This is a genomic window from Limosilactobacillus urinaemulieris (assembly GCF_932750685.1).
In the GTDB taxonomy this organism is placed as follows: Bacteria; Bacillota; Bacilli; order Lactobacillales; family Lactobacillaceae; genus Limosilactobacillus; species Limosilactobacillus urinaemulieris.
Genome location: NZ_CAKOBX010000008.1, coordinates 1 through 100273, shown reverse-complemented (window position 1 = coordinate 100273; position 100273 = coordinate 1). Strand labels below are relative to the sequence as shown.

The 100273-nt window shown below is 39.5% G+C and carries 102 protein-coding genes, 8 tRNA genes, 1 pseudogene, 1 riboswitch and 2 other annotated features; of the genes and pseudogenes, 23 read left to right on the top strand and 88 right to left on the bottom strand.

Annotation, left to right across the window (positions count from 1 at the left end; all coding sequences use genetic code 11):
• Positions 1–113 precede the first annotated feature (113 nt).
• The 7 genes from greA to MR181_RS06845 all read right to left on the bottom strand — a co-directional run bounded on the left by greA (position 114) and on the right by MR181_RS06845 (position 6485).
• Positions 114–590, bottom strand: a complete 477-nt coding sequence (greA, locus tag MR181_RS06875) for a transcription elongation factor GreA (protein WP_191910779.1) — start codon at positions 588–590, stop codon at positions 114–116.
• 82 nt (positions 591–672) lie between these two features.
• Positions 673–1017, bottom strand: coding sequence for an endolytic transglycosylase MltG (locus tag MR181_RS06870; RefSeq protein ID WP_191910780.1), 345 nt, complete (start codon positions 1015–1017; stop codon positions 673–675).
• A gap of 2 nt (positions 1018–1019) precedes the next feature.
• Positions 1020–3437, bottom strand: coding sequence for a phenylalanine--tRNA ligase subunit beta (gene pheT, locus MR181_RS06865; RefSeq protein ID WP_242336428.1), 2418 nt, complete (start codon positions 3435–3437; stop codon positions 1020–1022).
• Between the two features lie 5 nt (positions 3438–3442).
• Positions 3443–4489, bottom strand: a complete 1047-nt coding sequence (locus MR181_RS06860; RefSeq protein WP_242336424.1) for a phenylalanine--tRNA ligase subunit alpha — start codon at positions 4487–4489, stop codon at positions 3443–3445.
• Positions 4490–4773: 284 nt separating this feature from the next.
• Positions 4774–5112: a winged helix-turn-helix transcriptional regulator gene (locus MR181_RS06855; RefSeq protein WP_191910783.1), complete on the bottom strand. Its 339-nt coding sequence runs from the start codon at positions 5110–5112 to the stop codon at positions 4774–4776.
• A 22-nt stretch (positions 5113–5134) separates the two neighbouring features.
• Complete coding sequence (locus MR181_RS06850) at positions 5135–5641, bottom strand: HD domain-containing protein (protein WP_102169460.1); 507 nt, start codon at positions 5639–5641, stop codon at positions 5135–5137.
• Positions 5642–5708: 67 nt separating this feature from the next.
• On the bottom strand, positions 5709–6485 hold the full coding sequence (locus MR181_RS06845; protein ID WP_242336421.1) for a TrmH family RNA methyltransferase: 777 nt from the start codon (positions 6483–6485) through the stop codon (positions 5709–5711).
• A 98-nt stretch (positions 6486–6583) separates the two neighbouring features.
• Between MR181_RS06845 and MR181_RS06840 the strand changes: the two genes are divergently transcribed.
• The 4 genes from MR181_RS06840 (at position 6584) to MR181_RS06825 (ending at position 9850) form a co-directional block, all read left to right on the top strand.
• A complete protein-coding gene (locus tag MR181_RS06840) occupies positions 6584–6859 on the top strand; it encodes an acylphosphatase (protein ID WP_242336418.1) in 276 nt (91 codons plus the stop codon).
• A gap of 97 nt (positions 6860–6956) precedes the next feature.
• The gene (gene yidC / locus MR181_RS06835; protein WP_242336415.1) at positions 6957–7925 is read left to right on the top strand and encodes a membrane protein insertase YidC; all 969 of its coding nucleotides are present in this window, start codon (positions 6957–6959) and stop codon (positions 7923–7925) included.
• A gap of 54 nt (positions 7926–7979) precedes the next feature.
• Entirely contained in the window at positions 7980–8390 is a 411-nt protein-coding gene (locus MR181_RS06830) for a peptide deformylase (protein ID WP_242336412.1), read from the top strand.
• Between the two features lie 203 nt (positions 8391–8593).
• Positions 8594–9850, top strand: a complete 1257-nt coding sequence (locus tag MR181_RS06825) for an MATE family efflux transporter (protein WP_242336446.1) — start codon at positions 8594–8596, stop codon at positions 9848–9850.
• Positions 9851–9903: 53 nt separating this feature from the next.
• Here the strand turns inward: MR181_RS06825 and yjeM are convergent, their stop codons facing one another.
• The 24 genes from yjeM to polA form a co-directional block, all read right to left on the bottom strand.
• The gene (yjeM, locus tag MR181_RS06820; protein ID WP_191910789.1) at positions 9904–11394 is read right to left on the bottom strand and encodes a glutamate/gamma-aminobutyrate family transporter YjeM; all 1491 of its coding nucleotides are present in this window, start codon (positions 11392–11394) and stop codon (positions 9904–9906) included.
• 234 nt (positions 11395–11628) lie between these two features.
• Positions 11629–13404 carry an ABC transporter ATP-binding protein gene (locus MR181_RS06815; RefSeq protein ID WP_242336409.1) on the bottom strand — a complete coding sequence of 592 codons (1776 nt, stop codon included), beginning with the start codon at positions 13402–13404 and terminating at the stop codon, positions 11629–11631.
• A 32-nt stretch (positions 13405–13436) separates the two neighbouring features.
• On the bottom strand, positions 13437–14021 hold the full coding sequence (locus MR181_RS06810) for a MarR family winged helix-turn-helix transcriptional regulator (protein ID WP_242336406.1): 585 nt from the start codon (positions 14019–14021) through the stop codon (positions 13437–13439).
• A 343-nt stretch (positions 14022–14364) separates the two neighbouring features.
• Positions 14365–15843 carry a HAMP domain-containing sensor histidine kinase gene (locus MR181_RS06805; RefSeq protein WP_242336403.1) on the bottom strand — a complete coding sequence of 493 codons (1479 nt, stop codon included), beginning with the start codon at positions 15841–15843 and terminating at the stop codon, positions 14365–14367.
• A 9-nt stretch (positions 15844–15852) separates the two neighbouring features.
• Positions 15853–16539: a response regulator transcription factor gene (locus tag MR181_RS06800; RefSeq protein WP_003717285.1), complete on the bottom strand. Its 687-nt coding sequence runs from the start codon at positions 16537–16539 to the stop codon at positions 15853–15855.
• A gap of 189 nt (positions 16540–16728) precedes the next feature.
• The gene (gene rpmF, locus MR181_RS06795; protein ID WP_003717284.1) at positions 16729–16908 is read right to left on the bottom strand and encodes a 50S ribosomal protein L32; all 180 of its coding nucleotides are present in this window, start codon (positions 16906–16908) and stop codon (positions 16729–16731) included.
• A 52-nt stretch (positions 16909–16960) separates the two neighbouring features.
• Positions 16961–17527 (bottom strand): YceD family protein, encoded by a 567-nt coding sequence (locus tag MR181_RS06790; protein ID WP_242336400.1) that lies wholly within the window; start codon positions 17525–17527, stop codon positions 16961–16963.
• A 77-nt stretch (positions 17528–17604) separates the two neighbouring features.
• Entirely contained in the window at positions 17605–18747 is a 1143-nt protein-coding gene (locus MR181_RS06785) for a nucleotidyltransferase (protein ID WP_242336443.1), read from the bottom strand.
• Positions 18748–18755: 8 nt separating this feature from the next.
• Positions 18756–19499: a class I SAM-dependent DNA methyltransferase gene (locus MR181_RS06780; protein ID WP_242336397.1), complete on the bottom strand. Its 744-nt coding sequence runs from the start codon at positions 19497–19499 to the stop codon at positions 18756–18758.
• Positions 19499–19855 (bottom strand): ribosome silencing factor, encoded by a 357-nt coding sequence (gene rsfS, locus MR181_RS06775; RefSeq protein WP_102169158.1) that lies wholly within the window; start codon positions 19853–19855, stop codon positions 19499–19501. Before rsfS ends, MR181_RS06780 begins: the two co-directional genes overlap by 1 nt.
• Positions 19856–20473: a bis(5'-nucleosyl)-tetraphosphatase (symmetrical) YqeK gene (gene yqeK, locus MR181_RS06770; protein WP_242336394.1), complete on the bottom strand. Its 618-nt coding sequence runs from the start codon at positions 20471–20473 to the stop codon at positions 19856–19858.
• Positions 20466–21116 carry a nicotinate-nucleotide adenylyltransferase gene (locus tag MR181_RS06765; protein ID WP_242336391.1) on the bottom strand — a complete coding sequence of 217 codons (651 nt, stop codon included), beginning with the start codon at positions 21114–21116 and terminating at the stop codon, positions 20466–20468. The genes yqeK and MR181_RS06765 overlap by 8 nt, the downstream gene beginning before the upstream one ends.
• Positions 21117–21131: 15 nt before the next feature.
• On the bottom strand, positions 21132–21443 hold the full coding sequence (gene yhbY, locus MR181_RS06760) for a ribosome assembly RNA-binding protein YhbY (protein WP_242336388.1): 312 nt from the start codon (positions 21441–21443) through the stop codon (positions 21132–21134).
• Positions 21444–21456: 13 nt separating this feature from the next.
• Positions 21457–22584 carry a ribosome biogenesis GTPase YqeH gene (gene yqeH / locus MR181_RS06755; protein WP_242336385.1) on the bottom strand — a complete coding sequence of 376 codons (1128 nt, stop codon included), beginning with the start codon at positions 22582–22584 and terminating at the stop codon, positions 21457–21459.
• The gene (locus MR181_RS06750; RefSeq protein ID WP_242336382.1) at positions 22577–23107 is read right to left on the bottom strand and encodes a YqeG family HAD IIIA-type phosphatase; all 531 of its coding nucleotides are present in this window, start codon (positions 23105–23107) and stop codon (positions 22577–22579) included. Before MR181_RS06750 ends, yqeH begins: the two co-directional genes overlap by 8 nt.
• A gap of 150 nt (positions 23108–23257) precedes the next feature.
• Positions 23258–23611 (bottom strand): 50S ribosomal protein L20, encoded by a 354-nt coding sequence (gene rplT / locus MR181_RS06745; RefSeq protein WP_003717274.1) that lies wholly within the window; start codon positions 23609–23611, stop codon positions 23258–23260.
• Positions 23612–23652: 41 nt separating this feature from the next.
• Positions 23653–23850, bottom strand: coding sequence for a 50S ribosomal protein L35 (rpmI, locus tag MR181_RS06740; RefSeq protein ID WP_003715352.1), 198 nt, complete (start codon positions 23848–23850; stop codon positions 23653–23655).
• A 25-nt stretch (positions 23851–23875) separates the two neighbouring features.
• Complete coding sequence (gene infC / locus MR181_RS06735) at positions 23876–24388, bottom strand: translation initiation factor IF-3 (protein ID WP_003717273.1); 513 nt, start codon at positions 24386–24388, stop codon at positions 23876–23878.
• Between the two features lie 43 nt (positions 24389–24431).
• Positions 24432–24561: a sequence feature (ribosomal protein L20 leader region), on the bottom strand.
• A 60-nt stretch (positions 24562–24621) separates the two neighbouring features.
• Positions 24622–25560 (bottom strand): primosomal protein DnaI, encoded by a 939-nt coding sequence (gene dnaI, locus MR181_RS06730; protein ID WP_242336379.1) that lies wholly within the window; start codon positions 25558–25560, stop codon positions 24622–24624.
• Complete coding sequence (locus MR181_RS06725) at positions 25557–26936, bottom strand: replication initiation and membrane attachment family protein (protein WP_242336376.1); 1380 nt, start codon at positions 26934–26936, stop codon at positions 25557–25559. The genes dnaI and MR181_RS06725 overlap by 4 nt, the downstream gene beginning before the upstream one ends.
• A gap of 17 nt (positions 26937–26953) precedes the next feature.
• Positions 26954–27418 (bottom strand): transcriptional regulator NrdR, encoded by a 465-nt coding sequence (nrdR, locus tag MR181_RS06720; RefSeq protein ID WP_102169149.1) that lies wholly within the window; start codon positions 27416–27418, stop codon positions 26954–26956.
• Between the two features lie 42 nt (positions 27419–27460).
• Entirely contained in the window at positions 27461–28066 is a 606-nt protein-coding gene (gene coaE / locus MR181_RS06715) for a dephospho-CoA kinase (RefSeq protein ID WP_242336373.1), read from the bottom strand.
• Positions 28059–28901 (bottom strand): DNA-formamidopyrimidine glycosylase, encoded by an 843-nt coding sequence (mutM, locus tag MR181_RS06710; RefSeq protein ID WP_242336370.1) that lies wholly within the window; start codon positions 28899–28901, stop codon positions 28059–28061. The genes coaE and mutM overlap by 8 nt, the downstream gene beginning before the upstream one ends.
• Positions 28902–28919: 18 nt before the next feature.
• Positions 28920–31580, bottom strand: a complete 2661-nt coding sequence (gene polA, locus MR181_RS06705; RefSeq protein WP_242336367.1) for a DNA polymerase I — start codon at positions 31578–31580, stop codon at positions 28920–28922.
• Between the two features lie 122 nt (positions 31581–31702).
• Between polA and MR181_RS06700 the strand changes: the two genes are divergently transcribed.
• A complete protein-coding gene (locus MR181_RS06700) occupies positions 31703–32371 on the top strand; it encodes a YoaK family protein (RefSeq protein WP_242336364.1) in 669 nt (222 codons plus the stop codon).
• A 64-nt stretch (positions 32372–32435) separates the two neighbouring features.
• Here MR181_RS06700 and MR181_RS06695 read toward each other — a convergent pair whose 3' ends face one another.
• The 4 genes from MR181_RS06695 to MR181_RS06680 form a co-directional block, all read right to left on the bottom strand.
• The gene (locus tag MR181_RS06695; protein ID WP_242336361.1) at positions 32436–33149 is read right to left on the bottom strand and encodes a Bax inhibitor-1/YccA family protein; all 714 of its coding nucleotides are present in this window, start codon (positions 33147–33149) and stop codon (positions 32436–32438) included.
• An 80-nt stretch (positions 33150–33229) separates the two neighbouring features.
• Positions 33230–34537: a UDP-N-acetylmuramate--L-alanine ligase gene (gene murC / locus MR181_RS06690; RefSeq protein WP_242336357.1), complete on the bottom strand. Its 1308-nt coding sequence runs from the start codon at positions 34535–34537 to the stop codon at positions 33230–33232.
• Between the two features lie 40 nt (positions 34538–34577).
• The gene (ytpR, locus tag MR181_RS06685) at positions 34578–35228 is read right to left on the bottom strand and encodes a YtpR family tRNA-binding protein (RefSeq protein ID WP_242336354.1); all 651 of its coding nucleotides are present in this window, start codon (positions 35226–35228) and stop codon (positions 34578–34580) included.
• An 89-nt stretch (positions 35229–35317) separates the two neighbouring features.
• Positions 35318–35638: a thioredoxin family protein gene (locus MR181_RS06680; protein ID WP_191910809.1), complete on the bottom strand. Its 321-nt coding sequence runs from the start codon at positions 35636–35638 to the stop codon at positions 35318–35320.
• Between the two features lie 139 nt (positions 35639–35777).
• On the opposite strand from MR181_RS06680, the gene MR181_RS06675 reads away from it, so the two are divergent.
• Positions 35778–36125, top strand: coding sequence for a PepSY domain-containing protein (locus tag MR181_RS06675; RefSeq protein ID WP_191910810.1), 348 nt, complete (start codon positions 35778–35780; stop codon positions 36123–36125).
• An 83-nt stretch (positions 36126–36208) separates the two neighbouring features.
• On the opposite strand, the gene MR181_RS06670 is transcribed toward MR181_RS06675, so the two are convergent.
• The 4 genes from MR181_RS06670 to MR181_RS06655 are packed head-to-tail and all read right to left on the bottom strand — an operon-like array spanning position 36209 to position 39206.
• Positions 36209–36598, bottom strand: a complete 390-nt coding sequence (locus MR181_RS06670; RefSeq protein WP_242336351.1) for a HesB/YadR/YfhF family protein — start codon at positions 36596–36598, stop codon at positions 36209–36211.
• Between the two features lie 10 nt (positions 36599–36608).
• A complete protein-coding gene (trmB, locus tag MR181_RS06665; RefSeq protein ID WP_242336348.1) occupies positions 36609–37265 on the bottom strand; it encodes a tRNA (guanosine(46)-N7)-methyltransferase TrmB in 657 nt (218 codons plus the stop codon).
• 8 nt (positions 37266–37273) lie between these two features.
• On the bottom strand, positions 37274–38476 hold the full coding sequence (locus MR181_RS06660; protein WP_242336345.1) for an ABC transporter permease: 1203 nt from the start codon (positions 38474–38476) through the stop codon (positions 37274–37276).
• Positions 38469–39206: an ABC transporter ATP-binding protein gene (locus tag MR181_RS06655; RefSeq protein ID WP_242336341.1), complete on the bottom strand. Its 738-nt coding sequence runs from the start codon at positions 39204–39206 to the stop codon at positions 38469–38471. The genes MR181_RS06660 and MR181_RS06655 overlap by 8 nt, the downstream gene beginning before the upstream one ends.
• A gap of 126 nt (positions 39207–39332) precedes the next feature.
• Here MR181_RS06655 and MR181_RS06650 point away from each other — a divergent pair, with 126 nt between their 5' ends.
• Together MR181_RS06650 and MR181_RS06645 are read left to right on the top strand one after the other, a co-directional pair.
• A complete protein-coding gene (locus MR181_RS06650; protein ID WP_242336336.1) occupies positions 39333–39770 on the top strand; it encodes an HIT family protein in 438 nt (145 codons plus the stop codon).
• The gene (locus MR181_RS06645; RefSeq protein ID WP_242336333.1) at positions 39751–39975 is read left to right on the top strand and encodes a hypothetical protein; all 225 of its coding nucleotides are present in this window, start codon (positions 39751–39753) and stop codon (positions 39973–39975) included. The genes MR181_RS06650 and MR181_RS06645 overlap by 20 nt, the downstream gene beginning before the upstream one ends.
• 69 nt (positions 39976–40044) lie before the next feature.
• On the opposite strand, the gene MR181_RS06640 is transcribed toward MR181_RS06645, so the two are convergent.
• The 6 genes from MR181_RS06640 to argS all read right to left on the bottom strand — a co-directional run bounded on the left by MR181_RS06640 (position 40045) and on the right by argS (position 49304).
• On the bottom strand, positions 40045–40977 hold the full coding sequence (locus tag MR181_RS06640) for a peptidylprolyl isomerase (RefSeq protein ID WP_191910817.1): 933 nt from the start codon (positions 40975–40977) through the stop codon (positions 40045–40047).
• Positions 40978–41082: 105 nt separating this feature from the next.
• On the bottom strand, positions 41083–43551 hold the full coding sequence (locus MR181_RS06635) for an ATP-binding protein (protein WP_242336330.1): 2469 nt from the start codon (positions 43549–43551) through the stop codon (positions 41083–41085).
• Complete coding sequence (locus tag MR181_RS06630; RefSeq protein WP_242336327.1) at positions 43541–44746, bottom strand: metallophosphoesterase family protein; 1206 nt, start codon at positions 44744–44746, stop codon at positions 43541–43543. Before MR181_RS06630 ends, MR181_RS06635 begins: the two co-directional genes overlap by 11 nt.
• Positions 44747–44840: 94 nt before the next feature.
• Positions 44841–45215 carry a YlbF family regulator gene (locus tag MR181_RS06625; RefSeq protein WP_102169130.1) on the bottom strand — a complete coding sequence of 125 codons (375 nt, stop codon included), beginning with the start codon at positions 45213–45215 and terminating at the stop codon, positions 44841–44843.
• Between the two features lie 67 nt (positions 45216–45282).
• Positions 45283–47448, bottom strand: a complete 2166-nt coding sequence (locus tag MR181_RS06620; protein WP_242336324.1) for a PBP1A family penicillin-binding protein — start codon at positions 47446–47448, stop codon at positions 45283–45285.
• Between the two features lie 155 nt (positions 47449–47603).
• Positions 47604–49304 (bottom strand): arginine--tRNA ligase, encoded by a 1701-nt coding sequence (gene argS, locus MR181_RS06615; protein ID WP_102169128.1) that lies wholly within the window; start codon positions 49302–49304, stop codon positions 47604–47606.
• Positions 49305–49693: 389 nt separating this feature from the next.
• Here argS and thiD point away from each other — a divergent pair, with 389 nt between their 5' ends.
• Together thiD and MR181_RS06605 are read left to right on the top strand one after the other, a co-directional pair.
• On the top strand, positions 49694–50521 hold the full coding sequence (thiD, locus tag MR181_RS06610) for a bifunctional hydroxymethylpyrimidine kinase/phosphomethylpyrimidine kinase (RefSeq protein WP_240410975.1): 828 nt from the start codon (positions 49694–49696) through the stop codon (positions 50519–50521).
• Entirely contained in the window at positions 50521–51453 is a 933-nt protein-coding gene (locus MR181_RS06605; protein ID WP_242336321.1) for an L-lactate dehydrogenase, read from the top strand. The genes thiD and MR181_RS06605 overlap by 1 nt, the downstream gene beginning before the upstream one ends.
• Before the next feature lie 51 nt (positions 51454–51504).
• On the opposite strand, the gene MR181_RS06600 is transcribed toward MR181_RS06605, so the two are convergent.
• A tRNA-Gly gene (locus tag MR181_RS06600) sits at positions 51505–51575 on the bottom strand.
• 47 nt (positions 51576–51622) lie between these two features.
• Complete coding sequence (locus tag MR181_RS06595; protein ID WP_242336318.1) at positions 51623–51940, bottom strand: hypothetical protein; 318 nt, start codon at positions 51938–51940, stop codon at positions 51623–51625.
• 140 nt (positions 51941–52080) lie between these two features.
• On the opposite strand from MR181_RS06595, the gene MR181_RS06590 reads away from it, so the two are divergent.
• Entirely contained in the window at positions 52081–52422 is a 342-nt protein-coding gene (locus tag MR181_RS06590; protein ID WP_191910825.1) for a hypothetical protein, read from the top strand.
• Here the strand turns inward: MR181_RS06590 and MR181_RS06585 are convergent.
• From MR181_RS06585 to MR181_RS06555, 7 genes are all read right to left on the bottom strand, one after another.
• Positions 52363–52992 carry a non-canonical purine NTP pyrophosphatase gene (locus tag MR181_RS06585; protein ID WP_242336315.1) on the bottom strand — a complete coding sequence of 210 codons (630 nt, stop codon included), beginning with the start codon at positions 52990–52992 and terminating at the stop codon, positions 52363–52365. The two genes, MR181_RS06590 and MR181_RS06585, sit on opposite strands and share 60 nt — an antisense overlap.
• Before the next feature lie 12 nt (positions 52993–53004).
• Positions 53005–53400: an ASCH domain-containing protein gene (locus MR181_RS06580; protein ID WP_242336312.1), complete on the bottom strand. Its 396-nt coding sequence runs from the start codon at positions 53398–53400 to the stop codon at positions 53005–53007.
• A 102-nt stretch (positions 53401–53502) separates the two neighbouring features.
• Positions 53503–53586 (bottom strand) — tRNA-Leu (locus MR181_RS06575).
• A gap of 60 nt (positions 53587–53646) precedes the next feature.
• Positions 53647–53931, bottom strand: a complete 285-nt coding sequence (locus tag MR181_RS06570; protein WP_242336309.1) for a YbjQ family protein — start codon at positions 53929–53931, stop codon at positions 53647–53649.
• A gap of 416 nt (positions 53932–54347) precedes the next feature.
• Entirely contained in the window at positions 54348–55022 is a 675-nt protein-coding gene (locus MR181_RS06565; RefSeq protein ID WP_242336306.1) for a CPBP family intramembrane glutamic endopeptidase, read from the bottom strand.
• Positions 55019–55246 (bottom strand): hypothetical protein, encoded by a 228-nt coding sequence (locus MR181_RS06560; RefSeq protein WP_191911354.1) that lies wholly within the window; start codon positions 55244–55246, stop codon positions 55019–55021. The genes MR181_RS06565 and MR181_RS06560 overlap by 4 nt, the downstream gene beginning before the upstream one ends.
• 53 nt (positions 55247–55299) lie before the next feature.
• Positions 55300–55908 carry a hypothetical protein gene (locus MR181_RS06555; RefSeq protein ID WP_242336303.1) on the bottom strand — a complete coding sequence of 203 codons (609 nt, stop codon included), beginning with the start codon at positions 55906–55908 and terminating at the stop codon, positions 55300–55302.
• A gap of 214 nt (positions 55909–56122) precedes the next feature.
• Between MR181_RS06555 and MR181_RS06550 the strand changes: the two genes are divergently transcribed.
• Positions 56123–56758: a deoxynucleoside kinase gene (locus MR181_RS06550; RefSeq protein WP_191911356.1), complete on the top strand. Its 636-nt coding sequence runs from the start codon at positions 56123–56125 to the stop codon at positions 56756–56758.
• Positions 56759–56843: 85 nt separating this feature from the next.
• Here MR181_RS06550 and MR181_RS06545 read toward each other — a convergent pair whose 3' ends face one another.
• Positions 56844–57686 carry a metallophosphoesterase family protein gene (locus MR181_RS06545; RefSeq protein ID WP_242336299.1) on the bottom strand — a complete coding sequence of 281 codons (843 nt, stop codon included), beginning with the start codon at positions 57684–57686 and terminating at the stop codon, positions 56844–56846.
• A 244-nt stretch (positions 57687–57930) separates the two neighbouring features.
• Between MR181_RS06545 and MR181_RS06540 the strand changes: the two genes are divergently transcribed.
• Together MR181_RS06540 and MR181_RS06535 are read left to right on the top strand one after the other, a co-directional pair.
• Complete coding sequence (locus MR181_RS06540; RefSeq protein ID WP_242336296.1) at positions 57931–58377, top strand: MFS transporter; 447 nt, start codon at positions 57931–57933, stop codon at positions 58375–58377.
• Positions 58334–59233 carry an MFS transporter gene (locus tag MR181_RS06535; RefSeq protein WP_242336440.1) on the top strand — a complete coding sequence of 300 codons (900 nt, stop codon included), beginning with the start codon at positions 58334–58336 and terminating at the stop codon, positions 59231–59233. The genes MR181_RS06540 and MR181_RS06535 overlap by 44 nt, the downstream gene beginning before the upstream one ends.
• A gap of 169 nt (positions 59234–59402) precedes the next feature.
• On the opposite strand, the gene MR181_RS06530 is transcribed toward MR181_RS06535, so the two are convergent.
• The 4 genes from MR181_RS06530 to pepV form a co-directional block, all read right to left on the bottom strand.
• Positions 59403–60458, bottom strand: coding sequence for a glycoside hydrolase family 73 protein (locus MR181_RS06530; RefSeq protein WP_242336293.1), 1056 nt, complete (start codon positions 60456–60458; stop codon positions 59403–59405).
• 161 nt (positions 60459–60619) lie between these two features.
• Positions 60620–62008 carry a L,D-transpeptidase family protein gene (locus MR181_RS06525; RefSeq protein WP_242336290.1) on the bottom strand — a complete coding sequence of 463 codons (1389 nt, stop codon included), beginning with the start codon at positions 62006–62008 and terminating at the stop codon, positions 60620–60622.
• 216 nt (positions 62009–62224) lie between these two features.
• Positions 62225–62722 (bottom strand): universal stress protein, encoded by a 498-nt coding sequence (locus tag MR181_RS06520; RefSeq protein ID WP_191911361.1) that lies wholly within the window; start codon positions 62720–62722, stop codon positions 62225–62227.
• A gap of 62 nt (positions 62723–62784) precedes the next feature.
• Positions 62785–64185 carry a dipeptidase PepV gene (gene pepV, locus MR181_RS06515; protein WP_242336287.1) on the bottom strand — a complete coding sequence of 467 codons (1401 nt, stop codon included), beginning with the start codon at positions 64183–64185 and terminating at the stop codon, positions 62785–62787.
• A 94-nt stretch (positions 64186–64279) separates the two neighbouring features.
• Here pepV and MR181_RS06510 point away from each other — a divergent pair, with 94 nt between their 5' ends.
• Positions 64280–65140 carry an NAD(P)H-hydrate dehydratase gene (locus MR181_RS06510; protein ID WP_242336284.1) on the top strand — a complete coding sequence of 287 codons (861 nt, stop codon included), beginning with the start codon at positions 64280–64282 and terminating at the stop codon, positions 65138–65140.
• Positions 65141–65235: 95 nt separating this feature from the next.
• On the opposite strand, the gene MR181_RS06505 is transcribed toward MR181_RS06510, so the two are convergent.
• From MR181_RS06505 to MR181_RS06480, 6 genes are all read right to left on the bottom strand, one after another.
• Positions 65236–66867 (bottom strand): putative polysaccharide biosynthesis protein, encoded by a 1632-nt coding sequence (locus tag MR181_RS06505; protein ID WP_242336281.1) that lies wholly within the window; start codon positions 66865–66867, stop codon positions 65236–65238.
• A gap of 93 nt (positions 66868–66960) precedes the next feature.
• The gene (locus MR181_RS06500; RefSeq protein WP_242336278.1) at positions 66961–67224 is read right to left on the bottom strand and encodes a type II toxin-antitoxin system HicB family antitoxin; all 264 of its coding nucleotides are present in this window, start codon (positions 67222–67224) and stop codon (positions 66961–66963) included.
• A 217-nt stretch (positions 67225–67441) separates the two neighbouring features.
• Positions 67442–69862: a leucine--tRNA ligase gene (leuS, locus tag MR181_RS06495; protein WP_242336274.1), complete on the bottom strand. Its 2421-nt coding sequence runs from the start codon at positions 69860–69862 to the stop codon at positions 67442–67444.
• A gap of 70 nt (positions 69863–69932) precedes the next feature.
• Positions 69933–70147: a binding site (T-box leader), on the bottom strand.
• 43 nt (positions 70148–70190) lie between these two features.
• Positions 70191–71378 carry a methionine adenosyltransferase gene (gene metK, locus MR181_RS06490; protein WP_102169104.1) on the bottom strand — a complete coding sequence of 396 codons (1188 nt, stop codon included), beginning with the start codon at positions 71376–71378 and terminating at the stop codon, positions 70191–70193.
• Positions 71376–71482, bottom strand: a riboswitch (SMK box riboswitch). It overlaps the preceding gene by 3 nt.
• Positions 71483–71526: 44 nt before the next feature.
• Positions 71527–72063, bottom strand: a complete 537-nt coding sequence (locus MR181_RS06485) for a DNA-3-methyladenine glycosylase I (protein ID WP_242336272.1) — start codon at positions 72061–72063, stop codon at positions 71527–71529.
• Positions 72064–72107: 44 nt separating this feature from the next.
• Positions 72108–73547 carry an MFS transporter gene (locus MR181_RS06480; RefSeq protein WP_242336269.1) on the bottom strand — a complete coding sequence of 480 codons (1440 nt, stop codon included), beginning with the start codon at positions 73545–73547 and terminating at the stop codon, positions 72108–72110.
• Between the two features lie 119 nt (positions 73548–73666).
• Here MR181_RS06480 and MR181_RS06475 point away from each other — a divergent pair, with 119 nt between their 5' ends.
• A complete protein-coding gene (locus MR181_RS06475; protein WP_191913138.1) occupies positions 73667–74122 on the top strand; it encodes a Fur family transcriptional regulator in 456 nt (151 codons plus the stop codon).
• An 80-nt stretch (positions 74123–74202) separates the two neighbouring features.
• Here MR181_RS06475 and MR181_RS06470 read toward each other — a convergent pair whose 3' ends face one another.
• A complete protein-coding gene (locus tag MR181_RS06470) occupies positions 74203–75537 on the bottom strand; it encodes an amino acid permease (protein WP_242336437.1) in 1335 nt (444 codons plus the stop codon).
• A gap of 158 nt (positions 75538–75695) precedes the next feature.
• Here MR181_RS06470 and MR181_RS06465 point away from each other — a divergent pair, with 158 nt between their 5' ends.
• The 3 genes from MR181_RS06465 to MR181_RS06455 all read left to right on the top strand — a co-directional run bounded on the left by MR181_RS06465 (position 75696) and on the right by MR181_RS06455 (position 77092).
• The gene (locus MR181_RS06465; RefSeq protein WP_242336266.1) at positions 75696–76220 is read left to right on the top strand and encodes a VanZ family protein; all 525 of its coding nucleotides are present in this window, start codon (positions 75696–75698) and stop codon (positions 76218–76220) included.
• 37 nt (positions 76221–76257) lie between these two features.
• A complete protein-coding gene (locus tag MR181_RS06460; protein ID WP_164476887.1) occupies positions 76258–76425 on the top strand; it encodes a hypothetical protein in 168 nt (55 codons plus the stop codon).
• Between the two features lie 139 nt (positions 76426–76564).
• Entirely contained in the window at positions 76565–77092 is a 528-nt protein-coding gene (locus tag MR181_RS06455) for an HdeD family acid-resistance protein (protein ID WP_242336262.1), read from the top strand.
• A 64-nt stretch (positions 77093–77156) separates the two neighbouring features.
• Here the strand turns inward: MR181_RS06455 and MR181_RS06450 are convergent, their stop codons facing one another.
• Complete coding sequence (locus MR181_RS06450) at positions 77157–77588, bottom strand: Hsp20/alpha crystallin family protein (RefSeq protein ID WP_242336259.1); 432 nt, start codon at positions 77586–77588, stop codon at positions 77157–77159.
• Between the two features lie 284 nt (positions 77589–77872).
• Here MR181_RS06450 and MR181_RS06445 point away from each other — a divergent pair, with 284 nt between their 5' ends.
• Positions 77873–78721 (top strand): aldo/keto reductase, encoded by an 849-nt coding sequence (locus MR181_RS06445; RefSeq protein WP_242336256.1) that lies wholly within the window; start codon positions 77873–77875, stop codon positions 78719–78721.
• 117 nt (positions 78722–78838) lie between these two features.
• On the opposite strand, the gene MR181_RS06440 is transcribed toward MR181_RS06445, so the two are convergent.
• From MR181_RS06440 to MR181_RS06405, 8 genes are all read right to left on the bottom strand, one after another.
• Positions 78839–79162 (bottom strand): metal-sulfur cluster assembly factor, encoded by a 324-nt coding sequence (locus MR181_RS06440; protein WP_191911375.1) that lies wholly within the window; start codon positions 79160–79162, stop codon positions 78839–78841.
• Between the two features lie 11 nt (positions 79163–79173).
• Positions 79174–80577 (bottom strand): Fe-S cluster assembly protein SufB, encoded by a 1404-nt coding sequence (sufB, locus tag MR181_RS06435; RefSeq protein WP_242336253.1) that lies wholly within the window; start codon positions 80575–80577, stop codon positions 79174–79176.
• Positions 80578–80579: 2 nt separating this feature from the next.
• Positions 80580–81035, bottom strand: a complete 456-nt coding sequence (sufU, locus tag MR181_RS06430; protein ID WP_242336250.1) for a Fe-S cluster assembly sulfur transfer protein SufU — start codon at positions 81033–81035, stop codon at positions 80580–80582.
• Positions 81022–82257: an aminotransferase class V-fold PLP-dependent enzyme gene (locus tag MR181_RS06425; RefSeq protein WP_242336247.1), complete on the bottom strand. Its 1236-nt coding sequence runs from the start codon at positions 82255–82257 to the stop codon at positions 81022–81024. Before MR181_RS06425 ends, sufU begins: the two co-directional genes overlap by 14 nt.
• Positions 82250–83518 (bottom strand): Fe-S cluster assembly protein SufD, encoded by a 1269-nt coding sequence (gene sufD, locus MR181_RS06420; RefSeq protein WP_242336244.1) that lies wholly within the window; start codon positions 83516–83518, stop codon positions 82250–82252. The genes MR181_RS06425 and sufD overlap by 8 nt, the downstream gene beginning before the upstream one ends.
• A 13-nt stretch (positions 83519–83531) precedes the next feature.
• Positions 83532–84329 carry a Fe-S cluster assembly ATPase SufC gene (sufC, locus tag MR181_RS06415; protein WP_191911380.1) on the bottom strand — a complete coding sequence of 266 codons (798 nt, stop codon included), beginning with the start codon at positions 84327–84329 and terminating at the stop codon, positions 83532–83534.
• A 523-nt stretch (positions 84330–84852) separates the two neighbouring features.
• Positions 84853–85506 carry an aggregation-promoting factor gene (gene apf / locus MR181_RS06410; RefSeq protein WP_191911381.1) on the bottom strand — a complete coding sequence of 218 codons (654 nt, stop codon included), beginning with the start codon at positions 85504–85506 and terminating at the stop codon, positions 84853–84855.
• A gap of 400 nt (positions 85507–85906) precedes the next feature.
• A complete protein-coding gene (locus MR181_RS06405) occupies positions 85907–87604 on the bottom strand; it encodes a phosphoenolpyruvate carboxykinase (RefSeq protein ID WP_242336241.1) in 1698 nt (565 codons plus the stop codon).
• 178 nt (positions 87605–87782) lie between these two features.
• Between MR181_RS06405 and MR181_RS06400 the strand changes: the two genes are divergently transcribed.
• Positions 87783–88286, top strand: coding sequence for an acyl-CoA thioesterase (locus tag MR181_RS06400; protein ID WP_242336434.1), 504 nt, complete (start codon positions 87783–87785; stop codon positions 88284–88286).
• A gap of 67 nt (positions 88287–88353) precedes the next feature.
• On the opposite strand, the gene MR181_RS06395 is transcribed toward MR181_RS06400, so the two are convergent.
• The 7 genes from MR181_RS06395 to MR181_RS06365 all read right to left on the bottom strand — a co-directional run bounded on the left by MR181_RS06395 (position 88354) and on the right by MR181_RS06365 (position 97307).
• Positions 88354–88725: a heavy metal-binding domain-containing protein gene (locus tag MR181_RS06395; RefSeq protein WP_413230821.1), complete on the bottom strand. Its 372-nt coding sequence runs from the start codon at positions 88723–88725 to the stop codon at positions 88354–88356.
• Between the two features lie 369 nt (positions 88726–89094).
• Positions 89095–89790, bottom strand: coding sequence for an aggregation-promoting factor (gene apf / locus MR181_RS06390; RefSeq protein ID WP_242336238.1), 696 nt, complete (start codon positions 89788–89790; stop codon positions 89095–89097).
• 354 nt (positions 89791–90144) lie between these two features.
• The gene (locus MR181_RS06385; protein WP_242336235.1) at positions 90145–91146 is read right to left on the bottom strand and encodes a SufD family Fe-S cluster assembly protein; all 1002 of its coding nucleotides are present in this window, start codon (positions 91144–91146) and stop codon (positions 90145–90147) included.
• A gap of 12 nt (positions 91147–91158) precedes the next feature.
• Positions 91159–91746 (bottom strand): anaerobic ribonucleoside-triphosphate reductase activating protein, encoded by a 588-nt coding sequence (gene nrdG / locus MR181_RS06380; protein ID WP_102169087.1) that lies wholly within the window; start codon positions 91744–91746, stop codon positions 91159–91161.
• A 12-nt stretch (positions 91747–91758) separates the two neighbouring features.
• Positions 91759–93993: an anaerobic ribonucleoside-triphosphate reductase gene (gene nrdD, locus MR181_RS06375; protein ID WP_242336232.1), complete on the bottom strand. Its 2235-nt coding sequence runs from the start codon at positions 93991–93993 to the stop codon at positions 91759–91761.
• Positions 93994–94353: 360 nt separating this feature from the next.
• Complete coding sequence (locus MR181_RS06370) at positions 94354–95088, bottom strand: MMPL family transporter (protein ID WP_242336229.1); 735 nt, start codon at positions 95086–95088, stop codon at positions 94354–94356.
• An 83-nt stretch (positions 95089–95171) separates the two neighbouring features.
• On the bottom strand, positions 95172–97307 hold the full coding sequence (locus tag MR181_RS06365; RefSeq protein WP_242336226.1) for an MMPL family transporter: 2136 nt from the start codon (positions 97305–97307) through the stop codon (positions 95172–95174).
• Between the two features lie 163 nt (positions 97308–97470).
• Here MR181_RS06365 and MR181_RS06360 point away from each other — a divergent pair, with 163 nt between their 5' ends.
• Both MR181_RS06360 and MR181_RS06355 read left to right on the top strand, forming a co-directional pair.
• A complete protein-coding gene (locus tag MR181_RS06360; RefSeq protein ID WP_242336223.1) occupies positions 97471–98010 on the top strand; it encodes a TetR/AcrR family transcriptional regulator in 540 nt (179 codons plus the stop codon).
• Between the two features lie 304 nt (positions 98011–98314).
• Positions 98315–99550, top strand: a pseudogene (locus MR181_RS06355) (ISL3 family transposase).
• A 168-nt stretch (positions 99551–99718) separates the two neighbouring features.
• Here MR181_RS06355 and MR181_RS06350 read toward each other — a convergent pair.
• The 6 genes from MR181_RS06350 to MR181_RS06325 all read right to left on the bottom strand — a co-directional run bounded on the left by MR181_RS06350 (position 99719) and on the right by MR181_RS06325 (position 100273).
• Positions 99719–99803: transfer RNA gene (locus MR181_RS06350), tRNA-Leu, on the bottom strand.
• Positions 99804–99831: 28 nt separating this feature from the next.
• Positions 99832–99902 (bottom strand) — tRNA-Cys (locus MR181_RS06345).
• Between the two features lie 41 nt (positions 99903–99943).
• Positions 99944–100018: transfer RNA gene (locus MR181_RS06340), tRNA-His, on the bottom strand.
• Between the two features lie 17 nt (positions 100019–100035).
• A tRNA-Trp gene (locus MR181_RS06335) sits at positions 100036–100106 on the bottom strand.
• 6 nt (positions 100107–100112) lie between these two features.
• Positions 100113–100195, bottom strand: a tRNA-Tyr gene (locus tag MR181_RS06330).
• Positions 100196–100200: 5 nt separating this feature from the next.
• A tRNA-Phe gene (locus MR181_RS06325) sits at positions 100201–100273 on the bottom strand.

The following is a 100273-nucleotide window of genomic DNA, read 5'->3' as shown; positions in this document are numbered from 1 at the left end:
GTCTTTTTGTATAAAAAATACCACCCACATTTCTGTGAGTGGTATCGATATCCATCAATACCAGTTGACAGATACCCGGAATTTGGACCTCAAATATATTAAGGTTAATTTGATTATTCTACACTCAAAATTTTAACCTTCATCGTGCCGTTAGGAATTTCAATTTCAACTTCTTCGCCGACCTTGTGACCAAGAAGTCCCTTAGCCATTGGTGACTCATTAGAAATCTTACCGTTAAATGGGTCAGATTCTGATTCCCCAACAATTTGGTAACTTTCTGGTTCTTCGTCGGGAAGTTCCTTGATTGTTACTTTCCGTCCCATTGATACTTCATCCTTATCAACGTCTTCATTATCAATGATTTCAGCATATTGAAGCATATTTTCAATCTGTGAAATTCGTCCTTCAACAAAGGCTTGTTCATCCTTTGCAGATTCATATTCAGAGTTTTCAGAAAGGTCACCATAACTTCGCGCAATCTTAATTCGCTTGATAACTTCTGGACGACGCTTCATTTTAAGGTCTTCAAGTTCTTGTTCAAGTTTTTGTTTTCCTTCCAGCGTCATTGGAAAAGTTTTTTCTTCAGCCATTTAATTACACACTCCTATCTTATATCCATTGGTAAATTACCATTTGTTTAGGTAAATGTAAATAATTATCCTAAAAATATTTTTAATGACTTTCACGAGATTCCTGCAAAAGACTAACAATCTGCGGTGTTGAGTACGAAGCCTTCAACTTAAATGTTCCAGCCTTCACTCCTGATTCCTTATGAGTTTGCAAATAGTAGTCACAGACAAAACTACTCCGCACTAATCGTTTCTTTTTTAAAATCACACCTACTTGATGATCAGTCGCACCCTGCGGTATTTTAACGCTTAACACCTGATTTGCTGAAGGATCAACCGGTCTTAAAGCATAGTTAAAATATTGATGGATCCCTAAGCCACAACAAGTTAAAAGAACTAGAATAATTAGAACAACCCGATTTTGGCGATGTAATTTTTCGTTAGTCATTATTAACGAATCTCAGCATTTAATTGTTCCTGAAGGTGTTTTGTTATCTTAGCGAATGCCTGATTTACCTGGTCCTCTTTCAAGGTTGCATTGGTATCCTGGTAAGTTAACGTGTATGCCAATGACTTCTTTCCAGAAGAAAGGTGGGCACCACTATAAACGTCAAACAAGTGAACATCTTTCAAGAAGGCACCCCCGTATTGCTTAATTAAATCAACAATCTCTTCGTTTGTAACTTTGGTATCAACTAATAAAGCAATATCACGCGTGATTGTTGGGAACTTGCTAATTGGCGTATATTCATTTTCAATCTTCTTGGACTTCATTAACTGTTCAAGGTTTAATTCAAAGACGTAGGTTTCAGGAACCTTATATTCTTTTGCCGTTTGCGGATGAACCTGACCAACAAAACCAACTAGTTCACCATCAATTAAGATATTAGCTGTTCGACCAGGGTGCATCTCTTCTCGAGAATGATCAGCAACGTATTCAATCTTTCCTGCGATTCCCATGTTATGAAGATACCGTGCCAACATTCCCTTTACTTGGAAGAAATCAACAGGCTGATCAGCAACATGCCAGCTATTATTCAATAATTGACCAGTAATTGCTCCTGCAACATGTTCCTGTTCTTCTGGGCGCTCTCCACCACGCGGAATAAATACTCGACCTTCTTCATAAAGGGCAACATTGTTAACATTACGGGCAACATTATAGGCAATATCAATTAATAAACCACTAATAATGCTCATCCGGGTTGCTACGTGATCAGAACTCATTGGGAAGTCAAGTTTCATTGGTTCAGCTACCGGATCAATTTGGAATTGCTTGGCTTTGTCAACAGTAGTCAATGAATAACTGATAGCTTGGTTCAGACCCATTCCTTCAAAATCATGGCGGGTAGCGCGAATAAATCGTTGTCGAGGAGATAATCCGCCATGATTACGAGTCATTACCGGTAAGCTTTCAGGTAAATTATCATAGCCATAGATCCGGGCAACTTCTTCATAAAGGTCGGCTGGCAAGCTGATGTCCCAACGACGGGCAGGAACCGTAACCAGAACCGTGTCATTACTAGTTAACTTATTAGCAAAAGCTAACCGATCAAAAACGCTGGTAACATCCTCCATCTTTAGGTCAGTTCCCAAAACGTGATTAATCTTTGCTAATGATAGCTCAATATTTTTATCCTCTGCTGGCTTTTCACTGCCAGTAACAATTCCCTTAGTAACAGTTCCGCCAGCTAATTCAGCAATTAATTGGGCCGCTTCATTAAGAGCAGTTTCAACAGTTGCTGGATTAATTCCCCGCTCAAAGCGCATTGAGGATTCGCTGTGAAGATCAAGACGACGAGCTTGTTTCCGGACCATTACTGAGTCAAAGATTGCTGCTTCAAGTGCCACGGTAGTAGTATTTCCTGATACAGCAGTAGCTTGACCACCCATCGTTCCAGCAAGAGCAATCGGTTGATCACCACTTACAACGACAATATCATTTGCGTTTAATGTCTGTTCTTCATCGTCAAGAGTAACGAATTTTTCATCTGCTCGAGCATGACGGACACTAATATCATGATTTGGCAACTTATCATAATCATAACTGTGTAAGGGTTGACCATATTTGAGCAGAACATAGTTAGTAACATCCACAACATTATTAATTGGCCGAATACCAGAATTCCATAGGCGAATTTGGAGCCATAGTGGACTATCTTGAATCTTAACACCCTTAATTACTCGTAACTTATATGTTGGTGCAATCTTGTTATCACTAATTTTAGCATTAATGAGGTCAGCAGTTGCCTGGTCATCATTTTCTTCAACTGCAACTTCCTTAAAATGCGGCTTTAAATTATAAAATGCAGCAATGTCATTAACATTACCATAGATACTCAACATATCACCACGGTTAGGAGTAACATCGGTATCAATAATCGTATCATCCATCCCCAGGTAGCTGAATACCGATTCTCCTGGTTTAGCATCATCAGGTAAAATGTAAATCCCGGCTTCATAAGCTTTGGGAGCAATTCGGTCACTAAAACCAATCTCTTGTAAGGCACAAAGCATCCCATTTGATTCAATTCCGCGAATCTTACCACGCTTTATTTTTTGGTTATTCGCAATCCGGGCACCGTTTAAGGCAACAATTACTTTTTGTCCGGCCGCAACATTAGGTGCTCCACAAACAATTTGGAGCGGTTCTTCTTCGCCAACATTTACGGAACATACATGCAAATGATCCGAATTGGGGTGAGGTTCACAGGTCTCAACTTCCCCCACCACTAAATTTTTCAAGCCATCACTTAATGAATAAACATCATTAATATCAACAGACGTCCGCGCAATCTTTTCGGCAAGATCGCGTGGCTCAACGTCAAGGTCTAAATATTCATTTAACCAATCGTATGAAACTTTCATTGCCGTTATCCTTTCCGATCAAATTGAGTTAAGAAACGAACATCATTTTGGTAGAAGTTCCGAATGTCGGTAACCCCGTACTTTAACATTGCAAATCGGTCAGGTCCCAATCCAAAGGCAAAGCCACCAAACTTCTCTGGATCAACACCAGACATCCGTAAAACGTTTGGATGAACCATCCCGGCACCAAGAACTTCAATCCAGCCAGTATGCTTACAGATAGAGCATCCCTTTCCCTTACAATTAAAGCATGTAATGTCAGCTTCTACTGATGGTTCAGTAAATGGGAAGTAGCTTGGTCGCAAACGAACATCTAATTTATCACCAAAAAGTGATTGAGCAACAACCTTCAATGTTCCTTTTAAATCAGCCATTGTAATGTGTTCACCAACAACCATTCCTTCAATTTGGTTAAATTGGTGACTATGGGTAGCATCATCCGTGTCCCGCCGATAAACTTTTCCTGGTGAAATCATTTTTAATGGTCCCTGGCTAAAGTCATGTTTCTCCAACATCCGCGCCTGCATTGGGGAAGTTTGGGTCCGCATTAAGACGGACGGCGTAACATAGAAAGTATCCTGCATATCTCGTGCTGGGTGATCCTTTGGCAAGTTTAATTTTTCAAAATTATAAACTTCTTGTTCGACCTCGTCACCAACAGCAACCTCGTATCCCATCGAAACAAATAGGTCAACCACTTGATCAATAATTTGTTGAATAACGTGTGGTTCACCCTGAGCTACTGGTGTTCCGGGTAAAGTAACGTCAATAGTTTCTGCCTCTAATTCTGCATTCATTGCAGCTTGTTCTAGTTCTGCTTTTTTACTTTCAATTGCAGCGGTAAGTTCATCACGAACCTTATTTGCAAATTGCCCCACCTTTGGCCGTTCTTCAGCGCTTAAATCACGCATTCCACGAAGAACATTGGTAATTGGCCCCTTCTTTCCGAGCATTTTTACCCGAACTTGGTTAATTTTTTTCAGGTCTTCAGATTCCCTGATTTCTTGCAATCCCTCTTCACGAAGTTCAGCAAGTCGTTCTTTTAATCCCATAATTTCACTCCTTTTAGTAAACAAAAAAGCCCCGTCCGATTAGGGACGAGGCTTCGCGGTACCACCCTAGTTTGCAAAAAATGCACACTCAAAATCGATAACGGCGATCAACCGGAATATCATTACATATCGGCTCCGGAAATGAAATTCCCTAGGTATTACTGACCGTTAATTGCAGAATTATAACAGCTCTCTAACAATAATAATCAAGGTACTAGTTTCCATCGACACTTTTAATATCACAGACTATTGTAGCTAAGCGCCCTTAGCAGGTCAAGGAAAAATTAATTCCACTTGTCACTCCACCGATGAACCGTACTCATAACTTCCCGAAGTTCCTGTCCCCGTTCCGTTAATGAGTAATCAATCCGATTCTCACCCTTATAGGTGTTCCGGACAACAATGTGTTCGTCCTCCAATTCCTTAAGGCGTTCACATAAAACCCGATCACTACATCCATTAATACTTGCTGAAAGATCCTTAAAACGCATTGTATCCTTAACCAGAAGGGCTTCGATAATTAAGCCATTCCATTTTTTGCCAAGGATCGAAAAGGTATGGGTGAATTTCGGGCAAAGTTTACAGCCACCAGCATTAGCCGACTTCTCAGCTAATTGTTGCATAGTAACAACTCCCTTCCACAAACTACCATACAGACTTCATACGACGCTTACGGATCTTTCGTGCCAACTTAGCCCGAAGCGGACTAAAGAATTCATGCTCAGCCTCAAAGTCATCTACAAGTGAAACAATCCAACTCTCACGATACTTTGGCAACGCCAATGTTGCGCCAAACATGTGCTTAAGAATAATATCTTTCTCCTTAGCATTCAACTTTGTTAATTTTTCAGCATTCCGCAATGCTACCCGTGGATGAATAAACGCATGTGTCCCCAAGTCAAATTTGGTAGTTCGCCAATCATAATAAAAGAGATCATGTAGTAAGCCAGCGCGAGCAACACTCCGATAATCAAGATGCATTCGTTTGGCAATCCTATAACTATCGAATGAAACCGCAATCGAATGTTGGAGACGGTTCGAGTGATGGTGTTGTGTGTACTGAGCTAACTTCTGAACAGCTGGCTGAGCTAATAAATCACTAACAATAGAAACATACTCCGAATCGGTTCGCCATTCATTAATTGACTTCATATAATCCCCCTTTTCAATTCTTAAGGATATTTTACAAGATCTATCTTAACAAATAAATCATTAAGCATTATAAATTTTTATTTAACTGAAACATAAGAATTCCAGCGGAAACAGCAACATTCAGCGACTCTGCCTGTCCCCGCATTGGGATATAAAGGTTAGCCGTTGTTTGACTAAGAAACTGTTCGCTCATCCCTTGACCTTCATTTCCCATAATTAAAGCAAAGGTTTTTCCTGGTTCAACATCACGAAAACTTTTTGCTTGCGGATTAAGCTGAGTCCCGTAAACTGGCGCATTAACCATCTTAAAATCTTCAATCCACTTTGCTAGATCTCCTTCGTACAAATTCAAATGAAATTGAGATCCTTGCATTGACCGAATCACTTTCGGGCTAAAAATATCTGCCGAGCGATGGCTAACCACTACGCCCGCAAATCCAGCAGCATCAGCGGTCCGCACCATTGTGCCAACATTTCCTGGATCTTGAACCCGATCAAGAAATAGCCAACCACCACGAAGGTTTTCCATGTCTGGAATTTTGTGTGCGTCTGGCAACGGAGCCACTGCCGCAATTCCTTGTGGGGTAACCGTATCAGTAATATGTTGCATTACTTCTTCAGTAACTTCATATACTTCATCAGTAAGTGAATTTAACTCTGGATGAGCTGCAAGCTGCTCACTCGTTCCGATTAATTGTAAGACTTGAGTGCCAGACTGAACCGCCTCATTTACCAAGTGCCAACCGTCAAGCAAATATGTCCCTGTTTGTCGACGATATTTCTTTGTTTGAAGTTTTTTCCAATTTTTTACGTGTTGATTATGAATCGACGTAAGTTTTTCCATTTAATTATCGACTCCTCTTTTGATTAATTATACCATGGTTATAGCGTACAATGATGCTAATAATTTCTATGATTTTATTAAGAGAAGGAGTAACCTAAATGGAACTTCACTGTTTAAAAATAATTGTTCATGGTCAGGTTCAAGGAGTTGGTTTTCGTTACGGAACATTACAAATCGCTAACCGTCTCACCATTACGGGAACCGTTCAGAACTTATCGGATGGGACTGTCAAAATTATCGCTGAAGGTAATCACCCAAACTTGGAAAAATTTATTCACTTAATTAAAGCTGGGCCAACCCCATTTGCCCACGTTACAAACTTGCAGATTGAGGAACTACCACCCCAGCGTTATCAGTTTTTTATGATTAAATAGCGTTAAATCGGTAGAATTGCTAGTAGATTTAATGTTAATATATGTACTGTTTTATACTATTTAACACTATACTTAAATACACTAAGGGAGAATATTGATGAAACGAAAACGACTTTCGGTTGCGGGACTATTAACCGTTACCCTGTTATTTCTGACTGGTTGTGTACGAACAACAAAGTCGGGAAAGCCATATGGACTGACATATACGTATCTTGCAAAGCCAATGCAACACTTAATGGAATGGCTTGCTAGTCACTTAGGTAATAATTATGGTTGGGCAATTATTGTAATTGTTGTTGTGGTTCGGACAATCCTGCTACCAGTAATGTTCTCACAGATGAAAAAATCAACCATCATGCAAGAAAAAATGGCTAAGATTCAGCCACTACTTAAAGATCTTCAAAAGAAGCAACGGGAAGCCAAAACTCCAGAAGAGCAAGCTGCTGTCGGTGCACAAATGATGGCTGTCTATCGGGAAAATAATGTTAGTCTGACTGGAGGAATTGGCTGTTTACCACTACTAATCCAGTTTCCAGTCTTTGCTGCCCTCTATGCTGCAATCCGTTATTCCCCCGACCTTTATCATGCGACCTTTATGGGGATCGCGCTCGGAAAGCCAAGCATTCTTTTTGCAATCCTTTCCTTTATTGCATATGCAGCACAAAGCTACCTTGGATTAGTTGGCGTCCCTGAAGAACAAAAGAAGCAAATGAAGATGGCAATCTGGATGAGCCCATTCATGACCTTCTTCATCTCGTTAACTTCATCGGCTGGACTAGGTCTTTACTTCTTTATTGGTGGATTATTTGCAATTCTTCAAACCTTAATGATCAATGCATACCGCCCACGAATTCGTAGACAAATTGCAGAGGAAAACAAGAAAAACCCAATTAAAGTTCCTGATACTTTAACAACAAGTGATTCAGCAGCGAACGCAACTAACAACGTTTCTGCAACAATTGATCAATTAAAGAAATCTGCTGCACCGGCTTCTTCAGCTGCACCAAAGCCAAGCAATCGTCAACGAAATGCTGGTAAGCAACATCATCATAAAAATAATAATTAAAAAAATAAGGACTATGGCAATCACTATAGCCCTTTTATTTTAGGAGACAAGATAATGATTAAACCAATTAACCACGATCAAATACTTTTACAACAACGTGCCACTCCCGCAACAAAACAAGACCTTAATGTCGGTATCGATCTCAAAGACACCTTAAATGCACACCAAGCAGAATGCATTGGTATGGCAGCAAATATGATTGGCATCAATAAGGCAATTATTATTGCAAGCCTTGGGCCAGTTAATATGGTAATGTACAATCCTCAAATAACCCAAAAACAAGAGCCATATCAAACCACTGAAGGCTGCCTCTCGCTTCCCGGAAAAAGAGCAGTTACACGTTATCGTCAAATTAAGGTTACCTTCCGTGATCAAGATTGGCGTTTACAAACCTTACAACTCTCAGATATAGCTGCAGAGATCGTCCAACACGAGATTGATCACCTTAATGGGATCCTAATCTAAGGCCCACCTCTTTTACCGCTACACTCGATTTGCTAAGATAAAGTTAATGAAATAAGAGCCACAAAATCGCCGGGTTTTGTTTATAAATTATTTTACTTTCCAAACAGGCGTCCAATTTCTGGAGGATGGGAAGCTAATCTGGAGGTTTTATTTTGCCAATCACTAAAGAAGTTTTTCATTACGTTAGTCGAAACATTATTGCCATGCTTGGAACATCAATTTATGTTTTGATTGATACCCTCTTCATTTCAATTGCTGCGGGCGCATTAGGATTAACTGCTCTTAACCTTGCTCTGCCCATCTTTAATCTCTTTAACGCCCTTGGTTTATTACTCGGTGTTGGTGGTGCAACAATTTTTTCGCTCAATAAAATTCTCCACCCTGAGCGGATTGAATCATTATACAGCTCACTAATGATCTCCGCGGCAATTCTGGGAATAACATTTGCAATTCTAATTGACGTTTTTTCAGTCGGAATTGTTGACTTTCTCGGCGCCAATAATGCTACAAGAGAGCTCGCCATTACCTATGTACGAATAGTGGCATGGTGTGGCCCATTTGTAATGTGCAACTATGTTAGTATCAACTTTATTCGTAATGATGGCAACCCAACCTTAACCATGTTGGCGACTGTTATCGAAACATCATCAGTAATTATCATTGACTGGTTCTTCATCTTTGGCCTCGGTTTAAAAATGGAGGGAGCCGCTTTAGCAGTAATCTTTTCACCCGCAATTAGTCTAGTAGTTTTATCATTTCACCGGAAATTTAAAAATCACCGTCTGCACTTTCATCTTGTTCGTCCCTCTTTTAAGCCACTTATTGAATCAGCACGACTAGGTTCAGCAGCCGCACTAAATGAATTAAGCACCGGCGTTAGCGTCTTCTTCTTTAACCATGTTCTTTTAATGCTAGCAAATAATTATGCCGTTGCCGCCTATGGTGTAATTTCAAACATCGCAATCGTGGTTCTAGCAATTGCTAATGGGGTCGCCCTTGGTGTTCAACCAGTTGCTAGTCGCGAATATGGTGAACATCATTTTAACAATGTCTCGCACGCATTAAGAGTCGGGATTGTCATTACACTTGTGTTAGCCTTTATTGAATTTATTATCTTAACTACATTTAAGTACCCAATCATCGGTCTTTTTAATACTCAAAACTCACTTCAGCTCGTTCATTATGCCGCTGTAGGACTACCGATTTACTTCACGAGCGCCTTCTTCAGTGCCTTAAATTACCTCTTCATTTTGTTCTTAACAGCGACTAATTCAGCTCGTGCTTCGTTTGCTCTATCGCTGCTCCGCGGTTACCTGGTTCTCCTACCATTAATATTTATTCTGCCGTTTTTCTTTGGCCTTAAGGGCGTTTGGGCAGCAGTTCCGTTAACTGAACTAATTGTCACGGGAATTGGAATCGTCTTAATTCATCAACGGATTATTCAATACAAAGATATTTAAAATTAAATGAGGTTTAAAGCTCCACAATAATAAAGCTTTAAACCTCATTTTAGTTATGCTCGTGCATGCTTAGATGCATAATCATAGAGTATCCACGCAACGATTCCGAAGAAGACCGGTCCGATGGCTGTCCAAAAGGCCGTTTGATAATCATGATCCAAAATTGGCTGGATACAAGTAAAAATGATCCCCAAACAAACGATAATTTCGACAAACCATACCAGAACCTTAGTCCAAAAGCGGTTCTTAAATGCCACAAATTCACGTGGAATATCTTTCCGCTGAAATGCTGGAAATGCGCCAACCAAGAAAATATATGGCGCACAAGTGGAAACATTCCCCATATCAGTTAGGATCTGGTAAAAACTAGCTGCTGCAGAGCCACCAAAAGCTACTAGAAAGATAATTACCGAAACAATAATTGCTTGAATCCACATTGCAAAAGCGGGCATTCCATGTTGATTCAACTTGGTAACTCGTGCTGGCCATAAATCAGGGTTTGATCCCATAATAAAAGACTTAATTGGCGTATATACAAGGATGAACATTGCACCAAGCATCCCCATTAACCCGGCAAGGGCAATCAAGCGGGTAAATAAATCACCCAGGAAAAGATTTACTCCATGACTTAACCCTAGAGAAACACCCATCATGTAACCTAAACGGTGGAAAACAACATATGTTACATTTCCCAGATTAACACTTGATTTAGCAATTACTTGGTTATAATTTACACTAAATCCAGTCATTACAATCATTAATACGTAACTACCAATGGTCAAGATAGCCCCAATTGTTAATCCTTTAGGAAAAGTTCTTGAAGGATTTTTCATACTATCGGTAACCCCACCAAGATTTTCCATTCCTGCATATGCAAAGATCGCATAAACAACAAACGAAATAATTGCAATTGGCGTTTGAAATGATGGATTAGGCGATACAAAGAATGTCTTAATTCCGTCAATTGGCTGTGCCGGAACCCCATGATTTGCAATAATCGTAATTAAACTGGCAAAAATAAAGATAAAGTTCATTATGATCATGAAAGCACCACCAAAGGAACTAATCTTTGTAATACCATTAATCCCCCGCGAACTTAGCCAGGTAACAACAATCACAAAAATAATTGCCAAAAGCCCAATCAACTGTGTCGAATCTAAAGAACCAATATGCCAACTTTGAGTAGTGTCTCGCCCAAAAAGTAACGCTGATAATGTAATCCAAAGTCGTGAAGCACTTGAAACAATCCATAGGACCCAACTTGCAAGCCAGATGAACGTTCCAATGAATGCAAGCTTTTCGCCAATTGAACCCGCTAACCAGGAGTAAATTCCCCCTTTTGCTTCGTTAAATGCTGAACCATATTCGGCCATCATTAAACAACACGGGAAGAAGAAACAGATTCCTCCGACAATATACCAAAACATTCCTGCATATGACATCTGAGCATAGGCAATAGAAACATTTCCGAACCCATAAATGGTCGAAATGATCATCAAGACCAGCGTCGGTGTCGTAATTAACTTTTTCTTTTCCGTCGCCACGGATCTTCAACTCCTTATTCCAATTCCTTAACAATATTAAGTTATCCGCTTACATTATAAGCCCAAATCAACAAAATTTGTACAAACGATCACAATTCGTTGCACTTTTAGATGTAATTATGAAGCCGTGCCATAAGTCCTATTGCTTAGATAAAGTACGAACAGTTCAATACACAAACAGGAGCGTAAAAACGAGGCCATAAATGACTTCGTTTTTACGCTCCCATCCTTTGTTTAAATTTCCCCATTACTTGCCTTAAATTGATTATGAACATACTCAGCATAAAGCGGTGTGCTCTTAATTAATCCCTTATGAGTACCGGAGCCTGAAACTGTTCCATGATCAATAAAGTAAATTTGATCAGCATCGACGATGGTACTTAAACGATGCGCAATTATTAAGGTGGTTCGTTCCTTCATCAAGGTTGCTAATGCTTTTTGAACCATTGATTCTGATTCAGAATCAAGACTAGCGGTTGCTTCATCAAGCATTAAAATCTTTGGGTTACGTAAGAATGCCCGAGCAATTGCAATTCGTTGTCGTTGACCACCAGAAATTTTAACACCACGTTCACCAATTTCAGTATCAAGTTGGTTGTCTAATTCCTGAACGAACTTATCCGCATACGCCATTTCCAATACCCGCCATAGTTCATCATCATTCACTTCACGATCCAAGCCATAGATCAGGTTTTCGCGAATCGTTCCCGGCATTACCGCTGAATTTTGACCAACTAAACCAATTTGTTTTCGCCAGTAACTAAGACTGATATTATCAATGTTTTCATTACCGATTTTAATTGTTCCGGCAGTTGGCTGGTAGAAACGTTCAATTAGCGAGAAGATCGTCGTCTTTCCACCACCAGACGGGCCAGTAAAAGCAACCACGGTATTTGGTTTAGCAACCACATTAATATCATGTAAAATTTGCTTTCCTTCTTCGTACGCAAAGTCAACATGTTCTAGTTTCAATGGCTGATCAATTACCGTAATCTCTTTTTCTGCCTTAGCCTTTTCTTCATCTTCATTGAGCATTTCTTGGATCCGTTCGGTTGAGCCACTAGTCTTTGCTAATTCGTTAAATAATTGACTAACCATCATAACGGGACCCATCATTTGGAAAAGATACATTAAGAAGGAAATTAGTGTCCCCATTGATAATGAATGGTTCATTACGCGGACCGCACCATAGCTTAAAACACCGATGAAGAGAACCATCATCATCATATTTGTTAATGGGGTCGTTAATGAGTTAATTTTTGCTTCCTTAACACCAATATTGTATAGGTTATTAATTCGTTGTTTTCCGGTAACTAATTCTTTTTTCTCCGAATTTGAAGATTTTACTAAGCGAATTTCACTAAGAATATTAGTTGAATCTCCGGTGAAATTTGCCAATTCATCTTGTCGCTTCCAGCCAATTCGTCCAGCAACCTTCATCACCGGCATTACAGCAACAAAAACAACTGGAACCGTGATAAAAATAATCGCCGTCATTTTCCAGTCCATCGCAATCATGATTACTAACGCGCCGACAAACTGCAGTAAGGATGTCAATGCATTGGGAACGGTATTTGCTAAGAGGTTCTTCACTTGAGAAGTATCGTTAGATAACCGCGAAGCAATCTCACCGGTTTTAGTTCGGTCAAAGTAGCGAACAGGTAGCTTCAATAATTTTTCCCATAACTCACGTCGGAGGTTAGCCACAACATTCTCACCAAATACACCAAGAATTAAGCCAGAAAAGGCACTAATAATTGTTCCGGCAATAAACAAGCCAATTGTGATTACGACTAATTCTTTATCTAAGTGACCATTGTAACTATTGATTAGCTTTTGGGCCATCTTGGGAACCCACAAATTGATCCCAGTAGCAATCAGTCCAATTATAATTCCAAAAATGAACTGCCAATATTTAGGGTGAACCTGGTTGATTAATTTAAAGAAACTTCGAAAATTAAAGCGGCCATGCCCCTTCTCTACTCGAAGTCCACCATGTCGTTCGTTCATATTCTCTCATCTCCACTTATTATTTTGACTAGCTATTTTTTATTGCCAGCAATAATCTTGTCTAGCAACCGTGCTAATTCTGCTTTTTCATTTGCTGTTAGGCTATCGAATAAATGACCAAACATTTCCTTTTGCTGATCCTCAATTTCACTCGCACGTGCTTTTCCTAGGTCAGTTAAGAAGATTAGGGTGGCCCGTTTATCAGTAGGATCGGTTGTCCGTCTAATATAACCATCATCTTCTAACTTCCCAAGCGATTCCGAAACAGATGATTGATTAATACCAGCTTGAGCAGCAATTTGCTTTGCGCGAATTCCTTCAGGAGCATCAGCAATAATCGTCAGCAGATTTTCCCGAACTAATCCTTGACGCCCTGAAAATTCTGGTTGCCGACCGTTCATCATTGAAAAGGCGCCATTCATCGCCCAATCACCTGACATTGTTCGCCTAGCTCTTGGTGAAAATTGATGATTGTTAAACATTCCGTTAGGCCCGATTCCCTTACCCGGAAATTCTTGACCATCTCTTCCTAAACCAAAACCAGGCATTGAACCTTGGAATGGCTGATGAACATTTGCAAACGAATTCTCCCTGAGAATTACCAAGCTCTTCAACATTTTTTAATTAATTCCATATTACTAATTTCAGTCATTATTAACTCTCCCTTTCTTTATCAATTTTTTGCTAGTTTAACTAATTTTTCTTCACGTCAGCAGTTGATAACTTGTTACTAGATAAAATAAGTGCCCAGAGTACAGAGATCTCCGCGCTTTGGAATTCTGGTTCTCCGATATTCAGTACTAATAAATGATTTCCCATCTGTTGGTGCTTGAGGTGTTTCGATTAATAAAAAATGGTTCATTATCAACCAATAATGATTGACAATGAACCAGAATCCTTATTCGTATTTATCAAAAACTAACTCCCCATCACCAAGAGTAAAATAAAGTCACAATTAACTTATTTAGTATCTAAGTTATCTTCTTCAACGATCGGTAAAATTATCCGAAAAATTGAGCCCCCACCTAATGAGCTTTCAAGAGTAATCGAACCATGATAGCCTTCAACTAATCGTTTAGCAATGGAAAGTCCTAACCCATTACCGCCTTTTTTCCGACTACGCGCCTTGTCAACCCGGTAAAAGCGGTAAAAGACCTTCTTAACATCTTCAGGGGCAATTCCTTCACCGAAGTCCTGAACACCAATTTCAACAGTGTTCATCCCACGAGAAAGCGAAATATGAATCTCTTTCCGCTCCTGTGAGTATTTAATTGCATTATCACATAAAATTACCAGTACCTGTTCCAGATGATCACGGTAGATGTTACTAATAACCGGTGAATGAAGATCATCATCCAGAGTAAAAGTAAACTCTGGGTAGAGCATTTTAAAATTATTAAATACTTGATGAACCACATCATTAACAACTGTTTGTTGGTTACGGAAGTTAATTTCGACCTGTTCCGCACGACTCAAATCGAGCATCTCTTGAACAAGATTTTTCATTCTTTTGGTTTCAGCAAGAGAAGCATTTAGTGACTCCGCTAATACTTGAGGATCATCCTTCCCCCAACGCTGAAGCATTTCCAGATGTCCCTGAATAATTGCCACAGGTGTCCGTAATTCATGACTTACATCACCAACAAATTGTGACTGCTGGTCAATGTACCGTTGCATCCGGTTCAACATTTCATTAAACATTGCAGTTAGTTCAGCTAACTCATCGTTTCTCCCCGTTACAGGAACTCGAATATTCTTTGTCGGGTCTTTACTAATTTCTTTTACCGTATCGTGAATATCACCTAATGGTTGAAGAAGAAAGTATGATAAGAAGTAGCCTAATAACCCGCTTGTTAAGATTACCAGTAACATAGCAAAGAAGCAAACTAATTTGAACTGATTATAACTTTTATAGTAGGCATTTAGACTATTTTCTACTTTTAAATAACCAATTAACTGGTGATTCCTATTAGAGTAAATTGCCTGTGTTCCAGCGAGAACATTATGTTCGGGACCAGGAACCTCACTAATCCGCTTGCTTTGTGAGAATTGGGAATGACTTAGCGGTTTTCCAGTACTAAAAATATTCTGCTTGTTAGGAGTATAGATGTTAACAATCAGGTGCGAATCACTTAATTCTTGAATGATTGGCCGTCGATAACGCTGACCATTGATAAAATCATCCCGTTCATGCTCAGGAATAATGATATTATTAATCCCCGTCTTGCTCAAGATGGTATTACTGCGTCCAAGCTGCTGACTGATTACGTTCATTCCTGAATTAAGCAACTCACGCTCAGAACTTAAGAGGTTCTGTGTAAAAGCACTAAACAGCGACATCGCTACCATGCAGAAGATCAAGAAAGAACCAATAGAAGTTCCTAGCGCCCATTTTAATTTTAACGAGAAAAATTTCTTTTGCTTTTGTGATTTTTCCATCAGTCAATCCTAGGAACGAATAACGTATCCTGTACCCCGAACTGTTTGAATGTAGCTCTTTTCACCAGGTCGGTCGATCTTATTCCGTAAGTAACGAATATAAACATCAACCACGTTAGTTTCAACCTTAGAATCGTAGCCCCAAACTTTACTTAATAGTTCTTTCCGTGACATTACAACGTTAATGTTTTCCATTAAGATTAAAAGAAGTTCATATTCCCGCTTAGTAAGGTTGATTACTTCATCACCACGACGAACAACCCGATTCTCTTTTTCAATTGTTAAATCCTTATATTGAACCGTCGTCTGGTGTTCCTTGTTACTACTATCTTCAATGTTAATTCGCCGTAGTAAAGCACGAACACGGGCCAAAAGTTCTTCAATTGCAAATGGCTTTACAATATAATCATCTGCACCATGGTCAAAGCCAGATACCCGATCGATCACAGAGTCTCGGGCGGTCATGATAATGATTGGTGTATTTTTTAATTCACGAACCCGCCGAGCGACCTCAATTCCGTTTAGTTCTGGCAACATTAGATCAAGTAAAATTAGATCAAAGTCCTGGTTAAGAGCCGCTTGCAGTCCTGCACGACCGTCTAATTCAACATCGGTCTCATATCCCTCGTGCTTAAGCTCCATCTCAACAAACTTTGCTAAATTTTCTTCATCCTCAATAATTAAAATTCGACTCATTGCTTTCACCTACACAATTAATTCTTATTTCGCACATTAATAAAACACAATAATTTTATCACAATTTTCTAATAAACCCCAGCCTTAATATGGTGATGTTTGAAGTAATCTCCACATAATAAATTAAATTTAAAAATAAAAAGACCCTTTCAGGTCCGGCGCCTAGAAAAGGATCTTTTTGTATTGATGTTAGTTGTTAGTATCAACAACTTGCTTGCCATCGTAGTAGCCACAATTTGGACATACCATGTGTGACTTGCGAAGTTCACCACAGTTTGGGCAAGGTGCAAGACCAGGTACACTCAACTTGATGTGACCCCGACGCATACGCTTCTTAGTCTTTGAAGTCTTCCGTGCTGGAACAGCCATGTTTGACACCTCCTAAGAAATTAATTATCCACAAATGGTTGTTAACCGTCCGCTACTTTTTTTCATCCTGATCAGGAAATAGTTTTTTCAACTTAGCGAGACGTGGATCAACTTTTTTAGCATTCTGCTGATTAGCTTTATAGTCATCTTCAGTGATAACTTCCCAGCCTTTCCCGTTTGGTAATGACTTACCATCGCGTTCATCATCAGAAAGAACTCGCAGCGGGATTTGCTCAACAATATTTTCGGCCACGGCTTCATCAAAATCAATTTTTTCACCGTGTTTTAAGACAAAGACAATTGCATCACTATCCTCGTCATCTTCATAACGAGAGAGGTGTGCAGGATCATCAACATAAGTCTCAGTAAACGAAAAATCGAGCGGTAACGCTACGGGTGTTAATGATCGACTAGAAGGTACAGTTACCGTTGTCTGTACATGAGTACTAATGGTAACATCCCCCTGATCATAACTAACATATCCATCAACCTTAACTGGTTGAACAGCCAAGATGGTGTCCGGAAATGATGTTGTTAAGATCTGGTTTAAATCGAGGGTTGTCTGAATGTGTAGCGGTTCATCTGAATAACGATGTAACTCTGCTATTGACCATTTCATCGTATTAACCTCCTAATGCAACAAGCACAATTATACTAGTCACAAATTTGCTTGTCAATGTTTTATCCTTGACACTTTTAATTCCCTTTACGAACAATAATTGGTGCATGTTTAACGTCCTGTTCTACGTCTGTAAACATTTGATATAACTTTCCTGCTCGATAGTCTAAATTAACTAAACCATCATGTTCATCCTGACCAATCTTGGTTAACAAGGGATATTCAACCCTTTTTTTAATCTGATGTAAATAATCTTGTCCTCGTTCTGTGAACCCCAAAACATGCAAGTATGGATGATCACTGGCCAGCGCTATTTGAGAATCTGTAATTCCCATCACAGCATACAAACATACCCGAAGTAAGCGTGAATAAGTATATCGTTTTGTTTTTACGCGACGAATAAAACCTGGAAACGTTAATTCTCGTTCTGCAGCATCACGATAACGATACTCTAGTCCTTCAGCCATTTGGTAAATCTGGTGAAGACTTTTCACTGGTGTTTGAATTAGAAAATTTCTTAATAACGGGTACAGTTGCTCCCACTTTGGTAATTGCGTTAGTTTGGCTAATGCAATTACAGTTTCTGCAGGTGCTACCTGAGCAATTGTCTCATGAAGCTCAACCGCCCTGCGAATTGCGCTTGCACTAGCGATTGTGCCAGTAACCGTTTGATCATGATACTGACTTCCCAAGCGATTAATTGGGTGAAGGGCAATTGGATACTGATTGTCAATGATCGCTTTATAGTACGCGAAAGCTAAAATATCATTTGGATCTGTTAACTGATGTCCAGTTAATTCATTTAATTGTTGGTTAAATTGCGTTGCATAGGTTGCATTAAATTGCTCAAAGGATTTCTCGTTAAAGTGCTTTTCTGCCATTACAAACTTCGAAAAGTCCCAAGATGGGTGTTCTGCCCCAAAAACCACATCAGTTACCTGCAAATCGTTTAGTAATTGTAATGCTCCCGCTGCAAAACGATGAGAAGGCTGAACAGCCATAAAAACAGGTAATTCTATTACTAGATCAACCCCATTTGCCAGTGCTGCTCGTGTTCGCTGCCATTTATCAAGGATTGTCGGTTCTCCACGTTGCGTAAAATTACCACTCATTACCGCAATTACTACATCAGCATTCGTAATCTTTTTTGCCTGCTCAATATGATAAATGTGCCCATTATGAAACGGGTTATATTCGGTAACTAACCCAACTGCATGCATCCTAGTTCCTATTTCTGACATTTAAAGAACCACCGCTCATCTTTATCAGTTACCTTATTTTGCCCAAAGTTGCTGGAGACTTCAATCCGTTCAAAGCCAACCTGGTCTAACGCTGTTTGCAATTCTACCAACTGATAGGCTCGTTCAAAATGGGTTTCCCCAACCCGCTGATACTCACCATTGCTTAACCGGTTGAAAAAGGCTAACTCATGGATTACCCCATGCTTAACCTCATCATCCATAAAGCTTCGCCACATAAACGCGTGCTGGTGAGCCTCATCTTCATAATTATACATGTAACCAGGATAGACAACATCTGTCTTGTAGGGGCTTATCATATCAAATAAAAAGATCCCATCAGTAGTCAAATGTTCATAAACTTGACGAAAAGTCATCTGCACGGCCACCATGTCATCTAGGTAGTTTAGCGAATCAGCATAGCAGGTCACTAAATTATATTGAGGCAAATTAGTAAGGTTCCGCATATCGGCCTCAATAATTTTTAAATTAACTCCGGCCTCATCAGCATGTTGATTTGCAAGACTTAACATCTCAGAAGAAAAATCAGCAACCGTAACATCATAGTGACGTTGAGCTAACATTACAGCAAGACGACCAGCACCTCCTGCAAGATCTAAGACTTTATTCCCCGCAACGGTTTGTCCGCAATTCAAGGTAAAATCAAGCCAACGCCTATACAGCTTCTGGTCAAATAATTGGTCGTATAGTTGGGCAAAGCTCTGGTAAATCATTAATCATTAACCCATTCACTAATATTAACCATTGGCGCATCTGACCATAACTTCTCAAGGTTATAAAAAGCCCGCGTTTCTTCACGGAAAACGTGAACAACAACGTCGCCAAGATCAATCAGTACCCATTGGGCATGATTCTTTCCTTCGACGCTTCCAATATTAACTTTCTCTTCATGAGCTTTTTCGATAATCGCGTTGGCAATCGCTTGTACTTGCCGGTCAGAACCACCAGTCATAATCACAAAGTAATCTGCCATTGGACTAATTTGGTCGACTTTCAAAGCAACGATATCCTCAGCCCGACGACCATCACCAGCTTTAACTGCCATTTCTAATAATTGTTTACTATCCATCTAGTTTATCTTCCTTTCATATTTTGGTACCCAAGCATTATAGGTTTCAATTGTCTTTGGATAAACGGGTTTATTATTTGCAATCAAATATTGAAGAGTGTGTTTTGTCTGATAAGCGACTCCAGCACCAAGATCATCAGCGGTAATTTTTCGTGCTGTTTGAACTCCATCAAAATCCCGTGCTGGTTCAATATAGTCTGCCATATAAATAACTTGTTCTAGCTTACTCATTATTGCAGCGCCAGTTGTATGATGCCGAACCGCATTTAAGATATCCTCATCCCAAATACCGAGTTCATCTTTCAACAACTCAGCACCAACAACACCGTGCCAAATGGCATTCCCGTAGTTTAACAATTCTGGTGACATTTTTTTATCCTTAATTACTTGGATAAAAACATCATCTGGACGTTGTTTTGCATAATCATGACAAAGGCCAGCAATACTTGCCTTTTCTGGATCAACTCCATTAGTCTTCGCCAATTTAACTGCTGTTTTCTCAACTCGAAGTACATGACTAAATCGTTTAGGACGCAATACTAAGTGCAGGCGTTCTACCAATTCGTCCCGAGTTAATGGAATATAGTGTTTTTGATACTTAATTTGCTCTTCACTCATGATAAAGTCGGTGCTCCTTTATATATTGTGCAACCTTTTCTGGAACCATATACCTAATCGACTGTCCCGTTGAGATTCGATGACGAATATCAGTTGAACTAAAAGCAACTAGAGGAACATCAACCCAGATCACCGGATAGTGAGTTTCATTCTTTGCGCCCTGACGACGAACGCCCACAAAATGAAAACGAGGCAACTTTACTAAGTCATTAATTCGGTGCCACTTTGGCAAGTAGTCCACCATATCACCACCAATGATAAAGTAATATTCCGTTAGCGGGTTTTGTTCCAACAATTGTTTCATTGTGTCATAGGTATAACTAACCCCACCACGGTTTAACTCTGCCATTTCAATTCCGAAACGACTATTATCACTAATTGCTAACTTTAACATCTCAACCCGTTTTTGAGCGTCAATGGCGCTTTTATGGTCAATATGTGGAGGAATAAAATCCGGCATAAAATCAACCCGGTTTAAACACAATAAAGATTGAACCTGATCTGCCACCAGTAAATGAGCATTATGAACTGGATTAAATGTTCCACCATATAAGCCAATCCGTTGACGTTGCTGATTAGGAGCAAGTTGAAGTTGCGACTTAGTAATTGTTTTTGTACTTGTTAAAACTCCACACTGTTGCAAAAAGTCTCACCCCAATTAGATCTTCTTTACCCGTGATGATAGTTCCCGAGCATCCTTGTTTGCAGATACCTTAAAAAGAACTAGTACCCGACCGATTATTTGGACAACATGAATTGTCGTTTGACTTTCAATAAAGTGTTGAACCTCTTTAGGCGTCACATCAGAATTTTGGAGAATATTAACCTTGATTAATTCTCGACGATCCAATGCCCCATCTAATTGATTAACCCAGTTTTGGGTTAATCCCTCCTTACCAACCGCAAAAATTGGTTGAAGATGGTTAGCTTGTGCCCTTAAGAAACGTTTTTGCTTTCCTCTTAATTCCATTCTGTACCTCTTTTTAAATCATTGCTCGCCGTACTAAACTTGAAACACCTTTTGGAACCCAGGCAGCAACACTTGTCCCTGCCGGAACGGTGATCCAGCCCAAGCCTTCAAAAACAATATCACTCTTCTCAGATAAGTGAAACTCCTGACGCTCTAATGGCGGAAATCCTTTTAATTCGTCCTTCGTTGGGGGTGTTAATAATTCGCCAAGGTGTTTTTCATAAAAGTGATCAGCATTAGCTAACTTTGTTCGATGAAGGAGAAGGTTATTATCAAAGTAAGCAATTATCCCCGCATGGTGACCTGTTAAGTAGTCAAAACGAGCTACTCCACCAATAAAAATTGTCTGTTCCGGATCCAATTGGTAAGTCCGTGGTTTAATTTCCTTTTGTGGTGAAACATACTTTAAATCTTTAGCTGATAAGACATGAGCCATTTGATGCTGGTGAATAATTCCTGGGGTATCAATTAACCGATGACCATCATCAAGCGGGATTTCAATTTTATCTAAGGTTGTTCCCGGGAATTTAGACGTTGTGATTAGTTCCTTAATCCCTGTTTGCTGTTTAATTATTTGATTAACCAGCGTCGATTTACCAACGTTAGTTACCCCAACAAAATAGACATCCCGTTCTTGACGGTACTTATCAATTACTTCTAACAAGTAATCAATTTGATGGTTCTTTTTGGCAGATACAAGAACTGTATCAATTGGCCGCAAGCCTGCTAAATTAGCTTGCTGACGTAACCAATCACGGAGCTTCGAACGTCTTAATGAACGAGGTAACAAGTCTTCTTTATTCCCGACAAGTAAAACTGGATTTGAACCAACAAAACGATGCAATCCCGGAATTATACTACCGTTAAAATCAAAAATATCAACAACATAAACAATTAGCGCATTATCATTCCGAATTTGACTAAGAAGACGAAGAAAATCACCATCACTCAAAGAAACTGGGGCAATTTCATTATAATGCCGAAGCCTAAAGCACCGTTGGCAATATAGTTCATTGTTCTTCAATCCCTTTTCAAGCGCTGATTGAGGAGTATAGCCAGGTTCTTTGGGATCAGTTGTTTGAATCTTTGCTCCACAACCAATACATCTTAAATCATCACGATTTTGTTTTTCCTCAGTCATTCAAATCCTCCTGCCATTTTAAATTTGGATAATGCCGGCGCAATTCACGCCAGACATACTTTTCTATCAACCGATTCATTCTGGTAGTCCACTTATCAGTTTGGACGATTGGCTTAACCAAAATACTACGAACTCCAGCTTGATGAGCAGCCAGCATATCCGTCATTAGCTGATCGCCAACCATCACTACCTCATTCTTAGCTAAGCCTAGCTTTTTACGAGCTCGGGTAATCCCAAAACTTAACGGTTTTAAGGAACGCGACATGAATGGTAGTTTTAAATTAGCAACAGCTTTGGCAACTCGCTTCTTATTATTATTTGAAATAACAATTAACGGGATCCCCGCTTCCTTTAGCTCTGCCATCCATTGGTGTAATTCCGGCGTCCCCTCCGGATTATTCCAAGCGATCAAAGTATTGTCTAAATCACTAAAAACAGCACGAATGCCACGAGCCTTTAATTGTTCAGGAGAAACTGAATAAATACTCTCTACCATCCATGTTGGTTTAAACTCTTCTAACAAAGTCATACCTCTCAAATAATTACTATTATTCTAATTATAGCGATTGTTTCTTCCAACCGCTACTCTTAACGACCTAATTAACCTGGGAAAATAAAAAAGCAACGATCCACTGGCTACTCACCAATGACCATTGCTTCATTTTAAGAACTCTTAGTTAAGAGCCTTTTTTGCTTCGTCAACGATAGCCTTAAATGCTTCAGCATCGTTAACAGCCAAGTCAGCTAACATCTTCCGGTTGATGTCAATGTTAGCTAACTTCAAGCCATGCATTAACTTGCTGTAGCTAATATCGTTCATGCGTGCAGCAGCGTTAATCCGGGCAATCCAAAGTTCACGGAACTTACGCTTATTAACCTTCCGGTCACGGAAAGCATAAGTGTAGCTCTTCATTACTTGGTCCTTAGCAGTCTTAAAAAGACGGTGCTTTGAACCACGGTAACCCTTTGCTAATTTCATGATGCGCTTACGACGTGCGCGCGTAACAGTTCCACCTTTAACTCGCATGTTGAATTCCTCCTACGTGTTTTTCTTATTTCGAACGAAGTTTACTTAAATGGGAGTAACTTCTTGTAACGTTTTACGTTGGACTTGTCCATCATGCTCAAGCCACGTAATTGACGACGTTGCTTCTTGGTCTTACCGTGGAAACGGTGACTGGTGAATGAATTACCACTCTTGAATCCACCATTAGCAGTACGCTTAAAACGCTTTGCAGCGGCACGGTTAGTCTTCATCTTTGGCATAAGAAAAATTCCCTACTTTCTTAAATTAGTTTTTTGCTTTATCAGCAGCTGGGGCAAGAGTTAAGAAGATACTCCGCCCTTCCATCTTTGGTCGTTGTACAACTGTTGCAATGTCCTCAGTTTCTTTGGCCATTCTTTCAATCATGTCACGACCGATATCCTTATGGGTGATAGCACGACCACGGAATCGTAAGGAAACACGAACTTTATCGCCCTTTTCAATGAATTTACGAACGCGCTTTAACTTGACATTAAAGTCATTCGTATCGATTGAAGGGCTCAACCGAATTTCCTTAACCGTTACAGTCTTTTGCTTCTTTCGAGCTTCACGCTCTTTCTTTTGCATTTCGTAACGGTACTTTCCGTAATCCATGATCCGGGCAACAGCTGGTCGAGCCTTTGGGGCTACCAGAACCAAATCAAGGTTAGCATCTTCAGCTAATTGTAACGCCTCGCGTTTTGACTTAATTCCTAACTGTTCGCCATCTTGACCAATTAGCCGTACTTCACGAGCACGAATACCGTTATTGACAATCATATCTTGAGCTATGGCAACGCACCTCCAATTTTATTAGCGAAAGATCAAGCAAAAAAGCGGAGTGCATTCTACACCCCGCTAATAATAAACAATACTATCATTGTTCTTATTTAACTCGTCAGCCCGGCAATCCTTATCACCTAGGCGAGAAGCGGGTGCTCCTGCTTTTTCTTTCAACGTTATCTAGAATACTAAAGCGATCATTCAATGTCAAGGGAAAGCATTAAATATTTTTATCCTTTGTCACGAAGATTGGCCCCCGCCATTTCATATTGGCGAGAAAGGAACTTGATCCGCTCCATAATCCGACTCGCCTTGACCGGCTCTTCTTCTCCCTTTACATTTACCGTTAAGTGACTTTGAAGTTCATCCATTGAGAAGTTAGAGCTAAAGAACGTTGGAAGCTCTTCTTGCATTCGGTATTCCAAGATAACACCCAGAATATCGTCTCTGGCCCAAGTGGTCATCGCATCAGCACCAATATCATCAAGCACCAATACCGGGGCCTTTTTTACCGCATCAAGTTTTGAACCTAAATTATTCGTCTTAATCGAATTACGCATCTCAACAACAAAACTTGGAAAATGCATCATCGTTGTTGCAACACCCTTTTGTTGAGCAAGCTCATTAGCAATCGCTCCCAAAAGATAAGTCTTCCCAACACCAAACCGGCCATAAAGATATAATCCGGGATGAAATTCATTTGGAGAATATTGATCAATAAAATCAAGTGCTGCAGTTAAAGCATTGTTACGCGTTTCTGTGTAGTACGGTTTATCAATATAAAACCGATCAAAGGAAGCACCATGAATAAACTTAGGCATATTAATTGAAGAAACCAGTTGCTTAATATGAGCTTGTCGTTGTTGCTCAAGCAGTTTTTTAGTGGGCACATAAGTTACATCAATTTGTCCCGCATTAACAATTAATTGTGGCGAATAGCCTGGCGCTACCGTGGCCGTTCCCTTACTAATCAATTGTTTTTCGTGAAAGTATTCGTAAAGCTTAGCCTCGCCTCGCTCAATTGCCTGAGGTGAAAGTTTTTGGGCATTATTCTTCAAAAAGGCAGCAACTTCCGGATCATTCAGAACCTGACTGATCATTTGCTCATAGGCAGGACCAAAATTTTGGCTCTTCATAATTTCTTTCATTGTTTTACTCAACGATTTCATTTACTCTCATCCCCTTCAGAGCCACCCGACTTTTTTCGCCTTGCTAACCGCTGACGAAGCCGCTCTAATTGTTCTGGTGTTGGCTTCTTGATTTGCTGTTCATCTTCATTAGCCCATGCTGGCATCTTCTCTCGAACAGTAGTGGTTCGCTGGCGGTAATAGTTTGTTTGACGACTAGTACGTTTCTGCGCCTTTTGATCGTTAAATTCATGGATATGGGCAAGCGCTTCTTCAGCTGTCGCCACTCCAGCACGCATCCAATTATTAGCAATTGCATTTACATAATTTGCTTGAAGTGTCGGTCGTTTAAGCGACGCAATTACATACCATGAAAGGATATTAACAACACCTGCATCTAATTGTTGTTCTTGAATCAGGTTCCGAATAATTGCTCGTTCTCCTGAAGTCACAAATCCGCCCATCTGTTGTTTTAGCTGTTGAAGAAACGTCACCGGCGCATAGTATTTGCATGTTTCAATTAACTGCTGTTCTTCCTGTGAAAGTGTGACTGTTCCCTTTTCTTCACTAACTTTTTCTTTACCCGGCTGCTTAGCATCTACCCGGTATTTTCCAGCTATAATTTGTTTAAGTCGTTGCGGACGAATTTTGCTTGTTGTCAAATCAGTTGATTGAGTAATCAGTCGGGCCATTGTTGGCTCATCAATCCCATAAAGCTGGTGCTCTACTTCTATTAAGTCACGGTTACTACTTAGATCCTTTTCGGTTATGGGCTGACCCTTTAACAACTGCACTAGGGTCGGCCAGTCAAAATCAACGTTAACTACCTTCTTCTTTGATTTCTTCTCACTAACTATTTTTTTGCGAGTAGTAGTGATCTCTGTCGGTAAATGCGTAATCCGCTGATCATCAACATGAAAAGCATCGAAGAAGTTATGGGTTATTTCTTTTAATGTTACTTGATGACTTCCTAAAGCAAAACGGTTAGCAAATTCACCCAACTCCTTAAAGCGCGCTTCACCAACAGCCTCTAACAGCAGAATACTAAGAAGGTTATCATTAATAAATTCAGCCGGCGTAAGTGTTGGTTGAAGCTCATAAACGAATAAATCGCCAAGCTGATCAGTTTGGGTAAAAGTCCGTAGCATCCCAGTTGCTTCCAGGCGTTGAATGCCTTCTTCAGCTGTCCGCAGTCCTGCATTAAGCTGAACTAGTAATTGAGATTGGAGATGCCGATCACTAATTGCTGGTTTTTCGTTTAATTGTGTTCGTAAGGCATGAAACATCGCAAATGCGGCTGTTCCTAATATTGGCTGATAAAAAAGTTCAAAAACCTTTTCATTGAAATTTGACCATTGGTGGCTAGCAGTAACAATATATCCAGCCCCTGGATCAAATATTGATTTACTTTTAGTCATTATGGCCTCGTTCCCCCCTACTTCTTATCGCTATTTTTCATCATGGATTCCAACTCGTTCATGAATGCATCAACATCCTTGAATTGACGGTAAACACTTGCAAAACGAATGTAGGCGATTTCGTCAATGTCTTTCAATTCTTGCATAACAAATTTACCAATCACCTGACTGGAAACCTCATTTTCACCAAGGCTGCGAACTTCTTTTTCAATTTTATCAGTTACTTTTGTTAGGCGCTCCATGCTAACAGGACGTTTTTCCGCGGATCTAACAATCCCGTTTAAAATCTTTTGACGACTAAATTCTTGCCGTGTTCCATCTTTTTTTATCACTAATAATGGAGTCTCTTCATACCGTTCAAAAGTGGTAAAACGGAAACCACAGTGAATGCATTCTCGACGTCGTCTAATAAAAGTGCCATCTTCACTTGGCCGACTATCAACAACACGCGAACCGTTTTTATGACAGTGTGGACAACGCATCTGGCCTTCCTCCTTGCTTACTATTAAATAGTTTTCATTTTATCATAACTTATTATTGTGCATCTGATCAATCAATCCAGCAACTTGCCGCTTTAATTCTTCCTTACTTCCGTTATTATCAATTACAATATCAGCCAATTGTTTTTTCTTTGCTAATGGCATCTGAGAGTCAATCCGCTGCTCTGCCTCAGTTTGCGAATACCCATTTCGCTTCATTAGTCGTTGGACCTGGATTTGATAATCGGTAGCAACAACCACGACCAGGTCACATTCATCAGTATAGTTTTCCTCAAACAGGAGCGGAGCATCTAAAATAACATATGGAATTTGTTGTTTTTGGTAGTTTTTTATCTGTCGCCAAATCTCTTCACGAATCAATGGCTGCATTATCATATTCAACTTAGCTAATTTAGTTTGATCACTGAATACAAGGGAACCCAACGCCTGCCGATTTAACGTCTGGTCAGCATTCAAGATCCCACTTCCAAATACTGCTGTTAACCGTTCTAGTCCTTTTGAATGTACGGTCTGGAGTTGACGAACCACCTGATCCGCGTCAATTACCGGATACCCACTCAACCTTAGCAAAGTACTAACAGTTGATTTACCAGTTGCAATTCCACCAGTTAATCCAATTAACTTAGTCATTTTTCATCTCCAATAATGGCTGGCAATGTGGACAAAATGTGGTTCCTCGCTGGTTAACTTTTATTTTTACCATTTTTGTACCACACCGCGGACAATTATCTCCACCATGACCATATGCATTTAACTGCTCCTGAAATGCACCAGCATCGCCAAACGCATTTTTAAATGTATGAACAGTTGTCCCTTTATACTCAATTGCCCTTGATAACTCTTGAATAATATTATCATGCAGGGTCTGGATCTGCTTATCAGTAAGGGTGTTAGCGGGCTGTTCAGGATTGATCCCGCTCATCCAAAGAACTTCATCAACATAGATATTTCCTAATCCAGCAACATGGCGTTGATTAAGCAAAAACGGTTTTATTTTTCCACGGCTTCGTCGCAAGATTCGTTTAAAATAGTCAACCTTAAAATCAGTGGCAGTGGGCTCTGGACCAATTGTTTTCAACCCACCAACTGTCATCTCATCGCCGGTTTTTACTAGTGTCATTCGGCCAAATTTCCGAGTATCACGGTAGCAAAGTTCTGTTCCATCCGTAAATTTAAAGACAACGTGAGTATGCTTATCAACCGAAGCTCCTGCCGGTTGCGTATAGTAACTGCCCTCCATACGTAAGTGGGAGACCATCGTTAGGTGATTACTAAACCGAAAAAGAAGGTATTTGCCACGACGGTCAACAGTTTCGATCGTCTGACCAATCAGCGACTGCCTAAACTGTTCAACTTCATTAGTAATTGTCTTACCATAATGAACATCAATTCCATTGATCTTTCGTCCTGCAGCAATCTTTAATAATCCCCGACGAACCGTTTCAACTTCTGGTAATTCTGGCATCGATCCTTCCTCCTCAAATTATTTCTTCAAATCATACCATGTATCGCCATACTTACTATCGACCTTTAACGGAACAGAAAGTTTAACTGCTGAATCCATTACGTCAGGAACTAGTTTATTCAATACTGGGATTTCTTCTTTTGGCGCTTCAAAAACCAGCTCATCATGAATTTGAAGAAGCATTTTTGCCTTTAATTGACGCTTTTCTAATTCGTCCTGCATCTTAATCATTGCAATTTTAATGATATCTGCAGCACTTCCCTGAATTGGCGTATTCATCGCAGTTCGTTCTGCAAATGAACGCCGGCTAAAGCTCTTGGCATTAATGTCTGGCAAGTAACGACGACGATGAGTAATCGTTTCAACATATCCATTTTGCCGTGCAAACTCAATCGTGTTATGAATATAATCCTTAACTTTTGGAAATTCTTTAAAGTAATTTTGAATAAATTCGTGAGCTTGACTGCGACTAACGTGAATTCGTTGGGCTAACCCATAATCACTGATCCCATAAACAATTCCAAAGTTAACCGCCTTTGCCCGCCGACGCATGTTACGATCAATCTCTTGATCTGGTTTTAAATGAAAAATCCGGCGAGCTGTGCTGGCATGGATATCCTCACCATTCTTAAAGTCTTCCTGAAGGTTATGATCACCTGTAATATGAGCAAGGACTCGTAATTCAACCTGTGAATAATCAGAAGAGAATATCTGCCATCCCTCATGACTCGGAACAAACGCTTGACGAATAAGCCGCCCTTCTGGTAATCGTACTGGGATGTTCTGTAGATTAGGATCAACCGACGATAAACGTCCAGTTTGGGTTAATGTTTGTAGGTAACGGGTATGGATCTTTTGATCGCTCGAATGAATAACTTTTAGCAGTCCCTTAATATACGTTGATTGTAGCTTTGAGATCTGGCGATATTGAAGAATATTTTCCACAATTGGTGCCTGGGGAGCTAATTTTTCGAGAACATCAACAGCTGTTGAATACCCTGTCTTAGTTTTCTTAATAACAGGTAGCTTTAACTTTTCAAAGAGAATTTTACCAAGCTGTTTAGTGGAGTTAATGTTAAACTCTTCGCCAGCTTCTTGATAAATCTGTTCCTCAATCTCCGCGAGCCGTTCAGTTAACTTGCTCCCCATATTCTTTAACGTTTGCGCGTCAACATGAACCCCAGTAATTTCCATTTTGGCTAAAACATGGGTTAGTGGTAATTCAATATCAGTATAAAGAGGTAACTGTTCGTTTTTCTTTAACTGTTCAAATAATTGGGGACGCAATTGTTCAATTGCTCGTGCCTTATTGGCAAGATGCTGAAAGAACAGCTGATCATCATCAGGAATTGTCCTCTTAGCTCCCTTTCCATAAACTTCTTCATCTGTTTGCACATCATCATATCCATGCTCATGAGCCAATTTTCCCAAATCATTGCTATTGTCATTGGTATTCAGAAGATAGGAGGCCAGAAGAAGATCAAAATCAATTCCGTCAAGAGTAATTCCTAATCGATTCAAGCCAACGATCTGTGCTTTCGCATTAAAAACGTCCTTCTTGATTTTAGAATCGGTTAGCCAGCTTTTGACCTCGGCCGTCTTCAGTAATTCAGGATCACGACTTACTAGCCATTGTTTGCCGTTACCCAAAGCAAAACCGGCAAATGATGAAGTGTGATAATTAGGATCTGGCATCTCTAAATAAAAGCTTCCCCGATCACCTAATTTAGCAATAAGATCCAGGTTATCAGCAGTCAGTTCCGTATACTCAATTGGTGCAATTTCGGTGCCCTGATCATCTGGTGAAACAGCCATTTTCTTCAAAAATGACTGAAAATCCATCTTCTGATAGAAGTCAATTAGTTTTTCTGTTTGCGGGCCCTTATATTCAAGATCTGCTAGCTTAACTTCAACCGGTGCATCGCGCAAAATTGTGGCTAACGTCTTACATTGTCGAGCAATATCCTCCTCTTCGACTAGGTGTTCTTTCATCTTGCTCTTTTTCAATTTATCAATATTTTCATAAATACCCTCGACAGAACCAAACTGTTTTACAAGCTTAATCGCGGTCTTTTCCCCAATTTTGGTAACTCCGGGATAATTATCAGAGGTATCACCCATTAAAGCCTTCATATCGATAATCTGAGCCGGTGTGATCCCAAGCTTTTCTTGAACATGTTCTGGCGTATAATGTTCAGTATCGGTAACTCCCTTATGGGTAACTGCTACCGTAGTATGTTCACTGGCAAGTTGGGTTAAGTCACGGTCACCTGTAACAATTAAGGTCTCATAGCCAGCTGTATCACCTTCCTTAGCGAGGGTTCCGATAATATCATCAGCCTCATAGCCCTTTAATTCATAACTATGTAATCCAGAATCTTTTACTAGTTCACGAACATACGGAAGTTGCTCGGTTAATTCTTCGGGAGTCTTACTCCGGCCACCCTTATAGTCGCCATACATTTTGGTTCGAAAAGTAACCTTACCAGCATCAAAAGCTACTAGTGCTGCATCTGGATGAAAATTTTCTAAAACATGATCAAGCATCAACTTGAAGCCATAAATAGCTGCCGTGTGCAGACCATCCTTGTTAGTAAATTTATCAATCTGGTTGTGCATTGCAAAAAAAGCCCGAAAAGCAATGCTGTTACCATCAATTAATAATAGTTGTTTTGCCATTTAATACCGCTCCTTCTCTTATTCTTAATAATTGTACCAAAGATTGGAAGGCTCCGTTAGTTTCCTGTTCACGAATTTAACGAGATCGTTAAGGTTTTATCATCAGTTAAAGAAGGGATCTTTTGAACAAATTACTTAATACTCATCACGTTGAAGAGGCACGTCTATTTGCCATCATCATGACTTTTTGTGGCGGCTTTCTTGATGCGTTCACCTATGTTCAATGTGGTCATACGCTTGCTGCAGCACAAACTGGAAATATCGTTTTTCTCGCTGCAGCGTTAGTTAATCATAATGTTATTGGGATTATCGATCGATGTGGCGCAATTGCCCTCTATATTCTCGGGATTATTGTTGCTATTACCTTCCAGGCCCATATCAAATACTGGCGAATCTTCTGCCTTTTCCCAATCTTAATCATTGGTGGATTCGTGGGCAGTATGCCTGAGAACTTTCCTACATATCTTTCAGTCGGTCTGGTTTCCTTTGGCCTTGCTTTACTAAATACCGCTTTCAGTAAAATCGAGGGGCTCGGTTACAGCAGTGTTTTTACTACGGGTAACATTAAAAAGTCAGTCGTTTTCGGCACCGAATATATCTACCACCATCGTCAACAAGATTTAAAAATTGCTATTAACTACTTCATCATCGTTTTAGCATTTACCCTTGGCGCCATTTCATCGGCAATCATTCAGCCCTTCTTCAGGATGAAAACAATTTGGGTTGCAGTCGCCATCATCTTCTTAACTGATATATTTTATTATTATCAAAAAGTCCATGAATCTAATTAGAATCACCATTAAAAAAGGAAGAGGGGGAGAAAAGCTAAACGTTTTCTCACCCTCTTCCCTTTAATTAGTTTCGATCACTCATCCCAAAAATTTGGAGGAGTGAAATGAAGAGGTTAACAAAATCTAAGTACAATTGAAGTGCACCCAAAACTGCTAATCCGGTTACTGAAACTTGATCACCATAGTTAACATAAATCTGCTTCATTTTTTGTGCATCCCAGCCAGTCAGCACAGTAAAAATAATTACTGCGATGAAAGAGAAAATGTAAGCAATCGCTGGACTTTGCAAGAACATATTAATAATGTAAGCAATAATCAAAGCAATCAATGCTGCCATTGCATGTGATCCAAACTTAGTCAAGTCCCGTTTAGTTACGGTCCCGTAAATCGCCATTACAATAAAGATCACTGATGATGAAACAAAAGCCGAAGCAATACTTGCACCAGTATAAACACCGGCAATCAATGCGAACTCAACTCCATAAATGATTGATATCAGCATCAACATTACGAAAGCACCAACAGGATTCCTGGTAGCGCTAAAACTAATTCCCATTGACAAAGCAATTGGCAACAGTAAGACAAGCCAGATCATTGCCGGATGGGCACCAAAGTAACCAAAAACCTCACGACGAAATGTATTCATTGTTAAATAGGCGGAAAATGCAGAAACTAAAATCGCAACCACCATGTTACCGTACATCCGAGTCAAGAACCGATTCAATCCTGCAGAATCAGTAACAACCCGGCGCTCCGGTTGTCCAGAAAAGTTATTCATTTATATCATTCCTTTTAATTTGACTTTCTCTGACCTTTCAAAAATAATAACAAATTTAATTGCGGCCTTCAACCTGCCAACTACTTGTTTAACAGCTCTTTATACTTATCTTCATATTTTTCAATATCTCCAGCACCCATGAAGACAACCACAGCATCATGATAATGAAGAAGCTTTGTCATCGTATCCATATCAATTCCTTCACTATCAGGAATCTTTGCTTCAAGATCTTCACTTGAAACATGCCCAGCTTGTTCACGAATAGAACCAAAGATTGGTGTAACAAAAACCTTATCTGCTTTTCTTAATGATTCTGCAAAGCCATCAATATAAGCGGCTAATCGCGAATAAGTATGTGGTTGGAAAACAGCAATCACTTGGCGATCCGGATATTTCTGCCGAGCAGCATCAATGGTTGCCTTAATTTCACTTGGGTGGTGAGCATAATCATCAATCAGTGTTTCATCGGCAATGTCAGTTTCACTAAACCGTCGCTTAACCCCAGTAAAGTTTGCCAGCTCACGTTTAATATCTGCCATATCGACATGTTCCATATAAGCAACGGCAATTACTGCCAAGCTATTAAGAACACTGTGTTCACCATAAAGATGAATGGTGAATGTTCCTAACTTTTGATCCTTAAAGTAGGCATCATAGGTCGAACCAGCTGGTGTTCGTTGGATATTTTCTGCACGGAAATCGTCTCTTTCATTTGTTCCATAGTAGTATACAGGAACATCAACATCGAGTTTCCGCAGATTATCATCATCACCCCAAGCAAAGATCGCCTTCTTAACTTGCTTTCCGTATGTCTCAAAGGAACTGCGAACATCATCAATATCCTTAAAAAAGTCAGGGTGATCAAAATCAATGTTTGTCATAATGGCATAGTCTGGATGATATGCTAGGAAGTGATCACGGTACTCATCTGCCTCAAATACAAAGAAGCGGTCCTTGGCATTTCCCTTACCAACACCATCACCAATTAAGTAGCTAGTAGGTTCAACACCATCAAGGACATGGGCTAGGAGAGCTGTTGTACTGGTCTTACCATGCGCACCAGCAATTCCAATACTGGTATGACTAGCCACCTCGTTTTCTACCGCTTCAGGATAACTCATAACTGTTAATCCAAGTTCATGGGCCTTCTTTACTTCTGGATGATCTTCACCAAAAGCATTTCCTTGAATAACAATCATTCCTGGCTTTAAGTTAGCTGGATCAAACGGCAAAATCTTAATACCATTCTTCAATAATGGTCCCTGGGTAAAGGTTTCCTTTTCGATGTCTGACCCTAAAACCTGATTCCCCTTATCATGAAGGATTCGGGCAAGTGATGCCATCCCTGTTCCTTTAATTCCAATAAAATAATAAGTTTTCTTATCCATCAGTCTGGTTCCTTTCACAAATAGTTGTTAAATCAGCAGCCTAGTTTTGGGCTGGAAAGTAAGTATCGGCCCGTTTAAAGTCAACCGCTTCACCAGTTTCCTGCCAATCATCAGGGATTATCCATAGCCCTTTCTTATCAGGAGCATTCTTTAACCGAAGCTCACGAAAGCCGCAAAGCATTCCTTCACTTTTAACCCCCATTAATTCACCAGGCCAGATAATTTTACCACTCGGCATCATCGCACCAGGACGCGCTGCAACAACCTTAATATGCTCCTTAACATTAGGAGATCCACACACAATTTGAACCGTCTTGCCATCTTCTACTCGTGTTTGAGTAATTTTAAGGTGATCTGACTTGGGATGATCCTCAATTTTCTCAACATAACCAACTACAAACTTAGGTGTATGATCAGCTGTTAATTCATCAGTAAAACCTGCTTGAATCAGCACTTTATTTAACTTAGCAACTTGTTCATCGCTTAAAAATACTTGTCCCCGTTCATCCTTCAGCTCTGGTAATACTTCACTTACATTAAAGAAGTTATAGCCAAGAAGGCTTCCATCCTTCGCAGCAGTAATTTGTGTAACGTTTTCCTTAGAATTTACAGTCTGGTCAGCCACGTCAGGACCAGTAATAACAACTAAAACATCGCCCATCTCTTGAGGGTTATAACTAGAAATTAACATCAGATTTTCCTTTCTCCATCAAAATAACAATGAAGGGAATCGTGATTAATAATACGCCGACCCCCTCATTCTTTTTACCGTTTACCATTTTACTTCAAATCATTTAAAAAATCTTCTACTTGTTGCTTAGTTTTTCGATCTTTGTTTACAAAACGACCGATTTCTTTGCCATCACTGTAAACAACAAAGCTTGGAATACCAAAAATATTTAATTCAGCAGCAAGGTCAATGTTTTCATCACGATCTACCTCAATGAAGGTGTATTCTGGAAAATCTTGTTCAATTTGTGGCATTGCTGGCTTAATAAAGTGACAGTCGGGACACCACCCAGCATCAAAAAACAGGACGACTTTCCCTTTACCAATCTTTTCTAATAATTGCTCTTCTTGCATTTGCGGTAACTTTTCCATTTTCTTACCTCCACGATAAATTGAAGTAATTATATCATTATGCTATCACATTAGCTCTTAATTAGCTTTTTCTATCCGTTAATGTTAAAATTAACATTATTAATTTTGATACTAACTGACAAAGGAAGCAATTAATTAAATGAATGATTCTAATAATTCACTCAATCCTTGGTTATTACCAGTAACACTCGGTGCATCTGGGGTGGTTGGGTTCCTTGCTGGAAAGTTGTTTGGTCAACGACGGATTTCAGCTGATCAAATTCTCAAAATGATTCGCGATGATTTCAAACGTGAAGGAGAGGTTACCGGTAGTTGGATTAATCAACATCGAATCCCCTATCAACGTTTCGCAGTTAAAACTGAAGCTTACGAAGGCGGCGTTACCCGTTTAGAAGATGATCAGCCAGTTGATTACCAATTCATTGCTGATGCCAAAACAGGGAGTCTTCTTTCATTGAAGCGGGTTGAGCGATCATTAAATAACTAAAAATTTCTATGAATAGAAAGAAAAATATAGGGCTCCAGAATTCGGTATTACCGAGCGTTGGAACCCTATTTTTATATACTTTATTATTCCCAGTAATCTTCAAATTTACTTGAAGCTCCAGTAGTAGCGTCAACATTTTCGCCAATAAAATTATCTGCAGTTACTACTTGCCCGTTTTCTTCCCGTTGAAAGAAGAAGACAGGATACTGCGCATTATTTTGATAGTCGATTAACGTTACTAGTCCCGAAAAGAACCAGCTATCATTAAAATTAATATGATAATTAATTCCATTCTTTTTCTCAATTACCGTTGCACTTGATAGATCCCTTTCTGGGGCAAACCCTTGCCGGGGACCATGATGAACATCTCGTGGTTGAATAGTTTTCCCATAAATTTTAACCCCATCCCCAGGTTTAAGGGCGTAATTATCCTGAAACCATTTACTGGCACTGTTCGTAATAATTAATTTCATTTAATCATCCCTATAGGCTATCTTTTTTCGGCATTGTTGCGGTTAGCTTATAAATTGGCTGTCCCTTTGAAGCAAACTTATGCTCATATTCGGTTTCAACATTATGTTCATTCTCATCACTATTATGAAGATCAAGCCAAAGCCCAGCAAACTTCATTCCAAAATTATTCATACTGACAACGGAAAATTCAAAGAATCCCATATTATCAGTTTTCAGTTCAACTTGTCCTTGTGGCTGCAAAATGAGTTGATACTCACTCAAAAAAGTGTGATAGGTTAATCGCCGTTTTGCATGTCGTTTCTTTGGCCATGGATCTGAAAAGTTTAGGTAAAGCTTCTCAACTTCACCAGGTTCAAAATATTCAGTTAACTCTTCACCTTCACCACAAATCAACTGCAAGTTAGGTAGTTTTTCTGGAAGAGCTTTTTTTAAAGCAATTGCAGCAACAGTCCGCTGAATTTCCAAACCAATAAAGTTAATCTCCGGATGTGCTTTTGCCATCCCGATAATAAATTGCCCCTTTCCCATTCCTACTTCAAGATGAAGGGGCTGTTTCTTGGAAAAGCGCGATTGCCATTTTCCCTTAAACTGTGTTGCATCATCAACCAATAATTCAGGGTGTTCCGCCATTAATGGGTCCGCCCACTTCTTATGTTTTACACGCATAATATTCCTCACTTTGTCATTTTTTTAATTCGACGTTGAAAATAGAATTTAGTTAAAAGATAGCTTTCCACAATTCCTAAAACCAAGTTCAACCCTAACCGTTGCCAGTTAAGATCCCGACCAATGCTTGCGATCACTATTAATAGCATTTCAATGATAATTACCCTATTCAATAACCGCTGAAAGTCCTTAACCCGAACTTCATGGGCAATCGGATAAATATGAGTAAAAACGTTATTCTGGTACTGTTCGTAAAATGGCATTAGCTGGGTAGCAACAAGGTAAATAAACAGCAGAGCAATAACGGTATTTAACCAATTGACCGGAATGAAAAAGACAACTAGCATTCCAACAATCGTTAACCGCATTACTAGTCCACTTACCTCAGTATTTCGCACAAAACCATGCGCATATAAATATGCCCAAGGATGATTATCATTTTCTAGTAATTTAATTAAACCAGCTGCCCATTTCCGTCGCTTAATACGTCCCTGAACACTTGGGACATCAGTGAAGAGGTTAAAGAACCGGTAAATGCTGAACATCCGATCTTGTTCTGCTCGAACAGCTAGTCGCCAATCAATCGCAACACTTCTATAATAAGTAGTCATCGCAATTAGTAAGATTACCGATACCAACAGGCCCCAAATAGGTCCCACAAACCACGTCACCAGCCAAACAATTAATGGGTTTATCCAATATTCAGCAATCGTTCTGCTACGTTGTGCTCCCCAGCGAATACTGATCGCCTTCCTGGCTGTCCAAAGCCACGTCACCTTAACAATCAACGCTGTAATTAAGATTAGGCTAATATCAAGCTCTGTTAATCGCTCTGTCGTTAAAGCAAACGGTAGAGCAATTGCAGAGAGAATAAGCATCATAAGCACGCCTAAAATCATGCTATAGATAGTTGCTTGTTTCAAATAACGGCTAATAGATCTTACCTGGGGAAGAAGAAAGACAGGATCAGGGCGTTTAACCAGCGTTGCCAGCCGCCCAACCTGAGTAATTAACACAAACCAAAGAACTAGCAGCCATCGCGCCCACCAGAGATGGTCATTTAATTGTGGCAGCCACTGTGAATAACCATAAGCCAGTGCACCAAAGAGGAAGAACAAAGCAATGACAAAGTGGTCATTAAATACTAACCGCCAATACTTTAGTAACTCCGTGAAATGCCTTTGCCGACGTTGACTAAATAAATTATTCATTTTGATCATCCCTTGCTAGGCTGAGATAAATATCATCAAGTGACTCATCAGGCTTATCAGCTTTTTTCCGTAATTCGTCCAATGTCCCCCGAGCGCGGACTTTACCGTTAGCTAACAGGACAAAGCGATCACAGTAACGTTGAGCAGTGTCAAGAACGTGAGTTGACATCAAGACAGCTGTACCTGCCTTTTTCCGTTCCTCAATCAATTCTAACAAATCATGAACCGCCAATGGATCAAGTCCATAAAAAGGTTCATCAACAATTAATAATTTGGCATCAGTCATCAGAGCACAGCAAATCATTACTTTCTGCTTCATCCCTTTTGAAAAGTTAGCCGGGAACCAGTCAAGTTTATTATCCAACCGAAACGTTTTTAATAATTTCTGGGCCCTAGACCATGCCTCTGCGTTATTTAATGAGTATGCCTTAATCGTTAACTCAATGTGCTCCCGAAGAGTTAGTTCATCGTACAAAATTGGTGTTTCTGGAACATAAGCAATTTGTTTTTTATAATCGACGGGATCCTGTTGAATATTAACCCCATTTAAAGTAATTTCACCTGAAAATGGTCTTAATAATCCAATGACATGATTAATTGTTGTTGACTTACCAGCACCATTAAGACCAATTAGACCGACCAGCTCACCAGGCTTAACCTGAAAACTAATTCCTTTTAGTACCGGGATTCGGGAATATCCCCCAATCAAATTTTTTATTTCAAGTGCCATTATTTTCCCTCTTTTTATTGACTTATCTAGCGTTGATTATATCATAGGTTACTTATTGACAGCTCTTTTTCGGAACACTTTTGGTATACTTATGGTAACAATATTTTTTCAAAGGAGCGATCACTAATGGATGACTGTATTTTCTGTAAAATAGTAAAGGGTGAAATTCCTAGTTATACGGTATACGAAGATGACGTAGTAAAAGCGTTCCTTGATATTTCTCAAGGAACACCTGGACATACCTTGGTCATCCCCAAGAAGCATGTTCCAGATCTCTTTGCATATGACGAAGAATTAGCTGCCGCCGTTTTCTCCCGCCTGCCAAAAATTGCACGGGCAGTTAAGGCCTCAAGCCCTAAAATTAAGGGCCTTAATGTTTTGAATAATAACGGTAAAGTTGCCTACCAATCTGTTTTCCACTCACACATTCACTTAATTCCTCGTTACTCCGATCAAGACGATTTTAAGATGATTTTTAAGGATAATTCAGGTGAATACAATGACGCTAAATACAAAGAAATTCAAGAGTCAATTAAGCGACAATTTGACAACACCAATAACTAATCATTTTCAAGCAGACTTAGCTAATATTAAGTTTCTTCTCCACTCACTTAAACAACTATCCACAAGTACCCAGAAATTACAGGATGCTGCTAAAGGACTTGAAAAGTACGCTGATGAGGTTGACCGTCTTCATGAGCAATGGCAATTTAAAAGTCAGCCTCATCTTGAAAGAATTCAGCAAATTATTGATAAACTAAAAGAATAGCAAAGGAAGCCCATCGTATTCGGATTTACCGGATACCAAGGACTTCCTTTTATTTTAGCCAGAACAATTTTAGTTATTAGCGAGGGATGAGCCACTATTTGATTTAGTGGTGCTTGCATTACTATTTAAGTAATCATCCATAATATTCTTTAGATCGTTATCTTTAATTGAAACGTTTCCCTTCTTAAGGACGTTTGAAACAACCTTATGTAAGAACTTAGAATCATTCATCTTTTCTTGAACGATTTGTGTCTTCAAGTCATTAATGTGTTGACTCTTCTTCCCCTTTGCCGGGTGTTCAATCATGTAGATCACAACATAGCCGTCATCTGTTTTAACCGGCTCAGTAGTATATTCACCAGTCTTCAACTTAAATGCAGCCTTCTTGTATGCTGAGTCAACTGAAGTTGAAGTATTATCGAATGCTGCTACCTTACCACCAGCATTTTTGGTTGAGGCATCAGTTGACTTAGACTTAACTAACTTCTTAAAGGTCTTGTAAGGATGATCTGAATTATTCAACTGATCAATGATACTTTGAGCATCGTCCTTACTTCCCACAAGGATTTCAGCAGTTTGGACCTTTGGCTCGTACTTCTTCCACTGCTTATCAATTTGTGCATTAGTAATATGGGTATAGCTCCGCACAGCAGCTTCCAAGCAGAGATTAGAACGAATTTGTTGCTTTAACTTTTTCTCAGTCAACCCTTGCTGTTGTAACACCGCACTAAATTGTGAACCATATTGATTCTTGTACGTGTTGTATTGGGCATTAACTTGCTTATCAGAAACCTGCTTCCCGTACTCCTTCTCCAAGACCTTATCCAAGATCATTTGTTGAAGAACTTGCTTCCCGTTAGTGGTGGTTTTCATTTCGTTATAGTACTCTTCCTGAGTAATCTTTCCCCCACTAGTAGTTGCAACGGCCTTACTCCCACAAGCAGCTAATGGCAGGACTAGCGTTGCACAGGCAATCATAGCGATTAACTTCTTAGATTTCAAAAAAACACTTCCTCAATTAAATTTGATTTTCACAAAACTTACCAATCTAATATACCACACTCAAAAAGTGATACCACGACTTGATCCAGAATGTTTAAACGATTTTCAAACTTTATTCTTATTCAGCTGATCGAGATCGACAACGGGTGCCCCCAGCTCCTTAATCTGATCATTAGCGGTAAAGTAAATTACTTGGTTTTCCTCAGCCATCTGGTTCAATAATTTTAACATCCGTCCCCGACGAACATTATCAAAATTAACAAAACCATCATCCACCATAACCGGTAATTTAATCTGGTCATTAATTACCGTAATGAATCCCAAACGGAGAGAAATAAATAATTGTTCTGCTGTTCCAAGCGATAGTTCAGCAACCTGAAAGATTTGCTGGTTATCGTTTAATACACTAATTCCACTATCATCGACGATAATTTTCTGGTAACGATCAGCGGTTAAAATTGCAAAAAAACTTTCTGCTTGCTGAAGAATCTTCGGGTACCGATCTTGAGATGCTAGTTTCAGTGCCCCATTAATCCACCGAATAGCAAGCTGGTCACTTAACCATTGTTTAGCTTCATCCCAAATTACCGTCTGCAGATTTGTTAATTGCTGGTTTAATTTACTAAATGAGCCATCCTGAACTAAGGTATTAATTTTAACATTGATTTGGGCTAATGCAGTTTCAAGCTCCGTTTGTTTTTGTTCATTAGCTGCTAATTTCTGATGAGCAAGAGAAACCTTATTATCAAGCAAATCCTTGCTATCATAGCGGGCTAATTGTTGGCGATCACCAGTTGTTAGCTGCTGACCATAAGCTGAAGCCGTGACCTTCCTAGTTTGGTCAGCTACTTTTTGTGCCTGAAGTTGTTTAAATTCATTATCAGTTTTAATTCCAAGCGACTTATATTCAGTCTCCTTAGCTTGCCGACACTTAGTCAATTGTTGCGTTAATTGGTCAATTTGGCTTTGGATTCGGGTTAGTTCCTGTTCCACACTACTTAATTGTTGTTCCTGATCCTGCATCTCAACAAGCCATCGCTGATAACTATTAATTAATTCATTGAGAGAATTAGCCGCTAACCTAACTGGTAGTTGTTGCTTAATTAATTCTAGCTGGTGTTCAAAACTAGTTTTACGCTTATCTGCTTGCTCTAATTGAGCTTTTAAATCATGGTAACGATGAAGGTCCCCCTGCATCATTAACCATTTACTTGTTGGAAATGCCGCTAAATTATGTTTCTCTCCAAATGACTGAAGCATAGCGTTTCGTTCTGCCGTTAACTTTTTTTTACGTTGTTGCTGCTTAAACCATAATGCTCCTGCACCGCCAAGAGCAATAATTCCGCAAATCCAAACTAGGGGCTGGCGAAGAATCAATCCCAATACAAAAAGGACAATTCCAATTCCAGGAATAAATAGATTTTGGCTATTGCTAATGTGAGAGTTGGTCCTAAGCAGCCCTTCCAGTTCACTCACCGCTCGTTCAGAAAGTGGCTCTGGTAACTTAACACTTCCATAACGTTCCGCTAGCTGCTTAAGTTCGGTATGCCATTGTTCCTGCTGATCAACTGCTTGACTATTTTTTTGAATTTGCAAGGTCAACAACTGATCTTTTAATTGCAGATAATGTGCTTTATGTGATCGATAATCCTTTACTTCAGGATCACCCATTTTTTTGATAACTGCTTGCTGTTCAAGCCGCTGTTGATTAAGTGACTTATATTGAGCGTTAAGTTCCCGCTCCCTACTTTGCAGTTCTTGAATCTTAATAATTTCATCGTCCGTTAACCGCTCTGTAGGGGATTCTTTCTGGTGATTTTGCCACTGTTCGTAAATTGGCCATAGTCGTTGCAGTCGTTCTTCTTTTTCGACCTGATGTTTGAGCTTTGGCTGTTCCTGCTTTAGTTGTTCTAATTCAGATTGTTTTTCAACTTGTTCTTCAACTAAACGGTGGTACTCACTACTCTTTGATTGAGCTTGGTTAACCCGTTCACGAAGTTCATCATATTCTTTCAAATGACGATTTAGACTTAACTTTCGTCCGCGGGGTTTATACAGGGAATCTGCTGCTTTTTCTAGGTGAGCAATTTGCTGGAGCCATTCCTGACTGCCAACTGCTCCTAATCGCTGTAAATGCTGCTCTAATTGTTCCCGGTCCAATTCATCATTTAGAATATTATTTTGGTTAAAGCTGTAGATGGTTTGATAAAGTTCACGATCTAAGGGGCCGAGCAATTTAGCAAGGAAATCCTGTTTTTCCTTTTTCCCCTTTTCATTGGTAATTGTGACTTTCCCACCATTTTTCCCCTTGACACGTTTGATAACATACTGGTGTTGATCAGCAATTACTGTTAAAGAGCCACCATAACGCGAACCATCTTTAGGGATATATTGTTGGTATTTATTTTTCCCTCGACCATCCGCAAATCCAAAAAGGATACTCAGGATAAACGAAGCTAAAGTGGTCTTCCCAGCTTCGTTGGCTCCATAAATTAGCACCGGATTGTTAGAAAAGCTAAAATCCTGATCATGCCATTTTCCGAAGCCATCAATGTGGACCTGTTTAATTTTCATCGTGATCCCCCTCACCTAATTTTTGACTTGCTTCGTAACGTAATTGTTTAACTAGGGAAGGATCTGCAAGTTGATCTGCAATAAAGCCATACTTCGCCAACTTATCAGCCAGATCAATAACGGCGGCTTGACTAAAGACATCCTTAGCAGATTGGTCCCAATATTCCTGGTCTAAATCGGTCATTTTCGGTAAGGCAGTATCTTTTAAGAGATTAAGTTGATATGGCCACCACTGGTAATCGCCCTTTTCACTCAATCTTTCCTGAAGCCGAGCCAAAATTGTCCCATTAGCTAGCAATTTTTTAGTTAAATCATTAACTTGACCTGTTAAATGGATATTAAACGCAATCATCTTAAAACGATCTTCTGTCTTTTCCTTATGAAGAAGCATTTCAATTAATGAATCAGCTGTTTGATCGTGGTTTAATTGAGCATCAATCTCACACCATTCAATTGGCGCAACCGACTTAAACTCTGCCGTTAACTTATCAGCATCACTTTGAACAAGATAATAGCCATGGTGACCATCCTCGTTTTTATGACGTCCCTGCGGATTCCCTGGATAAATAACCAGTGGTTCCTCGTTCAGAACCTGGTGCTTATGAATATGTCCTAATGCCCAATAATCATATTTCTTCTGTAACAGTTCAGAAAGTGTGAAGGGAGCGTAGTGATCCTGATCGGGATTATTTTGTGAGATGGCGCCATGAAGCATCCCAATCTGCCAATCAGCAGTCCCTTTTCCCGGAAATTTACTGGTTTGATCTTCAACTAACCAACGCTTACCGTAACTAAATCCTGTAATTGCTACTATCTGGCCATCAGCAAGCGTTAATGTTTTTGTTTCAACCTGGTTACCAAATACATAAACATTGTTCGGCAATGAATTTAATTGTTCCGTTACTGGCTGATAATCATGATTACCATAACTCAGGTAAACAGGAATTTGTTGTTTTGCTAACCGTCGACACTGGCGGATAAAGAAATCTTCCGCTTCAGCGCTGTGATGATCGCGATCATAAATATCGCCAACAATCAAGACAAAATCAACTTGCTGATTAATTGCATCATCAACAATTCGTTCAAATGCCGTAAATGTTGACTGGTGAACCCGTTGCCAAATTTGGGTTGGCATTTCATCCAGTCCCCGAAACGGGCTATCTAAATGTAAATCTGCAGTATGAATAAACTTCATTTTTTCACCCTTTGAATGGAAAAACGGGAAGAGCACTCAGACACGACTGTCATCATTCTGCTTCCCGTTATCATCTTTATAACTAAATTAACAGTTACTTGTCAGTTGGTTGTGGACCTTGTGGCATAACATCCTTGTAAATATCTTGGATAGGACTAGTAATTGTCCGGTTGAGTTGTTGAAGCATATTATCAACAGCACGTTCTTGGTTCATTAAGGTTTGAACTTCAGGCTTGGAGCTCATTTCCTTAGCAACGGTTTGAATTGCATTAATTTCGTCTTGAGTAAGCTTTTGACCAGTCATTTGCTTTTGTTGAGCATCTGCTTGCATTTGTTGGAACTTCTTAAAAGTTTCAAAAGTGTCTTTTTGGGCCTTCAAACTATCAAAAGCCTTCTTTAATCCTTGATATTCTTGGGTTTCTTTTAATTGATTACTAAGTTCATTAGCGGTGTCATAAATATTAACCATTTTTGTAACCTCTTTTCATTTATTCAACAATTCGATTGTATCATACTATCAGCTAATCATCATTCTTTCAGAATAAAGAGCGAACATTATTCCACAGCTGCCCAGCACGATTACCAAAGTCATTTACTGATTGATTAAACCGGTTCATCAGGTCACCACCATTTTTCAGCAGTGAGCCCCAACCCTTATTACTCTTCTCGCTATTTGCGGTTGCTCGGGTTTGGGCATCCTGAACATTAAATTTCGTATTTGGCGTATTCTTCAAAATCCCACTCATCTCGGCTTTATAAAGGCTATTAACATTTTTCATTGAGATATCTTGAAGGGCATGGGATGAATTAGTATCATCATAACCTTCCCAAGTAGCAACTACCACATCAGGAGTATAACCAACAATCCACTTATCACGATCATCAGCACTATCGCTTTTAACTGCTGATTCCGTTGTTCCTGTTTTCCCGGCTAACGTGTAACCAGCAGGCCGAGCGGATTGACCAGTCCCGTGTTCAAAGACGCCGATTAACATACTTGTCATGTTCTTAGCAGTATTAGCAGTGACAACCCGTTTTGGTTTGGCCGTCTTGGCGGTAACAATCGTCTTTCCAGAAGCATCCTTGATCTTTGTAATGTAGTGGGTGTCAGGCATCTTACCCTCATTAGCAAAGGTAGCATAAGCACGAGCAATTTGTTCAGGAGAAACACCCTTAGTCATTCCCCCTAAAGCCAGGGCAAGGTTCTTATCCCCTTTTTCCACTGGTAGGCCAAATTTCTGGGCCATCTTATATCCAGTATTAACCCCGATCTTGTTTAACAACCATACTGCTGGCGCATTCAGACTTTCATAGACTGCCTTATACATCGGAACACTTCCGGCATAAGTATCATCATAGTTTTTTGGTGTATAGTCATTGGTCCCATACGCTTGTTTCTTATCCTGCAGCGTGGAATCATAGAAATAACCATGTTCTAAGGCTGGAGCATAAACAACCAGTGGCTTAATCGTTGAACCTGGTTGCCGACGCATCTGTGTTCCCCGATTGAAGCCTCGGAAAACATGTTTCCCTCGACCACCAACAATTGCGGTAACCCCACCCGTTTTCGGATTCATCGCAACTGAAGCCGACTGTACCTTAGTCCCATCAACTGAATTGCTAGGGAAGTTATCATCGTCTTCGTAAGTTTGTTGCATTGAGCGTTGCTGATCCTGATCCAAGGTCGTATAAATCTTATAACCATTATTCATGATTTCCTTTTCTGAAAGGTGGTATTTATTAATTGCCTCAGAAATCACGGCATCGAAATAGTATGGGTAACGATAGGTATCCGGTGCAACATACCCGTTAGTAACTTCTAACGGCACCTTTTTATATTGGTCAGCTGCTGTTTGACTTAATTGGTGATTTTCAACCATTAGCTGGAGGACTAAGTTACGACGTTGCTTAGTTGCATCCGGATAAGTAACTGGATCATAAATTCCTGGTGATGTTAACATTCCTGCCAACGTTGCAGCCTGAGGGACAGTTAGTTCATCTGCATTACAATCAAAATACCTTTTGGCGGCATCCTGAACCCCCCAGACCCCATTACCAAAGTAGGCGTTATTAAGATACATTGTAAGAATTTGCTTTTTACTGTATTGATTTTCAACTTCTACCGCGATAAAAATTTCTCGTGCTTTCCGTGAAAATGTTTGCTGTTGGGTTAGAAAGGCATTCTTAACTAACTGCTGAGTCAAGGTGCTTCCCCCACCAGAAATGTAATCACGATGTAGCAGCTTATTCTTAATCAACAAAAAGCCGGCACGCCCAAGTCCCTTAACCGAAAAACCGTGTTCATGGTAAAAGTTCCGGTCTTCAGTAGAAATTACCGCTGCTGGAACATTTGCTGAAATCTTATTAAGTGGTACATACGTCCCTTTCTGCGAATATAAACTTCCAGCAGACTGATTATCATGGTCATAGATCATCGTTGGTCGCTGTAAACGATGTTCTAAGTTCTTAACATCTGCTGTCTTAGCAACAAATGTCAGGTAAGTACTAGTTGCCAAAAATACTCCTAAAAAAATTACAATTAGCCACCGTGTTAGTTGGTACCGATGCCAAAACTGCTTTAACCAACGAATAAACCGTTGCCAAAGTTCGTTAACAACCTCTTTTACCCGTTGCCAAAGCTGCTTTAGCCAAGCGAGCAACCGTTCCCGAAAAGGTGGCTTCTCTTCTGGTTCTCTTCTCATTTATTAATCCCCATATTTAGTAACATTAAGTCTCAATCATTTTACCATAGGAGAATTTTTCCGTAGTCAATTTTCGGTCAGCATAACTAAAATTTAAAATAATAAAAGGAAGCCGAGGGATTCTCGATTTCCTTTTATTTAGAATAATTTTTCTCTTACATTTCGTCTGGAGCCTTAACATCAAGAAGAGCCAATGCAGACTTCAAAACATGACTAACAGCTTGAGTTAATGCTAACCGTGCTGGTTGTTGCGGATCATCATTTAGGATCCGGTTATGTGCATAGTATTGGTTAAACTTCTTGGCAAGTTCCAATGCATACTTTGCAACTACCGATGGATCATAGTTAAGTGCAGCCCGCTTGACAGCTTCACCATATTGGCCTAAGAAGCTAATTAATTCCCAAGCACCATCACCAACTTGAGTTAAGTCAACATCGCTAAAGTCACGAATGCCGCCTTTCCGCAAAATACTCTCAGCCCGTGCCCGTGCATATTGAACGTAAGGACCAGTTTCCCCTTCAAACTTAACAACATCTTCAAGCTTAAAGTTAACTGCGTTCCGCCGGTAATTCTTCAAATCGTGGAAAATTACGGCCCCAATACCAACTTGCTTTGCAACCTCGTCAGCGTTCTTTAGGTCAGGGTTCTTTTCTGCGATTTGCTTCCGGGCAAGATCAACGGAATCGTTAAGAACATCTTCAAGAGAAACAACATTTCCCTTCCGCGTTGACATCTTTTGACCATTTAAGTTCATTAAACCAAAGGAAATATGTTCAATTTGATCCCACCAGTTAAAGCCAAGTTCCTTTAATGCCATCCGCAATTGCTTAAAGTAAACTTCTTGTTCAGCACCGACAACGTAAAGGGACTTAGCATGACCATACATCCGCTTCCGGAATAAAGCAGTGGCTAAATCACGGGTAATGTAGGTGGTAGTTCCGTTACTCTTAATAATCAGCAATGGTGGCAAGTTGAATTGTTCAAGATCAACAATCTCGGCACCACGGCTCTTCTTTAACAATCCCTTATCACGAAGGAGTTGAATTGGTTCTTCCATCTTTTGTGCTGAGAATGCTTCACCATTAAATGAGTCAAACTTGACATCTAACATGTCGTAAACCCGTTGGAACCGTTCCAAAGAGATTTCCCGGAACCAGTGCCAGAGACGCCAAGCTTCTTCATCACCGTGTTCTAGCTTAGCAAACCATTCCCGACCTGCATCAGTATATTCTGGATGTTCATCTGCTTCAGTGTTAATCCGAACGTAAAGTTGAAGCAGCGTATTAATCGGATCACTCTTCAGGCCGTCTTGAACTTCTTGACTATCGCCCCACATTTTGTAGGCAGCCATCATCTTACCGAATTGAGTTCCCCAATCACCAAGGTAGTCAATCCGAATTAAGTTGTAGTTAACTTTTTCAAGAATCCGGGCAATTGCTTCACCGATCATAGTCGAACGAAGGTGACCCATCCCCATTGGCTTAGCAATATTAGGTGATGAATAATCGATTGTTACATTAGCTTTGTGACCAAGATCACTTTCACCATAGTGCTCTGGATCATTTAAAATGGTCTTTAACACGCCAGCACCAACATTGGCTTTATCAAGGAAAAAGTTAATGTATGGACCAGCTACAACCACCTTATCAAAACCAGTTTGGTCAATCTTTTCAATTAATTCACTAGCAATCATTTGTGGAGCTTTATGTAAGCTCTTAGCTAAGAAGAATGTTGGAAAGGCGTAATCACCATTGTTTGAATCTTTTGGCCGTTCAATCTTTTCTTCAATTTCGTTTAGCTCTAAATCTGGCAGTGCAACAGCTAGAGCATTCGCTACTTGTAACTTTTCATCCATAAATTAATTCCTCCTATACAAAAAGTCTCTAGTAAACAACAAGGATTTACTAGAGACGAGATTTACCCGCGGTACCACTCTAATTGAATTAGAATTCCACTCATTTATTAAGCTTTACCTATGAGACACGCCTTCATAAGGGTAAGCTTCCTGACTTCCACCATCACAGGATCGCTAATTAGCCGCACCTTATTACTACTCCTCAATCATTGGTTTCTCGTCTAGTTTATCATATTCCATTTATTTGTAAACAAGATTTTTAGATTTGCTTTATCATCTCCCCTCGCTTTCCCTTTAGTATTTTGTTTTTAATAGGCTTTTTATTGAATCATCATCAATCCTTTATGTTACAATTTTCCCAACACGTTAAAGAAAGGTTGCTGATAGACATGATTAATCAACAAGTACAAGCAGTAACAATTGCCGGTCATGACTCAGACGGCAGTGCAGGAATGCCAGCTGATCTCCACGCATTTTTTGTAGATGGTGTTTATGGCCACGGACTCCTTACCGCTGCCGTTTCAGGTAATTCTTATGGAATTGACGCGGCGCAAGTAATGCCAAAAGATTATATTGAACAGCAATTCAAAACATTATCTACTGATTTCAAGATTTCTGCTGCAAAAACGGGAATGCTTGCTAACGATGATGTAATTAATGTCGTCGCTGATCAGTATGCTAAGGTTGATTTTGGCCCATTAGTTGTCGATCCAGTAATTATTACTAAACACGGGGCAATGCTTCTTGAACAGTCAGCATACGAATTATTCCGTGAACGAATTGTTCCCTTAGCAACTGTAATTACACCCAACTTTTACGAGGCACAAAAATTAACCGGACTACAGCTGAAAGATACCCAGGAAATGTTCGATGCAGCAGTCAAGCTTCATGAAATGGGAGCCAAAAACGTTGTAATTAAAGGTGAACATAATGATCCAACTCAAAAGGAAGTAGTTGATGTGGTCCTGCTGGAAGACGGCTCACGGTTTGAACTAACTAAGCCATTCTTCGATACGACCCACGTTAACGGGACTGGAGATACTTTTTCGGCTATCATCGCTGCTGAATTAGCTAAGGGCACGGACGTGAAGAATGCCGTTATTCGTGCTAAAGATGCGGTTTATGCTGCTATTTCTCATCCACTTGAGGTTGGTCATAAATTTGGCCCAATTAACCATTGGGCAGCAGAACGTGAATTAAAGAAGAAGGAATTATAATGATTAATCACTATCGTCATAAAGTAGTCTTAGTTGGGGATGGTGCAGTTGGTTCTACATTTGCCTTTTCCCTTCTCCAATCAAATCGTGAAGTTGATGAACTAGTTATCGTAACTCGTCAACATGATAAGGCAGTTGGCGATGCCCTTGACCTTGCTGATATTACCCCGTTAACTGGACCCACAGACGTCTTTGCCGGCAACTATGAAGATGCTCATGATGCCGATGTCGTGGTTATTACCGCTGGTGTACCACGAAAGCCTGGCGAGAGTCGTCTAGATCTTATTCATAAAAACGTTAAGATTCTCAAGGAGATTATTAACCCGATCGTTGCTAGTGGCTTTAATGGAGTTTTTGTAATCTCTAGTAATCCAGTTGATCTTTTAACCACCTTAACCCAGCGAATTTCTGGTTTTCCAAAAGAGCGGGTAATTGGTACGGGAACTTCACTTGATACAATGCGGTTACGGTTGATTCTTAGTCAGCGATTAAATATTTCAGTTAATGCAGTCGATGCCCAAGTCCTTGGCGAACATGGTGATTCTTCATTCGTTACTTTCGATGAGGCAATGATTAATGGACAACCATTAGATAAAATTATTCAATTCACGCCGGAAGAAAAGAATGAAATTGAGGAACAAGTTCGTCGAGCTGGTGCAAAAATTATCCAGCATAAGGGAGCAACCTTCTACGGTGTTGCTAAGTGTTTATCATCAATTGTCTGTGCAATTATCGAAAACCAAAATACCGTAATCCCCGTCTCAGCCCCTCTTACCGGTCAATACGGGATTAATGATCTTTACCTTGGTTCACCTGCAATTATTAATCGCCAGGGAATCGGTCAAGTAATTGAATATCAGTTATCACCAACTGAATTAGCTAAAATGCATACCTCTGCAGAACAACTCTCCACAGTTCTGAAAGAAATTTAGGAGGAATGAAAAAAGCAAGGAAAACAAAATGTTTTCCTTGCTTTTTCTATAAGCGGGTAACGAGAATCGAACTCGCGACGCAACCTTGGGAAGGTTAAGTTTTACCACTAAACTATACCCGCATAAACTAAGTAATAGCAATTACTTAGTAAGTATATCGCTAATCCAACTATTTGTCAGCCTTTTTTGATGATTTTTTTGTTGGCTTTGAATCAGCAGATGACTTAGAGGACTTCTCGTCACCATCTTCGTCTTCATCGTCAGCTTTTTCAGTACGTGGAACAGCCTTAATCATCTTGGCTTCACTTTGCCGAATAACAGCACGACTGTTTAATTCATTAACCCCATTCTTATCACTAGGATCAAAGTCTTGAATCGAAATCATAATAGAATTATTGTAGACTTTTTCAACAATTCCGGTAAAGTCATGATCCATCGGGCCAAATTTCTTTGCCTTAACAAGATCACCAATTTCAAAATCAGCCACAGGCTATCACCTCTTCATTATTCTAGTAAACACAATAATGTACAATACACTTTTTCTAACATTTTTTCAAGTAAAGTGTTCCTCCTAAGACCCATAAATTCTTATCAGTGATAAAATCAGATCCTGAAAGGAGCTTTCTGATGCTAAATCTTCTAATTTTATTTGCGATTGTTATTTTAATCATTTCTTCTACTGCTGGCCTTCACGCTAAAATGGAAAAACACGTTAGTAATTGGTTAATTATTACCCGTTGTTTCTTCTTTATTCTCTTAACCTGCCAGATAATTCAACTATTTCTCACCTGGAAGACTAGCCTTCTCGTCAATCTTATTTGGTTAGTCATTTCTATCATCCTCTTCATTCTTACTGCGAATGCTTTCCGTGAAAAAATTGTAACGTTTGGTAATCCTCGTCATTCAAGATTAGTTTTCGCGGGGATGATTATTAACCTTTGTTTGGCGTTGATCGTGATTTTCTTTTAAGAATCCAATTAGTTTTTCAGCAGCTCGTGCCCGTGTTAAATAAGGATAACATTCCTCGAATGTCATCTGAGCTAATGTTTTAGTTAAGCCACATGGAATGAGAATTCGACTAAATCCTTCGCCATTAATTCCACGTTCAGTCCTTGCAATTCGTCCCTTTAATATTCCATCAGCTACTTTAATGATCTTTCCTTGGTGAGCACAAGCAATACTGGTCTGCATTATAAATGTCCGGTCTTTTCCTTGAACAAGACGAATAATGTGCTGTGCGTACTGATGGGGCATAGGATAGTTTGTAAGATCGCGTGCTGTCCTTACCCCAAGGATTTCGGGCCTAGCTGTAAGCAATAACCCTGAATCATCTGCAATGACTAATTTATCAGGAAGTAGTTTACTAATAAAGATCGCTTTATCACTAGCATTTTCTTCATATGAACGGTTCCCCTCTGGAGGGAATTTTTTCTTGGGAAGTAAATCCGTATATGGAATTATTTCATTATTACAAATGCGAAAGATCTGTTGAAGCTCTTTAATTTTAGCTTGATTGTGACTAGCAATAACAAACTGCAATCGAATTCCTCCTTAGTACCGAAGTGGTGTAATTACTTTGTTGATCCATTCCATTGCCATCTTACTATGAATATCTGTAAATGGGGCTCGTTCAATCAGGTGATCATCAACATTAAATAATCGTAATTGTCCCTTAACTTTAATTGGCTTAATCCAATACGAACCATCTTTCACAAACGGAGCGATCTTCCAAGCATAATAAGAACCATTCTGGCCTTGCCGTTGCTCAATGCCAACAATTTTAGCAACGCAGAGGGCGTACCCAGGTACAAAGCCATGAATCTTTTTGGCAGTATTGCATATCAACAGGTCTCCCCGATACCTAGTTGACCATGAACGATATTCTTCAGTTTTTGTCCCATTCATGATTGCAGCAGCATAGTCAGAACGAACTGATAAGGCTTTCACTTCGTAACACCTCTTTCGTTAAAAAAACCCTTGATGTACTAACAATGTACAATCAAAGGTCAAAAAAGGAATAATAAACTAATATCAAATAGTTATATAAAATGCCCCAAACAGGATTCGAACCTGTACATGGAAACCCATACAACGACCTGAACGTTGCGCGTCTGCCAATTCCGCCACTGGGGCATCGTCATTAATGAAATAACAACAATCTTATTATACTGGAATTTTATTGAATTACAAGTCCTATTTATCTTTAATAAATTGGATCATTGTCCCATAACCAGTTAAAACCAAGAACTTCGGGGCAACCTGAACGTTAGCTACATTAGTATTAAAACGAACGCCAACAATTCCATCAGCTTCCTTCTCGGTTGCCCGTTCACGCAATTTTTGCTGAACTTCGCTAAATAGCTGATCCATAGATTCAAATGAATCAATTGCATCGCTTGGCAGCATTAAATGAGCCGTCGCATTAACAACGCCTAAAACTTTATGTGCTTGTGGATAATCTTCTGTTGAAAGAAACATTTCACTCACCTCCTTATTTATTATACCAAATTAACAAAAAGGCTTTAACGTTCAGTCAGTCTAAACGTTAAAGCCTCGTCTGTATTTATGAGGGGGTCCAACCTATTAGTTTCTGTTAGCCGCTTCCTCATAATATCTACGGAAGGAATCTTGCCACTTTGCACTGGAACTTTATTACTAAATACAAACTTTTGATTCTAATCTTCCGCAAAGTCGCTTTTATTCGTTACCGTTCAAATAGTGCACCCTGGTAACCACAATTTAAATCAAGATCTTTCCGGTTACTCTTACGTTGCTTCTAGTCTACTCCTTAACTTCCTTCGACTCTATTGGAACGGGAGACGTAATGTTTTTAACATTATCTCTTTATCCTTCCTCACCAATAATATACCACCTTTAGTAACCGCTTTCAAGGATTAATTAAATACTTGTGATAGCATTAATAACATCGCAATTAAATTGTTTAAACCGTGCAGTAGCATCGAGTTACGAATGTCCTCACTTTTTCGGTAAACATACGCTAATGTCATCCCCAGCATACAATACAAGAGAAAGCTAATAATATTCGTGCTAATATGCCCAGCGGAAAAAACGATCCCAGATAAGATTACCTTTGGCCAGAAAGTATTTGGTTTAAAGAAAAGGTTCATTAATACTCCACGAAAAATCAGCTCTTCCGCTATTGGAGTCAAAATCACCGCTGAAATTGCAAATACAACTGTTACTAATGGATTATGCCCCAAAATCGTCATCAGGCTCTGATTATTCGCTGTTTCTGTCTGGTGGTAAATTAAAACATTCAGCACACCAAGAATAAATTCCCCTACTAAAATAAAAAGATACCCACCAAGGATTAATTTCCAATCAATTCTTTTTTTTATCGGTAGCTGGTTATAACGGTGGTACGTTTTTCGAGACCATATGATAATAAAACCGAATAATAGAAGAAAAAGGAGAACTAACCCAATGGTCTTAACGGTTACCCTATTGCTTCGATTAGCAATTTGCATTGCAATCGGTGGTAACTCAATACATAAGAAAAGAGCTGCCATTAAACAGCAACGTTTAATAAGAGAAAAAAATTTACTCATTTTTGCTGCCCCTTCTTTTGTTCTTGAAGGCGCTTTTGCTTTCGTTGCTGGTAACTCCATTTTGCGGTTACCCTCGTTACCATTAAGTTAGCAACCACAAATCCCAAAATCCATAAAATATACATCGACCAACCAGAAATTACTTTGCTAATCGTTAATGCTACTAAAATTGCAAAAATAATTAATGGGGGTAATACTACTTTTAAAATTAATTCCGCTTTCACTCTTTAATCCTCCATCGTCTTGTCCAAAAATTACCTCTCAGTTACATAGCACTTTAATCCTGGTGAAAAACATCTTCCAAGATTTGCTTGGTTGTTGCCATTTGTGTTCCACGAGAACGGACATAATCGATCTGTGAAATAAGAATATCATAACTCCACATTGAAGACAGGTCTTTCTCGTTAAAATAGTGAAGATTTAACGTAATCTCATTTAAATCGTGGATCATTCCCGAAAAGTCATCCATTCCTTGGTATTGTTTTGTTCCAATAACGACAGGTAATTGGTTATCAGCAGAATCTTTTAATACGTTCATGAGAATGTTTCCGCTTGTTATTTCTGGACGCTCATCAAGGAACTGTTGAACCTGCCAAATGTCGAAATAATGATATTCATGGGCTACCTTAGTTTTTTCGGAAACAGTTGTTAGGTAGTCTGTTTGATCATTGACAGTAATAATGCTATCAAGACGAATTGCAATTAAGCCGTTAATTTTTCCATCCCAATCAATACTGATCATCAAGCAAAAATAATTATCAATGCCCACTACAAAGCCAACATTAAAATAATCATCATCTTTAATATTATGTACTTCAATCAATTTTCCCTGTTGTTTAGCAATGGTTAATTGAATTTTAATATCTTGCCTATTTGATTCTCTCAAATATTTGCCTCCTAATTGTCGTTTGATTAATCAAATAAAAATTTACAAAAAATAGTCTACCAAGAATCATCAAGAAAATTCAATTCTTAAGTAGGTATAAACCGATAAGTGACTATCTCCCTCATACAAAATATATCAAAAATTAAATAGGAATCCACAATATTTTGTAGTAAGATAGTGCTTGTGTTTAAAATTATAGTAAAGAGGGGCCATTATGGTGATAATTACTGCAGGAATGATTGGGGTCGGCAAAACTACCTTAACTGGTAAGATTGCAGAACATTTAAATACAAAGGCTTACTATGAGCCGGTTGGTGAAAATCCAGTATTACCACTTTATTATGCAAATCCAAAACAATACGGATTCTTATTGCAAATCTACTTTCTTAACAAACGATTTTCAATGATCAAACAAGCATTATCCGATGATAACAATGTTTTAGATCGTTCCATTTATGAAGACGCATTATTTACTCGTGAGAATAATGCAGAAGGAAACATTAGCGATACAGAATTAGAGGTCTACCTTAAACTATTAGATAACATGATGGCTGATCTTAATCGGTTACCAAAAAAAGCGCCTGACTTAATGGTTTATTCTGAAACAGATTTTGAAACAATTCTTTATCGCATTAAGAAACGCGGTCGGGACTATGAACAAATCGATAAGAATCCCGAATTAAAAGATTATTATTACAAAATGTGGAATGCCTATAAGGATTGGTATCATGATTACGATGCCAGCCCAAAAATGAAAATCGATCTGGAAAAGTACGATCTAGAAGATCCACAAAATGTTAAAACTGTTCTTAGTTTGATTGATGATCGATTAAAAGATATTCGTAACTAATAAAAAATTTAACAATCAATACTAGTAGTAGCTTAGCTAACGTTGATCTATTCAATGAATCAACTTGGGCTAAGCTATTTTTTATTTAATGTTTACTAGAATAATGAATAACATCCTGTAAATAATCGTGCTTATGATTAATTTGAGCTAAGAATGGTTGGTCATGAATAAAATTTCGACCATTTTCTAAATGACGTAAATACATTTCTTTGTATGGTAAATCTGCATTCAAAGTACGTTCCCGTTCAGCTTGACGATCCCACTCTACTCTCCGGTAATCAAGATCAGCGATCCCTTCATCGTCAATTGTAAGCAATAAATACCGAGCACGAAGATTATTCTGATGAACATTCCAGCCATCATAAGGTTCGCCAACAGAACCAGGATTGAGAATCAACTGTTCTTGACTAGTATATCGATATAATTGGTGATGTACATGGGCATAAATTCCAACATCATAATATCCAGGCAAAGGCATAATCTGATCCATTTGTTGCTGATCGTTAGTTGGAAACAGGCCTTGTCCGGCATTACTTTTAGGAAGATTGTGACTTAAAGTAATATGCAATGCACCAACCTGCGTATCAGCCGTTATCGGCCATCTCTTGATTTGATTAATAATTCTAGAGCCAACCTGACTACCAATATATTCGCCAACTCGTGAAATCATAATTTTAGTCTCATCATCGTAAGAATGCTGACCATAATAAGCTTGCACTAAATCATCATCCCAGTTTCCCCGAAGACAAATTGATGGATTTAATGATTTTAATATTCTCCAAATATATGTTGCTCCTGGCCCTGGCATGAATAGATCTCCTAGAAACCAGCATTCATTTACATCCTGCTTGCTAATATCATTTTGGACTGCTTTTAGAGCCGTATAATTACCATGGATATCTGCAATGATTGCAATTCGTCGTTCCATACTGATCATCACTTTTCAATTTATTATTACAATTTCAGTATAATTAATTCAGATTTAGATTCAATTCAGCAAATTTAACTAAAATTTTTAGGCAATCGTTTGCACAAATAGTAAACCAGAAGAGAACTTATGAATGTTTTAATATAATTTAATAGCTAAATTGACAGCGCTTTCTTTATTTTCTATTCTAAGGCTGACCCATTTAAATATAAGTGAGTTAATTTATTTGAAAGAAGGGTTAGCCATGGTTAATTGGTTACTACCAAGTGCACCAGCTGACAAATTAATCCCGAAAGAGCAAAGACACAGTGCTTTTATTAAGTACCGGACCAGAATTTTAGTTAGCACTATTCTAGCTTATGCAAGCTACTACATCGTCAAATCAAACTTCACTCTTTCATCACCATATCTGACAAAAGACGTTGGTTTAACGACTGCCGATATTGGACTTGTTTTATCAGCTCTTGCAATTTCATACGGAATTGGTAAATTTTTTATGGGGTTACTTGCCGATCGCCTAAATCCCCGTTATTTTGTTGGTGTAGGCTTAATCTTATCTGCAATTTTTAATACTTTTTTCGGCTACACACGCAATTTATGGGTAATGGTTTTATTGATGATTGGCGTCGGTGTAACTCAGGGAATCAATCGGCGCTCCCTGCTGTCAAAAATCATTAGCAACATGGTTTGATGAGCACCAACTCGGCACAGCAACAAGTACATGGAACATTTCACATAATATTGGTTCGGGAACTGCTTCATTAATTGTTGCTGGAACTGTTGGCGCTTTTGGAGCAGCAAATATTCATAACATTTTCTTAATTCCCTCATTAATTTCCATTGTAATGGCATTAATTGTTATGGCATTAGGTGTTGATACACCTGAATCAGTCGGTCTACCAAAAGTTAATAAAAACAAAGAAAAGAATATTAAACATAAAACCTCATGGGGTGCTTTCCGAGACAACATTATGAAGAACCCGATTGTTTGGGCGCTTTGTATCATGAATGCTTTCTCGTACATCTTACGTTACGGAATTGAAAATTGGATTCCTATTTATCTTTCAACCTCTAAGGGGTTCTCTTCAGTTGCAACTAACTCAGCATTTACCATTTTCGAATATGCCGCAATTCCTGGAACAATTCTTCTAGGATTGTTATCAGACAAAGTCTTAAATGGTCGTCGTGTTCCAATAATGTTGGTTACTTCAACCATTATTCTAATTTTAATTCCCTTCTATGCCCTATCTCAAAGTATTGTAATCGTTGATATTATCTTAGGAATTTTAGGGATTTGTATTTATGGTCAGCAAGTCTTAATTGGAATCGTAATTATGGACGCGCTGCCAGTAGAATCAGTCGCCTCAGGGATTGGTTTGTCTGGGTTCTTCGGCTATGCTTTTGGTGAAGTCATTGCTTCATATGGAATTGGTTCCGTTGTTGGTAAAACCAGCTGGAATGCCGGATTTGGAATCGTAGCTGTTTCCTCAATTATCTGTATTATCTTTTTCGTTTTCCTTTTAAAGAAGTACCATAATACGTTATGATAACCCATCTAATATTGAGGTCGGAAAATAACCCGACCTCTTCATTGTTTTAAAGGCAATACTGCAACAGCGTAGTAGCTGCCGAATCAGCATTTGACCAGCCACTAATTAAGCCCTGTGTTGATAGCCAAGTAACGAAAATAAGCTAATTCTCGCTCCTCTCTTTTTTCTAACTCACAAGAAGCTTCTTTAGACCAGTAAGTGCTCCAGCTGATGCGGCACCACCAATAACCGAGACAACTGGTGAAAACTTTTTATGTTTTGGAATTGTCCGTTGGTGAGAATTATTTAAATGAGTTTTTTGAGGCATTTTTAATTGCTTGCTATTCATAGTTTGTGTTTGATCGTTCCCGTCTTTTTTCGGTTCATCATACTTTGTCAGCCGATAACTATCAATAATTTGATTTAATTTCTTATCATAATCAGGATCTGTCGCATAACGACCAACAAGTGCATGGGTTGCTTCACGGTAGCTTTGTGTAACCGAACGATGTACTTCTCTATATAAGGGTTGCTGGAGCGTCTTAGCATAGTCTTGTAAGGATTGCTTGTTATTAATATACGAACGAAAAATGTCCTGAACCTGTGTTGATTGAGAGCCAATAAATTCTGTTGTTGGCTTTAACACGCCACGCCCATTATACTTCCCTTTCACACCAAACAAATTATGGTGCGGTGCTAAACTAAGCTCGCTCGTTCCCCAACTACTCTCTAATGCAGCTTGTGCAATGATAATGGATGGGTATAGATCATAGTCTTTACCAATTTGTTGTGCATCATCAGCAATCTGATTAATAAAATGCGCTTGATTTGGTAATGGCTGCTTTGGTAAATACTTTTTCTGATCAATTAGTTGGTCAGGGAGGGTATTTTCTTTTACTCCTGTTTTTTCCTGAACCCGTGCTTTTGCCTTTGCAATTCCTCGTTGGTAAGCAGCTTGTTCTACATGATCACTAAATGCACGGGTCCTTCCCTCTTCCTGATCTGCTACTCCTAATTGAAATGCCTGACAATATTTCTGTGTTGCATTATGGAATTGAAGTAGGAACTCACGCGTATACGCATCACCATGGCTTCGTAGAACTTGGGCATCCACCGCTTCTTGGTTAATTACTGCAATTTCAGCAGCATTCCGTGCGTCATCCTGTTGACTAGCAAGACCAGGTAATGCTGTATTAAGCGAAACTAACATTACAACTGTTCCTAAAATCACCTTATCATTCATCTATCTCACTCCCGTATTAGTCCTCTAAATAATCAATACGGAATAAATTTAACTTTGCACCTTTAAATTCAAAAATTATTTGAGTATATACGACTTCCCATTAACTAATAAAGGATTAGTAATATTCCCTTATCGAACATCACTAACCCTTTATATTCTTATTAGTAAATAATTACTGGTTCATTAACTTCAAGACTATTATATGCCTCACCAGCATCGCTTGGGTGCATGTTAGCACAACCATTTGAACCATCATTTAAGTAAGCAGTCTTAGACCAATTATGCCGCCATGAAGCATCATGGAAACCACAACCACTATCGGTAAATTGAGCCCAGTATTGAACCTTACTGCTATATTTAGAGCCATTATCGCTCGTCCCCTTTAGAACTGAAGGAGATTGCTTATACATGATATACCAGACTCCCTTAGGTGTTTGGTCGGCCTTATTGCTCATCTTCCCGGTAACAACATCGACATCGTCTACACACTTACCGTTTTTATAGAACCAAGCATGCTGATCGGCAATTGAAATAACAGCATAGGTATTACCGATTCCATCGTTTTCCGTTACTCCATAACCGGTTCCGCGACGATTATAACCAATTCCATAAATATCTGCCTTAGCATTTACAGAAGATTTACCTTCCGCAATTGCGTTAGCTAAAGACTTCCCTGCACGCTCAGCACTTATCTTCCATCCATAACTACCATCCCTTGTAGTAGTTATTTCCTTACCATCAGGAGTCTTGAATTTGAATGCTTTACCCAGCGTTGCTTGTTTTTTATTAATCTGTTTAATCTTCTTATCTATAACAGCTGTATTAAAGTGATATTGACCATTTTTGTAGGTAGCACTTGTAATCACATTATCCGTTGTTAAATGATAAGTCTGCTTTTCAACTTTATAGTTGACCTTTTTCCCTGTGAGCTTTTGCAACTGCTTCTTTTCATTTTGCACAGGTTTGCTATCTGGTGACAGCGGTTGTTGTTGCTTAGCAGTAAGATAAATCTTACTGTTGGTTGCCTGAGAACTAAGTTGGTGCAGAATCCGTTGCTCATCAATTTTGGTTCCCTTCTGCCCTTTATGAATAACTACCTTTCCATTCCGAAGTTCGGCATAAGAATCTACCGGAGCTTGTCGTCCCCGATTTTCCCGTTGAAGGAGTGACTGGACGGTTGCTTTTTTTGCATCATACTGACTGAGATCCCGCTTGCTAGGTTTTATCTCTAAAGAATAAGCCTTTCGAGAAGGAAAGAGTGTAAACTGCTCACGAAATACCTTTTTCACCTTACCTTCATCTGCTAACGTAAACGCTGAGTCAGTATCAGAACCATCGTAAATTAAATCATCATTTAAATAAACCTGATTTTGATTTTTCGTTGACTTAACCTTTTTTAGGGCTTGCTTAGTAGTTAATCCACCAACATTAATCCCATTGATAGTAACGTTCTTGTTAAAATGATGTGCTTGGTGCCACCAATTAATTCCAAGAACAAATAATAATAATACAATAATTACTAATAGCCAGTGCTTCAATTGAAAACGCATTGAAAATACTCCTCACGTCGAATCAGTAGTAGCAAAGTATCGACTGTCATATTTTACCACGATCTACTGAATTTAGCATGCTTTATCGAACATACGTTATCAAAAACACAGAATTATTAGTTCTCCATAGTTAATTTTTACTAAATCATAATTTTACTGTAAAAAAACTTCTGGGATGAGGAAATATCCGATCCCAGAAGTCTTCTGAACTAGTAGTTAAATCTCAGGATAACTACTTTCTTTAATATCTAATTTCTTATTTTCTAAATCAGTTTTAACTACTGTCACGTCACAAGGAGCAATTCTAACAGTATAAGCAGCAGTTGAACCAACGATTAGGCGACCAATCGCATTTAACCCGGTAGCGCCAATTACGATTAGATCGATTTGGTTATCCTTTGGGTACTTCTCGGCTAATTCTACTTTAGCATTCCCAATTTCAACATCAGTATGAACTTCCTTAACTCCAGCTTCTTCAGCCTTTTGCTTATTTTTAGCTAAACGTTTGTTCATCTCTTGAATAGCAGAATCATAAATGCTCTTATCAACAAAGCCAAAACCACTTGGACTTGTTGTTGGATAGCGTTCACCATTAATTACACTAAGTAAGTACAATGCTGCATCGTTTTGCTTTGCAATATCAATAGCCTTTGAAAAAGCCATTTCTGATTGCTTTGAACCGTCAATTCCGACAAGGATCTTTTGATAACTCATATTGACACCTCCAGAAATTCATCTACCCTTAACCTTATTTTACCATATTGCTTTAGCGTCGATTAATCTGCCACAAGGTTATTAATGGCTTGCATGTAAATTGCCATTGAAGCAATTAAATCGTTGACTGGCTGATATTCATTTGCTTGGTGCATTGTATTTGGGGTATTAGTCATAAGAGCACCAAAAGCAACTCCACGTTTCATTAACCGGCCATAAGTTCCACCGCCAACTACTTCAGGCTTAGCACTCTGATCACCACTAATATCAATATATGCTTCCATTAATGTCTTAACGATTGGATCATTAGGATCGACATAATGTGGTAGTTGACCGTCACCCTGACTAACGGTAATAAATAATGGCTTGGTTACCTTTTCAACCTTTGCCTGAATTTCATCTGGAGTAATTCCTTTTGGATAACGGAAATTCATGTTAATTTTACCGCCATTCTTCTCATCATAATCCAAGATTCCGGCGTTCATTGTCAATTCACCCATTACAGTATCAGTAAATGCACAATCAAACTTCTCCATTCTCGTATCAAGATGAAGGTAATTAGCAAGAAAACTTATGAAACTAGCGGCACCACCAGCAAACTCGTACTGGTTCAGAAATGAAGCTAAGTATGTTCCCGCATTAATCCCCTTTTCGGGTTCCATCCCGTGAGCGGCTTTCCCAATCATAGTTAGTTTTAAGCCGTCCATCGTTTCCTCGGCTTTACCAGTTACTGGGTTGTTTTCGATAAATTGTCCAAATTCACTCATTACCCGTTCCTTATCCGCTACTGTGATTTCGGCAACCGCTTCACGAGGAACCATGTTGAACCGCAAGCCAGATTGGAAACTCTTAAGCTGAGTCTTGCCACTATTACCTGCAGGAACATCAAGGAGTAACGAGAATTGACCCTTTTCACCGTTAATTACCGGAAATTCTGCATCTGGTGAGAAGCCCATTGTCGGTGCCGGTTCAACTTCGAAGTAGCGGTGCATCCCTGTCCAATTACTTTCCTCATCCGTTCCCACAATAAAACGAACCTTTTTATTGAACTTAACTCCTTGATCCTTCAAGTATTTAAGAGCATAATAGCAAGCCATTCCGGGACCCTTATCGTCGGAAGCACCTCGAGCATATAAGTTACCGTCCTTAATAACAGGATCAAACGGATCGGTATCCCAACCCTTCCCAGCAGGCATCACATCAAGGTGAGCTAGAATTGCTAAGGTTTCATCACCATCACCCCACTCTGCATATCCGACAAGGTTATCAATATTCTTTGTTCGGAAGCCATCATGCTTTGCCATCTTCAAAAATTCTTGCAGAGCTTTCGCTGGCATCGGTCCTAATGGATATTCATCCGTAGCTGCACTATCATCTCGAACACTTGGAATTTTCAACAGGTTAGTTAAATCTTTAAGGTAGCTTTCTTCCTGACTTTGTGCTGCTTTCATCCAATCCGTCATTTTATCAACCTCCGTTAATCTTTTCGTTAAAATAATGATACCATGAAAGTAGTCGTTTTCAGTTTGAAAGCACTTGATATAAAGGAGCATTAAAATGAAAAAATTAACTGATCAAATCCTGTTTGACGTTATTAAGCCACGCCCTAACGATAGCTTTAAGGGAACATACGGGAAGGTAACCTTAATTGGCGGTAACCGTAACTTTGGTGGAGCAATTATTATGGCATCTACTGCTGCTGTATGTTCTGGTGCCGGACTAGTTACCACTGCTACTGATCCTAGTAATTCAGGAGCTCTTCATTCACAACTACCAGAAGCAATGTTTGCTGATTTTAATAATGCTGACCAAGTAGCATCCTTAGTTGAACCTGCTACAACGGTGGTCGTTGGTCCAGGCCTTGGGGATGATCAAACCAGCTTAGCAATTCTTAAAAATGTTTTTGACCATACTAACGAAAAGCAAAACGTTGTTATTGACGGTTCTGCGATTACCCTAATGGCTCGAGAAGGTCTCGCTCAACCAAAGGGTAATATTATCTACACCCCGCACCAAATGGAATGGCAGCGTCTTTCAGGAATTAAAATAGCAGAACAGAGCGAAGAACGAAATCGGGAAGCACAAGCAAAGTTAAACGCTACTGTCGTTCTTAAAAAGCACCATACAGAGATTTATACTAATGATGATGTTTATCAATTAATAATTGGTACTCCTGCTCAAGCTGTTGGTGGCATGGGTGATACGCTTGCCGGAATGGTTGGTGGTTTTACTGCCGAATTCTCCAAGACTCCATTAAAGGCAGTTTTAGCAGCTGTCTATGCTCATAGTGCGGTAGCTGAACAGATCGCCAAAAATCAATACATCGTTCTTCCACACCAAATCAGTCGAGCCCTACCATCATTTATGAAGAAAATGGAGAGCGGTCAGACTGAGCACCAGATCGGTTTCCTGAGTTAATCACTTTTACAATTAAAGCTTTAAAAATAAATAGTCCGGGAAAGACGGTTTGTTTTTCCCGGACTTTAACTATTCCCAGCTTCTTCAGTTTTACGTTAACTCATATGGAATAATTGTCGTAATCTTTGTGCACGGCTACCAAGCAACTTATCCGCAAGACGGAAGTGTAATGATAAGTAACCATAGACTCCTGTCCCAACAATAACGCCAATTACTAAAGTGAAGAAAGCAGTATAACGCCCATAAGGACTAATAAATAATCCTAATAAAAGCATTACACCTTTAGTAGCCACTAACATAACAAGTGAGTATGCCAAGATTTGGTTGGTTGGCAACGCCATCTGTTCGAAGTTCAAACGGAATTCCTGATTAAATGAATGGATAATAAGGTAATTAATAACCATCATCGCAATCCCCGTAGCCAGCAATGGTCCTAAGCCCTGCGCAATCCAGATACATGGGAATTGAATTACTAACTTAATTAGCAGCCCAATTCCTAAGTATTTCATCATTCGCCGGTTCTCAGAAATCCCCTGCATCATTGCCGCTGCAACTGTATACAAACCTAACGGAATAGAGATGAAAGCAGCAAATTCCAGGACGATTACCCCCGCATGATTATACCGATAAAAGACGGTGTATACCTGTTGGGCAACCGCATATAAGCCAAGAACAGCCGGAATCATTACAAAATAAAAGAGCATTAGGACATTCTCAATTTGGTTTCTCATTCCCGCATGATCATTTTTTGCCCGTGCCATCGCCAATAACGGAATAGCAGTAACAGCTAAGGCGTTGGCTAAGGCAATAATAATCATGTAAAGTTTATTGGCATTAAACGCAAACAAGGCGTATAAAACATCAATTTGGTACTTAGAAAAATGCCCGACTAATGGCATCATCCGCTTAAAACTATACTGATCAACTATCTGGAAGAGATTAATCCCTGATTCAATAATGATAAATGGAATTGATTGATAAACGATCTTCAAGATTAGTTCAGTCGTTGATACTTCAGTGACTGGCTGTTCAATAGTACCGGTTCCGCGCATACCCCCCCGATACTTCAGCCATGCCAAGAAGAGAACAACACAAGCACCAATCGCACCAATAAAGGCAGCAAACGTTGACTGGCTAACTGCTGCAACCCAACTGCCCTTTTGAATCTTCATGATTAGGTAAGTTGCTCCTAACATGTAAATTATCCGAAAGAGCTGTTCCACAAACTGTGAAATTGCAGAGGGCGCCATCATACTGTACCCTTGGAAAATCCCCCGACTAATTGCCATTAACGGGATAATGAAGATTGCCCAAGCTAACGACCGCAATACGGGAATTAAGTTTGTATCACCATTGTAAACGATTGGCCATGAAGCGATATACATCATGATGGTACCGCAAATGACCCCCGACGCGAGCGCCATGTACAATGCCGATCGATTTAATTTTTGGCTGACCCCATACTCATTTAATCCATTATAGTGAGCAACCAGTTTGGAAATTGCTGAAGGGATCCCTGCAGTTGAGATGGTAATAAAGAGGCTATAAATATTATATCCTTGAGCGTACAAGGCATTGGCTTCGTCACTGTACGCCCCTAACCAGGTAACCCAGGGAATAATATAAATCGCCCCAAGAATGCGCGAAGTAATATTCCCCGCCGTCATCCATGCCGAACCATTCAGCATTTTTGAACGAGCAGTATCCTTTTGCTGTCCTTCACTCATAACTTTTAAATCCTACCTTTTACTTTTTAAAATCAATACTAATCATTCTATCCTTAATGGAGCATTGTCGCAAATTATTTTAAGAAATCTTTGCTAATACTGCTCCAAATCAACTGTTACCATTTTCACCACTGCTCCTGGATGAGCTGCTTGTACTTTGGCTAACTCACTAACTTGCGGAGCTTTTTCAAAATGACCTAACTTGTCGTTTAGTGTAATGGCTAATCCTAGCTTAGCAAATTCCATCGCTGTCGCCATATCTTTTCCCTGAGTAAATGCTTCGGGCAGATCTGGAAAATCGACTTCAACCTGGTTATTTGTTTGTTGAAAAATTGCCGGATAACTAACAATTTCCATTTTGATTCCTCACTTTTTCTTTTTGAAACAACCAATATTTTACCACGAACGAAAGAGAGCGTGACAGAAGTCATTTATGACTTCGTTTTCACGCCCCCGCGAGCGCAAATAGGGTTCCAGAGTTCGGTTATACCGGACACTGGAACCCATTTGCGTACCGCGCTGTTCGTATTTGAACTTGGTAAAAGTACTTATGTCACAATCCCTTTATCATTTTCTATTTAACAACAATATTTACAATCTTGTTTGGAACAACAATAACTTTCTTAATGTCCTTGCCATCCGTAAACTTTTGAACATGCTCATCAGCAAGAGCTAACTTTTGTGCTTCTTCACGATCAATATTCTTTGCCATCTTAATCTTTGAACGAAGCTTCCCGTTAACTTGAATAATCATCTCAACTTCGTCTTCTTCTAATGCCTTGGGATCATATGTTGGCCATGGTTGATAGGCGATTGTATCACTAACGTTAAAATGACTCCACAATTCTTCAGCAACGTGCGGTACCACTGGTGAAATCATCTTAATAAAGCCTTCCATGTATTCGACAGGAAGATCATCAGCCTTAAATGCTTCATTAACGAAGACCATTAATTGAGAAATAGCCGTATTGAAGTGCATCCGTTCGTAGTCTTCAGTAACCTTTTTAACGGTCTGGTTGTAAACCTTAGTCAGCTTACCATCATTAAAGTTAGAAACCCGATCGCGAAGGTGGTTATTTTCATCCATCAATAAGCGCCATACCCGTTGAATCCACTTGTATGAGCCATGAAGCCCTTCTTCATCCCACGGAACGGATTCAGTTAATGGTCCCATAAACATTTCGTAAAGGCGAAGGGTATCCGCACCATATTTTTCAACAATATCATCTGGATTAACGACATTTCCTTTAGACTTGGACATCTTTTCATGGTTAGCTCCCAGGATCATTCCTTGGTTAACCAACTTCATAAATGGTTCCTTAGTTGGTACAAGACCCAAGTCGTATAAGACCTTATGCCAGAACCGTGCATAAAGAAGGTGAAGAACAGCGTGTTCCGCCCCACCGACATACAGGTCTACTGGAGACCAGTAATCTAACGCTTCTTTTGAGGCAAATTCCTTACTGTTGTGTGGATCAGTATACCGGAGCCAGTACCATGATGAACCAGCCCATTGTGGCATTGTATTTGTTTCTCGTAACCCATGTCGACCTTGATCATCATAAACATTGACCCAATCCTTAACGTTAGCCAATGGACTTTCACCAGTACCAGATGGTTCAATGTTATCAGTGTCAGGTAGTTTCAATGGTAATTCATCTTCTGGAACTAAGGTGGTCCGACCATCATCCCAGTGAATTACTGGAATAGGTTCACCCCAGTAACGTTGCCGACTAAAGATCCAATCCCGAAGACGGTAATTGACCTTCTTGTGACCAGCATTATGTTCATCAAGCCATTCAATCATCTTTTTCTTGGCATCTGCAATATTCAAGCCATCCAAGAAACCAGAATTAATGTGCTTGCCATCCCCGTCAAAGGCACCTTCTGAAAGATCAGCCCCTTCCATAATCGGCTTAATTGGTAAATCAAACTTCTTAGCAAAGTCATAGTCACGTTGATCACCAGATGGGACTGCCATTACAGCACCTGTACCATACGATGCTAGGACATAGTCACTAATCCAAATTGGTAACTTTTCACCATTAACCGGGTTAATAACGTATGAACCAGTGAATACCCCCGTTTTATCCTTATTCAGATCAGTCCGTTCAAGATCAGAACGCCGGGAAGCTTCTTCTTGGTACTTCTTAACTGCTTCCTTATTTTCAGGAGTAGTTAACTGGTCAACTAGCTCTTGTTCAGGAGCAAGAACAACGTAAGATGCACCAAATAATGTATCTGCACGAGTAGTAAAGACTTCAATCTTAGTATCTTCATCTCCCGCAACTGGGAAGTAAACGGAAGCACCCTCTGAACGACCAATCCAGTTACGTTGCATTTCCTTAACGCTTTCTGGCCAATCAACAAGGTCAAGATCATCAATTAAGCGATCTGCATAGGCAGTAATCTTCAAAACCCATTGCTTCATTGGCTTTCGGTAAACTGGGTAGCCGCCACGCTTAGTTTTACCATCTTCAACTTCTTCGTTAGCAACAACTGTTCCACCCATAAAGTCAGGTGCCCAGTTAACCATGATCTCGCTTTCGTAAGCTAAGCCCTTCTTATAGAGTTGTTCAAAAATCCATTGAGTCCACTTGTAATATTCTGGATCAGTTGTATTAACTTCCCGATCCCAATCATATGAAAAACCAAGTGATTGGATTTGGTTACGAAAATGATCAATGTTTTGGTTAGTAAAACTCTTGGGGTTATGACCGGTCTTCAATGCGTATTGCTCTGCGGGAAGACCAAAAGCGTCCCACCCCATTGGATGTAAAACATTGTATCCTTGCATCCGCTTCATTCGTGACATCACATCAGTCGCAGTATAACCTTCTGGATGACCAACGTGAAGTCCCTGTCCAGATGGGTAAGGGAACATGTCCAAGGCATAGTATTTCTTTTGATCCTTGTTTAGGTTAGCCTTAAATGTCTCATTCTTTTTCCAGAATCGTTGCCACTTATTTTCAATGGCAGTGTGATCGTAAGCCATATCTTTCTCTCCTTTTATTTACATAATCCTTCTGTTTGATCGTAATAAAAAAGCCCCGTAGAAAACTATTCTACGAGACGAATTTACTCCGCGGTACCACCCGAATTTCCATGGTTAGAATAACCATAACACTTCACGCCATAACGCGGCAGACGTTATTACCTACTACATTTCAGTAATAATCCTTTTGGACGAGTTCATTGTTAGTAATCCTCGTGTTTCCAGCACCACACGATCTCTGAAGAATTAACTAACAATTACTATTTCCAATTCGATCAAATATTTAATGATATTCTAACAACCAGCATTCGTAAATGCAAGCATCAAACTAGCCAAGAACCTTCTTTAATTCTTCAACCTTATCCAGTTGTTCCCATGGTAGCTCAACATCAGTTCGGCCAAAATGACCATAAGCTGCAGTAGGTTCATAAATTGGGCGCTTAAGATTAAGCATCTTAATAATTCCCGCAGGACGAAGATCAAATACCTTACGTACAGCAGCAATTAAGTCTGCTTCACTCCGGGTACCAGTACCATAAGTATCAATTGAAATTGATACTGGCTCAGCGACCCCAATAGCGTAGGCAACTTGAATTTCAAGCTTCTTTGCATAGCCAGCAGCTACTAAATTCTTAGCAATATAGCGTGCAGCATAACTAGCTGACCGGTCAACCTTGGTAGCATCCTTACCGGAGAAAGCACCGCCACCATGATGAGCAGCGCCACCATAGGTATCGACAATGATCTTTCGACCAGTTAGCCCGGCATCCCCTTGAGGACCACCGATAACAAAACGACCAGTTGGGTTAATGAAGTACTTAGTTTGATCATCAAGATATTCTGCAGGAATAACAGCCTTAATGACTTGCTCCATAACATCCTTCTTAATTTGATCAAGTGAAACTTCTGGATCGTGTTGTGTACTCAACACAACAGTATCAACCCGCAAAGGCTTATCGTTTTCGTCATATTCAACAGTGACTTCAGCCTTAGCATCTGGACGAAGGTAAGGAATAGTATTATCTTTACGAAGCTTAGCAATCCGTTGCATTAACTTATGACTAAGCATCAAAGTTAACGGCATGTATTCTGGTGTCTCATCAGTTGCGTAACCAAACATTAATCCTTGGTCACCGGCACCAATTTGATCAAGCGGATCAGCATCCCCTTCACGAGTTTCCAGAGAATCGTCAACCCCTTGGGCAATATCCGGTGATTGCTCATCGATTGCAGTAATTACTGCACAGTTATCGGCATCAAAGCCATACTTACCATCTGTATAGCCAATCCGCCGAATTGTATCACGAACAACCTTTTGAATATTAACGTATGCCTTAGTTGAAACTTCACCAAAAACCAATACAAGGCCGGTCGTAACAGAAGTCTCAACAGCGACCCGTGAATCAGGATCTTGTTCAAGCATTGCGTCTAAAATAGCATCACTAATTTGATCAGCAATCTTATCAGGATGCCCCTCAGAAACAGATTCTGAAGTAAATAAATGTTTTTCTACCATGTGTATTAATTCCCCCATATGCAAGTTGCAATTGAAACATTCAGTGGTTACAAGGCATCTTCACAGTAATGTGAATCCTATCGGGAATTTGCTTTATAACGAGAACCATCTTAGCATAATTTACTGACCATATTCAAACATAAATTAACTAATCTTCACGAGCATTAACCATCCCAACAGCGGTCATAAATGAATAAGCTGTCGTTGGCCCAACAAATTGAAAGCCATCCATTTTCATTTTTTTAGCCATTCTTCTCGATTCAATTGTTTGTGACGGTAAACGTTTTCCGTTTAATTGTAACCGCTGAGGCTTAAAGTTAACAAATGACCATACATAGTTATTTAGCGTTTCACCATCTGCTAATAATTCTTGAATTATCTTGGCATTGTTGATCGTTGCCATGATTTTACGCCGATTGCGAATGATTGTTGAATCGTTCATTAATCGCTCAAAGTCATTCTGGTCAAATGCCGCAACCTTAGCTGCATCAAAACCAGCAAATGCCCTTTCAAAAGCAGCCTCTCGCTTCCAAATTGTTGACCATGATAACCCAGATTGAAATAACTCTAATGTCAGCATCTTAAATAGTTCACGATCATCATGTTCAGGGAACCCCCACTTCGTATCATAATAATTACGCATTAATTCAGATGTTTCTGCCCATAGCGGTCTTCTCGTTGCCATTTGATCACCTCATTAAGTCTTTCTATATATTCAAAACGAGATAATTAAGCTTTTGCATCTTTTTTAACGGTATTCTTTAAAGCAAGAGCCAAAAGGAGACCAACAATTTCAACGGCTAACATTGTTAAGAAGACATAATGGTAACCACTAAGGGCCGCGCTGAGATTTCCCATTCCGCGGCTAAGGTTATGACTAGTTACAGTTGTTAAAATGATTGTTGATACAGCAACTCCGGTAGAACCAAGGACTTGCCGTACTGTTGTAATAACGGCCGTCCCATGAGGAACCAGTTCATTAGGTAGAGAATTAGCCCCTAAGGTAACGGCAGGCATCATCACAAAAGCATTTCCTCCTTCAATAACCATCGCACAAAGGATCATAATCCATAAACTCATTTGGTTAATCAAGAAGAGACCGGCAAACCAGCCAGCAACAATCATTGCCATCCCCACAAGCATTGTCGGTTTAAAGCCAATTTTGTCGGCTAGCTTTCCCGTCAGTGGGTTAAGAATACTTAGTAAAGCAGCTCCAGGGACAAGCGACATTCCTGAAACGAATGGACTAACTTTAAGCACTCCTTGGTAATACAGCGGAAAAATAATCGTCGTCACAATCAGGGCAATGTAAGAGATTGAAGTTAGTAAAATCGCTAAATCGTAATTAAAGGTTTTCATTACCCGAAGTTCCAATAGTGGATTCTGGAGCTTTAATTGCCGAATACAGAACCAAATAATAGCTAAAATACTTACAAGCAAGATTGTGCCACTAATTGTCCAGTTAATCTTCGTTTTACCAATTTGGTTAATTACGTACATTACACCAATCAAACCAATAGACAAGAAAACCGAAAGCCAGTCAAGGCTGCTTTCATGTCTCTGCATAACGTCACGGATAAGTCCTGAGCCAGCCATAATAATGATCACAGTAATGATGATCATAAAGAAAATAAACAGACTCTTCCAAGTAAAGAATTTGAGAATTATTCCGGAAACAATTGGGCCACAAGCTAATGCCGAGCCCATTACTAAGCCAGCAATTCCCATTGTCGTTCCCCGAGCTTCTCGCGGTGTTATCTCAAGAAGGACTGATTGATACGACGGAAACAGAACACCCACAGCAAAGGCCTCCATTGCCCGACCAATCATCATAAACCAGAAACCAGATACTCCCCAACTAGCAGGGGTCAAAATAATCATCAATGAACCAATATCAAACAGGGCTAATGCACCAATAAACATGGTCTTAAAATTAAGATTATTCAGCATCCACGGACTAATTGGCATACTGACACACATGACCAGCATGAAACCTGTTGTTAGCCACTGCACTGTCGAGGCAGAAATTCCAAAAGCTCTCATTAACGTTGGATAAGCTGTCGACAAGGATGATTGACTAATCGACATCGTAAAAGTTCCAATTAATAATGTAAAAATAAACCAGAACCGGCTATATGGTCGGCCATTTTGATCAATTGACTCTCTCATAAAATCCCCTTCTTTAGAATTATTATTAATAATCAAATTGTATTATAAAGTTTAAAATCACAATTGTAAATGTTATACTTAACGTAAATTAAGGCTCTTAAACTAGTGAGGTGAGTAAATTGGCTGAAGCAGAATTTGATCGAGCAATTGAACAACTTAGGGAAAATCACGTTAGAGTTACTCCCCAACGAAAAACGATTCTAAACTACTTAATTTCGCACCATACTCATCCAAGCGTGGAAATGATCTACGAGGATTTAAAGGATAGTGTTGACAACATTAGTATGGCGACGGTTTATAATACGTTAAAACTTTTCGTCGATTATAACCTCGTCATCGAATTGAAGAACGGTGATGGCAGCACTCATTATGACTACTTTGGTCATCCTCACTACCACGTTATTTGTGATAATTGTGGTCAAATTACTGACGTGTTTGACCCTCACTTTACAGAAATTAGTAAGGATCTAGCTGCCATGACTAGAGAAAAAACTGGTTATCTCGTCACTGGCAATAATATTGAGGTCCATGGTATTTGTCCTAATTGCCAAAGAAAATTACATTTGAATAGATAAAAAGAATAGTTACTACCAAAAGAAAAGAGTGTAGCTCAACAGGGACCTTATCGGAACAAGTTTCCTTGTTGAATTACACTCTATTTTTGTTTTCGTGGCTGAGATAGTGACGCAACCGCTAAAATTGCAAACCAAATCAAAGTAAAGATCAATGCCCCTAGCGTTTGTTTATCAAGGCACAAAACAACCAAAACAAAGGCTAAAAAGGTTAATACTAGGTAATCAGTATACGGTGCCCCAGGGACCTTAAAAGACCGTTCTGGGGGATTAGATTGAAGGTACCTTAAATGGGTCACAATTATTGTTGCCCAGATAAAGAGAAAGCTCGTCGTGGCAATGCTCGAGATGACCGTAAAAACTCCACCAGGCATTATCAAATTTAAGACCGCGGCAATAGCAATTACGCCAGCAGAAATAATAACTGCTAGTGCTGGAACAGAATTTCGCGATAATTTGCTAACTAGCCTAATTCCTGGCCGGTGCGATGTTGATGTTAACTCCGCAAGCATCCGCCCCGTAGTATAGAGTGAACTATTGCATGCAGATGCTGCAGCCGTAACAACGACAAAGTTAATTAAACTGGCTGCCCCACGTAAGCCAATGTCATTAAAAACCATTACGAAAGGACTCTTTGACGGTGCTAAGCGATCCCAAGGATAGATACACATAATTACCGCCAGTGCGGCAACATAAAATAACAAGATTTGAAAAGGAATTGCATTTATTGCCCGGGGAATAACGTGACGCGGATTTTCTGCTTCAGCTGCCGTCATCCCAACCATTTCAATTCCAACAAAGGCGAATACTACCATTTGAAACGAAAGGATGAACCCCTTTGCGCCAGCAGCAAAGAAACCACCATTATTGAATAAATTCCCTGGTGAAGCAACATAACCACTAGTACTCTTAAAGCTAACTAGCATCATACCAACCCCAACAAGGACCAGCAACGCAATCGCCAAAATTTTAATTAATGCAAACCAGAATTGTAATTCACCAAATGCACTAACAGTAATTAAATTAATGCATAAAAGGACAATTAATGTTAATAACCCCGGTATCCACTGAGGAACGTGAGGAAGCCATAGCTGAAAATACATCCCAATTGCAGTGATTTCTGCCATGGCTAATGCGATCCAACAGGCCCAATACGCCCAGCCCGTAATAAAGCTTACTCGTGGGCCAAGGTAAACACGAATTGCATCAACAAATGAACGGTAATTAAGATCTGACATTAAAAGTTCACCAAGTGCCCGCATAATCCAAAAACAGATAATTCCGGTAATAATGTAAGCTAATAATATTGCAGGACCTGCAGAGTGAATTGCTTGACCTGATCCTAAAAATAGTCCAGTCCCGATGGTGCCACCAAGTGCCATTAGTTGAATATGGCGACTTTTTAGGCTACGCTTCATTTTATTTTGTGCCAATATGGTTCAATTCTCCTTAAATTTAATTTCTCGTAAAAAACCACTAATAAACTATCGCTTTTTAGATTGTTTTATTTGATAATGGTAAATAGTTTATCCGAAATTTTATTGTATACCTTTTTTCATGAAAGGAGGGAATGAATTTGTTACACTGGTTTCCATTTTGTGGTTATTTTGTTATTGCACTTGTTTTAGCAATTAATGCCTCTTCGCGTTATCAGCAGTTTAGTAAACGATTAACAATTTTTGCTTTTCTATGTTATTTTGTTATCATCCTTCGTCTTTGCCTGACTCCAGTTACCTTTAGTTTTATTTCTGCTAACCGTAATTTACGCTATTTTCACGGAGTACCATACAATCTTCTTCCCTTTCAACAGTTAGATTTAGAATGGTTATTAAATATCATCATGACGATCCCGCTAGGTATTTTATTATATCTGGTCAACCGCAAAAGTTCGTTTGTCACTATTCTTACTCTCAGCTTTCTGTTCAGTTTCTTTATTGAGGGAAATCAATTTGTCTGTGACTTTCTTTTCCACATTGGTCGAGTAGCGGATATTGATGATATTATTACCAACACCATTGGCGGAATAGTTGGCTTTTATGGACTAAAATTACTTGATCGAGGATTTATTGATAAAATAATCCATCCCTTTTTCCTATCATAGAAAAGTTTGGTAAACTATTACTGATGAGGTGATTATAATGATTTCAAACGAACAAAGGGCTCATGATATTGCTATTGCTTTAGTCCAGGCTAATGGCAAGGACATGAAGCCAATCGAAGCATATCATGAATATATTAACTACCTTCTACCAATTCTTAAGGAGATCGACAAGGATTTTAAGAATGGTATCAAGGAACATATTTAAAAACTAGAGACCGATGAAGCACCTATATCTTTCATCGGTTTTCTTTCTGCTTACAAACATTCTGGAGGCAACATATAGTACAACCATTATTTCTTTTTTTGCGGTATGATTAACTTATCAGAGAAAGGAGCTATGCGCTATGAATAATGTTTCGCATCGGCGGTTCGACTGGTTTAGTCTACTTATTGGAATTCTTTTTATTCTTGGAGGATTTCTTTCGTTTTCCCGACCAGATAAAACCTTACATTTATTGTCTGTTATTATTGGAGTTGTCTTCCTTTTTGATGGGATCTTCGAACTAACAATTCGGCGCCGCTTTCTTCGTTCACTCGGTGAGGGCACTGGCTGGATTGTAGTTCTTGGTATACTGAACATCGTCTTAGGAATCATCTTTATCTTCCATCCTGGCTTCGGCACGTTATACATTGCAATTATTTTTGCTATCTGGTTTATTTTGGATTCCATTATGGAATTTTCCGTTGGTCGTCTTTTCAAAGGTGTCAGTGGTGGTTACTACTGGTTAACCATTATCTTTAGCATTCTAGGGGTTATTCTAGGAGCAATTCTCCTCTTTAGTCCTGTTGTTTCTGCCTTAACGGTTGTTTGGATTATTTCTGTTTTCCTAATTATCTTCGGTGTTCTAAAAATTGTTCAAGCTTTCAACTAAATGAAAAGGATCCTAGCATTCTGCTTTGAATGCTAGGATCCTCTTTTTTACCTTTAACTATTAGCTAGTCAATCTCGATCCGAGTATCATCATCGCTTTCAGCTTGCTTCTTTGGTAAGGCAAGTGAAAGAACACCGTTTTCGTAATGAGCGGTAATATTCTTTCGTTCAACATCTGGCAAGCGGTATTGGCGACTCATTTGACCATAGCGCCGTTCGCTATGAAGAATATGACCGTTCTTATCAGCCTCATCATCAACTGTATCACGATGACCTGTAATGGTTAAAATATTATTCGTGTAACTAATGTGAATGTCTTTCTTGTCAAAGCCTGGCATATCTATCTTTACTTGATATTGCTTGTCATTTTCTTCAATGTCAGTCTTCATATGATCTTCAACTGGCGTAAAGTCAGAGAAGAAATCATCATTCATTAAGTTCCGCATATTCATCATGTTATCCAAAAAGTTATTCCGACGTGTTAAATCGTTAGCCATAATAAAGCTTCCTTTCCGTTAACTTGATCTTGATTACACTTCTTATCTTAACCACCATTAGGTAAAGTGCAACCATTTTTAGCACTTAAGATTAAAGAGTGCTAAAAACAGTTACACCTTTCTTGACCAATACCTTGGTAATAGTCCTCAACAGGCTGTTACCATTAATCCAAGAAAGACCTGTTTTTATTTTGACATATGAATTTATAATCATATATTAATTAGATGTATTTATTAACGAAGCATGGTAGGATCAAATCGTAGTTAATTTAAGGAGGGATTTGATGGATACAGTACGGTTAGGCCAAACAACCGTACCAGCGGTTGGTGTTGGTACGTGGAATATTGGTGAAAAGCCAGCCAAACATGCTGAAGAGGTAAAAGCAATTCAAGTAGCAATTGATGCAGGAGCAACCGTAATTGATACTGCCGAAATGTATGGTCAAGGACGGGCGGAAAAGCTTACCAGTGAGGCAATTAAATCATTTGACCGGTCAAAGCTTTATCTCATCGATAAGGTACTGCCCCAGAATGCTGGTCATCAACGATTGGAAAAAAGCCTTGATCGGAGTCTTAAGCTAATGCAAACTGATTATTTTGATCTTTACCTACTTCACTGGCGAGGCGGAATTCCCCTTGCAGAAACGGTAGATGAACTAGTTAAGATGCAAATTAAGGGAAAGATTCGTCACTGGGGCGTTTCAAATTTTGATGTTGCTGATTTGGAAGAATTATGGGCACTTCCTCATGGTCGAGAATGCGTTGCTAATGAAGATCTGTATAACCTTGATCAACGGGGAATTGAATATGATCTTCTTCCGCTCATGCGGGCTAATAACTTACCACTAATCGCTTATTCCCCACTTTCTCAGGGAGATCGATTAAGCGGCAATTTAACAACCAATCCCTTACTAAAAGAATTGGCCGCTAATCATCAAGTAACTGTCTACCAAATAATGTTAGCCTGGGTAATTCGTGATCAACATACCCTAGCAATTCCCAAGGCAGCTAGTCCCGTCCATGCAAGAGAAAATGTTGAAGCATTAAATATTAGTTTCTCTACCGATGAACTTGAAGCACTCGCAAAGGCCTTTCCAAAACCCCAAACTAAAGAACCCTTAGCAACAATTTAGATAGTCTCCAATCTAGATAAAAACAAAGCAACCTAAAATTAGTTCGTTCTGAACTAATCTTAGGTTGTTTTTAAAATCCAAAAGCTATCTTCGAACCAGGTTAATTCTCCTTTACCCTTAATACCGAACACCTAATGCTATTCGTGCAAAACGGCTCATTTTTTCTGGAGTCCAAGTTGGCTCCCAGACAAGGTTAATCTCACATTTCGTAATCTCTGCTACTTGGAGAACAGCCTCCTTAATCATTTTATAAAGCAAATCACTGATTGGACAGCCCATCGTTGTTAAGGTCATCGTAATTTTACATTGTTGATCATTAACCTCAATTCCGTAGATAAGGCCCAGATTGACTAAATCAATCCCCAATTCCGGATCAATCACGGTTTGCAATTTTTTAAGGACCTCTTGTTCAATAGGACTTAATTTCTCTTTATCTAACATGATAATCCCCCTTAGCCAATCGAACCTTCCATTTCAAAACTAATCAGTCGATTTAGCTCAACTGCGTACTCCATTGGCAGTTTCTTCGTAAAGGGTTCTACAAAGCCCATGATAATCATTTCCGTCGCTTTTCGTTCGCTAATTCCCCGACTCATTAAATAATAGAGCTTTTCTTCAGAAATTTTTGAAACCTTCGCCTCATGCTCCATCGTAACATCCGAGTTATTAATTTCGTTAATCGGAATTGTATCTGATGATGATTGGTCATCCATAATAATCGTGTCACATTCCACGTGAGCTTTTGAACCGTTAGCTTTTTCGGTAAAGCGGATATTTCCTCGATAATCTGTTGAACCACCCGTTCGGGCAATCGACTTAGAAACAATCGAACTAGAAGTATTCGGGGCATTGTGGATCATCCGTGCTCCTGAGTCCTGATGAATATGATCACTGGCTACTGCAATTGAAAGCATTGTTCCCCGAGCACCACGACCATTTAAGTAGACACTCGGGTACTTCATGGTAACTTTGGAGCCAAGGTTTCCATCGACCCATTCCATTGTGGCGTTCTCGGCTGCAGCTGCCCGCTTCGTCTCCAAACTATAAACATTCTTTGACCAGTTTTGGATCGTCGTGTAGCGACAATAAGCATCTTTTAAAACATTCACTTCAACTACTGCAGCATGCAAACTATCGGACGAATAATTTGGTGCAGTACACCCTTCAACGTAATCAACACTAGCACCTTCATCAACAATAATTAACGTTCGTTCAAACTGCCCCGTATTCTCCGCATTTAACCGGAAATAAGCCTGGATTGGCGTTTTGACCTTAACACCCTTAGGAACATAAATAAAGGATCCACCGGACCACACGGCACCGTTCAGCGCAGCAAATTTATTATCAGCTGGTTTAACTAACTTTCCGAACCACTTCTTGAATAGGTCTGGATACTTTTGTAAGGCAGTGTCAGTATCAGTGAAAACGATCCCCTGTTTGGCAAATTGTTGCTTCATGTTGTGGTAAACAACTTCTGACTCATACTGAGCAGCTGAACCAGCGAGGTATTTTCGTTCTGCTTCTGGCACCCCAAGACGATCAAAAGTACGTTTTAACTCTTCAGGAACATCATTCCAATCTCGGTACTTCTTATCGGTCATTTTCTGGTAATATAACATGTTCTCTAAGTCCAAGCCTGATAGATCTGGACCGAACTTAGGTAGCGCCATTTTTTGATAAATATGAAATGACTCTAACCGATAATCCAACATCCATTGCGGCTCATGCTTTTCTGCCGAAATTTTACGAACCGTTGCCTCAGTTAATCCGCGTCCCGTTGAATAAAGTGGCTTCACATCATCATGAAATCCATATTGATAGTCTTGATTACCGAGGACATTATTTACATCTGTCACGATTACTTGTCTCCTTTTGCATTCTTGAGCAGGGCTTCTTGCAGGGCCCACCAAGCTAAAGTTGCACACTTGATCCGGGTAGGAAACTCCATAATTTGGGTTAGTACACGAGCATCCCCTAACTTGTTCAATTCTTCTCCAGAGTGTTTTTCGCCAATTGCTTCATCAGAAAAGATTTTAGCAATCGTTAGTGCCTCTTCCATTGTTTTACCCATCATTACATCAGTTAGCATACTAGCTGAGGCCTGACTAATCGTGCATCCCTGACCGGTAAAGCCAATATCAGTTATTCTGTTATCTGCATCCAGATGAAGACTTAAGTTAATTGTGTCGCCACAAGTTGTATTGTGAAGCGTCTTTTCATTAGTAGCGTTAGCCACAGCATAATGATGATGAGGATTAGCTGCATGTTCTAAAATTACTGCCCGGTATAATTGATTTAATTTATCTAAGCTCACCCTTAAAGAACTCCTTTGTTTCTTTGATTGCATTAATTAACTGGTCACAGTCAGCTTGATTATTGTAAAACGCCAAACTAGCGCGAACGGTCGCATTGGTCCCCAGTGAATGAACAAGTGGTTCAGCACAATGGTGGCCCGCACGAACGGCTACTCCTTCCATGTCTAATGCCGTTGCAACGTCATGAGGGTGAAGAGTACCGAGATTGAATGAAACAACCCCAACGTGCTGCTGAGGCTTCTGTGAACCGTAAACTTTCACTCCAGGAATCGCAATTAATTTAGGTACTAAATAAGCCATTAATTCCGTATCCCGTATCTTTATTTGCGTCATCCCAACCTGTTCTAAATACTTAATTGCCGTTGCCAATCCTACTGCTCCCGCAATATTAGGAGTCCCTGCTTCAAATTTATACGGGATCTGATCCCACTGACTATTATCAAGTTGAACATCCGTGATCATTTCACCACCAAACTGGTAAGGTGGCATTTGTTCAAGGAGCTGTTGGTTTCCATATAAAACGCCAATTCCCGTTGGTCCCAACATTTTATGTCCCGAAAAAGCATAGAAGTCAGCTGCTAACTTTTGCACATCTATCGGAACATGACAAGCTGCTTGGGCACCGTCAACAACAATAATTGCCCCGTTCTGGTGAGCAACCTCTGCTAGTTCTCTGATTGGACTAACATTACCGAGAACATTGCCAATGTGGGCCACTGCAACAATTTTCGTTTTAGCGGTAATCTTTTGTTTGGCATCGGCTAAATCAATTTCACCGGTTGGGGTTAAATTAATGTATTTTAAGACCGCCTTTTTTCTGATCGCTAACTGCTGCCAAGGAATCAAATTGCTGTGATGTTCCGCAAGCGAAATTACGATTTCATCCCCCGACTCAATATTCTGCTCACCATAAGTGGCTGCAATTAAATTAATACTTTCGGTCGTTCCCCGGGTAAAGATTATCTCACGGGAACTTTTAGCATTAATGAAGCGTTGAACGATTTTACGAGCGTTCTCATATTCTGCAGTTGCCTTGAATGATAGCTGGTATGTTCCCCGGTGGACGTTAGCATTTTCTCGTTGATAAAAGCTGACTAACCGGTCAATAACGGACGTCGGTTTTAAGCTTGTCGCCGCATTATCAAGATAGGCAAGCCGTTCACCGTTCATATTTTGGTGTAATTCAGAAAAATCTTGACGGACAAGTTCCCAATTAGGCATTTTCCATTAACTTCCTTTCCAAAATATCAACCATTTCTTGGCGGACGTTTTTATCAGGAACCGCCGTAATTACCGCACTCAAAAATCCCCGGATTACCATTCGTTGTGCTTGGTGCAGGGGGATCCCCCGACTTAATAGGTAGTAAAGCTGATCCTGATTAATCTTGCCGACACTCGCTGCATGGCCCGCTTCAACGTCATTTTCATCAATCAACAAAATTGGATTCGCATCACCCGTTGCATGTGGTGACATCATCAATAAGCGGTTTTGTTGTTCAGCTTCAGATCCATGCGCTCCGTGAATAATTTGACCAATTCCATTGAAAATCAGTCGTGAATTACCAAGGGCGACCCCGCGTTGATTAATTAATCCCCGTGAATGAGGACTGCGGTTAATAACCCGATTATTAATCCCAAGCTGTTGGTCATTTGTGGTTAGGGCAATCAGTTGTGAGTTAGCATGTGCTCCTTCACCAATTAATTCTGAATCAATTCCACCGACAGTGTTGCATTCATTCATTAGGCCAATTGCCCAGTCAGCTTTAGCATAGTTCTTTATTGCTGCACGATATTGATAATAACTGGGACTTCGTTGTGCTAGGTGATCAAGTGAGGAAAAGTGGACTTCGCTATTTTCCTCAGCCATAATTTCCACAAAATTGGTTAACGGGTTATCTTGCTGACGGGAGGAAACTAAGTGATCAATGATTTGGAAACGACTATTTTCCCCAGCAACAATCAATAAATGAAAATTAATTGTCCCTTTAACAGCCTGATCAAAGTTAACCGTCAAGTGAAGTGGCTTTTTCAATTCAACATTACGAGGAACGTATATGAAAAGGCCTTGATTAATAAATGCAGTATGGTAAGCCGCAAGAAGGTTCTCGTCTGGTTGAATTACCTTTGCCAAGTACTTGGTTAGCATTTGAGGATGCTTCTTGATTATCGAACCCAGCTCGCTAATAATAAGCCCCTGTTTTTTCAGTGAATTTGGGAGCACAACTGTCACTTTCTGTGAACTTGCTTCTACTGTAACTTGATCAGAATCCGTTAGCCGTTCAACCGCTTCAGGAAAATGAAGAGGCGCTGACTGTGCGGAGATGAGTGGCCAATCTTGAAAATTAAATTTGGTTACTTTGGGCAACTGTGCAGTCGTTACATACTGAAATGCACTTTGGCGCAATTTAGCCAACTCTTCTGGCTCCTGATTCGTTACATATTGCTGAAGTTGGGATTTAAGGTGTGAATAACTAAATTTCATAATGTTAGTACCCCTACTTATCTTCGTCAACCAAGTCAACTTTTAAGCCAAGTTCATCACGCAATCCGGCATACCCCTCAGCTTCTAGTTTTTTCGCTAACTCAGGGCCCCCATCTTTAACAATTCGTCCACCCATCATTACATGAACTGTGTCGGGAACAATATAGTTTAGTAGTCGCTGGTAGTGGGTAATGATTAACGAACCGAAATTAGCACCCCGCATGGAATTAACTCCTCGAGAAACAACTTTCAAGGCATCGATATCCAGTCCTGAATCAATTTCGTCTAAAATCGCAAAGCTTGGTTTAATCATTAATAATTGAAGAATTTCGTTTCGCTTCTTTTCACCACCAGAAAAGCCTTCGTTAAGGTAACGTTCCGTCATCGACTCTTTCATATCTAGCAGTGCAAGTTTTTGGTCAAGTTCTTGGAGAAAATCCATAATTGAAATTTGGTTATCCTTTGGTCGCCGTGCATTCATGGCTGCTCGCAAGAATTCGGCATTGGTTACTCCTTGAATTTCAGCTGGATACTGCATTGCTAAAAATAATCCTTTTCGTGCACGCTCATCAACGGGCATCTCAAGGATACTCTCGCCATTTAATAAAATGTCACCTTGTGTAACATGATAATTGGGTTGTCCCATAATCGTCTGGGATAAAGTTGATTTTCCAGTCCCATTTGGTCCCATAATTGCATGAATTTCTCCGGTTTGCATTTTAAGGTTAACACCCTTAAGGATTTCCTTTTGTTGATGAGTTTCTTCGTCTTCAACCGCAACGTGAAGATCTTTTATCTGTAAAATTGCCATATTTAGTGTTCACTCCCTAATAAAACACAATATCATGATGTCAATTACCTATTTTACCAGTTTCTCTTGGGGATGAATAATTAGATTGAGAAAAAGAAGTTTGGTTATCGTAATTAAACTCAGTAAGATCGAAAAAAGCTAACTAGTGATGTACACTAATTAGCTTTTTGAATGTTATATGGTTAAGATTGGTTTCTCGGCAACATAGCCGAAACGCGTTCACCCTAAATTCACTCAAGATATTTTTCGGCAGCATAGTCGAAATGCGCTCGCCCTAAATTCACTCAAGATATTTCTCGGCAACATAGCCGAAATGCGTTCGCAGGAAAGCCCTTAAAGACAACAAACTCCCTCCCAGGTGCTTTCAGCACCCAGTCGGGAGAAATTGTTTCTCGGCACCATAGTCGAAACGCGTTCACCCTAAATTCACTCAAGATAACGAACTCCCGCCAATGGTGATTAACCACCATTGGCGGGAGAAATCGTTATCAACCGTGAATTTTATACGGGTTCACGCTCTATTTTAGTACCAACCGTGTGATTGCCAGAATGATTGTGCGGCACTCCAGGAACCGTAACGGCTAGCTACGTATTGGTCGGCTACTCGTTCTTGGTTTGCGGCGGAGTAGTCACCGTTAAGGTATGATGCGGATAATTGGTACTTACCAATGTATTGACCGTTTTGGGCACCGTAGTTACCACCTGATTCACGGGCAGCAATCCATGCCTTTGCGGCAGCATCGTTACCGGCTACGCTTGATGTGTAGTTACTGTAACTTGCAGCATTGCTTGCTGAAGTTGTTGCAGTTGCTGTTTGTGCAGCTGAGTTGTTAGTAGTAGCTGCAGAACTAGTTTGGTTGTTTTGAGTTGTGGTATTTGCTGATGGCAAAGTTTCAACTTGTTGTTGAGTAGCAGGTGCAACTTCACCGTCATCCTTAATTACTAACTTTTGACCAACGTAGATCAAGTTCTTGTTAGCAATGTTGTTGTTTGAGGCCAAAGTATCAACGAAAGTTAAATCATGACCTAATTTGTAAGAAATCCCAGAAAGGGTGTCGCCTGATTGAACAGTGTAAATACTGTCGGCGCTAGCGGTGGTTGCAGTAGCTACAGTACCTAAAGCAACGGCACCGGCAATGGCTGCTGTAATCTTAGCTGCTTTCTTAGATAACTTCATAAAAAAATCAATCCATCCTTTTCTCTTGTAAGTTTGTAAGTAATATGATGTTAATTGTTTTGGAAATTGATGTTTTAGATATCATCAACGGTTATATACTATACAGGTTCAGCGTTACGGATGGGTTACCACGATTTTTCAAATTCCGCTATTTTTGTAATTTTTTGTAACAAATATGCATCTTTTTCTTATATATTCATTTTACGAAAAGAGTCATTTACTGATATACCAACGTTCTTCGGTTATCCTAAATTTTTCCTTCGCTAATTTGGAAATCAACCAAATGTTCTATTATTTTACCAATTTTTAATTTAAAATCCCGATTTTAAGCTAAAAAAAGCCCCATAACACGTAAATGTTACAGGACTATTTCAATTATTGACGTCTTTGTAATTTGAATTTAGTTATTCATCAAAACATCGAGCAATTCAGAGGCAGACTCCTTCAATGCATCCTTAGACTTGTCATTTCCAAGGTGAGTGAAGATTTCACCAACATAAACTCCCTTATTAAATAGTTCAGTGAAGACCTTGTCGATAACTGGCTTAGTCTTTTCTGGTTCTTGAACAGGACCAAATGGGTTAGCAAAGAATGTCTTACTCATCCCAACTTCATCAGTTGTTCCCAAGGCCTTTCGTTGACCAGCAATAAAGACTTTTTCAGCTTCTTCCTTAGTGTCAAAGCGGTGAATTCCAACTTGATCGCTATAGTTGTTAGCATACAACCACATGTCAATATGATGGTGCTTAACAACATTTTGGTAAGTATCAGCTGGAATAATAACCCGGGCATTCTTCCGTTCTGGGTTCAAGTATACCCCACGGTCCATGTTGTTAAATGCAACCGCACTGCTCAAGTCGTCCAAACGAACAAAGGCACCAGTTTCTGTACCTTGTGCATAGATGTGACCATCATCAGTTAAGGTAAAGCTTCCCATATCATCAAAAATGGTTTCCATGCTAACAATTTTATCATCAGCTAATTCTTGTAAGGCTTCGATTGATTCTGACTTCCCGGCACCAGAGTCCCCAAAAAAGACAACGTTCTTTTCCTTACCATTAGTGAACTTGATCTTTAACATTGAACCGTGAATTGGCAAACGACCATTGTAAATTTGGTGAAGGTTATGAACGGTCAAGCACATCTTCTTCATGTAACCAAAGTAAGTGGTCTTGTCAGTATATGGTACTTCCCCAACCCAAATATCGTTCTTCTCATCGTGGTAATAGTGTGAAACCATTCCCTCAGTCTTTTCAAGGCCAAAGAGAACAACAAGATCTGGCTTTTGTCCTTCAACTTCTTCGGGTGATGCTAATTCAAACAAGTTTGAAAGAGCAATCCCGTTTACTAAGTAGTCAACGTTAAAGTAGATGAAGGCAAGACTTTCACCAATCTTAGCTGGATAACAGAACCACTTACCCCGTTCACCATGGAAACGATCGACCGGGTTCTCTTCTACAGCCGAGAAGACACCTTCCCGCTTGTTACTCTTAGTATGCATCATCATTGGTGGCCGGAGCATTACGGTATTGATGAAATCAATGTCACGCAGTTCTTCATAACCAGCAGGAATCTTCCAATCATGTTGTTGAACTAAAATTGTAGCGTTAGTTGCCGCATTGACTTGTCGGTAAGTCCGGTTTTCAAAGCCTTGAAGTTTTTCTTCAAGAATCCGGTAAAGCTTTCGTACCAAATCATTAAATTGGGTATCAATAGTCCGGAATTCGTTACCAACGATTTTATTATCATTGTAACTGATAACAGAAACCCGCAATAATGAACGATAGTATGAATACAATTCTTCGACACTAGCTAAGATATCTTTAGGATCATATTCATCAAAGGCACTATCATCGTCAAAAAGGATCTTCTTTAATACATCGATAAACTTATCAACACTGGCATTATCAAAAGCATCATCATCATTATCAGGGTTTCGTGAATCCAAGTATAATTTAACGATTTGCTTTACTTCATCACTATTTACTAATGAAGGAATATCAGTGAAGTAATTTTGACTGTAATTTAAGGTCGCTACTCCACGCTCAGGATTTACATATAGTGACTTAGTATCAATAATCTGACTGTCTTTTGACATTAATCTCATCCTTTCATCTCCGTAGTGTCTCTATTATAGTATATTTTTAAGAGAGAGATGAAAAAAATATTAACAAAATTTCATTTATTTACATAAAATACCAAATTTTATTAAAGAAAACGGTTTCTTAACTATGCTAAAATAAACTATAAGTAAATATTTTTAAGGAGAACCATGAATAATGAAGATAAATTGTAATGAAACCCTCGCCGTCTCTCTGCACCGTGTTTTCAATGCTGATCTAAATGAACACGGAACCGTTTTTGGCGGACGAATTTTAGAGCTAGTAGACGGTGAAGCATCTGTTGCCGCAATGCGTGTCACCCGCTCAACTGTCGTGACTGCCGCTATGGACCATGTTCAATTTCTTAAACCATTTCAACTCCAAGACTCAATGTGCATGGAAGCCTATGTTACAGGTGTTGGCCATAGATCATTAGAAGTGTTCGTCAAAGTCATTGGTGAACACTTGATGACTGGTGAACGTTTCGTCGGCTTTTCCTGCTTCATGACTTACGTGATCCAAGACCCTAAAAAAGTAATCCAGTACGACCAATTGATTCCACAAACAGCAGAGCAAAAAGCAATGGTAGCTGGCTATGCAGCTCGTCGCCAACATCGAAAAGAAAATCGCCAAAAACAAGCAGCAATTATTAACTCAATCAGTAAAGATAAGCCATAGAAAATTTAATTTAATAACGGCTCCTCAACTCCCGAAATGATTTGAAAGTTGAGAAGCCGTTAAGTATTTATTTGACTATTTTAACTGCAGTCCCATATGCCGTAACCGTTGAAGATGTGGACTCAAAGCGCATTGCTACTACTACATCTGCTCCTACTTGTTTGGCCTTATCCCGTAATACTTTAATTGCTTGCTCATGGGCAGACGTTTTCTCTTCCCCATTAGCAGTTCCAAATACTACTCCAATGATCCTGTAATCGTTCTCTGGAATTTTTTCAGTCGTTGTTAAAGTAATTTCATCGAATTCACTAATTACTGACTGTTTTTTCTTCTTTCGCCCCTGAGAAACGAAGCCTGCTAGGCCACGATTTATTCCTGCTCCATACATTTTTTTAGCACGATCAATTGATTCCTGATCATTTTTTGACTTAAACAGCATTTATCTCCCACACCTATTCATAGATTATTGTATTTAGATTATAACAAAAACTTTCGATAATAATGGACAACACTATTATCGAAAGTTTTTTACTATTTTATTACTGAAACACGTTCGCAGGAAAGCCCTTAGAGATAACAAACCCCTGCCTAGGCGCAAGTCGCCCTCGGCAGGGAAAATTGTTATAGGCACCATAGTCGAAACGCGTTCACCCTAAATTCACTCAAGATATTTCTCGGCAACATAGTCGAAATGCGCTCGCCAGGAGCTTGCTAGAGATAACAAACCCCTGCCTAGGCGCAAGTCGCCCTCGGCAGGGGAAATTGTTATCTTTCCGCAAGCTCTTAACTGGCTCGCGCTCTATCTATTTTAGTACCAACCGTGTGATTGCCAGAATGATTGTGCGGCACTCCAGGAACCGTAACGGCTAGCTACGTATTGGTCGGCTACTCGTTCTTGGTTTGCGGCGGAGTAGTCACCGTTAAGGTATGATGCGGATAATTGGTACTTACCAATGTATTGACCGTTTTGGGCACCATAGTTACCACCTGATTCACGGGCAGCAATCCATGCCTTTGCGGCAGCATCATTACCGGCTACGCTTGATGTGTAGTTACTGTAACTTGCAGCATTGCTTGCTGAAGTTGTTGCAGTTGCGGTTTGTGCCTGAGTATTTGCTGAAGCAGCTTGTTGTGGTTGTGCTTGGCTTTGACTAGCAGCACTAGTTGAGGTAGCTGCAGAACTAGTTTGGTTAGCAGTATTTGCTGATGGTAAGGTTTCAACTTGTTGTTGAGTAGCAGGTGCAACTTCACCGTCATCCTTAATTACTAACTTTTGACCAACGTAGATCAAGTTCTTGTTAGCAATGTTGTTGTTTGAAGCTAATTTATCAACAAAAGTTAAATCATGACCTAACTTATATGAAATTCCTGATAAGGTGTCACCGCTTTGCACCGTGTAAATTGAGTCGGCGTTAGCGGTTGTGGTAGTTGCGATAGTACCTAAGGCAACAACCCCGGCTACAGCAGCTGTAACTTTAGCGATGTTCTTCGATAACTTATTCATATAAATGAAATACCTTCCTTTTCTCAAATGTTGTTTCAAATTTCTAATTATTAATTTAAGTTGTTGATGACCTCATCAACGGTTTCTAATATACACGATTAAAATTACACGGTAGTTACCACAGATTATCAATTTCAGCCTTTTCCGTAATCTGATGTAACAAAAGGTTTATTTTCACTCTTGAGAAATGATAACGGATCCCAATAGCAAGCGATCTAAGTGTCCTTCCTTATCAAATCATTTATAAAATATATTTTGTAATAAAGAAAAATAAAAAAGGCTAAATTAAGGATTTCCGACCGTTAATTTAGCCTTTTTATCACTATTTTGTGCGTTTTTGTAACCGTTTTGTAACTAAGAATGACGCACTAACCATGAATCGGCTGGTAATTGCGCCCTAAAGAAGTCACCAGAAGCATTAAAACGGGGAGCCTTTTCTTGATCATCTACCACTATCCTATCACTACTAGCAATAATGCGGTGCTGATGAAGCTCTAATGGTTCCTCATCCACAGTGGCTAATTTCCCCCACTTTATTTGAGCATTGGAATCAACCCATCCCCACTCATTTACTTGGGCACTAGTGTTTTCACCGTAGCCATCAACCTGAGTAACCACCTCTTGCTGGCAGTCAGCCTCAACCATCGAAGCTAGCTGGATATTCCAATGCGCATCAGAACCATCAAGAAAACTATAAAAGCTACTGTATCCATGCTGATTCTCTGGAATAACCCCTTCAATCTCAAGCTTTGAACCACGTGCTTGATAAGCATGAACCGCTTGACGAACTAAATCACCATAATAACAGTTATTTTGGCAGAACTTCACCTGAGCGCCCGTTCCCAGCAAAATTTCAGTAGCAGCGTATAACGGAGCCTGCGTTTCATAACTACTCTCTTCAATAATCGTTACCTGAGCGCCTGCACCAACAATAATTAGATTATGCGGATTATTGCTCCTCGTAACTAACCCAATTTTCAATGGTTCCTCTAGTTTTGTATTATCTGGAACATAAATGAATTGCCCAGTATCCATCAATGCCAGGTGAAGTGCGTTCAACTGGTTGTCCTGCCAGCGAACTGCTTTCTCCATCAAGTTTTCCTGTAATAATTCAGGATATTTCTGAACGGCTAGGTTAATTGGCAGTGCCACAAAATCATCCCCGTCATGATTCAGCAACGAAGATTCATCATTGGCAGCAAGATTTGGTTGTTGCCACTTTGTTAACCATGCTTGTTGCTGATTGGCTAACGGAAACCGTTTTTGCAGCATTATTGCTAATGAACGTTTCTTTTGTAGCCAGTCTGGTTGCCCCTGGCTAGCCTTTTGGACAGTCTTCAATAATTCTTCATTCATTAATCTCACCTGTTAATGGACTAACTTATCCCAAATGACTACCTTGCCACTAGCGAATGACTTCGGAACATCAATAATCCGTTGGTTGGAACTACCCCGGAATTGTAAGGTCAGATCCTTTTTTGCCAATAAAAACCGGCCATCAACCAAGATATCAATATTATGAAGCATTTCCAGTTTATCATCAGAATCCTTCAATAGTTCCTCCCAGGTATATCCAGACCATGACCAAATATCTTTAGTATGGCCGAATTCCTTTCGTAGCCGATGAATTAACTTTAAACAAACCTGGGTGTTTAAGAACGGTTCGCCACCAAGAAGAGTAAGCCCCTGAACATAGCTTTGCGAAAGATCCTCCATTATCTGATCTTCAAGTTCCTGAGTATAAGGCTGCCCATAGTGGAAGTTTTGTGCCGCCTTATTGTAGCAACCCGGACAATTAAATAAACAACCACTGACATAGACGCTGCAACGAACCCCTTCACCATCAACAAAATTAAATGGCTTATAGTCCGCTACGTATTGAAGTGAATGATCCTTTGCTAACCATTCTTTTGGTTGTGGATTTTTGGGTAATCTTTGCGGTCTTTTCTCTACCATTTTAATCCCCCACTAAATTTGATCGCCATTAATGGCAGCCCGATCTTCTTTTGAATCGAATTGACGATTTTGTTCAAACTGAGCAGCCGACTTAATCATTGAAGAACTCATATGCTTTACTCGGTGGATGATTTCCTCGTGCCGACCATGAACCATTGGCCGCTGTTGTGGATTACCTAAGTAGCCACAAGTCCGCTTAACAACATCACACGTTGCCGGATCATGGTTTCCACATTGCGGACACTTAAATCCACGTGCAGTTGCCTCAAACTCACCTTTAAATCCACACTTAAAGCATTGATCAATTGCAGTATTTGTTCCTAAGTAACCGACATGATCATACGCCCAGTCCCAAACTGCTTCGAGCGCCTTAGGATTTTGGCGAAGGTTTGGATATTCGCAATAGTGGATAAAGCCACCTGCAGCTTGGTATGGAAATGCTTCTTCAAATTCTAGCTTTTCAAATGGTGTTGGGTGCTTGCGAACATCATAGTGAAAACTATTAGTGTAATATTCCTTATCAGTAACATCTTCAATCCGACCAAACTTTTTGAGGTCATCTTGACAGAAAGTATCAGTTAATGATTCAGCAGGAGTTGAGTAAAGACTATAATGGTAGCCCTCTTCACTTTCCCACTTAGCACAAAGTTCATGCATCGCCTTAGCAATCGAAACTGCAAAGTCATGAGCTTCCTGGTTGTGTTCCCAATTTGAACCATAAAAAGTGGTGCAAACTTCATATAATCCAATGTATCCCAGAGAAATAGTTGCTCGGCTATTCTTAAAGACTTCATCAACACTATCAGTCCGCTTTAGTCGCTTACCAAACGCACCGTACATGTAAAGCAATGGCGCATTTTCGGGCTTAGCCTGCTTTGTCCGGGCAATTCGGTACTTCAAGGCAGTGTGACAAATATTCATCTTTTCTTGGAAAATTTGCCAAAAGAGTTCCTTATCACCTTGAGCTTCAAGGGCAATCCGCGGTAAGTTAACCGTTACAACTCCAAGATTCATTCGACCAGAATTAACCTCTTTACCAGTTTCCGGGTCTTTCCACCCTTGTAAGAACGAACGACATCCCATTGGCGTCTTAAAACTACCAGTGATTTCTTTGATTTTATCGTACATTAATAGGTCCGGGTACATCCGCTTAGTTGAACATTCAAGTGCAAGCTGCTTAATATCATAATTTGGATCACCAGGTTGTAAGTTTAGTCCACGCTTTAGTGTAAAAATCAATTTAGGGAAGATGGCCGTCCGGTGTTCTTTCCCCAATCCCTTAATTCGGATCTTCAAAATTGCTTTTTGGATTTCCCGACTAATCCAACTGGTTCCTAGACCAAAGTTGATTGTGGTAAATGGTGTTTGACCCTGGCTTGAATATAGAGTGTTGATCTCATATTCCAGGGCCTGCATTGCATCATAGATATCCTTCTTTGTCTTCGCCCGAGCAAATTCTTCCCGCTTTTCAGGAGCAATCCACTCCTCAGCATCCTTCATATGCTTTTGGTAATTCAATTTAGCATATGGTTCCAATAATTGGTCAATCCGGTTAGCGGAACAACCTCCATATTGTAACGAAGCTACGTTTGCAATGATTTGGGACATCTGGGCAGTTGCCGTTTGAATTGAACGTGGTGAAGAAACCCAAGCATTCCCAATTTTGAAGCCATTTTTGAACATTTCATCAAAGTCAATCAGACAACAATTAGTTTCAGGAGTCACTGGTGAATAGTCCAAATCATGCCAGTGAATATCGCCACGTAAATGCGCCTTAGCAACTAAGTCAGGTAACATTCTCAATCCCAAAGCACGGCTAACGACCCCTGCTTCCAGATCCCGTTGCGTATTAAAAACGTGACTATCCTTATTCGCGTTTTCGTGGACAACTCGAGAATTGCGGTCAAACAATTGACTAAGCTTGTATTGTGGATCAGTTGCTTCCGCGAAGTTTTCTTCGTCTTGACGGCGATAGTTAACATATTTTTGGGCCAAAATGTTTTGGTCTGCTTTCTTTAGCCCCGAAATAAATGCCTGTGCAATTTCAATCGTAGAAACTGTTTTCTTTCCCATGAAGGAGAGCAGCTCTTGGTAAACAGCAGCTTTCGTTTTATCATCAGCATCTAGTTCTTTTAACACTAAGTCAATCTTATAGCCGTAAAAGGGTGTCTCGGTGCCGTCACGCTTTACAACCTTTACATCGGTAAGATTTTGTAAACTTGTATCATTCATTAACTCTATTTTCATTTCTGCAGACCCCTCTTTTATTGTTTAACGATTGCTATCTTACTATTGAATAAATTGAAGAGAAAGGTTGACTTCCCTAACACAATATGTAGGGGGTAGGATATTATATCTACTATTTATTGTGATTTTTACTCAATTGAGACAATCTAATTAAGAATGATAAAGTACAAAGTCCTGCCTTATTAACTTTCTCCTGAATTTTGTATTGAAAATCCGTCTTTTTTCTCTTTCTCATATTATCAATAGATAAATCACCTAACTAAGAATTTATTAATCTGGATATATGAAAAATAATTCATGTATAGCTAATCCTTAACTGCTTACTTTAATAAAATTTAGTGGAGAGGTCTAAATTTACGGTTATTTTGTATTACTTTTTATTTTGATTCCCTTATTAACTCGTGAATCATAAGTTAGCTTAACATATGCAGACATGATAATTGGCAATACGGTTACCAAAATCATCAAGCCAAGAATCACAGCAATCGCAACCTGAATTAAAGTCATGATTCCAGATGGGATTAGAGCAGTAAAGGTTCCACTCAAAATAATAATTGCCGACATCACAACAGTACCAATAACGGTTGCAGATTGTAGAATATGCTTAACCTGATTGCCAGGATCCACTAGTTCTTCATCTCGATAACGCATCATCAAGAAAATGCTGTAATCGACTCCTAGCTCGACAAGCATAATAAAGGTAAAAAAGGGTGCATTCCACGTTAACATTTGCTCATGAAGCAAGTACTGTGCAATAAGGGTTGTTAGATTAATGGCAGTATAGTAGGTTCCAACCAGAGTAGCAATAATCACCATTGGTTGAAGAACTGACCGCGTAAAAAACAGTAAGGCAATCCCAATACCAATAATCATGATCATAGCAGTCCGTGTGAAGTCTCCCTGAGATAACGTCTCAAGATCAAGATTTTGTGACGTTTGACCACCAATTGCCAATTTGGCCTTACTTAATGATGTCGCTTTTATCTGTGCTTTAACATCTTTTTCAAGTTGCTTAACTGTTTTGGCAGCAGCATGGCTATTAGGATCAGCTTTTAAGACTACTGATAATTGTGTTAATTGACGATTTTTATTCATATAAATATTGTAGGAAGTTACAAGATCACTATTATTAAGCTTATTTTGTGGAATGTTTAACTGGTTACCTACTGGTGAGTTTCTTAATATAACTGGACCTCATTATTTATTCCATTTTGAACTTTATCTAATCCGCTAACTGCCTGGTTTAAGCCGGCTTCTAGCTGACTTAACTGACTGGTCATCGCTTGTAGTTGGTGATTTAGTTGTTGAACTCCACCGTTAACTTGATTAATGCCACCATTTAACTGTTGACCTCCACTAGCCAATTGAGTGCCAGCTGTCTTTAGCTGATTTCCATTACGAATCAGTTCACTACTCCCGCTAGTTAGTTGGCTAATCCCTTGGCTTAATGTTGGAACTTGCTGGTTAATCGTGGTTAATGCTCCAGCTAGCTGACTTGTTCCTTGATTTAATTGACTGGCAATTGCAAAGTAAGATCCATTGGAATGGCTAGTCATCAGTGATGATAGTTGTTGGATCTGCTGGTTAGCTTCTGTTACCGATTGATTTAATTTCTGACTAGCAGAAGTCACCTGATTAATACCGCTTGCAAATGAATTAATCCCCACTTGTAATTGACCAATTCCGCTCGCTAGTTGATTAGTTCCTGCAAGGTATCGATTTAGACCAGTGTTGAATTGACCACTAGCATCAGCTAACCGTTGACTTCCATCTGCTAATTGTTGGACTTGTGCAAGTTGCTCCTTAACGTTAGCACTAGCCAGTTGATTACGAGCATTCTGCAAACCATTCTTGATCGTTGTTAAACCAGTCTGTGATTGTTGTAAGCCAGTTAAAACAGTCTTCAATTGATTTTTGACATAAAGCTGGTTCAGCGGCTTCCCGGTTGGCTGGGTAACCGACATTACTGACTTCACCCCTGAATTCTTCTTAACAGCATTGGTAATCTGATCAATTGCTGCCAAATCCTGCTGGTTGTTTAAGGGATGGTTTAACTTAATGTTAATCGTGGTTGGTGAAATTTTCCCCTTTGAGAAATCACGTTGGGCAATCAAGTATCCCTTCTTAATTGGATTGTTATTCGGCACCTCATCAGCTGAATTAAAGTTTAATTGTTGCGGAGCATTCACAATTGTTATCCCTGCAATCACCCCCAAAATCACAATATAAATCAGCGGCTGTTTCAATCCCCGTTGTGATAGGAACTGCCAAAATTGACTTGATTGCTGAATCTTAAAATTATGTGACGGCCAAAATAGTTTTCTTCCTAACACAGCCATAAAGAAATAGTTTAGAGTTAGTAATACTGCTAATAGAACTAAAACACCGACCGAACAACTAACTGCTGATCGATAAAAAGAAAATTTAGCAAAACTTAACGAAGCAAATCCAATAAAGACTGATAATCCGCTGTATAAAATTGTTCGGCCAGCTGACGCTTTGACAACTTTAATTGCTTGATACTGATTGCTGTTTGCAAGCTCCTCTTTGAATTTATCGTACAGCAAAATATTATAATCAGTACCAATTCCAAACAGAATGATCACTAAAAAGACCTGTGTAAAGTCAGAAGTGGGAAAATTAAAATACTTGGCAAGATTCATCACTAAACTTAGAGAAATAATCATCGCAATTCCCACATTTAATAACGAAACTAGGGGAATGATCAACGAACGAAAAACCAGCACTAATACGATAAAAATAAAGATAATAGCAATAACCTCAGTCTTCTTTATTCCCTCTTCGGTCGTATTAGAAAATTCATCCGCTAATAAAGCATCACTAGTAACATATGTCTGTAACCCTTCAATCTTTAAAAGTCGCTTGATCCGTTGTGCCTGGTGATCAAAGTTAGCTGTTTTCTCAACATCAACATTAACCAATTCAGTTTGCTGGTTGCGAGAAATAACCTGTTTAGCAACATCTTTACCATTTAATGCACTGGTAATTTTTGTGACCTGGTAATTATTTTTTTGACGGGCTAATTGTTTAACCCGATCATTGATCTTTCTCTGATCCTTCTGATTTATCTTGCTCTCCTTATGATAGACAATTACAACCGAACTAGAATTTTTTCCTGTCTGCATCTCCTTATTCAACTTATGCGCTTGAAAACTTTCACTAGTTGACGGTAAAGTCACCTGACCTTTTTGCCGAATCAATGCTGAAATGTCGGGTAACATAACTACTGATATTACAGTTAGAAATAACCAGATAATAATTGTCGCAACATAGTTTCTACGTATCCAATTCATTTAATTTTGCTCCTCTTTTAGTTTTTGAACAGCTGTTGATTAATTGACATACGTATAATATATTATGGCTAGTAAGTTAAACAATGGTTAATCTATGGAATAATGTCAAATTTTGAACATCTTAACCTAATTTGTCGATAAAAAAGAAAATGGAGAGAATAAAATGACTGATCGCCGTGTAAATAGAACCAAACGTCAAATAAAAAAAGCTTTAATTAATCTACTTAGCAAAAAGGAACTTTCCCGCATTACTGTGTCTGAAATCACTAATCTAGCTGATATTGGTCGGGGAACTTTTTATACGCATTATCAAGATATCTATGATCTTTATCACTCATTAATTAATGAATTAGCTAAAGATCTTTTGAATATTTTTAGTAAGTATTATTCACAGGCAACTAAAGACAATAATTTTATTCCATTATTTCAGGCTCTTTCAGACTATATCTCAACGCAGCAAGACTTGCTCACTATGCTTGCTAGTAAACAAAATAGTGAATTAACAATTAGCTATCTTCAAGATCGCTTTAAACACGAATTAGTTAATTACGATAATTCAACTGGGCTAGAACAAATTATCGGTAATATTTACGGAGTTGCAGGAATTTTTATTGACTGGCTGCAAGGTAAAATAAAAGCCTCACCAGAAGAATTAGGAGAAGCTATCGGGAAATTTGCGAATAAATATTGGATTATAGATTAAACTTTGATTTTCTCTTTTTACCGTGTAATGTAGGCACACTATCTATTGTCATTTAAGCAGCTAAATGTGGTCGACTTCGTTTTACTTTAGCTGATGATTCCTGCTTACGCTTATTTGCCGATTTTGCCTTAGTGGTAAAACTAGGCATTATAATTTCATTTTTTCTTCCATAGAAAAAGGGGTATACACTTTCTGGTATTGGTACAACATCAATGCCAGTTTTTTTGTCCACAAAAAGGACAGCTGCTGCCCTCGTGTTGTACAATCAATTCACCACAAAAATCATGTAAAGAAGGTTATGCAGATGTCCCAAAACAATTCTATCCTAAATCTCCTCGGAATTGAAGACCAGAATATCAAGGTTCTCAAAGTCGAAACTATTTTGAAAAACAATGAAGAGTGGAAACTGATTCATGCTTCACTGACTTATCCCGTGGATCGCTGTAAAAACTGTGGATTTAAATCAGTGGTCAAAAACGGCTTGCGAAAAAGTCATCTTCGTTTGGCAAGTCTTAACGGTACTCGATATGAAATGATTCTAGCTAAGCAACGTTACTATTGTTCCAATTGTCAAACTACTTTTGGTGCTATTACACAATTAACTAAACATAATCATACTCTTTCCCGAGATCTTAAAAATCAAATCATGGCATTAGTTCGTGAAGGTTTGAATGGCGAGCTAATCGCTCGCCTTTGTCATTGTTCAGCCAGTAGTGTTCGTCGGACCATCACCGAACGAGTTGAACCTCATTATCGAATGGCCGCCCTGCCTAAACACCTCTGCTTTGATGAATTCCGTTCAACGAAGTCCATCATGTCATTTATCTGTTGTGACAGTGAAACTCACCAACTGGTAGTTAAGCTCCACGATCGACTCTCACCTTCCATCATCGACTACTTTGAGAATCGCTATAGTCGGGCTGAACGGGCTCAAGTAGAAACCGTTGTTATCAATCTCAATGCTCAATACCAAAGTTTCATTTACCGCCTCTTCCCTAATGCCAAAATCATTATTGATCGGTTTCATATCGTCCAATTAGCCGGACGGGCTTTAGATAACTGTCGAATCAATCTTCTTAAGACCCTCGATAAGCATAGTCGTGAATATAAAATTATGAAAACTTAATGGCGGTTATTCCATCTTAAGCAGACCAAGCTTAATCCCGAAAAGCCAGTTTATCTTCGGGGAATAAACGAATATATGACTAAGCAAAACGCCGTCGATCTAATCACTAGTAAATTCACTGACTTTAAGGCAGTTTACCAAACATACCAAGGAATTACTCAAGCCATTCATGAAAGTGATCCTGAACTGCTTAAAGCAGTTCTTCAGGACTATCGGACTACCAATACTGAAATGGACACGTCGATTAATACCCTAAAGAAGAATCGACAAGCAGTTATTAATAGTACTAAGTATGAATTCTCGAATGGTCCACTAGAAGGAATTAATCGTAAAATTAAAACACTCAAACGAACCTGTTATGGCTTTGCCAATCAAAAATTTTTCTTTTTAAGAATTGATTGTCTTTTTGCATAAAAAATACCACCCACATTTATGTGAGTGGCATCGATATCCATCAATACCAGTTGACAGATACCCAACATTACTTGACGTAGAACTAAAAAAGTAGGTTGAAGCTAAAGATTTCAAGCCTCAACCTACTTTCAATATTTGCTAACTAACACTAGCCATTCATCTAAAGTATGCCTCCGGTGGGGGTCGAACCCACACTCCCTCAACGGGAACTGGATTTTGAGTCCAGCGCGTCTGCCAATTCCGCCACAGAGGCAAAATATTAGTATTAGTTAACAACTAAAAGGTGGTAATCGGATTTGAACCGATGATAAAGGTTTTGCAGACCTCTGCCTTACCACTTGGCTATACCACCAAATAGTTAACGTTAAAAGTAATAAATCCCTTTTAACAAAGGGCGGTATGTGGGATTCGAACCCACGCGTGCCGGACCCACAAACCGGTGTGTTAACCAAACTTCACCAATACCGCCAAAAAATTCATAAAAGCAGGGATAGTAGGAATCGAACCCACAATGACGGTTTTGGAGACCGTAGTTATACCGTTTAACTATATCCCTATAAAGTGGGGGAGAGTGGATTCGAACCACCGAACCCGAAGGAACGGTTTTACAGACCGTCGCGTTTAACCAGACTTCGCTACTCCCCCATAAATGGCGCGGGACGGAATCGAACCGCCGACACACGGAGCTTCAATCCGTTGCTCTACCAACTGAGCTACCGAGCC

Excerpts from the sequence above, each read along its gene's own strand:
- MR181_RS06650 (WP_242336336.1), top strand. The coding sequence starts at position 39,333 with ATGGATGACTGTATTTTCTGTAAAATAGTAAAGGGTGAAATTCCTAGT.
- MR181_RS06445 (WP_242336256.1), top strand. The coding sequence starts at position 77,873 with ATGGATACAGTACGGTTAGGCCAAACAACCGTACCAGCGGTTGGTGTT.
- yqeH (WP_242336385.1), bottom strand. The coding sequence starts at position 22,584 with ATGACTGAGGAAAAACAAAATCGTGATGATTTAAGATGTATTGGTTGT.
- MR181_RS06830 (WP_242336412.1), top strand. The coding sequence starts at position 7,980 with ATGATTAAACCAATTAACCACGATCAAATACTTTTACAACAACGTGCC.
- MR181_RS06545 (WP_242336299.1), bottom strand. The coding sequence starts at position 57,686 with ATGGAACGACGAATTGCAATCATTGCAGATATCCATGGTAATTATACG.
- rpmF (WP_003717284.1), bottom strand. The coding sequence starts at position 16,908 with ATGGCTGTTCCAGCACGGAAGACTTCAAAGACTAAGAAGCGTATGCGT.
- MR181_RS06725 (WP_242336376.1), bottom strand. The coding sequence starts at position 26,936 with ATGACTAAAAGTAAATCAATATTTGATCCAGGGGCTGGATATATTGTT.
- MR181_RS06630 (WP_242336327.1), bottom strand. The coding sequence starts at position 44,746 with ATGAAGTTTATTCATACTGCAGATTTACATTTAGATAGCCCGTTTCGG.
- nrdD (WP_242336232.1), bottom strand. The coding sequence starts at position 93,993 with ATGAAAATAGAGTTAATGAATGATACAAGTTTACAAAATCTTACCGAT.
- argS (WP_102169128.1), bottom strand. The coding sequence starts at position 49,304 with ATGGATGAAAAGTTACAAGTAGCGAATGCTCTAGCTGTTGCACTGCCA.
- MR181_RS06440 (WP_191911375.1), bottom strand. The coding sequence starts at position 79,162 with ATGTTAGATAAAGAGAAATTAAGTCCTATTGAACAAGAGGTCCTTAAA.
- MR181_RS06850 (WP_102169460.1), bottom strand. The coding sequence starts at position 5,641 with ATGAAGTCAATTAATGAATGGCGAACCGATTCGGAGTATGTTTCTATT.
- MR181_RS06785 (WP_242336443.1), bottom strand. The coding sequence starts at position 18,747 with ATGCATGCAGTTGGGTTAGTTACCGAATATAACCCGTTTCATAATGGG.
- MR181_RS06405 (WP_242336241.1), bottom strand. The coding sequence starts at position 87,604 with ATGTCAAAAGACAGTCAGATTATTGATACTAAGTCACTATATGTAAAT.
- apf (WP_242336238.1), bottom strand. The coding sequence starts at position 89,790 with ATGAATAAGTTATCGAAGAACATCGCTAAAGTTACAGCTGCTGTAGCC.
- trmB (WP_242336348.1), bottom strand. The coding sequence starts at position 37,265 with ATGCGTGTAAAACATAAGAAGTGGGCGGACCCATTAATGGCGGAACAC.
- MR181_RS06620 (WP_242336324.1), bottom strand. The coding sequence starts at position 47,448 with ATGAGAAGAGAACCAGAAGAGAAGCCACCTTTTCGGGAACGGTTGCTC.
- MR181_RS06510 (WP_242336284.1), top strand. The coding sequence starts at position 64,280 with ATGAAAAAATTAACTGATCAAATCCTGTTTGACGTTATTAAGCCACGC.
- MR181_RS06805 (WP_242336403.1), bottom strand. The coding sequence starts at position 15,843 with ATGGAAAAATCACAAAAGCAAAAGAAATTTTTCTCGTTAAAATTAAAA.
- MR181_RS06370 (WP_242336229.1), bottom strand. The coding sequence starts at position 95,088 with ATGAATAAAAATCGTCAATTAACACAATTATCAGTAGTCTTAAAAGCT.
- MR181_RS06505 (WP_242336281.1), bottom strand. The coding sequence starts at position 66,867 with ATGAGTGAAGGACAGCAAAAGGATACTGCTCGTTCAAAAATGCTGAAT.
- MR181_RS06695 (WP_242336361.1), bottom strand. The coding sequence starts at position 33,149 with ATGAATAACTTTTCTGGACAACCGGAGCGCCGGGTTGTTACTGATTCT.
- MR181_RS06670 (WP_242336351.1), bottom strand. The coding sequence starts at position 36,598 with ATGAAATTAATTATTACGAACAGTGCCAGTAAATGGTTTCAGGATAAT.
- polA (WP_242336367.1), bottom strand. The coding sequence starts at position 31,580 with ATGGCAAAACAACTATTATTAATTGATGGTAACAGCATTGCTTTTCGG.
- MR181_RS06860 (WP_242336424.1), bottom strand. The coding sequence starts at position 4,489 with ATGGGATTAAAAGAACGACTTGCTGAACTTCGTGAAGAGGGATTGCAA.
- MR181_RS06455 (WP_242336262.1), top strand. The coding sequence starts at position 76,565 with ATGAATAATGTTTCGCATCGGCGGTTCGACTGGTTTAGTCTACTTATT.
- infC (WP_003717273.1), bottom strand. The coding sequence starts at position 24,388 with ATGATTGTCAATAACGGTATTCGTGCTCGTGAAGTACGGCTAATTGGT.
- yidC (WP_242336415.1), top strand. The coding sequence starts at position 6,957 with ATGAAACGAAAACGACTTTCGGTTGCGGGACTATTAACCGTTACCCTG.
- MR181_RS06840 (WP_242336418.1), top strand. The coding sequence starts at position 6,584 with ATGGAACTTCACTGTTTAAAAATAATTGTTCATGGTCAGGTTCAAGGA.
- MR181_RS06635 (WP_242336330.1), bottom strand. The coding sequence starts at position 43,551 with ATGAAAATTAAACAGGTCCACATTGATGGCTTCGGAAAATGGCATGAT.
- pheT (WP_242336428.1), bottom strand. The coding sequence starts at position 3,437 with ATGAAAGTTTCATACGATTGGTTAAATGAATATTTAGACCTTGACGTT.
- MR181_RS06460 (WP_164476887.1), top strand. The coding sequence starts at position 76,258 with ATGATTTCAAACGAACAAAGGGCTCATGATATTGCTATTGCTTTAGTC.
- MR181_RS06660 (WP_242336345.1), bottom strand. The coding sequence starts at position 38,476 with ATGAATAATTTATTTAGTCAACGTCGGCAAAGGCATTTCACGGAGTTA.
- MR181_RS06485 (WP_242336272.1), bottom strand. The coding sequence starts at position 72,063 with ATGGCAACGAGAAGACCGCTATGGGCAGAAACATCTGAATTAATGCGT.
- MR181_RS06520 (WP_191911361.1), bottom strand. The coding sequence starts at position 62,722 with ATGAGTTATCAAAAGATCCTTGTCGGAATTGACGGTTCAAAGCAATCA.
- MR181_RS06680 (WP_191910809.1), bottom strand. The coding sequence starts at position 35,638 with ATGGAAAAGTTACCGCAAATGCAAGAAGAGCAATTATTAGAAAAGATT.
- MR181_RS06625 (WP_102169130.1), bottom strand. The coding sequence starts at position 45,215 with ATGGTTAATATTTATGACACCGCTAATGAACTTAGTAATCAATTAAAA.
- yhbY (WP_242336388.1), bottom strand. The coding sequence starts at position 21,443 with ATGGAATTAAGAGGAAAGCAAAAACGTTTCTTAAGGGCACAAGCTAAC.
- leuS (WP_242336274.1), bottom strand. The coding sequence starts at position 69,862 with ATGGCTTACGATCACACTGCCATTGAAAATAAGTGGCAACGATTCTGG.
- pepV (WP_242336287.1), bottom strand. The coding sequence starts at position 64,185 with ATGACGGATTGGATGAAAGCAGCACAAAGTCAGGAAGAAAGCTACCTT.
- MR181_RS06570 (WP_242336309.1), bottom strand. The coding sequence starts at position 53,931 with ATGTTTCTTTCAACAGAAGATTATCCACAAGCACATAAAGTTTTAGGC.
- MR181_RS06800 (WP_003717285.1), bottom strand. The coding sequence starts at position 16,539 with ATGAGTCGAATTTTAATTATTGAGGATGAAGAAAATTTAGCAAAGTTT.
- MR181_RS06500 (WP_242336278.1), bottom strand. The coding sequence starts at position 67,224 with ATGGAAATTGTTAGTTATCCGGCAATTTTTCAACAAACAAATAACCAG.
- sufD (WP_242336244.1), bottom strand. The coding sequence starts at position 83,518 with ATGAAATTTAGTTATTCACACCTTAAATCCCAACTTCAGCAATATGTA.
- MR181_RS06450 (WP_242336259.1), bottom strand. The coding sequence starts at position 77,588 with ATGGCTAACGATTTAACACGTCGGAATAACTTTTTGGATAACATGATG.
- MR181_RS06540 (WP_242336296.1), top strand. The coding sequence starts at position 57,931 with ATGGTTAATTGGTTACTACCAAGTGCACCAGCTGACAAATTAATCCCG.
- rsfS (WP_102169158.1), bottom strand. The coding sequence starts at position 19,855 with ATGGATAGTAAACAATTATTAGAAATGGCAGTTAAAGCTGGTGATGGT.
- thiD (WP_240410975.1), top strand. The coding sequence starts at position 49,694 with ATGATTAATCAACAAGTACAAGCAGTAACAATTGCCGGTCATGACTCA.
- apf (WP_191911381.1), bottom strand. The coding sequence starts at position 85,506 with ATGAAGTTATCTAAGAAAGCAGCTAAGATTACAGCAGCCATTGCCGGT.
- MR181_RS06845 (WP_242336421.1), bottom strand. The coding sequence starts at position 6,485 with ATGGAAAAACTTACGTCGATTCATAATCAACACGTAAAAAATTGGAAA.
- MR181_RS06870 (WP_191910780.1), bottom strand. The coding sequence starts at position 1,017 with ATGACTAACGAAAAATTACATCGCCAAAATCGGGTTGTTCTAATTATT.
- MR181_RS06365 (WP_242336226.1), bottom strand. The coding sequence starts at position 97,307 with ATGAATTGGATACGTAGAAACTATGTTGCGACAATTATTATCTGGTTA.
- yqeK (WP_242336394.1), bottom strand. The coding sequence starts at position 20,473 with ATGAGTGAAGAGCAAATTAAGTATCAAAAACACTATATTCCATTAACT.
- MR181_RS06655 (WP_242336341.1), bottom strand. The coding sequence starts at position 39,206 with ATGGCACTTGAAATAAAAAATTTGATTGGGGGATATTCCCGAATCCCG.
- MR181_RS06815 (WP_242336409.1), bottom strand. The coding sequence starts at position 13,404 with ATGAACGAACGACATGGTGGACTTCGAGTAGAGAAGGGGCATGGCCGC.
- MR181_RS06525 (WP_242336290.1), bottom strand. The coding sequence starts at position 62,008 with ATGCGTTTTCAATTGAAGCACTGGCTATTAGTAATTATTGTATTATTA.
- MR181_RS06855 (WP_191910783.1), bottom strand. The coding sequence starts at position 5,112 with ATGCAACAATTAGCTGAGAAGTCGGCTAATGCTGGTGGCTGTAAACTT.
- murC (WP_242336357.1), bottom strand. The coding sequence starts at position 34,537 with ATGGATAAGAAAACTTATTATTTTATTGGAATTAAAGGAACAGGGATG.
- MR181_RS06550 (WP_191911356.1), top strand. The coding sequence starts at position 56,123 with ATGGTGATAATTACTGCAGGAATGATTGGGGTCGGCAAAACTACCTTA.
- MR181_RS06780 (WP_242336397.1), bottom strand. The coding sequence starts at position 19,499 with ATGATTTACCAGAGCTTTGCCCAACTATACGACCAATTATTTGACCAG.
- rpmI (WP_003715352.1), bottom strand. The coding sequence starts at position 23,850 with ATGCCAAAGATGAAGACTAACCGTGCCGCTGCAAAGCGTTTTAAGCGT.
- MR181_RS06480 (WP_242336269.1), bottom strand. The coding sequence starts at position 73,547 with ATGAGAGAGTCAATTGATCAAAATGGCCGACCATATAGCCGGTTCTGG.
- mutM (WP_242336370.1), bottom strand. The coding sequence starts at position 28,901 with ATGCCAGAATTACCAGAAGTTGAAACGGTTCGTCGGGGATTATTAAAG.
- MR181_RS06790 (WP_242336400.1), bottom strand. The coding sequence starts at position 17,527 with ATGAAATGGTCAATAGCAGAGTTACATCGTTATTCAGATGAACCGCTA.
- MR181_RS06360 (WP_242336223.1), top strand. The coding sequence starts at position 97,471 with ATGACTGATCGCCGTGTAAATAGAACCAAACGTCAAATAAAAAAAGCT.
- coaE (WP_242336373.1), bottom strand. The coding sequence starts at position 28,066 with ATGACTAAGTTAATTGGATTAACTGGTGGAATTGCAACTGGTAAATCA.
- MR181_RS06425 (WP_242336247.1), bottom strand. The coding sequence starts at position 82,257 with ATGCCTAATTGGGAACTTGTCCGTCAAGATTTTTCTGAATTACACCAA.
- ytpR (WP_242336354.1), bottom strand. The coding sequence starts at position 35,228 with ATGTTAATTTCTAGTTATAACCCTCAAGAGATGGGCGATGTTTTAGTT.
- nrdR (WP_102169149.1), bottom strand. The coding sequence starts at position 27,418 with ATGCGTTGTCCACACTGTCATAAAAACGGTTCGCGTGTTGTTGATAGT.
- MR181_RS06385 (WP_242336235.1), bottom strand. The coding sequence starts at position 91,146 with ATGAATGAAGAATTATTGAAGACTGTCCAAAAGGCTAGCCAGGGGCAA.
- MR181_RS06810 (WP_242336406.1), bottom strand. The coding sequence starts at position 14,021 with ATGTTGAAGAGCTTGGTAATTCTCAGGGAGAATTCGTTTGCAAATGTT.
- MR181_RS06530 (WP_242336293.1), bottom strand. The coding sequence starts at position 60,458 with ATGAATGATAAGGTGATTTTAGGAACAGTTGTAATGTTAGTTTCGCTT.
- MR181_RS06605 (WP_242336321.1), top strand. The coding sequence starts at position 50,521 with ATGATTAATCACTATCGTCATAAAGTAGTCTTAGTTGGGGATGGTGCA.
- MR181_RS06470 (WP_242336437.1), bottom strand. The coding sequence starts at position 75,537 with ATGAAGCGTAGCCTAAAAAGTCGCCATATTCAACTAATGGCACTTGGT.
- rplT (WP_003717274.1), bottom strand. The coding sequence starts at position 23,611 with ATGCGAGTTAAAGGTGGAACTGTTACGCGCGCACGTCGTAAGCGCATC.
- greA (WP_191910779.1), bottom strand. The coding sequence starts at position 590 with ATGGCTGAAGAAAAAACTTTTCCAATGACGCTGGAAGGAAAACAAAAA.
- sufC (WP_191911380.1), bottom strand. The coding sequence starts at position 84,329 with ATGGCAATTTTACAGATAAAAGATCTTCACGTTGCGGTTGAAGACGAA.
- MR181_RS06395 (WP_413230821.1), bottom strand. The coding sequence starts at position 88,725 with ATGCTGTTTAAGTCAAAAAATGATCAGGAATCAATTGATCGTGCTAAA.
- MR181_RS06565 (WP_242336306.1), bottom strand. The coding sequence starts at position 55,022 with ATGAGTAAATTTTTTTCTCTTATTAAACGTTGCTGTTTAATGGCAGCT.
- nrdG (WP_102169087.1), bottom strand. The coding sequence starts at position 91,746 with ATGGTAGAGAAAAGACCGCAAAGATTACCCAAAAATCCACAACCAAAA.
- dnaI (WP_242336379.1), bottom strand. The coding sequence starts at position 25,560 with ATGAAATCGTTGAGTAAAACAATGAAAGAAATTATGAAGAGCCAAAAT.
- MR181_RS06590 (WP_191910825.1), top strand. The coding sequence starts at position 52,081 with ATGCTAAATCTTCTAATTTTATTTGCGATTGTTATTTTAATCATTTCT.
- MR181_RS06675 (WP_191910810.1), top strand. The coding sequence starts at position 35,778 with ATGAATGATTCTAATAATTCACTCAATCCTTGGTTATTACCAGTAACA.
- metK (WP_102169104.1), bottom strand. The coding sequence starts at position 71,378 with ATGGTAGAAAAACATTTATTTACTTCAGAATCTGTTTCTGAGGGGCAT.
- MR181_RS06825 (WP_242336446.1), top strand. The coding sequence starts at position 8,594 with ATGCTTGGAACATCAATTTATGTTTTGATTGATACCCTCTTCATTTCA.